At 60.4% G+C, this 114263-nt stretch carries 112 protein-coding genes and 1 pseudogene (1 of these 113 running past the window's edge); 55 read left to right on the top strand and 58 right to left on the bottom strand.

The window, feature by feature from the left end; translation table 11 throughout:
• The 5 genes in view from AC13DE_RS08090 to AC13DE_RS08070 are tightly spaced (at most 11 nt apart) and all read left to right on the top strand, a layout consistent with a single transcriptional unit that may run on beyond the window.
• Positions 1-431, top strand: partial view of an acyl-CoA dehydrogenase family protein gene (locus AC13DE_RS08090; RefSeq protein WP_114865537.1) — the final stretch only. It extends 769 nt beyond the left edge of the window; 431 of the gene's 1200 nt are visible here — the last part of the coding sequence; its start codon lies beyond the left edge, outside the window; its stop codon occupies positions 429-431.
• 10 nt (positions 432-441) lie between these two features.
• On the top strand, positions 442-1296 hold the full coding sequence (locus AC13DE_RS08085) for an SDR family NAD(P)-dependent oxidoreductase (RefSeq protein ID WP_114865538.1): 855 nt from the start codon (positions 442-444) through the stop codon (positions 1294-1296).
• Positions 1289-2092 carry an enoyl-CoA hydratase-related protein gene (locus AC13DE_RS08080; RefSeq protein ID WP_114865539.1) on the top strand — a complete coding sequence of 268 codons (804 nt, stop codon included), beginning with the start codon at positions 1289-1291 and terminating at the stop codon, positions 2090-2092. The genes AC13DE_RS08085 and AC13DE_RS08080 overlap by 8 nt, the downstream gene beginning before the upstream one ends.
• 11 nt (positions 2093-2103) lie before the next feature.
• Positions 2104-2586: a PaaI family thioesterase gene (locus AC13DE_RS08075; RefSeq protein WP_114865540.1), complete on the top strand. Its 483-nt coding sequence runs from the start codon at positions 2104-2106 to the stop codon at positions 2584-2586.
• A complete protein-coding gene (locus AC13DE_RS08070; protein ID WP_037929788.1) occupies positions 2586-2987 on the top strand; it encodes a PaaI family thioesterase in 402 nt (133 codons plus the stop codon). Before AC13DE_RS08075 ends, AC13DE_RS08070 begins: the two co-directional genes overlap by 1 nt.
• Before the next feature lie 17 nt (positions 2988-3004).
• Here AC13DE_RS08070 and AC13DE_RS08065 read toward each other — a convergent pair whose 3' ends face one another.
• Positions 3005-4339 carry a TetR/AcrR family transcriptional regulator gene (locus AC13DE_RS08065; RefSeq protein ID WP_114865541.1) on the bottom strand — a complete coding sequence of 445 codons (1335 nt, stop codon included), beginning with the start codon at positions 4337-4339 and terminating at the stop codon, positions 3005-3007.
• A gap of 127 nt (positions 4340-4466) precedes the next feature.
• Here AC13DE_RS08065 and AC13DE_RS08060 point away from each other — a divergent pair, with 127 nt between their 5' ends.
• The 5 genes from AC13DE_RS08060 to AC13DE_RS08040 all read left to right on the top strand — a co-directional run bounded on the left by AC13DE_RS08060 (position 4467) and on the right by AC13DE_RS08040 (position 7515).
• Positions 4467-5228, top strand: coding sequence for a glucose 1-dehydrogenase (locus AC13DE_RS08060; RefSeq protein WP_114865542.1), 762 nt, complete (start codon positions 4467-4469; stop codon positions 5226-5228).
• A 106-nt stretch (positions 5229-5334) separates the two neighbouring features.
• The gene (locus AC13DE_RS08055; RefSeq protein WP_276319497.1) at positions 5335-5469 is read left to right on the top strand and encodes a hypothetical protein; all 135 of its coding nucleotides are present in this window, start codon (positions 5335-5337) and stop codon (positions 5467-5469) included.
• Positions 5470-5480: 11 nt separating this feature from the next.
• Positions 5481-6335, top strand: a complete 855-nt coding sequence (locus tag AC13DE_RS08050; RefSeq protein WP_114865543.1) for an NAD(P)H-binding protein — start codon at positions 5481-5483, stop codon at positions 6333-6335.
• A complete protein-coding gene (locus tag AC13DE_RS08045) occupies positions 6319-7041 on the top strand; it encodes a helix-turn-helix domain-containing protein (RefSeq protein WP_114865544.1) in 723 nt (240 codons plus the stop codon). The genes AC13DE_RS08050 and AC13DE_RS08045 overlap by 17 nt, the downstream gene beginning before the upstream one ends.
• Positions 7042-7059: 18 nt before the next feature.
• Positions 7060-7515: a PaaI family thioesterase gene (locus AC13DE_RS08040; protein ID WP_114865545.1), complete on the top strand. Its 456-nt coding sequence runs from the start codon at positions 7060-7062 to the stop codon at positions 7513-7515.
• A 94-nt stretch (positions 7516-7609) separates the two neighbouring features.
• Here AC13DE_RS08040 and AC13DE_RS08035 read toward each other — a convergent pair whose 3' ends face one another.
• The 3 genes from AC13DE_RS08035 to AC13DE_RS08025 form a co-directional block, all read right to left on the bottom strand.
• Positions 7610-8185, bottom strand: coding sequence for a flavodoxin family protein (locus tag AC13DE_RS08035; protein WP_114865546.1), 576 nt, complete (start codon positions 8183-8185; stop codon positions 7610-7612).
• A 229-nt stretch (positions 8186-8414) separates the two neighbouring features.
• Positions 8415-9950 (bottom strand): class I adenylate-forming enzyme family protein, encoded by a 1536-nt coding sequence (locus AC13DE_RS08030; protein ID WP_114865547.1) that lies wholly within the window; start codon positions 9948-9950, stop codon positions 8415-8417.
• A 24-nt stretch (positions 9951-9974) separates the two neighbouring features.
• Complete coding sequence (locus tag AC13DE_RS08025; RefSeq protein WP_174226634.1) at positions 9975-12008, bottom strand: oxidoreductase; 2034 nt, start codon at positions 12006-12008, stop codon at positions 9975-9977.
• A 93-nt stretch (positions 12009-12101) separates the two neighbouring features.
• On the opposite strand from AC13DE_RS08025, the gene AC13DE_RS08020 reads away from it, so the two are divergent.
• The 18 genes from AC13DE_RS08020 (at position 12102) to AC13DE_RS07935 (ending at position 32853) form a co-directional block, all read left to right on the top strand.
• Positions 12102-13283, top strand: coding sequence for an acyl-CoA dehydrogenase family protein (locus AC13DE_RS08020; RefSeq protein WP_037929806.1), 1182 nt, complete (start codon positions 12102-12104; stop codon positions 13281-13283).
• A complete protein-coding gene (locus AC13DE_RS08015; protein WP_114865548.1) occupies positions 13280-14059 on the top strand; it encodes an enoyl-CoA hydratase/isomerase family protein in 780 nt (259 codons plus the stop codon). Before AC13DE_RS08020 ends, AC13DE_RS08015 begins: the two co-directional genes overlap by 4 nt.
• 9 nt (positions 14060-14068) lie before the next feature.
• Positions 14069-15229, top strand: a complete 1161-nt coding sequence (locus tag AC13DE_RS08010) for an acyl-CoA dehydrogenase family protein (RefSeq protein WP_037929810.1) — start codon at positions 14069-14071, stop codon at positions 15227-15229.
• 26 nt (positions 15230-15255) lie between these two features.
• On the top strand, positions 15256-16647 hold the full coding sequence (locus AC13DE_RS08005; protein WP_114865549.1) for a phenylacetate--CoA ligase family protein: 1392 nt from the start codon (positions 15256-15258) through the stop codon (positions 16645-16647).
• On the top strand, positions 16644-18251 hold the full coding sequence (locus tag AC13DE_RS08000; RefSeq protein WP_114865550.1) for an acyl-CoA carboxylase subunit beta: 1608 nt from the start codon (positions 16644-16646) through the stop codon (positions 18249-18251). The genes AC13DE_RS08005 and AC13DE_RS08000 overlap by 4 nt, the downstream gene beginning before the upstream one ends.
• A gap of 10 nt (positions 18252-18261) precedes the next feature.
• Entirely contained in the window at positions 18262-20268 is a 2007-nt protein-coding gene (locus AC13DE_RS07995) for an acetyl/propionyl/methylcrotonyl-CoA carboxylase subunit alpha (RefSeq protein ID WP_114865551.1), read from the top strand.
• 4 nt (positions 20269-20272) lie between these two features.
• Positions 20273-21232 (top strand): hydroxymethylglutaryl-CoA lyase, encoded by a 960-nt coding sequence (locus tag AC13DE_RS07990; RefSeq protein ID WP_037929818.1) that lies wholly within the window; start codon positions 20273-20275, stop codon positions 21230-21232.
• 12 nt (positions 21233-21244) lie between these two features.
• The gene (locus AC13DE_RS07985; protein WP_114865552.1) at positions 21245-22159 is read left to right on the top strand and encodes an SDR family NAD(P)-dependent oxidoreductase; all 915 of its coding nucleotides are present in this window, start codon (positions 21245-21247) and stop codon (positions 22157-22159) included.
• A complete protein-coding gene (locus AC13DE_RS07980; RefSeq protein ID WP_114273059.1) occupies positions 22159-22953 on the top strand; it encodes a citryl-CoA lyase in 795 nt (264 codons plus the stop codon). The genes AC13DE_RS07985 and AC13DE_RS07980 overlap by 1 nt, the downstream gene beginning before the upstream one ends.
• Positions 22954-22956: 3 nt before the next feature.
• The gene (locus AC13DE_RS07975) at positions 22957-24120 is read left to right on the top strand and encodes an acyl-CoA dehydrogenase family protein (RefSeq protein WP_037929824.1); all 1164 of its coding nucleotides are present in this window, start codon (positions 22957-22959) and stop codon (positions 24118-24120) included.
• A 10-nt stretch (positions 24121-24130) separates the two neighbouring features.
• Positions 24131-24967, top strand: coding sequence for an HTD2 family dehydratase (locus AC13DE_RS07970; RefSeq protein WP_037929827.1), 837 nt, complete (start codon positions 24131-24133; stop codon positions 24965-24967).
• Positions 24968-25163: 196 nt separating this feature from the next.
• Positions 25164-25967 carry an ABC transporter ATP-binding protein gene (locus AC13DE_RS07965; RefSeq protein ID WP_051694609.1) on the top strand — a complete coding sequence of 268 codons (804 nt, stop codon included), beginning with the start codon at positions 25164-25166 and terminating at the stop codon, positions 25965-25967.
• A gap of 4 nt (positions 25968-25971) precedes the next feature.
• Positions 25972-27969 (top strand): AMP-binding protein, encoded by a 1998-nt coding sequence (locus AC13DE_RS07960; protein WP_289086120.1) that lies wholly within the window; start codon positions 25972-25974, stop codon positions 27967-27969.
• Positions 27970-27984: 15 nt separating this feature from the next.
• Positions 27985-28869, top strand: coding sequence for a branched-chain amino acid ABC transporter permease (locus AC13DE_RS07955; RefSeq protein ID WP_037929833.1), 885 nt, complete (start codon positions 27985-27987; stop codon positions 28867-28869).
• Positions 28870-28872: 3 nt separating this feature from the next.
• Complete coding sequence (locus AC13DE_RS07950) at positions 28873-29925, top strand: branched-chain amino acid ABC transporter permease (protein ID WP_037929836.1); 1053 nt, start codon at positions 28873-28875, stop codon at positions 29923-29925.
• A 35-nt stretch (positions 29926-29960) separates the two neighbouring features.
• On the top strand, positions 29961-31199 hold the full coding sequence (locus tag AC13DE_RS07945; RefSeq protein WP_037929839.1) for an ABC transporter substrate-binding protein: 1239 nt from the start codon (positions 29961-29963) through the stop codon (positions 31197-31199).
• 60 nt (positions 31200-31259) lie between these two features.
• Positions 31260-32051 (top strand): ABC transporter ATP-binding protein, encoded by a 792-nt coding sequence (locus tag AC13DE_RS07940; protein WP_114865554.1) that lies wholly within the window; start codon positions 31260-31262, stop codon positions 32049-32051.
• Between the two features lie 13 nt (positions 32052-32064).
• The gene (locus AC13DE_RS07935) at positions 32065-32853 is read left to right on the top strand and encodes an SDR family NAD(P)-dependent oxidoreductase (protein ID WP_132998117.1); all 789 of its coding nucleotides are present in this window, start codon (positions 32065-32067) and stop codon (positions 32851-32853) included.
• Between the two features lie 22 nt (positions 32854-32875).
• On the opposite strand, the gene AC13DE_RS07930 is transcribed toward AC13DE_RS07935, so the two are convergent.
• Positions 32876-33979 (bottom strand): CaiB/BaiF CoA transferase family protein, encoded by a 1104-nt coding sequence (locus AC13DE_RS07930; RefSeq protein ID WP_240790881.1) that lies wholly within the window; start codon positions 33977-33979, stop codon positions 32876-32878.
• Between the two features lie 112 nt (positions 33980-34091).
• Between AC13DE_RS07930 and AC13DE_RS07925 the strand changes: the two genes are divergently transcribed.
• Genes AC13DE_RS07925 through AC13DE_RS07915 form a run of 3 tightly spaced genes read left to right on the top strand, consistent with a single transcriptional unit; the run spans position 34092 to position 37317 of the window.
• Positions 34092-34880: an enoyl-CoA hydratase/isomerase family protein gene (locus AC13DE_RS07925; protein ID WP_240790882.1), complete on the top strand. Its 789-nt coding sequence runs from the start codon at positions 34092-34094 to the stop codon at positions 34878-34880.
• A gap of 16 nt (positions 34881-34896) precedes the next feature.
• The gene (locus tag AC13DE_RS07920) at positions 34897-36135 is read left to right on the top strand and encodes a thiolase family protein (protein ID WP_114865558.1); all 1239 of its coding nucleotides are present in this window, start codon (positions 34897-34899) and stop codon (positions 36133-36135) included.
• A 15-nt stretch (positions 36136-36150) separates the two neighbouring features.
• Complete coding sequence (locus tag AC13DE_RS07915; protein WP_114865559.1) at positions 36151-37317, top strand: acyl-CoA dehydrogenase family protein; 1167 nt, start codon at positions 36151-36153, stop codon at positions 37315-37317.
• 114 nt (positions 37318-37431) lie between these two features.
• Here the strand turns inward: AC13DE_RS07915 and AC13DE_RS07910 are convergent, their stop codons facing one another.
• The 7 genes and pseudogenes from AC13DE_RS07910 to AC13DE_RS07880 all read right to left on the bottom strand — a co-directional run bounded on the left by AC13DE_RS07910 (position 37432) and on the right by AC13DE_RS07880 (position 44404).
• Positions 37432-37644, bottom strand: a complete 213-nt coding sequence (locus AC13DE_RS07910) for an acyl-CoA dehydrogenase family protein (RefSeq protein WP_483047521.1) — start codon at positions 37642-37644, stop codon at positions 37432-37434.
• On the bottom strand, positions 37641-37871 hold the full coding sequence (locus AC13DE_RS07905; RefSeq protein WP_353937234.1) for a hypothetical protein: 231 nt from the start codon (positions 37869-37871) through the stop codon (positions 37641-37643). The genes AC13DE_RS07910 and AC13DE_RS07905 overlap by 4 nt, the downstream gene beginning before the upstream one ends.
• A 103-nt stretch (positions 37872-37974) precedes the next feature.
• Positions 37975-38295, bottom strand: a pseudogene (locus AC13DE_RS07900) (UTRA domain-containing protein); the annotation flags it as partial.
• Between the two features lie 592 nt (positions 38296-38887).
• Positions 38888-39715 (bottom strand): IclR family transcriptional regulator, encoded by an 828-nt coding sequence (locus tag AC13DE_RS07895; protein WP_114865562.1) that lies wholly within the window; start codon positions 39713-39715, stop codon positions 38888-38890.
• A gap of 139 nt (positions 39716-39854) precedes the next feature.
• The gene (locus AC13DE_RS07890; RefSeq protein ID WP_240790883.1) at positions 39855-41969 is read right to left on the bottom strand and encodes an acetate--CoA ligase family protein; all 2115 of its coding nucleotides are present in this window, start codon (positions 41967-41969) and stop codon (positions 39855-39857) included.
• Positions 41970-41991: 22 nt separating this feature from the next.
• Positions 41992-43158, bottom strand: a complete 1167-nt coding sequence (locus tag AC13DE_RS07885) for an acyl-CoA dehydrogenase family protein (RefSeq protein WP_114865564.1) — start codon at positions 43156-43158, stop codon at positions 41992-41994.
• Positions 43159-43189: 31 nt separating this feature from the next.
• Entirely contained in the window at positions 43190-44404 is a 1215-nt protein-coding gene (locus tag AC13DE_RS07880) for a CaiB/BaiF CoA transferase family protein (RefSeq protein ID WP_114865565.1), read from the bottom strand.
• Positions 44405-44562: 158 nt separating this feature from the next.
• Here AC13DE_RS07880 and AC13DE_RS07875 point away from each other — a divergent pair, with 158 nt between their 5' ends.
• From AC13DE_RS07875 to AC13DE_RS07850, 6 genes are all read left to right on the top strand, one after another.
• Entirely contained in the window at positions 44563-45978 is a 1416-nt protein-coding gene (locus AC13DE_RS07875; protein ID WP_240790884.1) for an acetate--CoA ligase family protein, read from the top strand.
• Positions 45975-46640 carry an acetate--CoA ligase family protein gene (locus AC13DE_RS07870; RefSeq protein ID WP_037929878.1) on the top strand — a complete coding sequence of 222 codons (666 nt, stop codon included), beginning with the start codon at positions 45975-45977 and terminating at the stop codon, positions 46638-46640. Before AC13DE_RS07875 ends, AC13DE_RS07870 begins: the two co-directional genes overlap by 4 nt.
• A 65-nt stretch (positions 46641-46705) precedes the next feature.
• Complete coding sequence (locus AC13DE_RS07865) at positions 46706-47143, top strand: MaoC/PaaZ C-terminal domain-containing protein (protein WP_114865567.1); 438 nt, start codon at positions 46706-46708, stop codon at positions 47141-47143.
• On the top strand, positions 47140-48282 hold the full coding sequence (locus tag AC13DE_RS07860) for an acyl-CoA dehydrogenase family protein (RefSeq protein ID WP_037929884.1): 1143 nt from the start codon (positions 47140-47142) through the stop codon (positions 48280-48282). The genes AC13DE_RS07865 and AC13DE_RS07860 overlap by 4 nt, the downstream gene beginning before the upstream one ends.
• Positions 48283-48328: 46 nt before the next feature.
• Entirely contained in the window at positions 48329-49501 is a 1173-nt protein-coding gene (locus tag AC13DE_RS07855; RefSeq protein WP_114865568.1) for an acetyl-CoA acetyltransferase, read from the top strand.
• Between the two features lie 4 nt (positions 49502-49505).
• Positions 49506-49910 (top strand): Zn-ribbon domain-containing OB-fold protein, encoded by a 405-nt coding sequence (locus AC13DE_RS07850; protein ID WP_114865569.1) that lies wholly within the window; start codon positions 49506-49508, stop codon positions 49908-49910.
• An 88-nt stretch (positions 49911-49998) separates the two neighbouring features.
• Here AC13DE_RS07850 and AC13DE_RS07845 read toward each other — a convergent pair whose 3' ends face one another.
• The 6 genes from AC13DE_RS07845 to AC13DE_RS07820 all read right to left on the bottom strand — a co-directional run bounded on the left by AC13DE_RS07845 (position 49999) and on the right by AC13DE_RS07820 (position 55519).
• Positions 49999-51942 carry a TRAP transporter permease gene (locus AC13DE_RS07845; protein WP_240790885.1) on the bottom strand — a complete coding sequence of 648 codons (1944 nt, stop codon included), beginning with the start codon at positions 51940-51942 and terminating at the stop codon, positions 49999-50001.
• 90 nt (positions 51943-52032) lie between these two features.
• Entirely contained in the window at positions 52033-53004 is a 972-nt protein-coding gene (locus AC13DE_RS07840; protein WP_114865570.1) for a TAXI family TRAP transporter solute-binding subunit, read from the bottom strand.
• A 43-nt stretch (positions 53005-53047) separates the two neighbouring features.
• Positions 53048-53815: a hypothetical protein gene (locus tag AC13DE_RS07835; protein WP_114865571.1), complete on the bottom strand. Its 768-nt coding sequence runs from the start codon at positions 53813-53815 to the stop codon at positions 53048-53050.
• Complete coding sequence (locus AC13DE_RS07830) at positions 53812-54750, bottom strand: CoA transferase subunit A (RefSeq protein WP_114865572.1); 939 nt, start codon at positions 54748-54750, stop codon at positions 53812-53814. Before AC13DE_RS07830 ends, AC13DE_RS07835 begins: the two co-directional genes overlap by 4 nt.
• A 164-nt stretch (positions 54751-54914) precedes the next feature.
• Entirely contained in the window at positions 54915-55238 is a 324-nt protein-coding gene (locus tag AC13DE_RS07825) for a hypothetical protein (RefSeq protein WP_240790886.1), read from the bottom strand.
• A gap of 140 nt (positions 55239-55378) precedes the next feature.
• Positions 55379-55519: a hypothetical protein gene (locus AC13DE_RS07820; protein ID WP_289082879.1), complete on the bottom strand. Its 141-nt coding sequence runs from the start codon at positions 55517-55519 to the stop codon at positions 55379-55381.
• Positions 55520-55525: 6 nt separating this feature from the next.
• Between AC13DE_RS07820 and AC13DE_RS07815 the strand changes: the two genes are divergently transcribed.
• From AC13DE_RS07815 to AC13DE_RS07800, 4 genes are all read left to right on the top strand, one after another.
• Positions 55526-55915 (top strand): hypothetical protein, encoded by a 390-nt coding sequence (locus AC13DE_RS07815; protein ID WP_289092243.1) that lies wholly within the window; start codon positions 55526-55528, stop codon positions 55913-55915.
• Between the two features lie 162 nt (positions 55916-56077).
• Positions 56078-57508, top strand: coding sequence for an MmgE/PrpD family protein (locus AC13DE_RS07810; protein ID WP_114865574.1), 1431 nt, complete (start codon positions 56078-56080; stop codon positions 57506-57508).
• On the top strand, positions 57508-58566 hold the full coding sequence (locus AC13DE_RS07805) for an acyl-CoA dehydrogenase family protein (RefSeq protein WP_114865575.1): 1059 nt from the start codon (positions 57508-57510) through the stop codon (positions 58564-58566). The genes AC13DE_RS07810 and AC13DE_RS07805 overlap by 1 nt, the downstream gene beginning before the upstream one ends.
• Complete coding sequence (locus AC13DE_RS07800) at positions 58563-59711, top strand: acyl-CoA dehydrogenase family protein (RefSeq protein ID WP_114865576.1); 1149 nt, start codon at positions 58563-58565, stop codon at positions 59709-59711. The genes AC13DE_RS07805 and AC13DE_RS07800 overlap by 4 nt, the downstream gene beginning before the upstream one ends.
• A 31-nt stretch (positions 59712-59742) precedes the next feature.
• Here AC13DE_RS07800 and AC13DE_RS07795 read toward each other — a convergent pair whose 3' ends face one another.
• Both AC13DE_RS07795 and AC13DE_RS07790 read right to left on the bottom strand, forming a co-directional pair.
• Complete coding sequence (locus tag AC13DE_RS07795; protein WP_114865577.1) at positions 59743-60561, bottom strand: IclR family transcriptional regulator; 819 nt, start codon at positions 60559-60561, stop codon at positions 59743-59745.
• A 106-nt stretch (positions 60562-60667) separates the two neighbouring features.
• Positions 60668-61198 (bottom strand): MaoC family dehydratase, encoded by a 531-nt coding sequence (locus tag AC13DE_RS07790; protein WP_289091637.1) that lies wholly within the window; start codon positions 61196-61198, stop codon positions 60668-60670.
• An 83-nt stretch (positions 61199-61281) separates the two neighbouring features.
• Here AC13DE_RS07790 and AC13DE_RS07785 point away from each other — a divergent pair, with 83 nt between their 5' ends.
• The 9 genes from AC13DE_RS07785 to AC13DE_RS07745 all read left to right on the top strand — a co-directional run bounded on the left by AC13DE_RS07785 (position 61282) and on the right by AC13DE_RS07745 (position 70523).
• Positions 61282-62586, top strand: a complete 1305-nt coding sequence (locus AC13DE_RS07785; RefSeq protein WP_446306293.1) for an acyl-CoA dehydrogenase family protein — start codon at positions 61282-61284, stop codon at positions 62584-62586.
• Between the two features lie 16 nt (positions 62587-62602).
• Positions 62603-63829 carry an acyl-CoA dehydrogenase family protein gene (locus AC13DE_RS07780; RefSeq protein ID WP_114865579.1) on the top strand — a complete coding sequence of 409 codons (1227 nt, stop codon included), beginning with the start codon at positions 62603-62605 and terminating at the stop codon, positions 63827-63829.
• A gap of 48 nt (positions 63830-63877) precedes the next feature.
• Positions 63878-65026 (top strand): TAXI family TRAP transporter solute-binding subunit, encoded by a 1149-nt coding sequence (locus tag AC13DE_RS07775; protein ID WP_114865580.1) that lies wholly within the window; start codon positions 63878-63880, stop codon positions 65024-65026.
• A gap of 109 nt (positions 65027-65135) precedes the next feature.
• Positions 65136-67061 carry a TRAP transporter permease gene (locus AC13DE_RS07770; protein WP_446296440.1) on the top strand — a complete coding sequence of 642 codons (1926 nt, stop codon included), beginning with the start codon at positions 65136-65138 and terminating at the stop codon, positions 67059-67061.
• 1 nt (position 67062) lies between these two features.
• Complete coding sequence (locus tag AC13DE_RS07765; RefSeq protein WP_114865582.1) at positions 67063-67509, top strand: PaaI family thioesterase; 447 nt, start codon at positions 67063-67065, stop codon at positions 67507-67509.
• Positions 67510-67535: 26 nt separating this feature from the next.
• The gene (locus tag AC13DE_RS07760) at positions 67536-68312 is read left to right on the top strand and encodes an SDR family NAD(P)-dependent oxidoreductase (protein ID WP_114865583.1); all 777 of its coding nucleotides are present in this window, start codon (positions 67536-67538) and stop codon (positions 68310-68312) included.
• A 1-nt stretch (position 68313) separates the two neighbouring features.
• Positions 68314-68709, top strand: coding sequence for a Zn-ribbon domain-containing OB-fold protein (locus AC13DE_RS07755; RefSeq protein ID WP_114865584.1), 396 nt, complete (start codon positions 68314-68316; stop codon positions 68707-68709).
• Positions 68706-69851, top strand: coding sequence for a thiolase (locus AC13DE_RS07750; protein ID WP_114865585.1), 1146 nt, complete (start codon positions 68706-68708; stop codon positions 69849-69851). Before AC13DE_RS07755 ends, AC13DE_RS07750 begins: the two co-directional genes overlap by 4 nt.
• A gap of 285 nt (positions 69852-70136) precedes the next feature.
• Complete coding sequence (locus AC13DE_RS07745) at positions 70137-70523, top strand: hypothetical protein (protein ID WP_132998120.1); 387 nt, start codon at positions 70137-70139, stop codon at positions 70521-70523.
• Positions 70524-70761: 238 nt separating this feature from the next.
• Here AC13DE_RS07745 and AC13DE_RS07740 read toward each other — a convergent pair whose 3' ends face one another.
• The 10 genes from AC13DE_RS07740 to AC13DE_RS07695 all read right to left on the bottom strand — a co-directional run bounded on the left by AC13DE_RS07740 (position 70762) and on the right by AC13DE_RS07695 (position 79876).
• Positions 70762-71958, bottom strand: a complete 1197-nt coding sequence (locus tag AC13DE_RS07740) for a phenylacetate--CoA ligase family protein (RefSeq protein ID WP_243251833.1) — start codon at positions 71956-71958, stop codon at positions 70762-70764.
• Between the two features lie 27 nt (positions 71959-71985).
• The gene (locus tag AC13DE_RS07735) at positions 71986-72795 is read right to left on the bottom strand and encodes an enoyl-CoA hydratase/isomerase family protein (protein WP_114865588.1); all 810 of its coding nucleotides are present in this window, start codon (positions 72793-72795) and stop codon (positions 71986-71988) included.
• 34 nt (positions 72796-72829) lie between these two features.
• Complete coding sequence (locus tag AC13DE_RS07730) at positions 72830-73981, bottom strand: acyl-CoA dehydrogenase family protein (protein ID WP_114865589.1); 1152 nt, start codon at positions 73979-73981, stop codon at positions 72830-72832.
• Positions 73978-75102: an acyl-CoA dehydrogenase family protein gene (locus AC13DE_RS07725; protein ID WP_254693862.1), complete on the bottom strand. Its 1125-nt coding sequence runs from the start codon at positions 75100-75102 to the stop codon at positions 73978-73980. The genes AC13DE_RS07730 and AC13DE_RS07725 overlap by 4 nt, the downstream gene beginning before the upstream one ends.
• Positions 75089-75538: a MaoC family dehydratase gene (locus AC13DE_RS07720; RefSeq protein ID WP_037929955.1), complete on the bottom strand. Its 450-nt coding sequence runs from the start codon at positions 75536-75538 to the stop codon at positions 75089-75091. The genes AC13DE_RS07725 and AC13DE_RS07720 overlap by 14 nt, the downstream gene beginning before the upstream one ends.
• Positions 75535-76254, bottom strand: coding sequence for a transglutaminase-like domain-containing protein (locus AC13DE_RS07715; protein ID WP_114865590.1), 720 nt, complete (start codon positions 76252-76254; stop codon positions 75535-75537). Before AC13DE_RS07715 ends, AC13DE_RS07720 begins: the two co-directional genes overlap by 4 nt.
• 61 nt (positions 76255-76315) lie before the next feature.
• Positions 76316-77452, bottom strand: coding sequence for a CaiB/BaiF CoA transferase family protein (locus tag AC13DE_RS07710; protein ID WP_114865657.1), 1137 nt, complete (start codon positions 77450-77452; stop codon positions 76316-76318).
• A gap of 10 nt (positions 77453-77462) precedes the next feature.
• Positions 77463-78320 (bottom strand): MaoC/PaaZ C-terminal domain-containing protein, encoded by an 858-nt coding sequence (locus AC13DE_RS07705; RefSeq protein WP_174226635.1) that lies wholly within the window; start codon positions 78318-78320, stop codon positions 77463-77465.
• A gap of 23 nt (positions 78321-78343) precedes the next feature.
• Complete coding sequence (locus AC13DE_RS07700; protein WP_037929960.1) at positions 78344-79495, bottom strand: acetyl-CoA acetyltransferase; 1152 nt, start codon at positions 79493-79495, stop codon at positions 78344-78346.
• A 3-nt stretch (positions 79496-79498) separates the two neighbouring features.
• A complete protein-coding gene (locus AC13DE_RS07695) occupies positions 79499-79876 on the bottom strand; it encodes a Zn-ribbon domain-containing OB-fold protein (protein ID WP_114865591.1) in 378 nt (125 codons plus the stop codon).
• A 104-nt stretch (positions 79877-79980) separates the two neighbouring features.
• On the opposite strand from AC13DE_RS07695, the gene AC13DE_RS07690 reads away from it, so the two are divergent.
• Together AC13DE_RS07690 and AC13DE_RS07685 are read left to right on the top strand one after the other, a co-directional pair.
• Positions 79981-81126, top strand: a complete 1146-nt coding sequence (locus AC13DE_RS07690; protein WP_114865592.1) for a CaiB/BaiF CoA transferase family protein — start codon at positions 79981-79983, stop codon at positions 81124-81126.
• An 18-nt stretch (positions 81127-81144) separates the two neighbouring features.
• Positions 81145-82326, top strand: a complete 1182-nt coding sequence (locus AC13DE_RS07685) for a CaiB/BaiF CoA transferase family protein (protein WP_483047520.1) — start codon at positions 81145-81147, stop codon at positions 82324-82326.
• Here AC13DE_RS07685 and AC13DE_RS07680 read toward each other — a convergent pair.
• The 18 genes from AC13DE_RS07680 to AC13DE_RS07595 all read right to left on the bottom strand — a co-directional run bounded on the left by AC13DE_RS07680 (position 82312) and on the right by AC13DE_RS07595 (position 101842).
• Positions 82312-83469 carry an acyl-CoA dehydrogenase family protein gene (locus tag AC13DE_RS07680; RefSeq protein ID WP_037929972.1) on the bottom strand — a complete coding sequence of 386 codons (1158 nt, stop codon included), beginning with the start codon at positions 83467-83469 and terminating at the stop codon, positions 82312-82314. The two genes, AC13DE_RS07685 and AC13DE_RS07680, sit on opposite strands and share 15 nt — an antisense overlap.
• A 464-nt stretch (positions 83470-83933) precedes the next feature.
• Positions 83934-84731: an enoyl-CoA hydratase/isomerase family protein gene (locus AC13DE_RS07675; protein WP_114865594.1), complete on the bottom strand. Its 798-nt coding sequence runs from the start codon at positions 84729-84731 to the stop codon at positions 83934-83936.
• A complete protein-coding gene (locus AC13DE_RS07670; RefSeq protein ID WP_114865595.1) occupies positions 84728-85504 on the bottom strand; it encodes an enoyl-CoA hydratase/isomerase family protein in 777 nt (258 codons plus the stop codon). The genes AC13DE_RS07675 and AC13DE_RS07670 overlap by 4 nt, the downstream gene beginning before the upstream one ends.
• Positions 85505-85593: 89 nt before the next feature.
• Positions 85594-86844 carry an ABC transporter substrate-binding protein gene (locus tag AC13DE_RS07665; RefSeq protein ID WP_114865596.1) on the bottom strand — a complete coding sequence of 417 codons (1251 nt, stop codon included), beginning with the start codon at positions 86842-86844 and terminating at the stop codon, positions 85594-85596.
• An 88-nt stretch (positions 86845-86932) separates the two neighbouring features.
• Positions 86933-88171: an ABC transporter substrate-binding protein gene (locus AC13DE_RS07660; RefSeq protein ID WP_348183991.1), complete on the bottom strand. Its 1239-nt coding sequence runs from the start codon at positions 88169-88171 to the stop codon at positions 86933-86935.
• 33 nt (positions 88172-88204) lie between these two features.
• On the bottom strand, positions 88205-89017 hold the full coding sequence (locus AC13DE_RS07655; protein WP_037931553.1) for an ABC transporter ATP-binding protein: 813 nt from the start codon (positions 89015-89017) through the stop codon (positions 88205-88207).
• Positions 89018-89029: 12 nt separating this feature from the next.
• A complete protein-coding gene (locus tag AC13DE_RS07650) occupies positions 89030-90103 on the bottom strand; it encodes a branched-chain amino acid ABC transporter permease (protein WP_037931550.1) in 1074 nt (357 codons plus the stop codon).
• Between the two features lie 3 nt (positions 90104-90106).
• Complete coding sequence (locus tag AC13DE_RS07645) at positions 90107-90994, bottom strand: branched-chain amino acid ABC transporter permease (RefSeq protein ID WP_037931546.1); 888 nt, start codon at positions 90992-90994, stop codon at positions 90107-90109.
• The gene (locus tag AC13DE_RS07640) at positions 90995-92914 is read right to left on the bottom strand and encodes an AMP-dependent synthetase/ligase (protein ID WP_240790889.1); all 1920 of its coding nucleotides are present in this window, start codon (positions 92912-92914) and stop codon (positions 90995-90997) included.
• Positions 92907-93713, bottom strand: a complete 807-nt coding sequence (locus AC13DE_RS07635) for an ABC transporter ATP-binding protein (protein WP_206338415.1) — start codon at positions 93711-93713, stop codon at positions 92907-92909. Before AC13DE_RS07635 ends, AC13DE_RS07640 begins: the two co-directional genes overlap by 8 nt.
• 38 nt (positions 93714-93751) lie before the next feature.
• Positions 93752-94606 carry an SDR family oxidoreductase gene (locus tag AC13DE_RS07630; RefSeq protein ID WP_114865600.1) on the bottom strand — a complete coding sequence of 285 codons (855 nt, stop codon included), beginning with the start codon at positions 94604-94606 and terminating at the stop codon, positions 93752-93754.
• A gap of 274 nt (positions 94607-94880) precedes the next feature.
• A complete protein-coding gene (locus AC13DE_RS07625) occupies positions 94881-95180 on the bottom strand; it encodes a hypothetical protein (protein ID WP_114865601.1) in 300 nt (99 codons plus the stop codon).
• A gap of 175 nt (positions 95181-95355) precedes the next feature.
• A complete protein-coding gene (locus tag AC13DE_RS07620; protein WP_114865602.1) occupies positions 95356-96570 on the bottom strand; it encodes a CaiB/BaiF CoA transferase family protein in 1215 nt (404 codons plus the stop codon).
• 184 nt (positions 96571-96754) lie between these two features.
• Entirely contained in the window at positions 96755-98929 is a 2175-nt protein-coding gene (locus AC13DE_RS07615; RefSeq protein ID WP_243251845.1) for a xanthine dehydrogenase family protein molybdopterin-binding subunit, read from the bottom strand.
• A gap of 1 nt (position 98930) precedes the next feature.
• Positions 98931-99389: a (2Fe-2S)-binding protein gene (locus tag AC13DE_RS07610; RefSeq protein WP_114865604.1), complete on the bottom strand. Its 459-nt coding sequence runs from the start codon at positions 99387-99389 to the stop codon at positions 98931-98933.
• Between the two features lie 21 nt (positions 99390-99410).
• Complete coding sequence (locus AC13DE_RS07605) at positions 99411-100043, bottom strand: glutathione S-transferase family protein (protein ID WP_114865605.1); 633 nt, start codon at positions 100041-100043, stop codon at positions 99411-99413.
• 16 nt (positions 100044-100059) lie between these two features.
• On the bottom strand, positions 100060-100578 hold the full coding sequence (locus tag AC13DE_RS07600; RefSeq protein ID WP_132998146.1) for a MarR family winged helix-turn-helix transcriptional regulator: 519 nt from the start codon (positions 100576-100578) through the stop codon (positions 100060-100062).
• Between the two features lie 304 nt (positions 100579-100882).
• Complete coding sequence (locus AC13DE_RS07595; protein ID WP_132998123.1) at positions 100883-101842, bottom strand: MBL fold metallo-hydrolase; 960 nt, start codon at positions 101840-101842, stop codon at positions 100883-100885.
• Positions 101843-101943: 101 nt separating this feature from the next.
• Here AC13DE_RS07595 and AC13DE_RS07590 point away from each other — a divergent pair, with 101 nt between their 5' ends.
• Both AC13DE_RS07590 and AC13DE_RS07585 read left to right on the top strand, forming a co-directional pair.
• The gene (locus tag AC13DE_RS07590) at positions 101944-102435 is read left to right on the top strand and encodes a MarR family winged helix-turn-helix transcriptional regulator (RefSeq protein ID WP_132998124.1); all 492 of its coding nucleotides are present in this window, start codon (positions 101944-101946) and stop codon (positions 102433-102435) included.
• Between the two features lie 149 nt (positions 102436-102584).
• The gene (locus tag AC13DE_RS07585; RefSeq protein WP_132998125.1) at positions 102585-103253 is read left to right on the top strand and encodes a cupin domain-containing protein; all 669 of its coding nucleotides are present in this window, start codon (positions 102585-102587) and stop codon (positions 103251-103253) included.
• A gap of 268 nt (positions 103254-103521) precedes the next feature.
• Here AC13DE_RS07585 and AC13DE_RS07580 read toward each other — a convergent pair whose 3' ends face one another.
• The 9 genes from AC13DE_RS07580 to AC13DE_RS07540 form a co-directional block, all read right to left on the bottom strand.
• A complete protein-coding gene (locus AC13DE_RS07580; protein ID WP_037931516.1) occupies positions 103522-106602 on the bottom strand; it encodes an efflux RND transporter permease subunit in 3081 nt (1026 codons plus the stop codon).
• 29 nt (positions 106603-106631) lie between these two features.
• The gene (locus AC13DE_RS07575; RefSeq protein WP_132998126.1) at positions 106632-107780 is read right to left on the bottom strand and encodes an efflux RND transporter periplasmic adaptor subunit; all 1149 of its coding nucleotides are present in this window, start codon (positions 107778-107780) and stop codon (positions 106632-106634) included.
• Positions 107770-108321: a TetR/AcrR family transcriptional regulator gene (locus AC13DE_RS07570; protein ID WP_348208401.1), complete on the bottom strand. Its 552-nt coding sequence runs from the start codon at positions 108319-108321 to the stop codon at positions 107770-107772. The genes AC13DE_RS07575 and AC13DE_RS07570 overlap by 11 nt, the downstream gene beginning before the upstream one ends.
• A 144-nt stretch (positions 108322-108465) precedes the next feature.
• Positions 108466-108705: a TetR/AcrR family transcriptional regulator C-terminal domain-containing protein gene (locus AC13DE_RS07565; RefSeq protein ID WP_240790891.1), complete on the bottom strand. Its 240-nt coding sequence runs from the start codon at positions 108703-108705 to the stop codon at positions 108466-108468.
• 6 nt (positions 108706-108711) lie between these two features.
• Positions 108712-109059 carry a TetR/AcrR family transcriptional regulator gene (locus AC13DE_RS07560; RefSeq protein ID WP_240790892.1) on the bottom strand — a complete coding sequence of 116 codons (348 nt, stop codon included), beginning with the start codon at positions 109057-109059 and terminating at the stop codon, positions 108712-108714.
• Positions 109060-109159: 100 nt separating this feature from the next.
• Positions 109160-109483 carry a winged helix-turn-helix transcriptional regulator gene (locus AC13DE_RS07555; protein ID WP_037931508.1) on the bottom strand — a complete coding sequence of 108 codons (324 nt, stop codon included), beginning with the start codon at positions 109481-109483 and terminating at the stop codon, positions 109160-109162.
• 135 nt (positions 109484-109618) lie between these two features.
• A complete protein-coding gene (locus AC13DE_RS07550; protein ID WP_483047519.1) occupies positions 109619-110590 on the bottom strand; it encodes a TniQ family protein in 972 nt (323 codons plus the stop codon).
• Entirely contained in the window at positions 110551-111408 is an 858-nt protein-coding gene (locus tag AC13DE_RS07545; protein WP_483047518.1) for a TniB family NTP-binding protein, read from the bottom strand. Before AC13DE_RS07545 ends, AC13DE_RS07550 begins: the two co-directional genes overlap by 40 nt.
• Entirely contained in the window at positions 111386-113014 is a 1629-nt protein-coding gene (locus AC13DE_RS07540) for a Mu transposase C-terminal domain-containing protein (protein ID WP_483047517.1), read from the bottom strand. The genes AC13DE_RS07545 and AC13DE_RS07540 overlap by 23 nt, the downstream gene beginning before the upstream one ends.
• A gap of 423 nt (positions 113015-113437) precedes the next feature.
• Between AC13DE_RS07540 and AC13DE_RS07535 the strand changes: the two genes are divergently transcribed.
• A complete protein-coding gene (locus AC13DE_RS07535) occupies positions 113438-113935 on the top strand; it encodes a hypothetical protein (protein WP_483047516.1) in 498 nt (165 codons plus the stop codon).
• 78 nt (positions 113936-114013) lie between these two features.
• On the opposite strand, the gene AC13DE_RS07530 is transcribed toward AC13DE_RS07535, so the two are convergent.
• Positions 114014-114263 (bottom strand): hypothetical protein (locus AC13DE_RS07530; protein WP_483047515.1); only part of this gene is annotated, 250 nt, incomplete at its 5' end.

The raw sequence follows: 114263 nt of genomic DNA, 5'->3' as shown, positions 1-114263 counted from the left end.
TCGTCTGTTTCAATGCTCTGGGCATTGCGCAGCGGGCGCTTGATATCTCTATCGATTACGCCAAGACGCGCAAACAGTTCGACAAGCCGATCGCCAGTTTCCAGATGGTGCAGGCGATGCTGGCCGACATGTACACACGGATCGAGGCGGCGCGCAGTCTGTCACTGAAAACCGTCGCCATGTGCGAAGGTCTGGAAGAAGGCGAAGGCGGGCGCGGCGAAATTCACAAGCTGACGGCAGCGGCGATCTTCAAGGCTGCCGAGGCGACATCATTTGTGCTGGACAAGGCCGTTCAGATCCATGGCGGATCGGGCTATATGCGCGATACGGAAGTGAACCGGCTTTACCGGACCGGGCGCGTGCTCGAGGTCGGTGCGGGCACTCAGGAAGTGCGCAAGCTGATCATCGCCGGCGAGCTTCTTAAGGAATGAGGGGAAAGACATGAGCGACCGAAAGACACCGCGTTATGCCTCTGACCTCATGGCGGGTCAGGTGGCCCTCGTCACCGGTTCCGGATCGGGCATGGGCCGGGCCACGGCGCTTGAGATGGCGTCTTGCGGGGCCAGGCTGGCCCTGTTCGCACGCCGCGAGGAACCGCTGGAAGAAACCGCCGAGATGATTCGCACCGCGGGGGGCGAGGCGTTTGTCGTGCCCGGCGACACCCGCGATGAGGACAGTATCGAAACCGCGATGGGGCGGATCAAGGAGCACTACGGACAGCTTGACGTTCTGGTGAACAATGCGGGTGGTCAGTATATTGCCTCGGCTCGCGACATCACGAACAAGGGTTTCGAGGCGGTGATTCGCAACAACCTGATCGGGTCGTGGCAGATGACCCGCGCGGCGGCGGATCATTTCATGTATGACTCCGGCGGCTCGGTCGTATTCGTTACCGCGATTTCGGGCCGTACCGCCCTGACCGGTTTCGCGCATACCGTTGCTGCACGCGCCGGCGTGACCGGGATGATGAAGACACTGGCCGCCGAATGGGGCGAATACGGGATTCGTCTGAACTGCGTCGCGCCGGGCACGATCAAGACCGACGCGCTCGGCCGCTATCCCATTCCGCCAGACCGGTGGAAGGATCTGAACCGGTCGGTCCTGAATCGCATGGGCGCGGCAGAGGACATCGCGGGTACGATCATCTTTCTTGCGTCCGATTTAGGGAATTTCATTACCGGCGAGGATATCTATGTTGACGGCGGTGAAACACTACATATGGGCCACGATGCCCGCGACATGATCAATCCGGACATGTTCGAGAAACGAGAGCGCGGAGACGGGAAAAATGAGTGAACCCAATGTCCTTCTGGATATCAAAGACCGCATCGCGACTGTTACCCTGAATGACCCGGAACGCCGTAATCCGATTACCGGAAACGATATGATCGAGGCACTTCTGGAAAAGTTTGCAAAAGTGCAGGCCGACCCCGAAGTCAGCGTCATGATCCTCACGGGTGCTGGTTCTGCTTTTTGTGCGGGCGGCGACATCAAGGAGATGAACGACCCCGACGGTGTTTTTCGAAAGGAGCCGTTGGCGGCGGCGCAAAGCTATGTCGACGGCGTGCAGAAATTGCCGCAGGCGCTTTACAACCTCGATATTCCGACCATTGCAGCGGTCAACGGTGCGGCGGTCGGTGCGGGGTGTGACCTGACCATGATGTGCGACATGCGCATTGCGTCGGAAAAGGCGAAGTTCGGCGAGGTGTTTCTGAACCTCGGGATCATTCCGGGCGACGCGGGCAGCTGGTTTCTACTGCGCCGTCTGGGCCACCAAAGGGCAGCCGATCTGACGTTTTCGGGCCGCATGGTCGCGGCCGATGAGGCGCTGGAGATCGGCATGGTGCTGGAGGTAGTGCCGCATGACACCCTGTTGGAGCGTGCCCGCGAACGTGCAGCGGTGATTGCTGCGAAACCGCCACGGGCGGTACGGATCGCCAAGCGCCTGATGCGCAACGCCGAACGGATGGATTTGCCGGATTTCCTGAATTCCGCGGCGGCCTATCAGGCCTTGATGCATCAGACCGAGGACCACCATGAGGCAGTCTCTGCGTTCATCGAGAAACGAAAACCCCACTTCACGGGGCGTTAAGGAAAGAACGCATGGCTGATATCAGCAGAGAATATATGGAGCAGATCGCGCAAATGTGGAATGCGCGCGGCAAGGGTCTGATTACCCACATGGCGCTCGAGATCGAAAAGGTGTCGAGCGAAGGCGTTCGGGTGCGGATGCCGTTCAATCCGGACTTTTGTGTGGATAAGGATCAGACCCTGCTTCACGGTGGCATTCTGACCGCTTTGTTGGACAGTGTTTTCGGGTTGGCGAACTTTGTGACCATCAAGGGGGTCAGCTCGATGGCGACCCTGGACCTCAGGGTTGATTATCTGCGGGCCGCGCGGTCGCGCGCAGACGTCATCGTCAGCGCGCATTGTTTTCGGAAAACCCGCCATATCGCCTTTAATGCCGGCAACATCTGGTTCGATGGCCACGAGGATGCGGAAATCGCCCGTGGAACCGCCTCGTTCGCTTTGACCCGCGGTGACACCAGCCTTCTAGAAGCGATGACCAAAGGAAAAGCCTCGTAATGAACTTGCAAACCGTCAATGCCAACGTGGCCAGGGTGCCGTTTTTCCGGTTTCTGAATTTCGAGGTTCAGAGCATGGACGACTTTCATGCCGAAGCCGAGATGACTTTTGAAGCTCATCATATCGGAAACCCGATCATGGAGCATTATCATGGCGGCATCATTGCCAGCTTCATGGAAGCGACAGCCGCTATTGCCGTCCAACCTGATTTCACCGAAGTTCCGGCCAAGCCGATCAATCTGACCGTGGATTATCTTCGGCCTGGTGTGAAGGGTCCGCTCTATGCCCGTGCGAATGTCACCCGCAAGGGCAAGCGTATCGCGAGTGTCAGTGTAATTACATGGCAGACGGGTCGGGAAAAACAGGTTGCAGAAGGACTGTATCACTTCCTGTTGGTCTGATCACAACCGTTGAACGGTCAGTTGGCCGTTTCGTGTTCGGTGTAGGGGGTCGCCTCTCTTGAGCAAACCCCTTCGAGCAGCAATTTGATGAGCATGCCGGAGAATTCGGGCAGCGAAAGATACCCGTCTTTTGCGGGTTCATTCGGGTCGAACCACTCCACCGTCCAGTTCAATGCCCCCAGCATCACCTGGCGCAATGGGACGATCTTGATATCCGACCGGATGGCACCGTCATCCTGCGCTTCGCGCAGGATCCTGTCCCACAGTCTTCCGTATTCATGACGAATTCCTCTGTGCCGTTCCCTGAAACTGTTGGGTAGCATCCCATAGCTTCGGATGTTCGCAGACGTGAACTCGCTCGCCTTGAAAAGAAAATCCAGATGCGTCCAGATTGCTGTCGCTATCCTTGCGTGATGATCGTAAGGGGGCTCAAATTCCTGAACTGCTGCGCTGACACCCGTCAGAAGGTCGCTCAACCCGGCGTTCAGAACCTCGTCCACGATAGCTTCCTTGGACTTGAAATGGTAGTAGACGCTGCCCGCCTTCATCTCCGCTTCGTCGGCAATCTGTCTCAGCGTGGTTGCTTTGTAACCATTGTCCCTGAGAACGCGCGCCGCGGCGATCAGGATTTCCGCGCGGGTTTTCTCGGCCTTGCCGATGGGGTCGGGGATGTCGACAGAGTTGGCGGCGTTCGTCTTTAGTCCTGTCGTAACGACCATGTGCCGGGAACACATTCCATCAAGTATCAGCTTGCTCATGCGTTCGGCGAGAACATGCACCGGATACCGATCCACATCATACCATTCCACTGTCCAGTTCATGGCACTCAGTATGAACTGGCGGATTGCAGCCACGGAGATGTCGACCCTCAGGTGGCCCGCATTTTTCGCATTATTCAAAAAGCAACTCCAGACCCGCGCATAAGCCGCGCGCAACTCACGGTGCGGAGCGCGTGCCTCATCGGACAACATCGGGTAGTTGCGGATATTGGCAGAGGTAAAGTCGCTGTCGGTCAGCAGATAGGTCAGGTGCGTTTCGATGAGCAATGCAAAGGTCTTGCGAAAATCATGGGAATCCCCCTTCGTCGACCGGACGATCTCACTGACTTTCTCGTAGAGTTGCCGCACACCAATATCCAGAACCTCGCTCAGAATCTGGTCTTTGGATTGAAAATGGTAATAGATACTTCCGGCTTCTATGCCGGATACCTGCGCAATGTCGCGCATCGTCGTGGCGTTGTAGCCTTCGTGCCGGAACAGGCGAGCGGCCGCAACGAGGATACCGCCTCGTGTCCGCTCCGACTTGCTCATTTCATCGTCGGTTCTCTTGATGGCATCAGTATATCTCACCATTCGTTGTCGATACTGAACAGTCACAACACTGTCCATTGTAATAAATCTAACAACTGTTAGAATACACCAAAGAAGGCTTCGAATCAAGTTCTTTGCCAAGATGTAAGCGGAAGAGGAGGATCTCTCTATGCGAGGGTTGAATGGAAAACGTGTAATCCTGACAGGTGGCGGTAGCGGCATCGGTCGGGCCGTATGTGAACGGTTCGGCGAAGAAGGTGCCGAAGTCGCCGTTTTCGATATGAACGAAGAGGGGGCGCAGGAAACTGTCCAGCATATTCTGGACGCCGGAGGCAAAGCGAAGGCGTTCAAAGTGGACATTACCGACCGTGCTCAGGTCGACAAGGCGGTGGCCGAGTTCGAGGCCGGCGGGCCGGTCGACATCCTTGTGAACAACGCAGGTTGGGATGTGGTCAAGCCGTTCCTCGACAGCGATGCAGAACACTGGAAGAAGCTTATCGACATCAATCTATATGGGCCGTTGAACATGCATCACGCTGTACTCCCCGGTATGGTCGAGAATGGTAAAGGCCGCGTGGTCAACATCGCCTCCGACGCCGGTCGCGTGGGATCATCGGGAGAGTCCGTTTATGCAGCCTGCAAGGGGGGAATAATTGCATTTACCAAGACTGTCGCGCGTGAACTGGCTCGCAAGGGCATCCAGTTGAATGCAGTTGCACCCGGTCCGACCGACACACCGCTTCTTGCCCAATTCGCCCAGGGCGATACCGGTGCCAAGATCGCCGAAGGCCTCAAACGGGCCATACCGATGAAACGCCTTGGCCAGCCAAGTGACTATCCCGGGATCATTTGTTTCCTGGCGTCGGATGATGCCGGATTTATCACCGGCCAGGTTATTTCGGTTTCCGGTGGCTTGTCGATGCACGGTTGATCGCCTGGCAGCCGTGCTTGCTCTAATGCGCCGCTGCCAAGCCATTTCCGAAGTTACCTCCCCAACTGGTCGCGCCTTCAGTGCGGCCTTTTTTCATTGACGAAAGATGACAAATAACCCGGTAGCCTCCGAGATTAAGCGGTTCAGCGCGGTTGCCGCTTTTTCGGATGGCTCTGGCACTACCACCGCCGAGTACCCGGCGCGCTATACCGAAACCCTGAATGCCATCACGGCCCTTTGAAAGGAAACGGAATGATTACTGTATTTGGAGCAACCGGCACCACCGGCGCCCCCCTTGTCGATACACTGTTGGCAAAGGGCGCCAAAGTGCGTGCTGTCACCAGCGATCCGAGCAAGCTCGACAAACTCAGGGACAAGGGATGCGAGGCGGTCACTGCAAGCTTCTCCGACCTTGCCGCGCTCGAACAGGCTTGCACCGGGGCGGACAGGATCTATCTGGTCACGCCTGCGCATCTGGACATGCGCCAATGGAAAGCAAACGCGATTGCGGCGGCCAAGTCAGCAGGCGTGCAGCACGTCGTTCTGGCCACCGGGCTTGGGGCATCGCCCAAGGCAGGGCTGACCTTTGGCAAGTGGCATTCCGAAGCTCAGGAGCTGCTGAAGGAAAGCGGGCTGGACTGGACCTTTATCCAGCCGACCTATTTCATGCAGAACCTGCTGTGGCAGGCCGACAGTATCGCGAAGACCGGCGTCTATCATGATGATCTTGGCGGGCCGGTGTCTTGGATCGACGCCCGCGACATTGCCGAGGTCGCTGCCGAGGCGCTGACCGGCGCAGGCCACGCGGGCAAGGGTTATGGCCTGACCGGGCCCGAAGCCCTGACCGGCGAAGATATTGCCGCTATCCTGTCAGACGAGACCGGACGCTCCATCACCTCAGCGCCCTTGTCGGCCGAGGACGCCAAGGCCGCGATGGTCGCCGGCGGGATGCAGGACGAGGTCGCTGCGGCCATGGTCGAACTGGCTTCCATCGCGCCCAAAGGTTACCTCGGCGGCATCGAGACCACCGTGAGCGACGTGCTCGGTCGTCCGGCGCGCTGCTTCCGCGATTTCGTTGCCGAGAATCGTGATGCTTTCGTCCGATAACTGGGTGGCGGTGCCGCTCTATCTTGAGCTGGCGCCGCCTGCGGACGCTGCGGCGCAGGTCGCCCATCTATTTGTGTTCCGCGACACCGGCGCGTTGAGCGGGCGCGGCAGCGGGCGTTTCGCTACGGATCTCTTCACCCTTTCGGTGACAGGTGGCGACAGGACGCAAATATCGCTTGCGCCACCCCGCCCGGATTTTACCCGCCGACAGTCTTCCTTTTGCGGCATCGTGGCCGGGCTACGGCTGTCGGCCCGACCGGAACATATGCCAGAGGCCGCAACGCTGACGCCCTTGGCATTGGCATTGGCCCGCGTTCGGGAGAGCGATGATGGCCTGCCATCGCTTGTTTCAGCGCTGGACGATGTTGCATGTAGGCTGAGCTTCGCGGCGCGTCCGAAGGCGGTTAGCGATCGGACCGAACGGCGCAGGACGCGCGCCGATACCGGGATTTCACGACGGCGGCTCACCGCCACCCGGCGATTTCGCCGGCTGCTGGAACAGCTCGCGGGCCCCACCCCGCCGTTGAGCGATCTGGCGCTGGACGCGGGCTACTACGATCAATCGCATATGTCGGCGGTCTGCCGGGCCTATGCCGGCAGACCGCCGGGTGCGCTGCGGTCTCTGGCGACCCCGCGCCCTTTTGGCCTTTCGTTACAAGATGCACGCCTCAAGAATCGGCTACGATTGCTCATCACGGATGAATGAAAGGAGTGAGATCATAGTATGGCACAATTCGATCCGAGGAACCCAGATTTTGACGCGCGCGTGCGCGAAAGTTTCGAACGCCAGAAGGTGATGCACACGCTGGGGATCGGCATTGCCGACCTCTCGCCCGGTCATATCGTTCTGGAGATGGCAAACAGCGATGCGCTGACCCAGCAGCACGGGTTTCTGCATGCCGGTATTGTCTCGACCGCGCTGGACAGCGCCTGCGGATACGCGGCGTTTTCGCTGATGCCCGCAGACGCGGCAGTGCTGACGGCGGAATTCAAGATCAACCTGCTCAACCCCGCCGACGGGGAGCGGTTTCGATTCGTCGCCGACGTGGTGAAACCGGGCAGAACGCTCACGGTCTGCGAGGCGCGCGCCTACGCAGTGAAGGGGCAGGATGAAAAACTTGTTGCCACGATGACCGGAACGCTGATGGCGCTGGTGGGACGGACGGGCGTTGCCGGGTAACCATCACCCCGACAACGGCTGCGGTGTTGCGCCGACGCCTGTGAACCGGCCACCGCACATCCTGGCGACCGGGTCGTTTCATCGGAAAGCTGGATCAGCTGTTCCAGCGTTTCGCAGTTTCAACCAACCGCTGACCATAGGACCGCGCCGTGTCCAGATCGCCGCCCGTCGGGTATTCCTCGGGGGAGCTGTCGGAGGGGGCAATCGCGAGAAGACCGGAATATCCGCCCGTCCAGTTCAGCTTTTCAGGGCCGTCCGCCTTGGTGTTGGCGGGCATGAGACCGACGCCGCACCAGAGCTGGCCGTGTTGCTGCGACAGGGTAATGAAATACTGGATGGTCGAGAACTTGTCACCATTTGCCGTCGCAGAAGTGGTAAAGCCACCGGCAATCTTGTCCTTCCAGTTCTGCGTGAACCAGGGCTTCGAGCTGGCATCGGCGAATTTCTTGAACTGCCAGGCGGGGGCGCCCATGTAGGTCGGGCTGCCATAGACGATGGCATCGGCCGCATCGAGCGCCGCCCAGGCCGCCGCGTCCAACTCTCCGTCTTCAGACAGTTTCAGCAATTCGACCTCGGCGCCTTCGACACCCCTGGCCCCTTCGGCGACGGCATTGGCCTGAACGTCCGTGTGGCCATATCCGCTGTAATAGACAATCGCTAGCTTCGTCATGGTCGGTACACCTTTTGCTTAATTTGGAATAGCCATGACTTAGGAAAGACGGTTACTAAAAGAAAGCTGATTGTTTTTCAAAACCTGATCAGAGGTCCGAAGGCCCGTCATTGATAATCAACTTCGTAGCTTACTAAGCTATTGATAAATAAAAATATAATATCACGACCGCGGGTCTCCGGCCGAGTTCTGAGCGCAGCTGCACAGCAATTGTGCGCCGGGTCACTCTTCAGGTGCAAGATTCTTCATCATTCAGACGGGCTTCGAGCACATGGCGCTGAACCTTGCCACTGGTCGATCTCGGGAAATCATCGAACGAAATAAACCGAATTTCGCGGGGCCGCTTGTATCCGGCCAGATACTCCCGGCAAAGCTGCATCAGTTCTTGCGCCTGTGGACCTCCATCGACGCAGGCGACGAAGGCCACCGGGCTTTCGCCCCATTTCGCGTCGAAGGCGCGCACCACTGCAGCGTCGACCACACGCGGATGCGCAAGAAGCACCCGCTCGATTTCCGCTGGATACACGTTTTCGCCGCCCGTCTTTATCAGGTATTTCGCCCGGTCCACGAAGTCGATGGTGCCATCGGAATTGCGTCGGAACAGATCGCCCATGTGAAAGAACCCGTTGCGAAAGTCGCGGGCGTTGGTGTCGTCGGCGTTCCAGTATCCCGAAAACAGGGTCGGACCCCGCACCGCCATTTCGCCCGGCATTCCAACCGGCACCTCGTCGCCGTCGGGATCGACCAACCGAACCTCGCAGAAGGCGCTGACGCGCTTGGACAATGTCTTTGGCACGACACCGGGGGCGATCAGGTCGGCGGTTCCCGGCGGCAGCCCGGTCTCGGTGGCCCCGAAGGAATTCAGATAGGGTGTGTCCAGAAGGCCTGTCAGCTCCGCAATCTGATGTGGGGGCACCAGATCGGCCATCGCGCCGCAAACTTTGATCCCTTTTACGGGCAGCGGATTGGCGCGTCGTTCCGCAATGAAGGCCTCCAGTGTGCCCGGCATCATTACGAACCAACCGACTTTGTGGCGTGACAGCGCCGCGTTGATGACCGCGGACTGCAACCCGTCCACCATGACCACGGTACCGCCGCGCAAAAGCGTCGCAAGGGCATGATCGGTGGAGGCCATGTGAAACATCGGTGCCCAGGCGATGAATCCGTCGCCGGGATCAAGCGCCAGTTGCGCGGCAAAGACCATGGACCGCGCGATGTGCGCGCGATGGCTGATGAGCGCCCCTTTGGGCAATCCGGTGGTTCCCGAAGTGTAAAGGATCGTCAGCCCCGCCTCCGGATCGTCCACCAGGGTGCCGACGCGCGCGTCTGGCCGTGCCCCGGCCAGGGCTGATTCCAGCTCGGGCCCGATTTCCAGACAGGGGGTTGAGGCAATATCCTGATATGCCGCCTTGAGGCCGGGTTCGACAAGCGCCAGAACCGGTTCGACCAATTCGACGCAATGCCGCAATTCGTCCGGCGCAAGCCGCCAGTTCAGGCAGGCAACGATCGCGCCGATCCCCGACGCAGCCAGTTGCAGCTCCAGGTACTCTGCCCGGTTGTGCGACAGAATCGCAATCCTGTCCCCCGGTGCTATGCCCCTGGCCAGAAACACGGACGCCAGCCGGTCAACCCGGTCGTGCAATTCGGCATAGGTCAACCGGTTGCTGCCGTCCTCCACGGCCAGAGCCTCCGCGCAGTTGCGCACACGGGTTCGAAAGATTGAGTACAGATCGGCGCGGCCGGCGCGCATCACTTCGGGCAGCATTGTCTTCTCCCTCGCTCTTGAGCCTCAGAGACTTTGCGCCAAACGCACCCCTTCATCAATAGCGCGCAGAGCGTCGAGTTCTGCCGCCTCCTTTGCACCACCAATCATCGTGACGGTGACACCCTGTGCAATGAGCTCCTCAGCCAAAGCCCGTTCCGGTTCCTGACCGGTGCACAGCACGATGGTATCGGCGGCTATGATCTTTGGCTCGCCGTCCATGACAATATGCAACCCCGCGTCGTCGATGCGGTCGTAGACCACGCCGCCCAGAGCCTCGACCCCATGCTTGCGCAGCGCATTGCGCAGGATCCAACCGGTCGAGACGCCAAGACCCGCGCCCGCTTTCGAGGTTTTACGCTGTAGCATGACGACCTTGCGGCGTGATGGTTTCGGGGCCAACGGATCGCCCGCCAACGCCCCCGACGTGGTGAACTGCGGGTCCACGCCCCAGGTTTCGCAGAACGCGTCGGTATTGTGGGTCTCGGCGGGTTCGGTCACGAGGAACTCGGCCACGTCATGCCCGATGCCCCCTGCCCCCATCACCACGACGGTGTCACCGGCCGCGCGGTTGCCCGACAGGATCTCGGCATAGGTCGCGACACTGGGATGGTCGACGCCCGGCAGATCGGGAATCCGGGGCGTGACCCCGGTCGAGATGACCACATGATCAAAGTCAGTGAGATCGTCCGACCCGGCGCGCTGTCCGAGGCGCAGCTTGACGCCGTGTTTCTGCAACTGGCCACCATAGTACCGCAAGGTCTCGTTGAACTCGTCTTTGCCCGGTGCCGCTTGCGCCAGATTCAATTGACCGCCCAGTTTGTCTTGCGCTTCGAACAGGGTAACGTCATGGCCCAGCATTGCTGCCTCAGAAGCTGTGGCCATGCCCGCGGCGCCACCGCCGACAACGGCCACTTTTTTGGGTGATTCGGTCGGACTGTCCCGAAATTCGGTTTCGCGTCCGGCCCGTGGGTTGACCAGACAGCCGACCGGTCGATCCGAAAAGATGAAATCCAGACAGGCCTGATTGCAGGCAATACAGGTATTGATCTCGTCCGCGCGGCCCTCGCGCGTCTTTTTGACGAAATGCGGATCGGCCAGAAAGGGCCGTGCCATCGAGATCATGTCCGCCTCGCCGGAAGCAAGTATGTCCTCTGCGATCTCGGGCGTGTTGATTCGGTTTGAGGCGACCACCGGAATGGAAACCGCAGCTTTCACGTTGGCCGCCGCCTGACGCCAGGCGCCGCGCGGCACCTGATAGGCGATCGTCGGCACGCGGGCCTCGTGCCAGCCGATGCCGGTGTTCAGAATATCCGCACCCGCTGCCTCGATCTTGCGCGCCAGGTCTGCGATTTCCTCGGCGGGCGCGCCGCCCTCGACCAGATCGGCGGCGGAAATTCGATAGATGACAAGAAAGTCCGACCCGCAGCGTTCGCGCACCGCGCGCACGATCTCAACCGGAAAACGGTGGCGGTTCTCGGCGCTGCCACCCCATTCGTCGTCACGCTTGTTGGTATGGGTGACTGTGAATTCATTGATAAGGTATCCTTCGGAGCCCATGATCTCGACGCCATCGAACCCCGCTGCCTGCGCGTTTTCGGCAGCTTTCGCAAAATCCTCGATAGTGCGGCGGATATCGGCATCGGTCATCTCGCGCGGAACAAAGCGGTTGATCGGGGCGCGGATCGGGCTTGGGGCGACGCAGCCCTCAATTTTTGCATAGCGCCCGGCGTGCAGAAGCTGCGCGCAAATCAGACTGCCTTCGGCCTGGACCGCCTCGCAGATCGGACGCAGGCTGCGCGCGTCCTCCGGGTCGTCAATACGTGGCCCTTCGGGATCGAACATGCCCTCGGCATTGGGTGCAAATCCGCCCGTAACCAGAATCGCCGCCTCTCCCCGCGCCCTTTCGGCGTAAAAGGCAATCTGCCGCGCGATACTGTCGGGCTCGGTTTCCAGCCGGGTATGCATCGAGCCCATGATGACACGATTTCGCAACATGTGTTGCCCTGCGCGTATCGGCGAAAGCATGGTTCCGAAGCTTTTCTTTTGCATGTCTGTCATTGTGAGGATCCTCCTAAAACTCCGCTTGATCTGTATTCTAACATTTGTTAGATTTTAGGGAAGAACATATTTCGGTCATGGGGAGGATCGCGGGTGCAATTCCAGCCAACAGAAGATCAAAAGGCCTTTCGCGAAACGGCAAAGAGGTTTGCCACCGAGAAGCTGGCGTCGAGTTATCAAGAGCGCGCAAGCGGCCACACCTTCGACCGGGCGCTGATCAAACAGATGGGTGCGCTGGGGTTGATCGGTGCCGATCTGCCCGAGGAGTTTGGCGGGCTTGGCGAAAGCTCGGTCACGTCCGGCCTGATCGTCGAAGAAATCGCCTATGCCGATTTCAACGCCAGCTATGTGCAGCTTCTGGGCTCTCTCATGGGCGGCATGGTGGCGCAGCACGCTTCGAAAGAGATTGCGTCGGAATGGGTGCCCAAGGTTGTGTCCGGCGAAGCGGTCATCGGGCTGGGTCTGACCGAACCACGCGGCGGGTCGGACGCGGCGAACCTGATTCTGAAGGCCGAGAAATCCGGCAACGGCTGGCGGCTGAACGGCGAAAAGACATCTATGAGCTTTGCCAGTCAAGCCGATGCCGCGGTGGTTTTTGCCCGCACCGGCGATCCGGACGCAGGCGCGCGTGGGGTCAGCGCCTTTTTCGTTGATCTGAACCAGGAGGGTATCAAGCGCACCCATTTCGACGACATCGGCACCAAACCTGTCGGGCGCGGATCGGTGTTTTTCGACGACGTTTTTGTACCGGCGGAAAACATGATGGCCGAGCAAGATCGCGCCTTTGGTACCATCATGGCCGGGTTCGACTATTCCCGCGCGCTGATCGGGTTGGAATGTCTGGGTGCCGCGCAGGCGTCGGTTGACGAAACATGGGCGTATGTCCAGGAGCGCGAAGCGTTCGGCGCGCCGCTCGTGCAGTATCAGGGTGTCAGCTTTCCGCTGGCCGAGGCAGAGACCCAGCTGACCATGATGCGCCAGCTTTGCTATTATACGCTGGACCTGCGCGACCGTGGCCTGCCCCACACGTCGCAAGCGGCGATGTGCAAGTGGTACCTGCCTAAGACCGCCTGCGAGATCCTGCACCAGTGTCTGATCCTGCACGGGCACTATGGCTACACAACCGACCTGCCGCACCATCAACGCTACAACGACGTTCTCGGCCTGCAGATCGGTGACGGCACCGCGCAGATCCAGAAGCTGGTGATCGCCCGCGAAAAAGTCGGGCGGATGGCGCTGCAATACGATAAGAGGGCGAAGGGAGGTTCGAAATGAGCGATCCCGTCATCGCCAGTATCGAGGGTGCGACCGGCATCATTGATCTGGCCCGCCCCGAGAAGTTCAATTGCCTGTCACTGGACGTGCATGAGCGCATCGCTGCCGCGCGTGCGGAATTCGAGGCGAACCCGGACATTCGGGCGATCCTCATTCGCGCGCAGGGCAAGCACTTTTGCACCGGTGCCGACCTAAATGAAGTGAAAGGTAAATTGAATGATCCCGCCGCGCTGGACCACTTCATCGCCTTCGGCATGAAGAACCTGCGCGCGCTCGAAACGTCCTCCCTCCCTGTCGTGGTGGCGGTGCAGGGGCTGTGTCTGGCCGGCGGGATCGAACTGATGTTGGCCTGTGACGTGTGCTTTGCGGGCGAAAGCGCGCAATTCGGCGATCAGCACGCGCAATTCGGCCTGATCCCGGGTTGGGGCGGGTCGCAGCGGCTGACGCGGCTGATGGGCCAACGCCGGGCACTCGATCTGATGTTTTCGGCCCGGTGGCTGAAGTCGGGCGAAGCCAAAGAGGCCGGTCTGGTAAACTATGTCGTGCCCGATGCGGAATTGCACGAGGTCGCGCTGGAATATTGCCAGACGATCGCGGGCCGCTCGCGCAACGGTATCGCCGAGATGAAGCGCCTGGCACGCGAAGGTGCAGACCTTGGCATCGACCAGCAAATGCGGCTTGAGCGTGACGCCGCCGTGCGCGCCCTGCCCAGTGATGATGTCGCAGAGGGGCTCGACGCCTTCGAGAACCGCCGCAAACCTGCTTTCAAGAGTTGAGTAGACACCATGGATTTTACCCTGAACGACGAACAACGCCAGATTTACGAATACGGCGGTCAGCTGGCGCAGAAATACGACAATGCCTATTGGCTGGATCACGCCCGCAAGCATGAATTCCCTCACGACATGTTCAAACAGATTGCCGATGACGGTTTTCTGGGGATCATGGTGCCCGAGGAATACGGCGGCGCAGGTCTGGGCATGACTGAAATGGCCCTGTTCATGGAAGGCACCGCCAACCACGGCATACCGCTGCTGATGATGGTGGTCGGTCCGACCATGTCGCTGGCGCATATCGCCAGCCACGGGTCCGAATTCCACAAGAAAGAGCTTCTTCCGGCAGCATGTCGCGGCGACATCCAGTTTTGTTTCGCGATCACCGAACCGGGCGCCGGATCCAACACGATGAAGGCCACCACGCTGGCCAAGCGCCGGGGCAACCGGTTCAGCCTGTCGGGCGAAAAGACCTTTATCACCGGCGCCGAGGTATCCGATTATTGCCTGGTGGTGGCGCGGACAAAGCCGCATGATGAAGTGAGCCGCAAGACCGATGGCTTTACACTCTTTGCCGTGGACCTGAAGAAAAAAGGCGTCGAAAAGCAGCGGGTGAAGATTTCGATCCCCCTGCCCGAGGAACAATGGACCCTGTTCTTCGACGAGGTCGATCTGGGCCCCGAAGATGTGGTGGGCGAGGTGGACGAGGGATTCTCGATCCTGTTCGACAGCCTCAACCCCGAACGGATTATCCTTGCCGCGTTGTGCTGCGGCATCGGACGGTTCGCGCTGAACAAGGGTGTGGCCTATGCATCCGAGCGCAGTGTTTTCGGCCAGCCCATCGGCGCGCATCAAGGTGTACAGCACCCGATGGCCAAGGCGCACACTGCGGTCGAGATGGCCAGCCTGATGACCCGTCGTGCAGCGTGGGAATTCGACAACAAGCTGCCTGCCGGAGCGTCTTCGAACATGGCAAAATACGCCGCCGCCGAAGCGGGGATCGAAGCCGTGGATGCCGCGCTTCAGGCCCATGGCGGATCGGGCTTTACCGAAGATACGGGGCTTTACGAAATGTATCCGCTGGTCCGCCTGCTGCGCACGGCACCGGTGAACCGCGAACTTTGCCTCAGCTATATTGGCGAAAAGGTCATGGGGCTGCCGCGATCCTATTGATCGCGCGGCCGGGAAGGGAGGACGACATGCAATTTGGAATGCGCTTCCGGCGGCAGGACGCCGCCGACAAGGTGAACGACCGCTTCTGGCACGAGATCGAGGGTAAGCCGCTTGATGAGGTGCGCCGTATTCAGGAAGAACGGCTGCGCGATCAGATGGCCTATCTCAAGGCGAATTCTACCTTCTATCAGGAGAAGTTCGCCGAGGCGGGCGTGGATTTCGATGACATCCGCACCATCGAGGACCTGCAGAAACTCCCCTTCACCTACAAGACCGAAATCCGAGAAAGCCTGGCCGCCGAACCGCCCTTTGGCAAGCACCGTGCTGCGCCGATGTCGGACATTATCCAGATGCAGGCGTCGTCCGGGACCACCGGCAACCCGTCCTATGTGGCGCTGACCGAAGCGGATACCGAGATGTGGCACGAGATGACGGCGCGCTGTTTCTTCGCCAACGGCGTGCGTCCCGGTGACATGGTACTGCACGCGTTTTCGCTGGCCAAAGGCTTTGTCGGGGGCATTCCCGTGATGCAGGGCCTGCAGTACATGGGCACAATCGACGTACCGGTCGGGGCCGACGGCGGTGCGGAACGGCTGTTGCGCGCCTGTGCCGATACACGCCCGCGCTGCATTGTCGGGGCCCCGAATTTCGTTCTGCACCTGGCGGAAAAAGCGCCGGAAGTGCTGGGCTGCAAGGCCAGCGAACTGGGCGTCGAGCAGATCGTCGTCGGCGGCGAACCCGGCGGCGGTATTCCAGCCATCCGTGCCAAGATCGAAGCGGCCTGGGGCGCGAAATGCACCGAGATGCTGGGCGGCACCGATCTGGGCGTGACTTACTGGGCCGAATGCGATGCCCAATCGGGGATGCATATGGTCAATATGGATTATATCATCACCGAACTGCTCGACCCCGAAAGCGGCGAAATCATTCCTTGGAAAAAAGGCGCCGAGGGCGAAATGATCTATACTGCAATCGGTCGTCAGGCGAGTCCGGTCGTGCGCTTTCGGTCAGGTGACTATATCGAGGTCATCGACACCGAATGCACCTGCGGCCGCACCGGTCCGAAAATCCGTTGCACCGGACGGACCGATGACATGCTGATCGTGCGGGGGGCCAACGTGTTCCCGTCGGCCATCAACAGCGTGATCACCGAAATGGTGCCCGAAACCAACGGAGTCATGCGCATCGTGGCCGATTTCGAAGGCCATACCACGCAAGGCGCGCTGACGGTGATCGTGGAACGCGGCCCTGACCGCAATACGGCAGATGATGCTGGCCTCAAGAAAAAGATTGAACAGCGCCTGCGTGACGCCCTTGTCTTCAAGGCCGACGTTCATCTCGTGGCCGCCGACACCTTTGAAAAACCCGGCGCCGCCAAGGTCGCCTTTGTTCTGAGAGAATACCCTGACTTGCCATGACGAAAATGAAATCCCTCCTCGACACCGGATCTGATGATTTCCGCAAGAACAACGCGCAGTATCGCGAAAAAATCGACGAACTGCATGCGCTTCGGCTCACGCAGCGGGTTGGTGGACCTGAGAAGGTGCGGAATCGACACATCGAAAAAGGCAAAATTCTGCCGCGCGAGCGCATTGAACGCCTGGTCGATCCGGGTACGCCGTTTCTTGAACTCGGCGAACTGGCCGGACTGAACATGCACAAGGGCGTGCCGCCGGGTGCCGGCATCATTACCGGGATCGGTGTGATCGAAGGCCGCCAATGTATGATTATCGCCAATGACGCCACTGTTAAGGGCGGCACCTATTTCGGGATCACCTGTCGCAAACATGTGCGCGCGCAGAAAATTGCCTGGAAAAACCGCCTGCCCGTCATCACGCTGGTCGATTCCGGTGGCGCGTTTCTGCCCGATCAGGCGAATCTGTTCCCCGACGAAGGCCAGTTCGGTTCGATCTTCCATCAGCAGGTCGGCATGTCGGGCGATGGTGTGCCGCAGATCGCCGTGGTCTTGGGGCCCTGCACGGCGGGCGGCGCCTACATCCCCGCGCTCTGTGACGAAGTGGTGATCGTGCGCGGTCAGGGCTTTATGTATCTGGGCGGGCCGGAACTAACCTTTGCCGCAACCGGTGAAAAGGTCGAAGCCGAAGAACTGGGCGGCGGCAAGATGCACTCCTCCGTCTCCGGCGTAACCGACCATTTGGCCGAGGATGACGCGCATGCGTTGGCGATCACCCGCGATATCGTCAGCCACTTGGGCGAAAAGCCCCTGCCCCGCAAGACACCCACCGAACCGCGTGCGCCTGCTTACCCGACCGAGGAAATCTACGGCATCATCAGCCGCGATCCCAAGGTGCCGACCGAGAACCGCGAAATCATCGCGCGTCTGGTGGATGACAGCGATTTCCACGAATTCAAGCCGCTGTACGGTGACACGATCATGACCGGCTGGGGCCGCATCCACGGCCACGAAGTCGGCATTATCGCCAATACCGGCGTGCTGTTCGTCGAGGCTGCGCTGAAGGCCACCCATTTCATCAACCTCTGCGTTCAGCGCGATATTCCGCTACTGTTTCTGGCAGATGTGAACGGCTTCATGGTGGGCCGTGAGGTCGAGCAGATGGGCATCGCCAAGGCCGGTGCAAAGATGATCACCGCGATGTCCTCGGCACGGGTGCCTAAATTCACCATCATCACCGGCGGATCCTATGGGGCCGGGTATCTGGCGATGTTGGGCCGCCCGTTCCAACCAGATGCGATGTTTGCCTGGCCAACCGGTCGATCGGCGATCATGGGTCCGGAACAGGCCGCCAGCGTACTGGCACAGGTCCGCGCCCAAATCAACGAACGCGAAGGCGAAAGCTGGACGCCGGAAGAGGAGGAAGCCTTCAAGGCGCCCATCCGCAAGGAATACGAGGATTTCCAAGGTGCTTACAATTTTGCCTCGAACCTGTGGATCGACAGTGTGATCGAGCCTTGTGAAACCCGCGATGTCATGGCGCTGATGCTGGATGTGACGTCGCGCAGACCCAAGGTCGAAACCAATTTCGGCGTGTTCAGGATGTGAGGCCCGAGAAATGAAAATCAAAACGCTTCTCATCGCCAATCGCGGCGAAATTGCCTGCCGGATCGCGCGCACCGCGCGGGCCAGCGGTATCACCCCTGTCGGCGTGCACTCGCAGGCCGACGCCAACGCCCTTCATGTCCGCGAGATCGGACACTCCGTCTGTATCGGCGGCGGCCCGGCATCCGAAAGCTATCTGAAGATCGACGCGGTGATCGACGCCGCGAAATCGGTCGGCGCGGATGCGATCCACCCCGGGTATGGCTTTCTCGCAGAGAACTCCGAATTCGCCCGTGCGGTAGAAGCCGCCGGAATGATCTTTATGGGGCCGACACCCGACACGCTTGACCGTTTCGGCGACAAGGCCAGCGCCAAAAAAGCCGCCGTTGCGGCCAGCGTCCCGGTCATTTCAGGTGCCGAAGGCGCGCGGTCCGATCCACACGAAATTGCCACCGAGGTGCGTGCGATGGGCCTGCCTGTTCTGCTCAAGGCTGTCGGCGGCGGTGGCGGGCGCGGCCAACGGCTGGTGACCGACGAGACCACACTTGAGGAAGACATCGAAGGCGCGCTGCGTGAGGCAAGGTCCACCTTCGGCTCCGAAGGGCTGTTGCTCGAGCGGTTCCTGCCAGAGGCCCGCCATGTCGAGGTGCAGATCGCGGGCGACGGCAAGGGCCATGTGGTGCATCTGTTCGAACGCGACTGCACGCTACAGCGCCGTCATCAGAAAGTTATCGAAGAAGCTCCGGCATGGGGGCTCCCCCGCACGCTGCTGGACCAAATCGCGCAGGACGCGGTGCGCCTGGGTGAAACGCTTGATTATCGCGGTCTGGGCACGGTCGAATTTCTGGTCGCAGGGGAGGAGTATTTCTTCCTTGAGGTGAACCCCCGTATTCAGGTGGAGCACCCTGTCACCGAGGCAATAACCGGGCTTGATCTGGTCGCGCTTCATCTCCGCATCGCCGAAGGCGCGGGCCTTGGCCTGGTTCAGGACGATCTGGCAATCAACGGCCATGCGGTCGAGGCACGGCTTTACGCCGAAGACCCGGCAATGCAGTTCGCCCCCTCGACAGGCACGCTGACGACACTCAGCCTGCCGGATGGTCTGCGCATCGACAGCGGTGTCGAAGAAGGCGACGCGGTAACGCCGTTCTACGATCCGATGATCGCCAAGCTGATCGTTCACGCACCTGACCGGGAAACCGCCCTGGCCCGGCTGGCGACGGCGCTTGATCATGTCGCGGTCGAAGGTGTGCAAACCAACCGGGCTTTCCTGACGGCGTTGGCGCGCAACCCTGAATTTGAACAGATGCAGGTGCATACCCGCTGGATCGACGGCAAACTCGACGCGCTGACACAATCAGGTCCCCTTGCCCGCCCCGAATTATGGAAGGCCGCCGCGGCCATTCTTTTCGTGGCGGCATCGCGCAGCGACGCAAGCGCCAATCCATGGACCAACCGCGACACCTTTACCGGTTGGCGGCTTGGCCTGGGTGGCGGTCCGATCGAGGTGGTACAGCGTGTCACGCTGACCGATTCCGCCGACACCTCCGAGGAATTGCGTGTCGGACCCGTTAAAGCACGCGGCAGGTACACCGTCCTGACGGAAAACGGAATTGCGGCGACACTGTCGATGCGTGAAGTCGCGCCGGGCCGTTGGCGCGTGAGCGAGGGTGACACGGTCTACCTCATCGACGCACGGATTCACGCAGGCGTAATCGAGATGGCCACACCCGAGGGCCGGCTCGTCTACCGCCCGGCCGCGCCTTTGGACTTTGCTGGAGGCGATGCGGCGGCGGATCGGGCCGTGGCCTCACCGCTTACCGGCATGATCGTCGAAATCAAGGTGGCCGATGGTCAACCCGTGGCCGAAGGCGACGTGATCGCGGTCATGGAATCTATGAAACTTGAAATATCGATCCGCGCTGCCGCAGCAGGGATCGCCAGCAACATATCCGTCTCGAATGGGGACATGGTCGATCGCGGCCAGGTCATCGCCGAGATACTGCCATCCGAGGAGTGATAAGATGAGCGACTTTCCCAAATTCGTCGAGTTCAGAGAAGAAGGCCCGCGCGAGGGCTTTCAGATCGAAAAGAAGATTTACCCGATCGAAAAGCGGATCGAACTAATCGACATGCTCAGCGAAACCGGTTTGAAACGCATTCAGGTCGGCAGCTTCGTCAGCCCGAAATACGTGCCCCAAATGGCCGATACCGGCGAGCTGTTCCAGCGTATCAAGCGCAAGCCGGGAGTGAACTACACGTCGCTTTGGCTGAACGACAAGGGGTTTCGCAAGGCACTGACCGCGCATGAGGTCGATATCGACCCGCGCCTGTTATTCTATCCATCCGAGGCGTTTGCGCAATCGAACAACAATTGTTCTTCCGCCGAAATGCGCGAGAAGCAACGTGACTGGGTCCGGCTTTACAAGGAAGAAGGCTATACCGTCGACGCCGCCTACGTGATGACGGCCTTCGGCTGCAACTTCGAAGGCCCGATTTCACAAGAGCGCATTCTCGACGATTTCCGGTTTATCCTCGCGCTTTGCGAGGAGGAACAGATCCCTGTGCCAATCCTTGTCGTCGCGGATACAATGGGGTGGGGAAACCCCGAAGCAGTGAAGCGGATGATCGGTGCCCTGCGCGAACTGGCCCCGGACGCCCGGATCGGCATGCACATCCACGACACGCGCGGGCTTGGTATCGCCAATCTCCACGCCGCCCTTTCGATGGGCGTGGACATGTTCGAAAGCTCGGTCGCCGGTCTTGGGGGCTGTCCTTTCGCGGGCCACGGCCATGCGCGCGCTGCTGGCAATGTCTGCACCGAGGACGCGGTTTTCCTGTGCCATGAGCTGGGCATCGAAACCGGCATCGACCTGGACAAGCTGATCGCGGCCGCGCTCAAGGCGGAAGAGATCATCGAAGCGCCGCTCATGGGCCGCGTCATGCATACCGGCGGTCTCGACAAATACCGCAAGACAAGCTGAGGGAGGACGAAGATGTCAAAGGCACTTGATGGAAAGGTTGTTCTGATCACCGGAGCGGGTGGCGGGATCGGTCGAGATATTGCGCTGATGGCTGCGGCCGAAGGCGCCGCCGTGGTGGTTAACGATCTGGGCGCGTCGCTGAAAGGCACCGGCCAGACGGAAACCGCGGCGCAAAAGGTGGTTGAGGAAATCAAGGCAGCGGGCGGCGACGCAATCGCTGACGCCGGCAGCGTTACCGAACCGGACGCCGCGCGCGCGATGATCGAGGCTGGCGTCAAGGAATTCGGCCGCATAGACGCCGTGGTGAACAACGCCGGCATCCTGCGCGACTGCTTCTTCCACAAGATGACCTACGAGGATTTCGACGCGGTGGTGAAGGTCCATCTTTACGGTGCCTTCAACACCAGCCGCGCCGCCGCCGACTATTTCCGCGAACAGGAAAGCGGGGCATTGGTGCATATGACTTCGACCTCGGGGCTGATCGGCAACTTCGCCCAGGCGAACTATTCCGCCGCCAAGCTGGGCATCGCCGCCTTTTCGAAATCGGTGGCGCTGGACCTCAAGCGCTGGAACGTGCGGTCGAACTGCATCGCGCCCTTCGCCTGGAGTCGGATGATCTCGTCGATCAAGACCGACACGGAGGAACAGAAGGCGCGCGTCGCCAAGATCAAGGAGATGACACCGGCGAAGGTTGCGCCAATGGCCTGTTTCCTGATGAGCGACCGTGCGGCAGATGTGTCGGGGCAGATCTTCGCGGTGCGCAAGAACGAGATATTCCTGTTCAACCAGCCTCGCCCCCTGCGCTCCGTCCATTCCGGTGAAGGCTGGACCGCAGATGAAATCGCCGAGCGCGCTATTCCCGCGCTCAAGTCGCAATTCACACCGCTGGAAGTATCAGCGGATGTCTTTCCGTGGGATCCGGTCTGATGGCTAAACGCAAAGAGAAAATTACCTCCGACATCGGCTGGAGCACCCCCGACCAAATCAGTGTGCGGGGGCTCGACCTGCCGAATGAGATTTTGGGCCACATGAATCTCGGCGATCTCGCCTTTCTGCAACTGACGGGCCGCAAGGCCACGCCCGAAGAAAGCCGCGTTTTCAACGCCATCGTGATTACCCTGGTCGAACATGGCATCACGCCGTCAGCCCTGGCCGCACGCATGACCTATATGGGTGCGCCGGAGTCGCTTCAGGCGGCTGTCGCGGCTGGGTTGTGCGGGTTGGGCACCGTGTTTGTCGGCTCGATGGAGGGCGCATCGAAGATGCTTTACGAGGCGCTGCCCGAGGACAAGCTTGGCACCGGCGCCGATCTGGACGCCATCGCGCTGGAGACCGTCGAGAAATTCCGCGCCAAAAAGGCCATCGTGCCGGGCCTGGGCCATCCTGTGCACAAGCCGGTCGATCCGCGTGCTCCGCGCCTGTTCGAAATTGCGGCGCAGAACGGCAAATCCGGTGAATACATCGAGTTGATCCAGAAGATACAGGCCGTTGCCGAAGAGAAGTCCGGCAAGATGCTGCCGATCAATGCCACCGGTGCAATCGGTGCGATCTGCTGCGAATTCGGCTTTCCCTGGAAGATCGTGCGCGGTTTCGGTGTCATGGCACGCGCCATCGGGCTGGTCGGTCATATCCTTGAAGAAAGCGAGAACCCGATTTCCTATGAGCTGTGGCAGCGCGCCGAAGAGGAAATCCTCGAAACCTCCGGCCCCGGAGCATCCTGAGCCATGCAAACATCGGCCCCTGAAACACATAATGATCTGCGCGACGCGTTGCGTGCGCTCTGCGCGCAGTTCCCGCCCGAATACCATCGCAACTTCGGCGAGGATAACACCTACCCCGAGGAGTTTGTCGATGCCCTTACCCGGGAAGGTTGGCTCGCTGCAATGATCCCCGAGGAGTACGGCGGATCGGGTCTTGGCCTGACCGAAGCCTCGATCATCATGGAAGAGGTGAACCGTTGTGGGGGCAACGCGGGTCACTGTCATGGGCAGATGTACAACATGGGTACGCTTTTGCGGCACGGCTCGGACGCGCAAAAGCAGCAGTACCTGCCTGGTATCGCCAGCGGCGAGCTGCGCCTGCAATCCATGGCCGTGACCGAACCGACCACCGGAACCGACACCACCAAGCTCAAGACTACAGCTGTCAAAAAAGGCGACCGCTATGTGATCAACGGTCAGAAGGTCTGGATCAGCCGTATCCAGCATTCTGACCTGATGATCCTGTTGGCGCGGACCACCCCGTTGAAGGACGTCCAGAAGAAATCACAGGGCCTGTCGATCTTCATGGTCGATCTGAAAGAGGCCATCGGCAATGGTATGGAGGTCCGTCCCATTGCCAATATGCCGGGACACGAGACCAACGAAGTGTTCTTCGACAACCTCGAAATTCCCGCCGAGAACCTGATCGGCACCGAAGGGCGCGGCTTCTACCATATCCTGGACGGGTTGAACGCGGAGCGGACCCTGATCGCGGCGGAGTGTATCGGCGACGGCTACTGGTTTGTGGACAAGGCCCGCGCCTATGCCGGCGAGCGCATCGTGTTCGACCGCCCCATCGGACAAAATCAGGGTGTGCAGTTTCCCATCGCCAAGGCCTATGTGAACGTCGAGGCGGCCAACCTGATGCGCTTTGAGGCTTGTCGGCGTTTTGATGCGGGGCAGGAATGCGGAGCGCAGGCAAACATGGCCAAGCTGCTGGCCGCCGATGCCAGCTGGGAGGCGGGCAACGCCTGTATCCAGACCCACGGAGGCTTCGGCTTCGCGCGGGAATACGATGTCGAGCGCAAGTTTCGGGAGGCCCGGTTGTATCAGGTGGCCCCGATCTCGACCAACCTTATCCTGTCCTATGTCGGCGAGCATATTCTCGGTATGCCGCGGTCTTTCTGAGGAACGCCTGATGCAGATCGATCTTGAATCGCTCAAGCCCTGGCTGGGACGGACCGAAACCAAAGAGGACATCCTGACGCCGAGCCTGATAGACAGGTTCCGCGCCACGTTCGACGCGCATCTTTGGGCCGGTGCGGGCGACGTCCCGCTGGGAATTCACTGGTGTCTGACCCTCGATTCTGCACCGGGAGGCTCTCTCTCGGACGATGGGCATTCTCCACAAGGCAGGTTCCTGCCCCCTGTTCCGTTGCCCTCGCGGATGTGGGCCGGGAGCGATGTCACGCATATCGCGCCGCTCACTGTCGGGCAAACGGTCACGCGCCGTTCGACCATCGGGGACATAACCGCCAAACAAGGGCGCAGCGGAACCTTGGTTTTTGTAGCCGTCAATCACGAGTATTCGAATGGCGAAAAGGTCTGCATTCAGGAAAAGCAGACTATTGTCTATAAAGACATCAGCCGATCGCAATCCGAAAAGCACACGTTCGTAGCCCCGGACCCGACGACGCTCAGATCGCGCCTCACCCCGGATTCGGTGCTGTTGTTTCGCTATTCGGCGCTGACGTTCAATGGCCACCGTATCCATTATGACCAGCCCTATACGACCGAAGTCGAAGCCTATCGCGGACTTGTCGTGCATGGCCCCCTGCAGGCAACGCTGCTCCTGAACCTTGCAGCGGATGCCTTGAACAAGGCTCCTCAAGGATTTTTATTCCGAGGCCTCGCTCCGCTCACCCTGCCCTGTGAAATACAGCTGAATTGCCGACCCGATGGCACCACAGGTACGGTCTGGTGTCAGGACGAAACCGGCGTGCGTTGTTCTTCCGCCGATTACTCCGCGACCTGATTATTTATGCGAAGTTATCAGAGTCAGTTGTTGATTTATTTTTCTAACATGTGTTAGTTTTAGATAACCGCTCGGTGGAAAAGCCGGGCAAACTTCCGGCAAAGATTCCGGGAAAAGCGCGGGGAGGAGCGTTGATGCGAGGAGACCTCGACGTCAATCGGGTGGCAGTTCATGCCTTGTCGATTGACCGCACAACATGCTGTCGCAGGCAGATGTGGATCACGGTGTGACCACATCTTCGGAATTGGCGCCTTTGGCGGTTCGCGGCGCGACACTGAAATTCGGCGGTGTGACCGCGCTGGACGACGTAAGCATCACTGTGAATGACGACGAGTTGCTTGCAATCATCGGTCCGAACGGTGCCGGCAAAACGTCGCTTCTAAATGTCACGGCAGGGTTTTACCGCCCACAGAAGGGACACGTCGAACTCTCCGGCAAAAACGTGACGGGCCTGCGCGTGGATCAGATCGCCCGGCGCGGTCTGGCGCGTACCTTTCAGGGCACCCATCTTTTCGCCGGCCAGACCGTGGTCGAAAACATCATGATCGGTCGGCACATGCTGATGAAATCGAATGTGATCCAGGCGTTTTTCCAGTTTGGTCCCGTGATGCGCGAGGAATCGGAGCATCGAGAAGCGGCCGAGGAGATCATTGATTTTCTGGAGATCGAGGCGATCCGAAACAGGCCCGTGGGCACATTGGGTTACGGGCTGCGCAAGCGGGTCGATCTGGGGCGTGCGCTGGCGCAGGAACCATCAATCCTGCTGATGGACGAACCGATGGCGGGCATGAACTCGGAAGAGAAAGAAGACCTGGCGCGCTTCATTCTCGATGTGCGCGAGGCGCGCAAGATACCGGTGGTTCTGGTCGAACATGACATGGGCGTGGTGATGGATCTTGCCGACCGGATCGTGGTGCTGGATTTCGGACGGGTGATTGCCGAAGGCACGCCCGAGGAGATTCAGAAAAACCCGGCTGTGATCAAGGCATATCTGGGGTAGCGGAATGGTCAAGCAACGAACAGCAATGGTTTATTCCGACCCGGCAGTGACGCAAAGCGAAACCCTGCCCCAGGTCCTGCTGGCCCGCGCGCTTTCCGAGCCTAGCGGGCTTGCCGAACGGCACAAGCGTCTGGGTATCTGGCGCGAATTCACGTGGGCAAATGTGCTGGAAAGGGTCCGTGCGTTGGCGCTCGGGCTGGAGAGCAAAGGCCTGAAAGCCGGCGATTCCGTCATGATGATCGGGGAAAATGAGCCGGAGCATTTCTGGGCGGAATACGCGGTACAGTCGCTGGGCGGGAAAGTCCTGTCTGTCTATCCCGACCAGACCGCCGAGGAGATCCTCTATCTCGCTCAGGATTCGCAGACCCGGGTTTTTCTGGCGCAGGATCAGGAACAGGTCGATAAATGTCTTGAGGTCGCGGATGAGTATGACGGTGCCATTGCGATCGTGTACTGGGACGGGTCGGGCCTTTGGGGCTACGACCATCCGCTGCTGGATTCCTTCGAAAGCGTAAGCGACGCCGGGCGGCAGATCCACGACAGCGACCCAACCCGCTTTGAAGAGCACGTCAAGCGCGGAAAAGCAGAAGATACCGCGCTACTGTCCTATACGTCCGGGACGACGGGCAAGCCGAAGGGTGTCGTCATCAGTTATCGCTATCTGTTCGATAACTGCTCTCGGGTGATGGGTGCGATCGACATCGCGCCCGGGACGGAATACCTGACATACATTTCTCCCGCCTGGGTGACGGAACAGATCTTTGGCCTGTCGATCGGACTGATCGCGCCCATGGTGGTGAACTTTCCCGAAGGCCCGGAGGACGTGCTGACAAATATCCGCGAACTGGCGGTCGACGCGCTCGTGTTCAGCCCGCGCCAGTGGGAGAACCTTGCCTCCATCGTTCAGGCCCGGATGCTGGGGGCCGGTAAGGTCCGCAACGCGATGTACGATTGGGGTATGAAGGTTGGTCGCGCGGTTCACGTCGAACGGTTGGAAGGGCGCAGCCCAAGTCTTGCCGCGCGGTTGCAACTGCCTCTCGCCGAGGCGCTGGTCCTGCACCACCTGCGCGACAATCTCGGTCTCGGCAAAGCCCGGAATGCGCTGAGCGGTGGTGCCCTGATGGCACCGGACGTCTTTCGCATGTTCCACGCCATGGGCGTGAAGCTGCGCAATGTCTACGGGGCGACAGAAATCGGGTTGCTGACCGCGCATGTGGGCGACAGCTATCAGCTGGAGACGAGCGGCAGCTGGATGCCGAGCAATACCGCCTATGGCGAACCGCTGGAATACCGGGTTTCCCCCGAGGGCGAGCTTCAGGTTCGCGGCGGATCGGGTTTCGGAGGCTATCACGGCAAACCTGACAAGTCAGCCGAGGTGCTGACCGATGACGGCTGGTACGAAACTGGCGACGCCGTGTCGATGACAAACGACGGCGAGCTGTTGTTCTTTGACCGTGTCAAGGACATGCGCCGGCTGGCAAACGGGCACAGTTATCCGCCGCAATTCATCGAGACACGGTTGCGCTACAGCCCTTTCATCAAGGATCTGATGACCCTGGGCGACGAGACCCGAGATTTCGTGAGCGCGCTGATAAATATCGACATGGAAGTTCTCGGGCGTTGGGCAGAAGAGAACAAGATCAGTTTTTCAACCTATACCGACCTGTCGCAGAAGCCGGAGATTCTGGATCTTATCAAAGGCGAAGTGGCACGGATCAACACCCTTCTTCCGGAAGGTTCACGCGTTGCCCGGTTCGCTAATTTCCCAAAGGAACTCGACCCGGACGAAGGCGAGCTGACCCGCAGCCGGAAACTCCGTCGGGCGTTTCTCGAAGAGCGGTATGAGAAGCTTGTTCAGGCGATCTATGACGGCAAGGCGGAGACCGACCTTGAAATCGCCGTGACCTATCAGGACGGTCGGCAAGGCGTGCTGAAGGCCACGGTTCGGGTATCGGATGTGGAAAATGCATCGAAGGCTGCCGGTCGGCAGTCGCAAACCTAAGGGAGGTCGACAAGAATGGTCTATTTCATCAATGACATCATAACCGGGGCTTTGATCGGCCTGTTGTACGCATTGGTCGCCATGGGATTTGTCGTGATCTACCGCGCCAGCAAGGTGTTCAACTTCGCGCAGGGCGAACTTGTGATCATCGGTGGTTTCATCGTCTGGTTCACGACCATGCAGGTCGGGCTAAGCCTGTGGTTGTCGATACCTCTATCGCTGGTTCTGGCGGGTCTGGTCGGATATGCGATTGAACGGATCTTCCTGACAAAGCTGATCGGTGAATCTGTGTTTTCGATGGTCATGGTCACCGTCGGCCTGCTGATCTTGTTGCGCGGGCTTGTGCTGCTGCTGTTCGGCCCCGCTGTCCGGCCCTTTCCGATCATCTTTCCGTTAAAGCCGCTTTTTCTCGGAGATATGTTGATCCCGATGAACCTGTTGATCGGAGGGATCATCACCGTCGTCGCGGCTGTTGGCCTGTCGTGGTTCTTTAACCGGACCCGGTCGGGGCTCCGGATGACCGCCGTGGCGGAGGATCATGTCGTCGCCTCCTCGATGGGGATCTCCGTGAAGGGGTCGATTGCCTTCGCGTGGATCTTGGGATCGATCCTGTCCACGATCGGTGCGATGATCTTTCTCAGCGGCAAGTCACTGACCTTCCTCGCGTCCGATATCGGGTTCGCGGCGCTCCCCGTTGCGCTGTTTGCCGGGCTCGAATCCATCGGCGGTCTGATCCTTGCCGGGGTGATCATCGGTGTGGCGCAGAGTCTGACCACAAACTACCTCGATCCGATGATCGGCGGTTCGCTGGGCAGTGTCGTGCCCTATATAATCATGCTCGCCATCTTGCTGGTACGGCCCACGGGGCTGTTCGGCTGGCGCACGATCGAGAGGGTGTAAGTCATGGATCCTTCCGGCATTTTCCCCACCAGCTATCGCACCGACAGGCGTGTTGTCCGTACGCGCTGGCAAATGGCTGCTCTCGCGCTTTTCGTCGGTCTCATGCTGGCAGCGCCCTACCTCGTGAGCGGACGCATCGTCGCGATTCTGAACATGATGATGATCAGCGCGGTCATCGCCGTCGGGCTTCAGATCTGCACCGGATATGCGGGGCAAATCAACCTTGGCCAGGCCGCGTTCATGGGTGTCGGGGCCTATACCGCCGCGATTCTGGCATCGAAAACGGGTCTCACATTCCTTCTGACGATCCCGCTGGCCGGGTTATCTGCTGCGCTGTTCGGTTTTCTCTTCGGGCTGACCGCGGCACGGATCAAGGGGTTCTACCTTGCCCTCACCACCATTGCGGCGCAGTTCATCTTTCACTTTGCCGTCCTGAACCTGCCCTCGAACTGGATGGGCGGGTCGAACGGCATCACCGTGCCTCCCGCAGAGCTATTCGGGCTGCGCTTCGTTGGCGAAACCGCGCAATTCTACATGAATTTCGCGGTCACTGCGATTATGATCGCAGGTGCGTTCGGTATCGTGCGCTCGCGCTTCGGACGTGCCTTCGTGGCGGTCAGGGACGACGATGTGGCGGCCGGGATCATGGGGATCAATGTCGCGGCCACCAAGGCGAATGCCTTTCTCATCGGGGCGTTCTATGCCGGGGTCGGCGGGGCTCTCTGGGCCTATATGATACGCTTTGTGGGTGTCGATCAATTCACCCTCTTCCATTCAATCTTTTTCGTGGCGATGATCATCGTCGGCGGCATGGGATCCATTGTGGGCGCATTGGTCGGGGTGTTCGTCATCCGCATCATCCAGGAAATCATCGCGACCGTCGGCCCGAATATCGCCGATTCGGTATCTTTTCTGGGCGGCGACATCGTGTTCGCGGGCATGAACGTCATTCTGGGCGGCGTGATCGCATTGTTCATGATCCTGGAACCCAAGGGGCTGATGCACCGCTGGAATATTATGAAATCGTCTTACCGTATCTGGCCGTTCCCCTACTGACCGATAGAACGGCTTTCAACCTGGGAGGAATAACAATGACCTACAAGACACGACACGGGCTTCGCGGCATGCTGGCCGCAGGTGCCATGGCCCTCGCGGCGACCATACCGCTGAAGGCACAGGCCGAAACGACGTATAACCTTGCCCTCCTTTCGGATTTCTCCGGCCCCTATGCCGATATCATGCCGACACTGGCTTCGAGCCGCGAAGCGGTTTTCGACTGGTGGAACGCCACCAGCGGTCAGAAACTTGGTGTGAAGCTGAACTATAAGAACTACGAAACCCGTTATGACGCCGCCCAGGTGGCGAGCCTTTGGCCGGGAATCAAATCGGAACTGGACCCGATTGCGGTCGTCGGCCTTGGCGGACCGGATGTTGCCGCCCTTTCCGAGCGCCTGCCGGAAGACAAGATTCCGATGTTCATGGCGACAGCCGCCTACGGCTATGCTTGGCAATCCGACGCGTGGATTTTTAATCCGCGTCCGACCTATTCGCACGAGAGCGCTGGCTTCCTGAGCTGGATGCGTGAACAGCGCGGCGGTGACGAACCCCTCAAGGTCGCAATCCTGGCGTCCGAAGCCTCGCCCGCCTACGTCGACATGGCAAAGGGCCTGGAACTCTACGCAGAAGAACATCCAGAAGAGCTCGATCTGGTCGAGATCATCTATACCGAGGTGCAACCAACGGATCTGACGGCCCAGATGCGCCGCGTCGCGCGGGCAGGTGCCGAGGCGCTGATCGTTCAGACGAACACCTCTATCGTGGTTGCGGCGAAACGTGGATTGCAGGCCAACGGTGCCGACATCCCGATCATGATGAGCTCGCATAACGGGCTGCCTGCCTCGGGCGGCGCGCTTGGCGGACTTGATCAGCTCGAAGGCGATTACGAGGCCTACGGCATGGCAGTTGCTGCGGATGAAGACACACCCGCGCGGCAATTCTATGAAACGCTGGCTGCGGATTATGGCCTGGAAGCACCCTGGAACGTGGTCACCGCGATGGGTATTTCGCAGGGGCTGTATACCGTCGCCGTAATCGGCCACGCGATCGAGGAGAACGGGGCCGAAGGTCTGACCGGCGAGAAAGTACGCGAGGCGCTCTTTGCCCAGCCGATCACAGCGGAGGAAACCCAAGGGTTCCTGCCGACGCTGACCTTCACCCCCGATGCGCCATTTCCTCTGAAAGGTCTTCAAGTGAATGTTGGCACCGTCAAGGACGGCAAGATCACCATCGAAGCAACGGGCGTGGATGTTCCCGACGTCAAGAAGTGGTGAACACAACCGGGCGCCGCGATCGCGGCGCCCGTTCTGAACCCTAACCCCGGGCACAATACCATGCTGGAACTCAACAACGTAGAAGTGACCTATTCCGATGTCATCCTGGCGCTCAAGGGCGTTTCGATGAATGTGCGCGAAGGTCAGTGTGTTGCGCTGCTCGGCGGCAACGGGGCGGGGAAAAGCACGACGCTGAAAGCTATTTCAGGCACGTTGAAGTCGGAGGACGGAACTGTTTCGGCGGGCTCCATCACGCTGAACGGCACGCCGATCCAGAACATGGAAGCGTCAAACGTGGTCAAGACCGGTCTCATCCATGTGATGGAAGGGCGGCGCGTGCTGCGCCACCTCACGTCCGAGCAGAACCTTATCGTAGGCGGGCATATGGTGCCCAACTCCGCTGAGCTGAAAAACCGGCTGGAGCATGTCTATACTTTGATCCCTCGCCTGACCGAGCTACGCAGCCGAACCGCCGGATTCATGTCCGGTGGCGAGCAACAGCTGCTGCTGATCGGTCGCGCCATGATGGCGAAACCCAAGATCATCGCCATTGACGAGCCATCGCTCGGGCTCGCCCCGATGATGATCCGGGATGTCTACGCGGTGCTTAGGCAACTCAAATCCGAAGGGACGACCTTTTTCCTGGTCGAGCAGAACAGCGCCGCGGCGCTGTCGATCGCGGACTATGCCTATGTGATGGAAAACGGGCGTATCGTGATGGATGGCCCCGCCGACAAACTCGCGGACAACGAGGACATCAAGGAATTCTATCTCGGTGTCACCGCGTCGGGCGAACGCAAAAGCTATCGCGACATCAAACACTATCGGCGTCGCAAAAGGTGGCTTGGATAGAAAGGGACAGACTATGAGTGAACTCCTCGACATCAAGGGCCGTACCGCATTTGTAACCGGTGCCGGACAGGGGGTGGGCCGTCAGGTCGCGCTGTATCTGGCGCAGCACGGCGCTGGCGCCGTTGTGGTCAATGATTTCCACGCCGAACGCGCAGAAAGCGTTGCTGCAGAGGTGGAGGCCGCAGGCGCCAAGGCGCTTCCGCTGGCATTTGACGTATCCGATTTCGAGGCCGTTGGCGCAGCCTTTGCCGAAGCGCAGGAAACCTTTGGCGGCGTTGATATCCTGGTCAACAATGCGGGCAACGCCGGGCCGACGTCGCGGCTTGACGATCTTGTGCCGTTCTGGGAATCCGACCCAACCGAATGGCGCCGTTGGATGGCCACGAATTACGACGGGGTGCTGAACTGTACCCGCCACGCAATGCCATTGATGGTCAAAGGCGGCTATGGGCGGATCGTGACCGTTATATCCGACGCGGGCCGCGTCGGAGAGCCGCATCTGGCGGTATACTCCGGTGCCAAGGCGGGAGCCGCGGGCTTTATGCGGGCCATTGCAAAGGCCGGTGGCCGGTTCGGGATCACCGCGAATTGCGTCGCCCTCGGCGGAACACGCACGCCGGCGGTCGCCGATCTGATCCCCGACGCAGAGACCGAGAAGCGGGCCCTGTCGCAATATGTGATCCGCCGGTTGGGAGAGCCGGAAGACCCTGCCGGCATGATCCTGTTTCTGTGCTCGGACGCGGCGAGTTGGATCACCGGACAGACCTATCCGGTGAATGGGGGGTATTCCTTTGCCTGCTAGGGCCGAATGTGGGCGGGCGACTTTAGTCGGATCCGCCCGCGAACACGCTGTCATTGTCAGCGCCAAGCTCGGGCGGAAGGCCCGAAATTCCGGATACAAAGTCATTGAATTTCAAGGGCTGAACCAGGAAAGTCTCGGTCTTGCCGCTGTCATGCGCGACGGTGCGCAGCAGTTGCCGTGCACGTACATGCGGGTCGTCCAGCGTTTCGACCAACGAATTGAGCGGCCCCCAAGGCACGCCCGCGGTGTCAAACAAAACTCCCCAATCGGCACGCGTTTTGCTGACCAGCACCGCCGCGATCTCTTCGCGCAGTGCGTCCTTGCGGGCGACGCGGTCACGGCCTTTCAATCCGGCCAGGTCCGGCTTGCCGATCACATTGCAGAACGGCTTCCAGAACCAGTCCTCATGCGCGATGGACAGCGTCATCAGCTTGCCATCCTTGCAGGTGAAAACGCCATAGGCCGGTTCGGAGATGAATTCGCCCAACGGCGTGCCATTCGCGGCCGGAACGAGGAAGGCGGTGAGCATGGAGACCACTGCGTCCGACATCGAGACGTCCACGTACCTCCCCTGCCTCGTGCGCTCGCTGGAAACGACCGCCGACAGAATCGCAATGGCCGCGAACAGCGCCGCGCCGACATCCGCAAGTGGAATGGTCGGCAGCGGTCCGGGCTGTCCGGCATCCGCCTGATCGGCCAGCAGCCCACCGACACCTTCGTAGCTCAGATCGTGGCCCGCCCGGTCTCGATAGGGACCATCCTGCCCGTATCCCGAGATCGACACGTAAACGAGGCGCGGATTGATCGCGCGCATGTCTTCGAAACCGGCGCCGAGCGCCGCCAGTTTGCCGGGTCGGAACCCCTCGACGATGACATCGGCACCTTTAGCCAGATCGTGAAACTGTGCCATTCCTTCGGTCGATTTCAGGTCGAGCGCAACGCTGCGCTTGCCCCGGTTCAGCGCCCGGAACAGGGGTGGAAACTGCCGGGCCGGATCGCCGATACCCGGCCTTTCGACCATGATGACCTCGGCGCCCATGTCCGCGAGCAGCATTGTTGCATAGGGACCGGGGAATTGTTCGGCGAGGCTGAGAATTTTCATGCCGGCCAGGGGTGCAGTGCTCATATCAGGCTCCATCTGTCGTTTTCCGCGCGAGCGGGTCCGCCTCATAGCAGCGTATTTCAGCAAGAAAAGCAAGCCGAAAACCTAAAAACCTGTTTTTAATCATGAGGTTAACGTGACTGAAGCACCCCCGACCCTATCCGTCGAACGTATGTCCAGAACCGAATGGATTACCCTCCAACGGACTGACCAGATGAACGCCATGTCCATGCAGATGTTGCATGAGATGACCACCGCCCTGGAGAACGCGATGTCCGACGACGCAGTCCGCGCCATCGTTCTGACCGGATCGGGGCGGGCGTTCTGTGCCGGTGCGGATCTCAAGGAAGTCGCCGGTGCCAATCATGAACCCGGCCAGCCGGACCTGCTCGATCTGGTCGATCATACCTTCGGCCTGATGCGCGACGGCCCCAAACCCGTGATTGCCGCTGTGAACGGGCTTGCCATGGCAGGAGGGCTCGAAATGGTGATGGCCTGCGATCTGGTCTTTGCCGCTGAAAGCGCCAAACTGGGCGATGCCCATTCCAATTTCGGCGTATTTCCGGGGGCCGGGGGCGCAGCGATTCTGCCACGGCGGATCGGTCTGAACCGCGCCAAATACCTGCTGTTCTCGGGCGAAAACGTATCCGCGCAGGACATGATGGACTGGGGACTGGTGAACAAGGTTGTCCCGGATGCGGAACTGCACGACGCCGTCCAAGCCTTCACCGACAAGCTGGCCGACAAAAGCCCTGCCGTGCTGCGCCGCATGAAAGCGGTCGCGAACCGGTCACTGAACGTCGACGAAGCTGCCGCCTTGTCTGAAGAAATGCTGAATCTGCGCGCGCACATGCGGTCGTGGGATATGCGCGAAGGTCTGGCGGCTTTCAATGAAAAGCGCAAACCGCAGTTTCGCGGCTACTGAACAAGGAGACTGCAAGATGCAGGATATCTATGTCGTTGGCGTCGGGATGACGCCGTTCGGGAAATTCCGGGACAAGACCATCAAGGACATGACGGGCGAAGCCGTCACCGCCGCGCTTTCGGACGCCGGGGTGACCGCTGATCGCATCGACGGTGCATTCTTCTCGAACGCGGTGCAGGGTCATATGGAGGGCCAGCACATGATCCGGGGCGAGATCGCGTTGCGCGAGATGGGCATTCAGGGCATTCCGGTGGTCAACGTCGAAAACGCCTGTGCCAGCGCCTCGACCGGGTTCAAGCTGGCCGTGGATTTTCTCAAGGCAGGGAACGGTGATTGTTGTTTGGCCGTAGGTGCCGAGAAAATGTATTCGGATGACCGCGCGCTGATGTTTTCGGCCTTCGACAGCGGTTGGGACGTCAGTAATGGCGAAGAAGTCGCGCGGCGTCTGGCCGATCTGGGCGCCGGGGTCGAGGAACCGCAAGGGTCGAAATCGCCCAAGCCCTACAGCGTGTTCATGGATGTCTATGCCGGTTTCGCGCGGCTGCACATGAAGACCTTCGGCACGACGCAGGAACAGTTCGCGGCCGTCTCTGCCAAGAACCACGCGCATTCCGCGCATAATCCGCTGGCACAATACCGCGATGCGATGACAGTTGAACAGGTTCTGCACGCGCCGCCCATCACCTACCCGCTGACCCTTCCGATGTGCGCGCCGATCTCCGATGGCGCGGCCGCGGCGGTTCTGTGCACCGGCGAAGGGCTCAAGCGGCTGGGTCTCGATTCATCCCGCGCGATCAAGGTCAAGGCCGCGATCCTGCGCTCAGGCACAGACCGTCCGCCGGAGGATTACAAAAACCACCTGACCCGCCTTGCAGCACTTCAGGCCTATGAACAGGCGGGGCTTGGCCCAGAAGACATGTCGATCGCCGAGGTGCATGACGCCACCGCCGTGGGCGAAGTCATCCAGATCGAGAACCTCGGTTTTGTCCCGTTCGGTGAGGGTGGCCCGGCCAGCCTGCGTGGCGAAACCAAAATCGGCGGACGGATCCCGGTAAACCCCTCTGGCGGACTGGAATCCAAGGGGCACCCGGTCGGGGCCACCGGGATCGGACAGGTTTTCGAACTGGTCACGCAACTGCGGGGCGAGGCTGGCGCGCGTCAGGTCGAAGGTGCGAAGAATGCCATCGCCGAAAACGGTGGCGGCCTGCACGGCGTCGAAGAGGCCGCTGCCTGTGTCACCATTCTGGGCCGTTGAAACAAGGAAAAGAATATGGAAAACGTGATCGCCGCCGCTCAGGCAATCTATACAGACGAGCAGCGCATGTTGCTGGAAAACTTCCGCAAGATGGCCGAAGCGGAGTTCGCGCCGTTGGCAGAAAAATACGAGGATCTCGGCCACCCGCCGGATGCGGACACGCTGAAATCCCTGTTCGCCAAGGTCGAGGAATTCGGCCTGATCAGCGGACTGATACCGGAGGAAGACGGCGGTGCCGGGATCGACCGGATGACCTACGGCATCCTCTACGAGGAACTGGCCCGCATCTGGGCCGATTTGGCGATTGCGGTGCTGATCCAGAGCCATGCTGTTTTCGCGGTCAACCTGCTGGGCGACGCGGCGCAAAAAGAGACATATCTGAAGCCGCTCCTGCGCAGTGAGCGCATTTGTGCCACCTGCATTTCCGAACCGGAAGTCGGCTCGAACGTGCGAGAGGTCAAGACCCGCGCGGAACGCAAGGGGGACAAGATTTTTGTTACGGGCCAAAAGCTCTGGATTTCCAACGGGGCGCAATCGGACTTCGCAATCGTGGTCTGTAATCTCGACGATGGGATCTCCATGGTCATCGTCGATCGCGACAAGGGCGGCTACGAAAGCCGCGAGTTGCGCAAGATGGGGCTTGTCGGTGCCTCGACCTGCGAATTGTTCTTTGACCGGGCCGAAACAACGGACGCCCATGTTCTGGGGAACTCCGGCGGCGGTCTGTTCCAGACACTGAAGCTGTTCGAAAGCGCGCGTGTGTTTGTCGGCCTGACCAGCATCGGCATCGCCCAGGCCGCGCTGGAATGCGCCGTCAAATACGCGCAGGACCGCGAGCAGCACGGAAAGCCGATTGGCGGGCATCAGTTGATCCAGGGGTATCTGGCCGACATGGCCACCCATCTAGATGCAGGACGGCTGTTGTGCCAGCGCGGGCTGCAACTTCTTGATATGGGCGTGCGCTGCGACACCCAGACCTCGATGGCAAAATGGTATGCAACCGAGATGGCCGTCGAAATCGCCGGAAAAGCGGTGCAGATCCACGGCGGTAACGGCATCACCAAGGAGTTTCCCGTCGAACGCCACTTCCGCAATGCGAAAGTCATGCCGATCCCGGATGGGACCACCGAGATTCAGAAGCTGGTGATCGGGCGGAACCTGACAGGGTTGAACGCGTTCTGAAAGCGGTCCCTGCCCTGACGATGTAGGACCGCGCAAGTGACAAGGTTCGCGCGGCTGCGCGCACCTGCCACAGACGTCGTCGGGCCTTTGGCCCGTGCACATCGGGTTCTCCGGTTATCGAAGGGCGATTGCAGCTTCATGCGATTGCGCTGGCCGAAACCAATGCGGTGTTCTCACAAGCGGATGCTGGATCGCCTGGTTCTGACCGATCGGACGGCCGAACACGATGCGTTCGCGCGCATAGGCCGCCGCCTTTTCCAGGACGTATATTCCGAACCCGACCGCTGCCGAAGTGACGACAAACCGCTTGGCGTTCCGCCCGTTCAGCAGGACGTTGAAGCACGGCGACGCGCAAAGGTGAATATGGGCGTGGTGTCAAGGCCGACGTCCGGTTCAGTGACGCCAAAGCAGGAGCGGTGTGCCCCCCGGATCAGCGGCCGCAGCATCCGGGCCTTCCGTTCGTCGGTGCCAAAGCCGACCACAGGTTGCAGCCCGAAAATGTTGATCTGCACCGCAGAATTGGCCGCCGCACCGTAGCGCCCGATCTCCTGCATGACCAGAGATGCCTTGTTGATGCCGGGACCCGATCCCCCACTGCTCTTCCATGGGCACGCCATAGAAGCCGCCCTTTGCGATCTCGGCGGTGAAAACGTCGCAGCGGATATGGGCGATATGGGCTATGACCGGTCGGCCTTCGGGATCAAACAGGCGCGAGACGACACGGGCCACCGGCTCGCTGAAGGTGACGCCCAGCAAGTGGGCGGTGGCGACATCGGCCCGGACGATAGTGATGATCTGGTAGCCCGACAGGTCCGTCAGGCCGGTATGATCGCGCGACAGTTGCGAATAAAGCTGCGTTTCGTCGGCACCCTCGGGCAGCATGTCAAAATAGTGTTGCGGCAACCACAGATCGGCCAGCAAATAGGGCTGCGCCTTGGTATAATGGTGCTTGCGCACATGAAGCTGCGGCGTTTCCATCCCCGTCAGGTCGCGGCCAAGATCGGAAAGCGCCAGCGGATCGTGGGCGGGCGCGCGCGGCTTGATCTGCTCGGCCTGCGCGATGACAAAGATGCCCAGTCCGAGTGCGCTTTCGATCAGGCCCGCACTGCGCAGAACCCCCAAGGCCTGACGGACGGCCCCATTCCTGTGTGGGACTGGGCAACCAAAGACGCTCAGATCCCTGCCGGTGGGCGCGTTTACTTCGACTCTCAGCCCGGCTGCTCGTTATGCGGATGAGGTCCGGGCCAACCGTGCATAGGTTCGGCAACGTCGATCCCGACTCTGAAGACACATTGATATGGTACGAAAGCGGGCGAATTGGGTCAAACTTGCCGCACGGCGTTACCACCGAGCATAGCCACATCCGAGGATGCGAACCCGCGGTGGTGTAGCAAACCCGGTCAGCTGATCCGTGCGTTCATCCAATTCAGAACCGAAGCCACGTCCGCGACCGGGGAGGTTTGGCCGCATCAAATGACGGGCCGCTTTAAATGTATCTATAGCGTGATCGTCGACTGCAGACCTGCTCGTGTCCATTCGAGACTCATCTTTGGGAAGGGTGTATCGGAAATCACGACAGACGGGACCCCGATGATCCATAGACTCTTGGGTCATGACCTTTCTTTCCCAGATTCCGAACAATTTCTTCACGCATGATATTAACAATCTCGTTTTCGGATCGCAGGATGACATCCGTTGGGGCACCAACCCCGACGGCGAAAAGACGAGAACTCTGGTGGCTGGGAAAAGGCATGGAGATCAATCCCGCGCCTTTGACAACTTGATCGGTGGAAAGATAGTACCCCTTGGCGCGGGTCTGGGCCAACGAGGCGACGAAGGCCTTCACGTCCACTGCCGGTTCGTCGGGCGCACGGTAGGCATTGATTCTTCGCAACAGACGGCACACTTCTTCATCGCTGAAGCGGCTCATCAGAACCCGCCCAAGCCCCGAAATTCCCAGCGGTCGTCGCGTACCAAGTGAAATGTGGTGGATCGGCGACTTTTTCGGACGGATCAGGTGCACATACTCCGCGTCGTCACCGTTCTTGGTTGCCAGGACCACCACATGCCGGGTCCGTTCCGAAATAGCCTTCAGCAGCCGCTGAATGATGCCTTCACCGAACAGGTCGGGATTCATCCATGACCCCAAGAGCGGAACCCGCTCGGTGGGGAAATAGCTCTTCCGTTTAGCGTCGTGGGTCAGGAACCCCAACTCGACCAAACTTTTCAGGAGCGCCGAGGTGCTCGATTGCGGATACCCCAATTCCTTGGAGACCTCCACGACCGATAGCGGTCGACGAACCTCGTCGAAATACACCAAGGTCTGGCAAGTGCGTGCGACCGATTTCACGATGGGGGTCCCGCGTGCCTTCACCGAAGCCCGATGCGCGTCATCCATAATCCCCTCCCGGCATACTATTATATGAACAGTATTCAGAAAGTAGAATGGCGGCGTATGTGATTTCTGTCAACTGTTAGAAAATTACACAAAGCCCGCCACATGCGTCGGAGGCTCGGGAAGGTGTCGGGTACGGGTGTCAGTGGCCTCCTCTTCTCGTGGGGATAATTACGCCATCTGCGGCCACGGCGCCCTGGCCACTCGGACCGATGATCAACGGGTTCACATCAATGGTCTCAAGCGCGGCGCCGTGATGGGCCGCAAAGGCTGACAGGCGCGCAAGCGCGTCAGCGAGCGCGTCGATGTCGCGTTCGGGCGCGCCGCGGAATGCGTCCAGCAGCTTGCGACCGTGGATTTCGTCGATCATGCGACGCGCTTCGGCGGGGCCGAAAGGGGCAACCCGGAAGGACACGTCCCCCAGGGCCTCGACCAGCACCCCACCCAGACCGAACATGACCACCGGGCCGAACGCCGGATCCTGGGTCACGCCGAGTATGGCCTCCAGCCCCGGTGCGGCCTGTTCTGCCACAACCAGCCCGTCGATCCGCGCATCGGGCGCTTTCTCTGACGCCAGTTCCAGTATGCGCGCCCCGGCAGAGCGGACCTCTTCGACCGAGCGCAGGTTCAACGCCACGCCACCGATATCGGATTTATGCAGGATGTCGGGCGAGGCAATCTTGAGCACGATCGGAAAGCCCATCTCCTGCGCCGCCTCGGCTGCCGCTTCCGGGGTCTTGGCCAGAATTTCGCGCACGATCCCGATGCCGGCCTCGGCAAGCAGCGCCTTGGCCTCGATCTCGTTCACCATGCCGTCCGGCAACGGCGACAGGTCCGGCAGTTCGGGTATCGGGTCGTCTTCGCCCGCGCGCGCAAAGGATTTGGCGAAATAGCGCAATGCGGCCATCGCGCGGACCGCACGGGTCGGTTCCTCGAACACGATGAACCCCGACTTTTCATATGCGGCACGACCCTCGGGTTCGGTCAGCGAACAAAACAGCATCGGCCTGCCGGGGTACTTCTCGCGGATGCGCTCCAGCCCGGTCCGGATGGCTTCGTTCAGGTCGGCAACAAGACCGACCGTGGACATGAAGATGATGGCACCGTCGATTTCGCCGTCGCCAAACAACACATCCATGTTGGTTTCCAGGAGGTCGATCTGGTTTACCAATTGCGCCGTCACATCGACGGGGTTTCGGACACCGGCAAAGGGCAGCACCGCTTTCAGTTTCTTCTGCGCATGATCGGGAAGCGCGGGCACATCCAGCTTCAGTTTCTCTGCCTCGTCGGCCATCAGCACCCCAACGCCACCGGACACCGTCACAAGACCCAGCCGGTCGCCCTGCATCATCGACGCGGATTCGGCGCAGGCATAGGTCACATCGAACATTTCGTCGACAGAGTGCGCCCGGTAGACACCGTATTGCCGGAAAGCCGCGTCATAGACCGCGTCGGACCCCGCCAGTGACGCGGTATGCGACTGTGCGGCCTCGGCGCCAACCGCGCTGCGTCCGACCTTCATCATGACCACTGGCTTTTCGCGGGCGCGGGCGAGTTCAAGGGCCTCGACCAGCCTGTCGCGGTCGGTCGCGCCTTCGAGGTATCCCATGATCACGCGGGTTTCGTCATCCTGTGCGCAATAGGCCACCGCATCGGCGAAATCGACGTCGCAGGAATTGCCCGTCGTCGCCCACAGGTTAACGCCCAGTCCGCGCATCCTGACGAGCGTCATGCAATACGACCCGAAGGCGCCGCTCTGGCTGACGATCGACACGCCGCCCGGCTTGGGCAGGTGCTTTTCGACCCCCGGCGTGAAGGTCGCGTAAAGGTTGTGGCGGACGTTGGCGATGCCAAGGCAGTTCGGCCCGACAAGCCGCATACCGCTTTCGCGCGCGATATCGACCATGCGCGCCTGAAGCGCTGCACCTTCGTCGTTGACCTCGGAAAACCCCGAGCTGAAGATCACCGCGCCGCGCACGCCGCGCGCCGCGCAATCCTCGACCGCCTGAACCGCCAGTCGCGCAGGCAGCGCGATTACAGCCAGATCCGGTGCCGTCGGAGCCTCGGTGATCGACGGATATGCCGTCAGCCCCTGCACCTTGGACGTTTTCGGGTTTATCGGCAGGATCGTGCCCTGGAACCCATGCCGCCTGAGAAAATCCACCGGCCGTCCGCCGATGCGTTTGGGATCACTCGACGCGCCGATCACGGCAACAGAACGAGGGGCGAAAATGGCATCCATTCCGTCAATTCGCATGGGTTTTCCTTTGATGTTCGTATTAATAGGATTTCGGCAGGCCAAGCGCGTGCTCCGCAATGAACGACAACACCAGTTGCGGTGTGACCGGCGCGATGCGGAACAGGATGGCTTCGCGCACCAGACGCTCGACATGGTATTCCTTGGCATATCCGAAACCGCCGAATGTCAGCTGCGCGGTCTGCGTCGCCTTCACCGCCGCTTCGCCGGCCAGGTATTTGCCCGCGTTGGCTTCGTTTCCACACGGCTTGCCAGCATCGTAAAGCGCGCCGGCGTTCATTGCCATGAGGTTGGCCGCTTCCAGTTCGGCCCAGCAGGCGGCCAAGGGGTGCTGCACACCCTGGTTCTGGCCGATCGGCCTGCCAAACACGACACGCTCATTGGCGTAATCCGCGGCGCGGCGCAGCGCGTTGCGCCCGATGCCAACTGCTTCGGCGGCAATCAGAACCCTTTCGGGGTTCAACCCGTGCAGGATCTGGCGAAAGCCCTGACCTTCCTCGCCGATCAGATCCTCGGCCGGAATCGGCAGGCCGTCGATGAACAGCTCGTTTGAATCGACACATTTGCGGCCCATCTTCTCGATCTCGCGCACCGTGACGAATGTCCGGTCGAGATCGGTGTAGAACAGGCTTAGACCTTCGGTCGGTTTCTTGACCTCTTCCAGCGGCGTGGTACGCGCCAGAAGCAGGATCTTGTCGGCGACCTGGGCGGTCGAAATCCAGACCTTCTGCCCGTGCACGACATAGCGGTCACCCTGACGCACGGCGCGGGTCTTCAGCTTGGTCGTGTCCAGGCCGGTGGTCGGTTCGGTCACGCCGAAACAGGCACGTTGCGCGCCGGCCACCAGCGGCGGAAGGTGCTTTTTCTTCTGGTCGTCGGTGCCGAATTTGACAACGGGATTGAGGCCGAAGATGTTCATGTGCACCGCCGAAGCCGCGCTGTTGCCGCCCCCCGATTCCGCGATGGCCTGCATCATGATGGCAGCATCGACGATGCCCAGACCGGCGCCGCCGTACTCTTCGGGGATGGCGATGCCCAGCCAGCCATCGCGCGCCAGCTTCTGGTGCAATTCGTGCGGAAAGCCGCCTTCGCGGTCCCGGTCGAGCCAGAATTCATCATCGAACTCTTCGCAAATCCGAAAGATCGCGTCGCGAATTCCCTGCTGCTCCGATGTCATTTGATAGGTCATGATTATTCTCCTTCATTCTCGCAAACCCCGATCAGGAGTCCGGTTCGCCAACCGTGCCTTTGTCAACCAAAGCGGCAATCTGTTCGGGGTCGAAACCAAGCTCTTCCAGCACCGCACGGCTGTCGGCCCCCAGTTCGCCGCGTCCGAGCCAGCGCAATCGTCCCGGCGTCTTGTCCAGCTTTGGCACGGGTCCGACGACCCTCGTGTCGTCTCCCTCGACCCCAACGATGTCGCCGCGCGCCGCGATCTGCGGATCGGCCAGGATGTCATCGACGTCATAGACCATCGCCGCCACGGCATCGTGGGACTTGAAGATGTCGATCGCTTTCTGCGCGTCATGCTGTGCCACGAATGCGCCGAGCCGGTCGACGATCTCTTCCGTATGATCCGCAAAGCCATCCAAGCTTTGGAATTGCGGCTGTTCAGCCCATTCCTGTCCGCCCGCGGCTTCCAATAGGCGTCGACCGGTCGCCGCGCTGCCTGCGCTGACCGTAACCCACTTCCCGTCCCCAGCGCGGAATACGCCCGCCGGGGCGTAGGCGTTGGGAGCCTGGAGCCCGTTTCGATCAACCGGCAGTCCCGCGCCGGTCCGCGTTGGAACGTGATAGTCGATCAGACGCAACAGCGGCTCGAAGATGGCCAGATCCACCACCTGCCCCCGTGCGCTGCCATTGTGCACCGCATGAAGCGCCATCATCGCGCCGTAGGCCGCCATGAGGCCGGTGGTTGAATCCGCCGCCGGAAAGCCGGGGTGCATCGGTGCGTTGTCGGCAAAGCCGGTCATGTGGGCCAGTCCGCTCATGGCCTCGCCGGCCCGACCGAAACCGGGCCAGGAGGACCGCGGCCCGGTCTGGCCATAGCCCGAGATCCGCACGATCACCAGATCCGGGTTCCATTCATGCATAACCTCCGGCGCCAATCCCGCTCTTTCAAGCACACCGGGACGAAAGTTCTCGATCAGAACCTGCGCATTTTCGATCAGGCGGCGCAGAACCTCGCGGCCTTCGTCGGTCTTCCAATCCAGCGCCACCAGCCGCTTGTTTCGCGCCAGTGTTTTCCACCAGACACCTACACCGTCCTTGGCGCGCGCGCTCAGAACCCGCAGCATGTCGCCCTGCCCCGGTCGTTCGATCTTGATCACCTCGGCACCGAAATCGGAGAGCAGCGCGCCGCACATCGGCGCGGCAATCACATGCCCCAGTTCAATCACCCTGAGATCGCTCAGCGGCCCGTCTTTTACCTTCATTCGGTCGTCTCCCAGATTGTCATTTCCCGGTCGTCAAGCCCCAACCGCCAGGTCAAGCGCTCTCAGTCTCCCCGGAACCGAAATACATTGCGAGAACAATCGAACGCCCGTTAGATCTCTGAAAAAGGCAACGACGTTTTCACTTGACGGAGGAAGAAATGGTTGAGCTAGACACGAATCGAATGGCTGAACGCCGACGCTCGGTCGCACAGGCATTGGACGGTCTGTTCGATCCGGGTACCATCGCCGTGGTCGGGGCGTCCCGCACCAGAGGCAAGCTCGGACAAGCCGTGCTGGCGCTGCTGAAGAGCAACGGCTATCGCGGCAGGATCATCCCGGTGAACCCTTCAGGCGGCGAGATCGAGGGCCTTGAGGCTGTGCGCAGCCTGGAAGAGATCGGCGGTCCGATTGACGTGGTCGTTCTGGCCACCCCGGTCGGTGTTGCACTTGATGCGCTGGAAAGCTGCACGCGGCTCGATGTCAAAGTCGTGGTCGGGGTGACGTCGGGGTTTTCTGAAGCCGGGGAAGACGGGCAGGAAAACGAACTGCGATTGCGCAGAATCATGCAGAACGCACCCTTTCGCCTGGTCGGACCGAACTGCGAAGGCGTGGTGCGCCCCGCGTCGGACCTGCAACTGACCTTCAGCCCCATGTTCAACGACCTCCGCCCCGGCCCGGTAGCGATAATCTCCCAATCCGGCGCGCTTGCGGGTCTTATGGCGCTGCGCCTGGGCGAACGCGGCGTGGGGATCAATGCCATCGTCTCCAGCGGTAACGAAACCGATCTGACGGCGGCAGATCTGCTCGACTACCTGGGAAACGACCCGCAGACGCGTGTGGTTCTGTGCTATGTCGAGGAACTGCGCGACGGGCGTCGGTTCGTCGAAGTTGCACGCCAACTGGCAAAGGCAGGCAAACACGTCGTTGCGGTCAAGGGCGGGCGCAGCCGCGCCGGATCGCGCGCGGTCCAGTCGCATACCGGCGCGATGGCCGGAGACGACCGGGTGATCAGCGCGGTGTTTCGTGAAACCGGGGTAATCCGCGCGCGCGAGTCCGTGGCCGCTGTCGATGCCGTCACGGCGCTCGCCGCGGGGCGGCGGCCTGCCGGCAACCGGGTCGGCATCATCTCTGTCACCGGCGGGCTTGGCGTCGAGATGACCGATCTGGCCGAAAGCGCGGGGTTCGAGGTGCCGGTGCTGGCCGAGGCGACGCAGACCGCACTATCGCGCTATGTGCCGTTCTACGGGTCGGTCTCGAACCCGGTCGACCTGACCGGCGTGGTTCTGGCGAATCCCACCTATGTGGGTCGCTGTCTGGAGGCCGTTGCCGATGATCCGGGCGTCGATATCGCTATCGCAATCATCACATTTGTGCCGGATCAACAGTTCATCGAAGCCTTGGCCGAAGCGTTCGACAGCACCGGCAAGCCGATCCTGATCGTCTGGACCGGCGCTGCGCGCAGTAATGCCTCGGGCGAGGCGCTGCGCGAACGGGCTGTTCCGGTGTATGATTCGCCCGCGCGGGCGGCGTCGGGCCTTGCGGCGCTGGCAGCCACGACGGGAGAAGTGTCATGACCCCCAGAGAAACACTGGAAAGCTGGCACCGTGCCGGGCGCAAAGTGGTGCACGAGGCCGACGCGAAGGACCTGCTGCAGCGGATCGGTATACCTGTGCCGAAACGCAACCCCGCTGAAGGGCGCTGTGTCGCCAAGCTGTGTCACGACGACTATCCACATAAGTCAGATCATGGCCTTGTCCGGCTGGGTCTCTCGCCCGAAGAGGCGAAGCGAGCCACCACCGAAATGGCGCAACGGTTCCCGGGCGGCACGACGCTGATCGAGGAAATGGAAGACGGGTCCGTGGCCGAATGGATCATCGGCTGTAAACGCGACGACACTTTTGGCCCGATCGTTCTGGCCGGTCCCGGCGGCATTCTGGTGGAACTGATCGACACGGCCGAAATCCGGCTCGCTCCGGCAAAGCCACAAACCGCCGAATCTATGGTGCGCTCGGGTCCGGGCGCCAGGATGCTGGCTGGCCTGCGCGGCGCGGAACCGGCCGACCGGGGGGGCCTGGCGGACCTGATTTCGCGCATATCTGTTTTCTTCGCCGAAAACGCCGATCTGATCTCGGAAATTGAAATCAACCCTGTGATGGTTCGGGCGGACGGGAAAGGTTTGGTCGCTGCCGATGCCTTGATCGTGTTGTCACCTAACGCGGATGAACAGGAGAGTTAAACGTGATACGTCACCCTTTCGGAGAGTTGTCACTGGGCCAGACCGGCGTGTCGAGCGGGCGAACGATGACGGAAACCGATGTCGTTAATTTCTGCATGCTTACCGGGAACTGGCTTGAACTGCATTCCAACATTGAGCATGCCAAGGAGGCGATCTACGGCCAGCGTCTTGTTCAGGGCAGCCTCGTGTTTTCCATCGTCAATGCGATGATCCCCTTCGACAGCTCCGTGCTCGCCGCCTTCTACGGCTGCGACAAGCTGCGCTTTCTGCGGCCGACCTTCATCAACGACACCCTCTGGGCGCGCGTGGAAATCGTCAATCTGAAGGACCATGACGAAAAGCACGGCGTCGTGACCAGCAAGCTGGAAGGCATCAACCAACGCGACGAAACGGTCCTGCGCTGCGAATTCAGTCTGCTGATCCGCAAGACACGTCTGGGTCGCCCCGGAGAGCCCGCCAAGATCCGCGCCGCGCATGACAAAACACACGGAGAGAACGCATGAACTTTCTGACACCCGAACAAGAGATGTGGCGCACCACCGTCGCGCGTTTCATCGACGAAGAGATCGGCCGCGACTACATCCGCAAATGCGACCGTGAGCGCGAATACCCCTATGAGGCCTACGAAAAGGTCGCCAAGCAGGGCTGGCTTGGCATCCTCTTTTCCGAGGAAAGCGGCGGGCTGGGCGGCGATATCGTGGATTACGCCCTGATGTGCGAGGGGCTGGCGAAATACGGTTTCGATTTTTCCACCGGTCTGATGGTCGCCACCTTCACCGCGATGAACATCGAGAAATTCGGCACGCCCGAACAGAAAGAGCGCTACATCCAGCCGTTCCTCGATGGCGACATCCGCTTCTCGATCTCGATTTCCGAACCCGGCGCCGGGTCGGACGCGGCTTCAACCAAGACCCGCGCGCGGCGTGATGGCAATGGCTGGGTGGTAAAGGGGCAAAAGCTCTGGTGCTCGGGCGCAAAGGCCGACAATGCGATTCTGGCCATGCTGACCCGCACCGACCCCGACGCCCCCAAGCACAAAGGGCTTTCGGTGTTCCTGATCCCCAACGACGCTGAAGGGCTGGACATCCGCAAGCTGCCGACCCTGGCGCGGCGCGCAACGGGCACCACCGAGATTTTTGTCGACGATGTGAAACTGCCCGCCGACGCGCTGCTGGGGACCGAAAACGAAGGCTGGAAAATCATCACCGACCATCTGGAACTGGAACGCGTCGCCGTGGCCGCCGCCTATGTCGGCAACGCCCAGACAGCGGTGGACGACGCTCTGCGCTACGCCCATGAGCGGATACAGTTCGACAAGCCGATCTTCGACTTTCAGGTGATCCGCCACATGCTGGCCGATATGCAGACCCAGGTCGACGCCGCGCGGTTGCTGGTCTATCGTGCCGCCAACCTTGCCGCGGCCAAAACGCCCTGCACGCGCGAAGTGTCGATGGCAAAGCTCTTTGCCTCTGAGACCCTGCAAACCGTCACACGCAACGGCATGCAGATCCTCGGCGGTCATTCCATGCTGCCGGACGCGGATATGGAACGGTATTTCCGCGAAGGAATGCAAAGCACCATCGGCGGCGGGACATCGCAGATCCAGCGCACGCTGATCGCCAAGACCATGCGCCCGAACTGACGTCGGGACCGCATCGGAACGACGGGACAACAGGGAGAAAGAGCATATGAAGAACGGACGCGACCCGGTGATCGTCGGCCTTGCCGACGCGCCAATCGAGGATGGGAAATTCGTCACCAAGGCGTCGGTCTTGGGCCATGCCGCATTGGTGGCAAAGGCCGCCGTCGAAGAAGCCGGTCTGACGCTGGATGATGTCGATGGTCTTTTGACCGCCGGCATGTGGGGCGTGCCGGGGCCGGGACAGCTCGCCACTGTAACGCTGGGCGAATATCTGGGCATCATGCCGACCTACGTTGACGGTACCAATATCGGCGGCTCTGCCTTTGAAGCGCATGTCGCCCACGCCGCGATGGCATTGCGCGAGGGCTATTGCGAGGTTGCGCTGATCGTTTACAGCTCCGACCAGAAATCCCTGCGCAGCCGCAATCTGGGCGGACGTCCATCGGTGCTGTCGATGCAGCACGAAACCCCCTATGGGATGCCGACGCCTGTGGGCGGCTACGCGATGGCGGCGCAGCGGCACATGCACGAATACGGCACCACTTCCGAGAACCTTGCCGAGATCGCCGTCGCCACCCGGAAATGGGCGCAGCTGAACCCCGCCGCAACGCGGCGCGATCCGCTGACCGTCGACGACGTTCTGTCCAGCACGATGATCTCGGAACCGCTGCACCTGCTCGACTGCTGCCTTGTCACCGACGGCGCGGGCGCCATCGTTATGACCACCGCCGAACGCGCCAAGAACCTCAGGACCAAACCCGTTGCGGTCAAGGGCTATGGCGAGGCGCACACCCATTGGGCCATCGCAGAGATGCCCGACCTTGCCCGTCTGCTGCCGGCGCAAAAGGCCGGCGAAACCGCGATGAAAATGGCCGGTGTAAGTCCTTCCGACATTGACGTGGTCGAGGTCTACGACAGTTTCACCATCACGGTCCTGCTGACGCTGGAGGCGCTGGGTTTCTGCAAGATCGGCGAAGGCGGCGATTTTGTCTCCGGCCAACGCACGGCACCCGGCGGTGCCTTTCCGATGAACACCAATGGCGGCGGCCTGTCCGCGCTGCATCCGGGCATGTACGGGATATTCCTGCTGATCGAGGCCACCCGCCAGTTGCGGGGCGTCTGCGGCGACCGGCAGGTCGCGGGTGCCGAGACCGCGCTGGTGCATGGCACGGGGGGCACGCTGTCCTCTGGCGCGACCGTGATTTTGCAGAAGGACTGAGCCGATGAGCACTGAAAAACCGCTTCCAGTGATCGACCACGACAGCGCCCCCTATTGGCAGGCCGCACACGAGGGCCGCCTTGACATCCCGCTGTGCGGCGATTGTGGCAAGCATCACTTCTATCCACGGGCGATCTGCCCGTATTGCCATTCCGACAATCTGAATTTCGATACGGTCAGCGGGCGGGGCGAGGTGCATACCTTTACCATCGCCCGCCGCCCGGCGGGCCCGGCCTTTGCTGACGACGTTCCCTATGTTGTCGCGCTGATCGAACTGGAAGAAGGCCCGCGGATGATGAGCCGGATCCAGACCGACGACCCGGAGAAAGTGCATATCGGGGCCAAGGTCGAAGTGACCTTCGTGAAAGCCAGCGACGAGATCAGCTTTCCTTACTTCAGGATGACCTGAGACAGCAGGCACAGGTCCGCGCAACCAATCGTAAAAGGGCCGCCGCAGGTATTTTTCGGCGGCCCCGTTCTTTGAAAGAGCAGTGGCGTCACCCGGTGCTGAGGGTCTGCCGCTCTCCGCGCATAAACCGCCAAACGATCAGACCGGTCAATGCCAGCCCACCGATAATATCGGCCATCGGCGCGGCATAGAACAGCAAGGCAGCCGACGCCAGAAACACCCCCCGCCCAGGTATGGACAGCGTTCCCCGAAAGTAACCGCTCAACCCGACGCTGACCGCAAAGACGGCGGCGCTTGCCACGCCCAGATCCAGAACGATCTGACCGGTCCCGCCCTGCGCCAGAATGCCCGGTCTGAACACAAACAGGAAGGGCACCACATAAACCGCCCCGGCAAGCACCAGTGCACGACCGGCAACTTTCCAGAAATTGGCCCCGGCCAGCGCGGCGGCGGCATAGACGCTGGCGCAGACCGGCGGCGTGATGGCTGACAGAATCGCGTAGTAGAAGACGAACAGATGCGCCGTCAGTTCCGGCAGGCCAAGCCGCACAAGGCTGGGTGCTGCAACCGCCGCCGCCAGAACATAAGAGGCCGTGGTCGGCACATCCATTCCCAGCACGATCGACAGCACAGCCGCCAGCAGCAGGGCGACGATCAGGCCCTGATCGGACACTGAAAACAGCAGGTTCGAGATTTTGACCCCCGCGCCCGTCGCTGTCAGAACCTTGACGACGATCGCGGCACAGGCCAGCAACGCGGCAATCATCACCAGCGCGCGACCGGCCTCGACCATCCCCTCGTAAACGTCGCGGACCAACCCGGTCCAACATGCCTTCAGCCCCTGCTCCCGTGTGTCGCGGCCAAAGGGGCGCACGGCTGCACAGGCCAAGATCAAAACGATGATCGACGCGGCACCGGCAAAGCTTGGCGTGTAGCCCTGGAACAGGAAATAGACCACCGTTGCGATAGGCAGGAACAGCGGGATCGCCTTGTCGGGTGCCAGGAAATCCGCCGGTTTCGGCATTTCGTTTTTCGGTGTGGGCTGAAGGCCCGTGCGGCGCGCATAAAGGTCCACTCCGAGCCATATCGCGAGGTAGTAGAGAAACGCCGGGCCCATCGCTGCCACAGCGATCTGGGTGTAGGGAATGTTCAGGAACTCAGCCATGATGAAGGCCCCCGCCCCCATCACCGGCGGGGTCAACTGACCGGCGGAAGACGCAACCGCCTCGACCGCGCCGGCAAAGGCCGGCGGGTAGCGCAGCCGCTTCATTGTGGGGATCGTAATCGACCCCGTCGCCATCACATTGGCCACCGCCGATCCGGTCACCGTCCCGAACATCGCCGAGGACAGCGCGCAGACCTTCGCAGGGCCGCCGAAGGTGCGCCCGGCGATCCATGTCGCCATCTTCATGAACACGTCGGTCGCCCCGGTGGACAAAAGCAATGCCCCCAGAAGCACATAGATCGTGATGACCCGAGCGCCCACATCCGCAAGATAGCCGAAAATACCGGTGGTCGAGCTGTAGAAGGTTTCGACCGCCGTGCGGGCCGAAACGCGCGGCGGGCGCCAGCCCCCGTCGATCAGATCGTACCCGAAGTAATAATAGAGAACGGTAATCAGTGCCAGCAAGGGCAGGAACCACCCGATCACCCGCCGGGCCGCTTCGAGCGTCAGCAAGACGGCCAGCAACCCGGCCGCCTTGTCGAGCGGCCCGTACTGCACCATGATGTCGGAAAAGCGATCCCGGTTGAGGATCACATAGAGGCACACGCCAAAGGCCAGCAGCCCGAGCGTGATGTCGATGGTCCGCTCCAGCCCGTTTCGACCGCCGGTCCGCGCTGCACGCGCGGCGTAAAGGAAAAAGGCACCGCCCAGACCGAAGCCGATAAAGATCGGTCGTTGAACCAGCGGTTCGAACTGTCCGAACAGGGCATTGTAGAAATGCAAAGCGACAAATGCCGCAAACAGCGCGCCGAGCGCCTGTGTTCCGCGCCGTTGCCAGGGCGAAGCCTCGGCCGATGAGTGTCTCATTGTCGTGTTCCCTTTCAGGCGGCGGGGCGCAAATGGCGCCCCACTCGACCGGTCCTTCCGATCGGCAGCGTGACCGTCCGCAGTGCGGAATCAGTTACCCATGGCTTCTTTCCAGTAGCGCGCCGCGCCCGGATGATAGACGATACCGGCCTCCATCGTCGCGACGGCATCGGCTGCAATGTCGTACTCCGTCAATTGCGGCCAGGCCTCGACCAGCAGGTCCATGTTCTGGTGGATGCTGCGCGAGATGTCATAGGCCGTGTCGTCGTCCATGACGCCGGTGCGTGTCAGGAAAAAGACGTTGAGCTTGGGCACCCGCATCTCCTCGGACCCCGCAATAAGGCCTGCCGGAAGGGTTGTGAAACCGACGCCTTCCATGGCTTGTGTCGCCGCTTTCTCCTGCTCTTCGGAGAAACCGATCAACCGCATCTCTGTGCTGGTCATCAACTCTTGCAAGGTCGCATCGACAGAGTTTGCGGCCCCGTATTTGCTGTAACCGATGATCTGGCGGTTCTTGATGCCTTCCACCGCGTCCCCGACGGCTCCGTGCACGAGGTCGGCATTGATGTCGAACATCGACAGGACGGTGGTTGTCAGGTTCTCGGCAGCCGATCCGCGAATACCTGGATTGAATTTCTTGCCATCCAGATCGTCAAGCGTGGTCACACCCGATGCTTCGGTTGCGGCAATCAGCAGCACCGACGCGCTGTAGGGATACAGCGCCACCGTATCGGAAATGGCGTTTCCGTCGAACTTGCCGGTTCCGTTTCGGGCAGCGATCAGAATGTCAGTGGTGGCAAGGCCGAGATCGATTTCATCCCGCGCGAGGCGCAGAACATTGTCCACGCTGGCGCCGGTTTCGATCACGTTGACGGTGGTATCCTCCATACCGGTCTCGATCGCCTTGCTCATCGCGACCGAGATCGTAAAGTGGCTGGACGTCGGGCTCGTGGTCCCCATCGTAAGGTCTTTGGCCGAAACCGCGCCGCCCACAAGAAGGGCACTGAGCGCCACTGCGGTGCCGATGGGCCCCCTGCTTCCGATTGTTTTGCGTTTGAACATGTCTTCCTCCCAGTTGTTGTTCAGAATTACCCGTACTTGCGCGTCAGGCGCGCAAAGTTCCGGTCTTGTCGATCCGCTCACGCAGAGCCGTCAGTTCCTCCTCTGTTGGCAGCGGCGTTTGCGGCACGTTCTGAGTGATCCCAAGGTCAAACCCCGTGTGGCGCTGAACCTCTGCGGCCGTATGGCCCGCGTGGACAGATTTCAGTCGCATCCGCAGCGTCGCCGGGTCGAAATCCAGAACCGCGCGGGGTGTCACTACGAACCGCGGCCCTTCGTTGGTCAGGCCGGCGACGCGCTTTGCCTCGGGGCCGGAAAGGTGCCCCGGTATGGTGACGAAATCTACTTTTTCGACAAAATTCCGCGTCGTATGAAGCGTCGGGCAGATGTAGAACCGCGTCGAAGTGTGGCAGTAGGACAGGTTGGCCGCCCCCGGTCCGCGCACCTTGGGCGCGTGCAGCGTGCCACCGACGTGATGCAGGTTGATGTTGCCATAAGCGTCATGCTGCAACCCGCTGTGAAAGAAGAAATCCAACCCGTGATGGCTGTGGCCGAAAAGCTCGATGAAGGTTTCGGCGGCCTCGCAGCGGCCCAGGGCGCGGTCGTCCAGCATAGAGGGATAGAGCCGTCCCGGCTCGGGGTTGAAGAACATCTCTCCGCCGACTGTCAGGTTGGGTGCGTGCAGTTCGCGCGCCAGCGCGATCGCCGCCATCGGCACCAGAGCCGCCGCACCCGCCGCCCCCAGTTCGCCATCGGCCAGGTCGCGGGCCAGCACCACGACCATCTGCTCAAGGGGGGAAATCGCAGCACTCATCCTTTCCGCGCCTCCGCGTTAAGCTGCGCCAGATATTCTGCGCCCCCGACTGTTTTTATATAGTCTTTCTGATCTTTCGGCCCGGTCACATGGCGCGCGATGTAGGCATCCAGTCCCGCGCGGTCGCTGGCCCGGGCGGCGTCGCCCAGATCGGCGTAGGCGTCGATATGATCCTCGTCCATCGCGTAATTGGGGAAGCTCGCGGTTGGGTGTGCGCCGTAAGGCACCTCGACTACGACGTCGACATAGTGTGATGGCACCGTGACCCGTGACGGGTCATCAAGGATCACCTCGTCCGGCACGATCCTGTCCACGCTGGCAATGACCATGTCCGAGGCGCGCGCCATCAGCTGATCGGCATAGACCATCGTGCTGAGATGGCGCAGGTTCCCCCAGCGGTCGGCTTCCTGCGCGTGCAGGAAGGTCACGCGGGGCCGGATCGGTCCGACGGCGTGGATGCGGCGGCCCGAAAACGGACAGTCGATTTCGCGGATCAGCGGATTGTGCTTCAGCACGTCCGACCCCCGCAACGCGTCGATCGGCTGAAACGGCACACCGTGGGCCGACGCCATCAGCCCCCCAACCACGGTCAAGGCATCAAGTGCATGTGCAGTCACCTGCCCCGCCTCGACCGCGCTTCGGAAATTGGGGCAGAGACGGTTTTCCAGCGTGACGCCGGGAATGAACACCTGCTCGACCGCGCCCGCCGCGATCATCAGATCGACGTCATAGCCCGCACCGGGCGAGGAATAGATATGCAGGCCCTTTGCCCCCACCGCCAGCAGCCCGCGCACCAGAGCGACCGGCCTGCCCTGCTTGAACAGCCCGCCAAGGCACAGGTCCGGACGTTCCCGCAAAGCGTCCCGGGCCCGGCGCGCTGCGTCCTGCAGCCCCGTGACCTTGCTGCGGCGCGTGAGTGTCGTTTGGCCTTCCATTGTTCGGTACGTCGCTCCGATGCTGCTGTTTTACCGGGCCGACCGCCGGGGAGTTTTCGCAGAACAACTGTACTCGACCGCACGCGATCCAGCACCTTCCGGGATGTGACGGGGATGATCGAACACATATGTGCGATTGGCCGCGCAGGGCGCATGGCGCAGGATCAGGACATCAGAGCGGGCCTGCCGACGACAATGAGAGCAATGAGAAGGATGCTGACCAGACCGAACAGCCCGTTCCATCTCAAACCGATGGTCAGGGGCCGTTCCCTGACGATGGAAGACGCATAAACGACGGCGGTGATGGCAAGCCTCATACAAATGATGCTGCTCCATCCACCGGCCAGCGCAAGGCCCGGAGCAAGGGGTGACAAACCATCCACGCCGATGCGAATGACCACTTCCGCCAGCAACACCACCGAGATCATCGGGTGTATACCCAGCAGCCCCGTCAGGAATACCGTCATGATCAACAGCACAACGGTCACGTCAGGCCGCGTTGCGATCCAGCCAAGAGGGTCGGCAATCCATTCGACGGGACGACCTCAAGTGCAACGAGGCCAATAAACCCCGCCGAAGCGATAACGCTCATTTCGGTCGCGAATCCCGGTGCCCGTTTCACGAACCGTCACGACATGTGGCAAATGCTGCCGACGCCCTTGCGCAGACCCGACCAGAGAAGCGCATAAACCGGCACGATGGTGATCAGGGCGGTCTGGAAACTGTATTCCGTCGCTCTGTCCAGTATCACGACGATGCCACCCAGCATAAGGATATGACCCGTAACGATCACGACCGACCAACGGGCCCAGCCCGGCAAGTCCCCGGTCAGGGGCGCGACCCTGCCGCGCGCCGACGGCGGACGTCACCATTCGACCGAGTCGAACAACCCCCCAAGAAAAAGCACCCCCGGCCAGCCGGGTTGCGTGCGGCGGGCCGTTTCAAAGCATCAATGGACGGCATCTGCATCCGCTGTTACGAGGCATTTGGCGTGCCTGCAAAGGTGCGCCAGTTCCGGACACGCTGGTCGGGCTGTGATGTCCTGGATGCCAGCTTCATCCGCAGCGGCCCGCAATGCGCCTTTGCCTTCCAGACCATTCGCGCAGACATCCCCAACCGCAGTTGCGCTTCGCTTCGACGTTATTCCGACACGTCCGGCGTTTGATCTCCAAAGGGTTCAGATGAAGGATGGCCTTCAGGCTGCTTTAACCCTGCGGGGATCACAACGCGATAGCCCAGTTCAACACATATGTGCGAAAAGGGGGTCATCCGAATTGATAGCACCTCCTGACTTGGGGCAATGTGCAGTACCAGAGAGGATCAGGACATGGTCAGCGATTTCACCCGCCGTCTGACGCGGTTCATCACCGCGCGGCATCGGCTGGACACGCCAAATGCCGAGCAGGCCGCGCTTTGCGTGGAAGATACGGTGGCTGTTATCTACGGCGGCTGGCACGCGCCGGTGGTCCGCCGGCTGGCGGCACTTGACGGGGACGAGGCCGCAACACCGGTGGGTTCCGTCGGAAAGCGCGGCGTCGAACGGGTCGCGTTCCTCAACGCCGTCGCCGGTCATGCGCTGGATTTCGACGATGTCCACACCCTCAGCGTCACCCACCCCAGTGTAGTGCTGGTGCCCGCGCTGCTGGCCATGGCAGAGGCTCGACCGGAGACGACCGCCCGCGTCGCCCCCGCCCTTGCGGTGGGAACAGCCGTCAATGTCGCACTGGGACAGGTTCTGGGCTTTGGTCACTACGCCAAGGGTTGGCACGCCACATCGACGATCGGGGCTGTGGCTGCTGCGGCGGCGGTCGCGCATCAGCTTGCCCTTGACGAAGCGGCAACCGGCAACGCGCTGGCGCTGGCCGCATCGCAGGCCGGTGGATTGCAGATCAATTTCGGCGCGATGGCCAAGCCGATTCAGGCTGGCAATACCGCCCTCGTCGGGGTGCGGGCCGCCCGCATGGCCGAGGCCGGAATCACCGGTGCGCCCGATATTTTCGCGCCGCGCGGATTCTTCGATCTTTATGCCGGTCCGGACGGGCTTGCTGCCGACCCTGCCAAGGTGGAGCCAAGAATTGATCTCGGCAGCGTGTCACGCAAGCTTTATCCCTGCTGCTATTTCACCCACAGGATGATCGCCGCAGGGCGGCACCTTTACGCCCAACGCGGAGGAAACGCGGTGCCCGATGGCTCTGTGATCGAAATGACAGTGCCAAAGGGCGTGATGCTGCCCTTGCATATCGTTGATCCCAACGACGGAACAGAAGCCAAGTTCTGCGCCGCCTATACCTTGTCGGCGGCCCTGCATCAGGGCCGGGTCGGGCTTGCGGATTTCGAGGACGACAGCCCTCACCGCCCCGAGATCCGCCGTCTCATGAGCATGGTAATCATCGAAACCGAACCGGACGCGGGACCGGATCGCGTCGGGGTGGACCACGGGGCGGTCCATGTCCGCCTGCGCAGGGGGAACGAAACTCTTGCCGAAACCTCGGTCGCGGCGCATCCCGGTTCGCCCGCAGACCCGGCAAATCCCGCCGAGATCGGCGAGAAGATCGCCGATTGTCTTGAGAAATACCGCAAGGACGGTGGCACGCCACCCGCCACGGGGGCGTTTCGTAAGGAACTGCGCACACGTCTTCATTTGCCGCCGCTGCGCGATCCGGCGACCCCCGATGGCAAATCGGACCGGTCCCGGAACAGAACACCGGGACAGGGCGCGGCTGCCGCCAACCAAGCACCTATTGAAAGGACCACCTGATGGAATCAATGATCCATGACATGGCCGAGCGGCTTTTCCGCGACCATGTCAGCCACGGCCTGCGCGCGGATGCCGCTGCAGGGCAATGCCCCGAGACGCTCTGGACTCGGATCGAAGAGGCCGGGCTGCACATGGCCCTGGTGCCCGAAAAGGCTGGCGGTTTTGGCGTGCCCGCCGCCGAGGCGCTTGGGCTGGTGCGCATTGCCGGTGCGCACGGCTTGCCGTTGCCTCTGGCCGAAACACTGATTGCAAATGCGGTACTGGCGGGCGCGGGTCTGGCGCTGCCGCGCGGCAGGCTGACCATCGCCGAGGGCGTGGCCCTGCGGCTGGAACGGCGCGGCGGTGCACTCCATACGAGCGGGCACATGGCGATGGTGCCTTTTGCCCGCTGGGCGGACCGGATCGTGACCATCGCCGCGCTGGACGGCGTCGATCATGTTCTGTCCCTGCCGGTCAAGGATCTGACAGTCACGCCGGCGCAGGATCTCGCGGGGATGCCGCGCGACGATGTTGCGGTCGACCTTGCGCTAACGGACGCCGATGCCGCTCCCGCGCACCGATCGATGGGCGGGATGCGCGGGCTTGGTGCGCTTGTCCGCAGTCTGGCCACGGCCGGCGCGCTGGAGACTATCCTGCGGATGAGCGTCGAATACGCCAACGACCGGGTTCAATTCGGGCGGCCGATCGGCAAGTTTCAGTCGATACAACAGTACCTTGCGACATTGGCCGGAGAAACCGCCGCAGCGCGTGCGGCCGCCGAAATGGCGGCCGGCAGCTATGACACCGCCGCCTTCGCGCTGACCGTTGCCGCCGCCAAAAGCCGCTCCGGAGAAGCTGCGCAGACGGTCGGTGCGCTGGCCCACCAGATTCACGGGGCCATCGGCTATACTGAGGAACATGCGCTGCACCATTTCACCAAACGGATCTGGAGCTGGCAAGACGAGTTCGGCACCGAATTGGACTGGAACAGGGAATTGGGGCGTGCCGCCCTGTCGAGCCCCCACGACACTTTCTGGCACTTCATCACCGACAGCACTGCACAAGGCGTTCTGACATGACACTCACCGCATTCCCCCCGCCCCCGTCCGGCGCCGATCACAACGACCTGCGCCAGGAGGTCCGCGCGTTCCTGGCTGAGGAACTGTCCGATTTCCCGCCCGAGAAGCGTGCGAAATCATGGAACGGGTTCAGCCGGGACTTCTCCCGCAAGCTGGCGCAACGCGGCTGGGTCGGTATGACCTTTCCCGAGGAATACGGCGGCCACGCGCGCAGCGCGCTGGAACGCTATGTCGTGTCCGAAGAACTGCTGGCCGCCGGCGCGCCGGTAATCGCGCACTGGATCGCCGACCGCCAAAGTGGCCCTCTGATTCTGGCCAAGGGAACCGAAGAGCAAAAACGCGCGATCGTGCCGCGCATCGCTGCGGGCGAGCTGTGTTTCTGCATCGGGATGAGCGAACCCGATTCCGGCTCAGACCTCGCGGCGACGCGCACCGTCGCCACCGAAGTCGAGGGCGGTTTCCGCGTCAACGGCACCAAGGTCTGGACGACCTACGCCCATGTCGCCGATTACATGATCCTGTTTTGCCGCACCGGCAAGAGCGACGACCGCCACGGCGGGATGAGCCAGCTTCTGGTCGACCTCAAGGCCACGAAGAATATCCAGATCAGCCCGATCATCGACATGGCCGGAGAGCATCATTTCAATCAGGTGATTTTCGATGACACGTTCCTGCCATCCGACGCGCTTCTGGGCGAAAAGGGCGAGGGCTGGTCACAAGTCATGAGCGAACTGGCTTTCGAACGCAGCGGACCGGAACGGTTCCTGTCGTCCTTTGCCCTGATCGAGGAACTGATCCGATTGCTGCGGCAAGACGCCACAGAGGCCCAACAGGCCGAGATCGGCCGCCTGTCCGCGCATCTGATGGTGCTGCGGCAAATGTCGCGCTCGGTCGCCGGGATGCTGAACGAGGGCAAGAACCCCGCGCTTCAGGCCGCCATCGTCAAGGATCTCGGCGCGCTCTTCGAACAGGATATCCCGCGTCTGGCCCGAAGCCTGATTTCACGTCCGGCCGTGCCCGGAGGACGCGACAGCTATGCGGCGGTGCTGGCCTATACCGAACTTGCGGTGCCGTCGTTCTCGCTCCGGGGGGGCACCCGCGAGATCCTGCGCGGCATCATCGCACGCGGGTTGGGTCTGCGGTAACGAAAGGTCGACCGGACTGATCGGCGCGCACCTAATTCAGGGCAGTTCCGGTCTGGTCCGGACGATAGCCTAGCGCAAGAGAGAGCTGTTCGGCGCTCGCTTTGGCCGCTGTCACGCACAGTTTCCGGTTCCTGGCGGCGCGTTCCAGCGGCGCGCCGATCACCAAAGCCCCTGCGAGGTTTCCATCGGCACGAAACACGGGAACTCCGAAGCCCGCTGCATCGACATGCGCCGTACCGACCGTTCTGGCGTAACCGGTTTCACGAATTTCCGAAACCATGTGCCGCAATGCGTTTTCGTCGGTGATCGAATTGCCGGTAAGCGGCGTCAGTTCCGTCCGTTCGAAGTAGGCATCAAGCTCCTCTGGGGTGTCATAGGCCAGCATGACAAGACCCGATGCCGAACAGAACAAAGGCCGGTCGACTCCCGTCTGGGCCACGTACCGCACGGGCTGCGGGCTTTCGATGACCGACGAATAGACCACACGATCGCCATCGCGAACAGCGTAGAGGACCGTCTCGCCGGTCTGTTTGACGAGGTCGTTCATTACCCCGCGCAGGACCGACCCGAACGGGTGGTTGGCCAGGATGGACTGGGCGAACTGAAAAATCCGTGGCCCGAGGAAATACGCGTCGTTCTCGCGCATCAGGTAACTCATTTCAGTGAGAGGGCGTAGCAGCACCAGCAAACTGCTCTTGGGGCAATCCAGCGCGCTGCTGAGTTCGGACAGGGACATGCGCCGGTTGCTTTGCGCGAGCAGATCGAAAAGCGACAGAATGCGGTTCAGCGACCGTGGCCCTTCCGATGTGCGTCCGGCAGATCCAATTCTGTCAGATTGCGCGGTTTTCATGGTCGACGCCTCCAGTTTCGCGATGCGACAAGGTATTGGCAAAACCAACGCGGCAGTCCACCCATATTCGGCCGGGATCGGACCTGCGCAGCGTACCAAAAAAGGTCTAGTCCTCTCCCGGTTCCTTGTCCGCCGTGCGTGCCTTGATCATCCGCAGGGGCGTGTAGTCCAGCACCTGCTCCCCGGTTTGTTTGAAAACCCTGTTCCGGGTCCGAACCAGGCCGCGGTTCGGCCGGCTCTTCGAGCGGCGCGACTCGATGACCTCGACCTCGCAATGGATCGTGTCCCCCGCGAAGGTCGGCCCCAGAACCTTCAGCTCCATTTCCAGAAAGGCAAAGCCCGTGTGTTGCATCGTGGACTGGGTCAGCAGACCCTCCATGAAGGTATAGACAAGCGCGCCGGGGGCGGCGAAGCCGTCGATATTGGATTCCTTTTCGCGAAAGTCGCTGTTGATGAACAACACTTCGAGCATGCCGGTGACACTGACGAAATTCGTGATGTCTGTTTCGGTCACAGTACGGCCGATGGTCCGAAATTCGCGCCCCACCGGCAAATCTTCATAACAAAATCCAAGGCCCACAGTTTCCATGCCGCTCTTTCTCCTGTCGAGTCCCATCTGGTGCGAAGCTACGGCCACGCCAGTCCCGCGACCTGAACATTCCCCGCTTTCCGCAGGTTAAGGTGCAACAGCGAGACTAATCAATCGAAGCGGCCACTTTTGTGGGGCGCACTCGAATCAAGCACATCCGTGATGAATTCGGTTTGGCGGTCCGTTTCGCCGTTCTCGATGCGACATTGCACATATGTGGTTTTGCACGACCACCGGGCGTTAGTGTTTGGTCAGGCCCGATAGCCAACCTACCGTCGGCCAACACCCACTCGATCTTCACAACTGCAAGGAGGTACTCCGGCATGAATTTCGGATTTTCCGAGGAGCAGGATACCATACGCGAAACACTGGCCCGGATGCTGGGCGATCACGCCACCCTGAAGAGCGCGCACAACCGGCTCGACGGCGCCGACGGGTTCGATACGGCCACCTGGTCCGCACTGGCCGATGGCGGCTGGCTTGGCCTCGCCATATCGGAAGCGGAGGGTGGCGCAGGGATGGGCGCGGTGGAACTGGCGATCCTTGCCGAGGAAATCGGTCGCAGTCTGGCCGCAGTACCTTACCTGCCGGCCCTGTGTATGGCGGTTCCGGCCCTTCAATCCGCCGGAACGCAAGACCAGCGCACATCGCTTCTGCCCGGCATAGCCAAAGGCCGCACGATCATAGCCACGGCGCTTGCCGAGGGCGGCGGGCTCGCACCCGATACCGTATCGGCAAAAGTGGTGCAGGATCGTCTTTCGGGACAGAAAGCGCCGGTCACGTTCGGTGCCGAGGCGACCCACGCTCTTGTCGCTGCGACCGATGAGGAAGGCACCCCGCGTCTTTATCTTGCGGATCTTTCCGCCTCGGGCGTGACAATCGGTGCGCTCGACCCGATCGACCGTACACGCTCGGCGGCCAGAATCGACTTCGACAACGCGCCGGTCGAGCTGCTGCCCGGCTCGGACCCTGCGGCGATCCGGCGGCTGCTGGACGGCGCCGCAGTGCTGGCCGCCTTCGAACAGATCGGCCTAGCGGAGCGCGCCCTTGTCCTGACCACGGCCTATGCCGGCGAGCGGCACGCGTTCGGGCGTCCGATTGGCGGGTTTCAGGCGGTCAAGCACCGGCTCGCGGACATGTTCGCCAAGATTGAACTGGCGCGGTCCAATGCCTTTTTCGGTGCCTGGGCGCTGGCAAGCGGCGACAGCCGACTGCCCGAAGCGGCCGCCGTCGCGCGCCTCACTGCGCTCGATGCCGTGCAATTCACCACCGAGGAATCGATCCAGCTGCACGGCGGTATCGGGTTCACATGGGCCGCCGACCCGCATTTGTTCTTGCGGCGTGGTTGGCAGCTGAAGGCAGAACTCGGCCCGGCGGACATGTGGCGCGAGCGGCTCCTCGGGCATCTCGCGACACCTCTACGGGCCGTAAGCTGACAGGGAAATCAGACACATGGATTTTAGCGACAGCCCCGAAGAAGCGACCTTTCGCTCAGACGCGCGGAGCTGGCTGGATGCCAACGCAACCCTGCGGGACGGCAGCGAGAAAGCTCAGGATCACTTCATGGCCCGCGACGCCGAAGAGGTCGCCCGGGCGCGCGACTGGCAGGCCCGCAAAGCCGAAGCGGGCTGGGCCGGACTGACCTGGCCGCGCGCCTTCGGCGGACGCGACGCGACGCCGATCGAACAGGTGATCTGGAATCAGGAAGAAGGACGCTATGCCGTACCGCCCAACGCCTTCCTGATCGGCATCGGTCTGGTCGGGCCAACGGTCATGATCCACGGCACCGAGGCCCAGAAAGCCGCGGTCCTCCCGCGCGCCCTGACCGGTGAGGATATCTGGTGCCAGCTGTTTTCCGAACCCGCTGCCGGATCTGATCTGGCAGGCATACGCACCCGTGCGCGGCGCGACGGGGACGACTGGGTGATCTCCGGCCAGAAAGTCTGGACCTCGGGCGCGCATTATTCCAGCCACGGGATCCTTTTGGCACGCACCGACCCGCAGGTGCCCAAGCACAAGGGGTTGACCATGTTCCTTGTGGACATGTCAGATCCGGCCATCGAAACCCGTCCGATCCGCCAGATTTCGGGCGGTGCCAGCTTCAACGAGGTGTTCATCGACGACCTGCGCGTACCGGACAGCGCCCGCCTGGGCGGCGAATCCGAAGGCTGGAAGGTGGCGTTGACGACGCTGATGAACGAACGGTTCAGCATCTCGGTCGGGCGTGCCAGCGGCGGGGCCCGCGCGGAGGAATTGATAGCCCTTGCCACCCGTGTCGAACGCAACGGACGCCCGGCCATCGAAGACGGCGAGGTGCGCTCACGTATTGCCGATTTCGTCGCGCGGCAGCGCGGACTGGAATTCACCTCTTACCGGGTCATGACGTCGCTTTCGCGCGGTGAGGCTCCGGGTGAGGAAAGTTCGATCGGAAAGCTGCTGCTGGGCAAGCTGCGGCAGGAGATGGGCGCCTTTGGGATGGAACTGGCCGGGACGGCGGCGGGCATTTCGGTCAAAGCCGGAGACGATGCGGCGCGGTGGCGCAACGAATATCTGACCGCCCCCGGTAACCGCATCGCCGGCGGCTCGGACGAGATCCAGCGCACGATCATCGGCGAACGCATTCTCGGGCTGCCGCCCGACATTCGCCTGGATAAGAGCGCGCCATTCTCGGAGCTTTAAGCTTACCGCCCGGTCGTGCCGGAATAAACCAACAAGGAGGAGATCAACATGAACTTCAGATGGACAAGTATCGCTGCTGCCGGGTGTCTGGCGATGGCCGCGCCGGTCGGCGCGCAGGACATCGAGCTGCCCGACGTCATCGCCTGGTCGGCCTATGACACGGGATCGGCGGGCCACGCGCATTCGATTGCCATCGGTAACATGATGCGCAGCCGGTTCGGCACGACGATTCGGGTGCTTCCGGGGCGCAACGACGTCTCGCGGATGACGCCTCTCAAGAATGGCACGGTGGATTACTGCCTGTGCGGGATCGCGTCCTACTTCGCCGGCGAAGGGGTGTTCCTGTTCGCCGCACCGGAATGGGGTCCACAGCCGATCCGCGCTGTGCTTCAGGCCGTGGGCGACTACGGTCTGGGTGTGGCCGTCGCGGCCGATGCCGGTATCGAGACGGTTGCCGATCTCAAGGGCAAACGGGTTGGCCGCGCCGCCAGTTCACCCGCGATTGATGTCAATATGGAGGGACTGCTGGCCTTTGCGGACCTGACATGGGACGATGTGGATGCAGTCGAGTTTTCGGGCTACGTGAATTCTCTCAAGGGCATTCTGGAGGATCGCGTGGACGCCGCCTTTGCGCTGACGACAACCACCGTGAACTATCAGATCGAATCCAGCCCCCGGGGCCTCAAGTGGCTTGAAACACCGGCGGACGATGCCGAAGCCTGGGCCCGTTATACCGGGGTCACGCCCTTCGTAACGCCGCACACGGTGTCTGTGGGACCAGCAATCGACCCCGCCTCGCCTTTGCCCATGGCGCTGTACCCCTACCCGATCCTTGTCACCGAAGCCGATCAGAGCGCCACCGAGGTGCGAAACATCGTTGCCGCCCTCGATGCGGGATTTGACGAATACAAGGACGCCGCCCCCGGCGCGAATGCCTACGGGGTAGATCGCCAGATCCTGTCCTGGGTGATGCCGTGGAGCGATGGCAGCGTTGCCTATTTCAAGGAAAAGGGCCTCTGGACGGCTGAAGCTCAGGAAAATCAGGACGTGATGGTCGATCGGCAGAAGGTTCTGATGGACGCCTGGGAAGGCTTCGTCGACGGCGCCCCGGATGATGAACAAGAGTTCACCGCTGCCTGGATGAAGGTGCGCGCCGAAGCGCTGGAAGCCGGCGGTCACGAGGTCTTTTTCCGCTGAAACGGCGCGGCGCTTTTCTGGCGCCGCGTATCATCGGATTGGCTGGAACAACATAGGGAAATCGGGCATGCCACGGGAAATACAGGACGAAGCGGCACAGCCGGTGGGCATGGGCACCCTGCCCCCCTCCCTTCGCGGGTTGCTTGCCGCGTCGGCGATTCTGTTGTCGATGGCGTCAATCAACCATCTCTTCAATCTCGGGTTCTTCATGAACATCCGCCTGCTCGAGATTCATTACCTCTACGTGATGCTGCTGCTGACGTTACCCCTCGTTTACCTGATCTTTCCGTGCAGCAAGACAAACCCGCATGGGTCAACGCGGTGGTGGGATTACTTCCTGGCCTTTCTGGCGTTGATCACCTGCGCGTTCTTTGCCTATTACGGGCGCAGCGTGGTCAACAAGGGATGGGATTTTGCAGCCCCCACCCATGCCGTGATTGCCAGCTTCGCCTTCTGGTTCCTGCTGCTGGTGGCGGCGCGGCGCACCGGCGGATGGATGCTCTTCGGCATCATCTTGATGTTTTCCGTCTATCCGATGATCGCCGATTATGCGCCGGGGCCAATTCAGGGGTTCCAGCGCCCGCCGGTTGAAACGGCGATCTTCCACGCCATGAGCGGCGAAAGCGTTCTGGGCATCCCGATGCGCAGTTTCGTCAATCTTGTCGTCGGCTTCATGATTTTCGGGGTCGCGATGCAGCACACCGGCGCGGGGCCGTTCTTTATCGACATCGCCTTTTCCGCGCTCGGACATGTCCGGGGCGGACCTGCCAAGGTCGGCGTTCTGACCAGCGGGCTTACCGGCTCGATGAGCGGCAGCGTCATTACCAATGTGCTCACCACCGGCTCGATTACCATTCCGGCGATGAAAAAGGTGGGCTTCAGGCCCAGCTATGCCGCCGGGATCGAGGCGGCGGCGTCGACCGGGGCAGTGCTGATGCCACCGATCATGGGGGCCACGGCGTTTGTCATGGCGAGCTTTCTGCTGACCGACTACACAAACATCGTGGTTGCGGCGGTGCTGCCCTCGCTGCTTTATTTCTTTGCCCTGTTCGCCCAGATCGACGCTTATTCGGCGCGCAACGGGCTGAAAGGCGTGCCGCGTGCCGAACTCCCCAAGTTCGGCAAGGTGCTGCGTGAAGGCTGGTACTTCCTCGCCGTCTTCGGGCTTCTCATCTGGATGCTGCTCTATCTCAAGCGCGAAGCGATCGCCCCGTTCTATGCGACCGCGCTGCTGATCGGTCTGAACCAACTGCTGTCGAAATCGCGCTGGGGGCGGCAGGAACTGATGAACTTCCTGGTGGCGACGGGGCGGCTGTTTGTCGAACTGGTGGCGATCCTCGCGGCGGTCGGGCTGATTGTCGGCGGGCTGGCGGTGACCGGCATGTCCGGCACGATTTCGAACGACTTGCTATTCATCGCCGGGGGGAACACCTTCCTGCTGCTGCTTCTGGGGGCTTTGACCAGCTTCATCCTCGGGATGGGCATGACGGTGACAGCGGCGTATGTCATCCTTGCCGTGTCTCTGGCCCCGGCCCTGATCGCCGGCGGGCTTGATCCAATCGGCGTGCATCTGTTCATCCTCTACTGGAGCATGCTGAGCTACATTACCCCGCCCGTGGCGCTGGCGGCTTTCGCCGCAGCGGCGATTGCACAGGCCCGGCCCTTCGCTGCTGCCTACGAGGCGATGAAGCTGGGCACCATCATCTATATCGTGCCCTTCTTCTTTGTGCTCGATCCCGCGTACACCTTGCAGGCGGGGTTGGTTGACAGTGCCTTGACGGTCCTGCGCGCGGGTATCGGTGTCCTGCTGATCTGCGCTGGATTGCAGGGGTATCTCTTGGGTGTCGGCCGTATCGAACCCGGGCCCACGGGCGCGGTCGCACGGATTCTGCTCGGGATTGCCGGGTTGGCCTTCGCCTTGCCCTCGACCCCGATGTTGGCCGTTCCGATCCCCGGCGCGGTTGGGGCCGGTGTCGCTATCACGGTGCTTGGGGCGGTCATTGTGGCGTTTTCGCGCGATCGAAAGGCCGCCTGAGATGAGTGCACAGGATGGCAAACCCGAGGTGCCCGCCCCGTTCAACGCCTTGCTGGGCGTCCGCTTCGTTTCCTGGTCCGAGGGCAGGGCGGAATTGCAATTGAAGATCACCTGCGACCACCTGAACGGCGCTTTCGCTGTGCACGGCGGGGTCTACGCAACCATGCTGGACAACGCGGTCACGTTTTGCGCAGCATTTGCGGGCAAAGGCCGCCCCGGTCATCGCTGCCTGACGCTCTCGCTCACGACGAGCTTCGTCGGCGCGGCGGTCGAGGGCGACGTGCTGACGGCACGCGCGCGCAATGCCGGTGGCGGGCGCAAACTGGTGTTCGTGCAGGGGGAGATCGTCAATCAGAACGGACAACGTCTGGCCCACGGCGATGCGGTGATCAAGCGGGTCGCGCCATCGTCCAGCGAACCCGGACGAAGCGGGGCAACTGAACCGTGACCAGCAAACGAAATGAGGAGAGAGAAATGATCAATCCGATGTCATTGGAAAATCAGGTAATTATAGTCACCGGTGCCGGGCAGGGTATTGGCCGCGGCGTGGCGCAACTGGCGGCCCAGCTGGGTGCCAGGGTCATCGTGAACGATCTGAACGAAGACGGGGTCAAGGAAACTGCTGAACAGATCGGCGGCAATGCCCGCGCCCTTGTCGGGAACGTGGCTGACCCGGACTTTCCCGAGAAACTGGTGAAATTCGCGCTAGACGAATTCGGGGATATCAATGGGCTGGTGAACAACGCCGGCATCGTGCGCGCCGCGATGATCCACAAGATGGACCGTGCCACCTGGCAGCAGGTCATCGACGTCAATCTCACCGGCGTCTTCGCCTGTTTGCAGGCTGTAGGCACCTATTACAGGTACCAGGCCCAGAAAGACCCGGACAGCGCGGCGCGGCGTGCCATCGTCAATATTTCCTCCGATGCCGGCCGCCGCGGCACGATCGGCCAGATCAACTATGGTGCCGCCAAATCCGGCGTGCTCGGCCTCACGATGAGCGCCGCGCGGGAATGGGGCCGTTACAGGATCAACGTCAACTCGGTCTGTTTCGGAATGGTCGAAACGCCGATGACCGAAACGATCCGCTCGGACAAGTTCGCCGACAAGTACATGGCGCAGATCCCGATGGGGCGTATGAGCACCCCCGAAGAAGTAGCGCAACCGGTCTGTTTCCTGTTGTCAAACGCGGCATCCTACATCACCGGCCAGCACCTGAGCGTGAATGGCGGCTATCACATTGGATTCTGAGATGACTGATATGAAAAACAGCCCGGGGCCGGACGCCGTCTTTGCCGCCAAGCTGGCCGAGGGCGTCTTCGAGATCCAGAAATGCGGTGCCTGCGGTGCGCATGTCTTTCACCCGCGCGTGATCTGCCCGACATGTGGCAGCGCAGACCTTGGATGGGTGGCACCCACGGGGCGGGGAACGATCTATGCGCGGACGGTTGTGCGTCGAAAGCCGGAAAGGGGCGGCGACTACAACGTGGTGCTTGTGGACCTTGAAGAAGGCGTGCGCATGATGTCGCGCGTGGACGGCATCGCGCATGACGAAATCGCCGCCGGACTGAAGGTCAGCGCGTCGATTGGCGAAGGGGCGGACGGCGGACCTGCAGTGGTGTTCCGGCCCGAAAGAGGTGCATCATGAGTTTGCGGGGAAAAGCCGCCATCGTCGGAGCGGCGCTGGCCGGCTGTGGCGAGGCTCATGGCAAGAGCGCGATGGAAATCACTGTCGAGGCCGTACATGGCGCGCTGGCCGATGCCGGGGTGTCGCTTGGCGACGTCGACGCCATTGCCACCTGCCAGCCATTGGACACGCTGTCGGGGCTTACGCTGGCCCAGGAACTGGGGCTGAACCCCAAGTTCACCATGAACAACCGCATGGGCGGATCGTCGTTCCTGTCGCACACGCTCTGGGCCGCAATGCTGCTGGAGCTGCGGCTCGCCGACACCGTGCTGATCTGCTACGGATCGAACCAGCGCACTGCCTCGGGCAAGTTGATGACCGCGCTCGATCTGCCAACCTATGAAGCGCCCTATCAGCCGATGTTCCCGCTGTCGTCCTACGCGCTGGCCGCAGACCGTCACATGACGCAGTTCGGCACCACGCGCGAACAGCTGGCCGATGTGGCGGTAGCTGCCCGCGCTTGGGCGCAAAAGAACCCCGAGGCGTTCATACGCGATCCCCTGACGCGCGAGGATGTCATTGCCTCGCGGCTGGTCTCGGATCCGCTGCGGGTGCGCGACTGTTGCCTTGTCACCGACGGCGGCGGCGCGCTGGTGATGCGGCGGGCCGAGACGGCCAAAGATCACCCTAGGCCCCCGGTCTATCTGCTGGGGGGCGGCGAAGGTACGACGCACCGCGACATTTCCGAGATGCCGGACCTGACCGTGACCGGCGCGGCCCAATCCGGTGCGACGGCGATGAAAATGGCCGGCGTCAAGCCCGCCGACATTGACGTTGTGCAGCTTTACGACGCCTTTACGATCAACGTGATCCTGTTCCTTGAGGATCTGGGCTTTTGCAAGAAAGGCGAAGGTGGTGCCTTTGTTGAAAACGGCGGCATCGCGCCCGGCGGCCATCTGCCGGTCAACACCAACGGCGGCGGGCTGTCCTGTGTGCATCCTGGCATGTACGGCATCTTCACGCTGGTCGAAGCGGTGCGCCAGCTGCGCGGCGACGCCGGAGACCGCCAGATCGACGGGGCCGAGTTGGCAATGGCGCACGGCAACGGCGGTGTCCTGTCCAGCCAGGTCACGAATATTCTGGGCACCGAGTCGACGCTCTGATCAACGGATCGACCCAATATAAAGGCGGCACCATCAGAGCCTGCCATTTCTCGATCAGCGCCTCCGGATTCTCGGTTTCGCAATATATCCTTGGTTGGGCCATGGCCAGATTCTTGGCGAATGGTTCACGTTCATCGAGCGACAAGGTCTTTCAGAACTTTGGGTTGGGTGCAAAGATCGAACAGGGCTATTGGTGTGCAGCTAAACGCACTGCATGTGTTCAACTTTGATGTTGGTACCTCAGCAAACCGTAGGGTCCGCGGTGATCCTGCTGAGGATTCTCGCGTGTTCGATCCTGGCCGCAGCAAAACTCGTCAGGAACGCACGCTTCAACTCGTCGCTGTCGCAAGTGGTGATGATCCGGGCCGAGACGTTCTGATCGTGGGCAATCGGCGTGGTGCTCCGACCGTATCCCGGTATCCTTACTTCCGCGTCTGGGCAATCAACGGCCGAGAAGATGTGAGCCATGCGATGCATAGTGGTGGTCCTGTCGTGTTTCACGACATCCGCAACCGCCCTTTTGACGGGAATCCATCGACACTGGGGCTGACAGCTGATCACGGCAACGAGGGTCGTCGTGCGGGCGTGCTGGCGGCTGTTGCAGATCCGCGCGGGTTCGACGGCCCAGTGGTACCGATGCCATTCCGGGTACCAGTTATCTCAGCAGAATGAACGGCAATTATCTCAAACCGTCGGTACGTCCGAATGTCCGGCGCGACGCATGAGGTGACCAGCGGGGGATCGGCGCGGCACACGCGGCGGCGATGACAGCTGCGTAGTTGACCAGTCTCGGCAGGGAACTCCTCGGCGCGAAGATGACGCTCCGCGCCTGACGCATGAAGGAGACAGTGGTTGTCCTGTCCCCCTTTCGGGGTGCGGTCGACCGAACTCGGATGCAGTTGAAGCAACCTCAGTTGTCTTTCTGATTGACGATCAGATCCGCATTCTCCGGCAACTCCGAGATGACGCTCACAGCGTCGGCTCGAATCCTTGAATGCAGTTTGAAGGCTTCGGCGGCGGCTGTCTCGGCAGTGGATACGTCTGCACCATCTTCCAGGACAAGTGAGATCTTGACCATGTCGCGGTCGTTATCTCGGGTGACGACGGCCTGGGCGGCACTGGCGCCGGGCGTGGCGATGACAACTTCCTCTATGACCCGCGGATAGACGAATATCTCGCGCACTTTCACTGCCGCCCCAACCCGGCCTTGCAACGCTGAAATGCGTTTGACGCTGCCATCCTTGTTGCTTTCCAACGCAAACGCACTGTCGCCAGTGCCGAACCGGATCATCGGCCAGGTGGCGTCGCGTGCGGTCACAACGACCTCACCTGGTTCACCGTGGTCCACCTGCGCGCCGCTGACGGGATCGCAGATCTGCACCACACGGTCTGGGTGGACCACATAGCCTTCGCCGCCATCTTCATAGCCGACGAGGCCCAGATCGGCAGTGGCATAAGCGGCCCAGGTCGACACGCCATACTCGGCCTCGATCCGGCGGCGCTTGGCCATCCAGTCGCCCATCTCACCACCGAGAAAGGCGGTTTTCACTTTCCACGCGTCGCGGCCATAGGTTTCGATTACCTTGTCCGCCAGCGTGAGAAAAAACGCTGTCGAAGCGCAAATCGAGGTGACGCCCGTTTCCACGATGATCTGTGCCTGAAGCTCGGTATTGCCCACGCCGCCGGGAATGACGGTGGCACCTGCGGCCTGTGCCGCTTCGTCGAACAGCAGGCCAGCCGGTACAAGGTGGTACATCCAGGTGTTCAGGATGATGTCCCCTGCGCCTACTTCTGCCGCCTTGAAAAGCAGATCAAGGCCATGTCCACCGCCACCCGCGAGCGCTGGTTCGAAGATAGGGCCGGGTGAGACGTATATCCGCGCGACATCCTTCAGATCAGAAGCGAGGAAACCGCCGAAGGGCGGGTTTTCACGCTGAATCTTCAAGAGGTCTTCTTTCTTCATCACCGGCAGACCCGACAAGTCCGCCAGCGACCTGACGGCTGCCGGATCGAATCCGGCAGCCGCAAATCGTGATTTCAGTCCCGGGGCCTTTTCGGCCGCGGCGCTATAGGCCTGAGCTATGTCCCGGTAGATGTCTTCAGACATGTCCATGCCTCCTTGACCATTCGTGAGTTAAATCGGGCAGTCTTTGCGGAAGTTCGGCGCGCGCTTCTCGCGGTGCGACAGAACGCCTTCCTTGACGTCCTCACCCATGAAGCCAAGCATCTCCAGCGCGGTCGACGCATCAAAGATAGGCCCGGCCTGACGCAACCAGTTGTTCAGCGAATACTTGGTCCAGCGGATCGCGCTCTGCGAGCCGTTCGACAGTTCCGTCGCCGTATCGAGCGCAATCTGCTGCAATTCGTCATCCTCGACACACATCGACACCAGACCGATGCGCTCGGCCTCTTCACCCGACACTGGTTTGCAGGTCATCAGATAGTATTTCGCCTTCGCCATTGAGGTCAGCAACGGCCAGATGATCGCCGCGACGTCCCCGGCGGCAACGCCCAGACGCGGGTGGCCGTCCACGATCTTGGCCTTTTTCCCTGCGATCGAGATGTCGGCAAGAAGGGCAACGACGAGCCCGGCACCGGCGGCGGGGCCGTTGATTGCAGAGATGATCGGCTTGTTGCAATTGATGATATTGTAGACGAGGTCCTTGGCCTCTTTCCACGTTTTCATGATCTCGTGCGAATCCCCGATCATCTTTTCGATCAGGCTGAAATCGCCACCGGCCGAAAACGCCTTGCCCGCGCCGGTTACGATGACCGCGTTGATGTCGGGGTCACGGTCGATATCGATCCACATATCCGTCATCTGTGTATGCATCTCAGAGTCGACAGAGTTAAAAGTCTCGGGCCGGTCGAACGTAATACGCAGAACACGGTCCGCCGGGTAGTCGAATTTCATCTTGTGGTATTTCGCATAGCGGTCAGACATGCTTCTTTTCCTTTGTTTTGATATTGATGTGGGTTCAGCCAGGCAATCCGAGGACGGCCTTGGACAGGATGTTGCGCTGAATTTCGTTTGATCCGCCGTAGATCGTTGTCGGTCGGGCCTTGTAAAAGCTCGCCAGAACGTCGACATTTACATTGCCGACCTGCAGTGGGCCGACCGTGCCGCCATCGGGGCCAGCCGCCTCGATCATCAGTTCGGTGATGCGCTGAAAGCATTCGGTCACCCAGATCTTGAGCATCGAGACATCCGCGCCCAGCGTTTCGCCACGCTTGAGCTGATCGGCGAAACGCGAATAGAGTGCGGCATGATCCTCGACATCGAGAGCGGCCTGGGCAAAACGGTCGCGGAAGACAGGGTCTTCAAAAGCGCCCCGTCCACGGGCAAAGCTCTCAAGCTGGCCCAGTGCATTTTGAGCCAGGTTCGGCGCCCCGATGAAAATACGCTCGAAGCTCAGCAGCGCCTTGGCCATCGTCCAGCCCTTGTTAAGCTCACCGACCAGGTTCGCGCGCGGCGTCCGGGCATCATCAAAGAACACCTCGCAAAACTCAGTCTCCCCCGACAAGGTGGTGATCGTACGCACTTCGACACCCGGCTGATCCATCGGCGCAAGCAGGAAACTGATGCCCTGCTGCTTCTTTGGGGTGGCCTGATCGGTCCGCACCAGCATGAAGATGTGGGTTGCGTCATGCGCCATCGTGGTCCAGATTTTCTGCCCGTTGATGACGAAGTCGTCGCCATCGGTCTCTGCGCGGGTGCGCAGATTGGCCAGATCGGACCCGGCGCCCGGCTCGGAATAGCCTTGGCACCAGATGTCTTCACAACTCAAAATACGGGGCAGCCAATAGTCTTTCTGTTCCTGGGTACCGAACTTGATAACCAACGGGCCGACCATCTGCACGCCCATATCGCGCCCGCGATTCACGCCCCAGCGCTGCTGCTCTTCGTAAAAGATAAGCAGCTTGGCCGCGTTCAGCCCCATACCGCCGTATTCTGCTGGCCAGGCCGGTGCGACCCAGCCTTTCGCGTGCAGCTTGCGATGCCAATGTTCGATCTCGGCAAATTTGGGACGGTGCGGCAGATTACGCAGCTCCTCGGGATATTCCGCTTCGAAAAAACCGCGCACTTCCTTGCGGAAATCCGCATCGCTCATCGCGTTCCAATCGGTCATTGTGCGGCTCCTTCCTCTTCTCGCGCTTCGAACCAAAGCCGTCTGTGATAGGCGTCGTCACCCAGCCACGCGGAAAGAACCAGCGCCCGGTTGAGGTAAAGCGCGATCTCGAACTCGTCCGTATACCCGACCGCACCATGCAGCTGGATCGCGTCGCGCGTGATCTTCTTGGCAGCCGTGACCGCGCGAGCCTTGGCCCGGCTGGCAAGTCGCGCCCGTGCTTTCGGATCGGTTTCGCGATCCATCAGCCCGAGAGCTTCGCGCACCCCCGATTGTGCAACCTCGCACATCACGTTCAGGTCGACAGCACGGTGCTGGATGACCTGAAACGATCCGATGGGCTTGTCGAATTGCTCCCGGGTCTTGATGTAATCCAGAGTGATTTCGAAGGCGCGCTCGCTCAGACCGACAAGCTCGGCGGCGGCAAGCGCCGTTGCGTCATTGACCGCCTCGGCGAGCGCGGCCCGAACCGCACCCCCACTGGCCAATTCTCCCGCAGGCGTGCCCGAGAACGAAAGCTCGCCCATCGCGCTGCCATCGGCCTGCCTGCGCTCTTCGACGGACAGCCCGTCCGCACCGGCCTCCGCCAGCACAAGAACCGGACCGGCATCCCCTTCGGCCACGACGAGGAAACCCCGTGCCCCGCCAGCGCCGGCAACCCATCCCTTGCTGCCGGTCAGCTTTCCGTCGGCGTAACGACAACTCGGCTCGGCGGGACCACCGTTCGGTCCGCGCTCCTGCCAGGCGACGGCCAAAACGGTGGCCCCCTCAACAAGCTGTTCCATCATGGCATGGTCCGGGCAAAGACGGCGCAGAAGTCCAAGGCTCAGCCCGACCGTCACCACGACCGGTTCCGGGGCAATCACCCGGCCCACTTCCTCGGCGATGACGCCGCCGGCAGCCAGGCCCATGCCAAGCCCGCCGTTTTCCTCCGGTACGGTCACCCCGAAAATGCCAGCCTCGGCCATTTCGCGGATCATACCCGCATCCCAGCCGCCACCGGCATCGCGCAGTTTTCTGGACCGTCCACTACCGCCCGCGCGCTCGAACAGGGTCCGCGCACTTTCACGCAGCATGCGAAGGTCTTGTTGGTCGCTTGGTTGCATATCAGTCTGGGTCATTCTGTTTTCGCTGGATCATTACGGGCGTATCGGTCGAAAAAACGACCTCACCCTTTGGGTTTTTTGCACTGAGTGTATAGTTCAGAACGCCACGGTCGGGTTTGCTTTTCGACGGCGTGACCGAGTTTACCGTCAATTCGATATCGAGCGGTTCATTCGGGCGCACGGGACGCAACCAGCGCAGGTTATCGAATCCGATGCCGCCGATGTTGGCAACACCAACCATGAACTCGGTCATGATCGGCTTGAACACCTCAAGCATCGTCTGAAAGCCCGAGGCAATCAGTCCACCGTGCACGGTGGTCGCATAGTCTTCGTCGGTGTGCAGCCGTTGCGGGTCCCATTCCTCGGCGAAGGCTATGATGGCCTCCTTGCTCATCGGCTCGCTATGAAAGCGAAAAACCTGGCCCGGCGCGAAGTCCTCCAGATATTTCAAGATGTCCCCTCCTTTGAGAAACCCGCATCGTACCCGGCCGAATCGCTGGAAATTCGCACGCGGTTGAACTCTTCCAGTTTTGGATAGGTTTCCTTGAAGGCCTGGAGGAACTCCGTGATCGGCGCGTCGACGTAGAGACCCCGGTCATTCACATATTCCATGTGCCGGTGGTTCTGTTCGTCGAATTCGTGGAAGAGAGCATCGTGATACCCGTCGAAGACCAGCGGCTTCACCCCGAATCGTTCGCACAGCTCCATGTTGAAGGCGGGCGTGACCTTGTAGGACTCACCATCAAGCCAAAGTTGGACATAGCCGTGATAGATGAAGAGGTCAGTGCCCATCAACTCTTGCAGCTTGGGCGTGTTCAGGTGGTTTCGTACATCTGCAAACCCCACTGCGGCGGGGATGCCGACGGCTCTCAGACAGGCCGCAAGAAGGATTGCCTTGGGCACGCAGAACGCCGCCTCCGCACCGGCGATTCTGCTGGCGCGATAGGAATCTTCATCCAGCGCGAAGCAATAGGGATCGTATCGGATGTCATCACGAACCGCCTCGAAAAGCCGGATCGCCTTGTCACGGCGGGACGCGTCGGCGGGAATATCACGCAAGGCGTTGGACACGAACCCCTGGACTTCAAGGCTGTCGCTTTCGACAAAATGCGCCGGCATGACGTAGCGCTCTGCTTCGGCAGGCAGGTCATCTACGGACTGTGGCATAGGATCCCCCTTTTCTAACATCTGTTAGATTAATGAATGAAGGATGGTCCGTCAACGGGATTCACTCTGAATCCCGTGGTTCGGCACCATAGTGAAGATTGTCTTCTCCCAAAGAGGCAGCGCGCCCCGCTACATCCTTCGAAACGCGGAATTCCGGCGCAATCGGCAAAGGAAGCGCGGGCACGGACTTGCCGGAGATATCCAGTTTCCGGTCAAACACGCCACGCGCACTGAAATGCGGATCGGTCGCGGCTTCGGCGGGCGTTTTCACGACGGAACAGCAACAATCAGCCGCCACCAGCAGCGGTTCCCAGTGAGTCGAAGGCTGGCTTCCCAAACGTCGTGCCACTTCGGCGCTGCAGCCTTCCGGGTCGCTCCAGTCGTCCCTAAGGTCCGCAGGCTGATCGATGACATCACAGAATGCCTGCCAGAACTTTTCTTCCAGCGCTCCGACCGCGATTTGCCGGCCATCTGCGGCTGAGTACAGCCGATAGCGCGCCAATCCTCCGGTCAGACGGCCGCCGCCGTTCTCGATGTCCTGCCCGGCGATCACGCCTTCGGCATGGGCCCAATAAGCAAAGGCAAACGCGCCCTCGGCCATCGCGATATCCAGATGCGCGCCCTTGCCGGTTTTCTGCCGCGCTATCAGCGCAAGCAGGATGTTCACCACAGCGGGGTAAGTGCCACCCCCGATATCCGCGATCAGCCCGAACGGCATCGTTGGGTGGGCGTCCGGTCCTCGGCTCAGCGACAGGACGCCCGCGTCGCCCACGTAATTAAGATCGTGGCCCGCTGCGGTGGCCTTTGGCCCGGTCTGGCCATAGCCAGTGATCGAACAGTAGACGATTCCCGGATTGATCGCTCGCACGGCCTCGTATCCCAATCCAAGCCGTCCCATCACGCCCGGACGGAACTGCTCTACCAGAACATCTGCTTTTTCCAGCAGGGGGCGCAATATATTCACCGCGTTCTCTGCCTTCAGATCGAGCGCTACCGACCGTTTACCCTGGTTCAGCACGGCAAACCCGATGCTTTCACCGTCGATCATGGGATCGGTATGGCGCGCGTCCTCACCTGTGCCGGGACGCTCGAACTTGACCACTTCGGCGCCGGCCTCGGACAGCATGAGCGTCGCCATCGGACCGGGAAGAAGGGTGCTGAAATCCAGCACCAGTATATCCTTGAGCGGTTGCGTCATCTGCCTTACCTCACGCGAAACGCGCGGCGCCATTGTTCAGAACAACGACATCGCGTTCCGGTATGGACGCGCGGAACCGGGCCTGACCATCCTCTTCCCAGATTTCGAACCGCACGGTTTCGCCGGGATAGACGGGTGCAGAGAACCGGACGTCCAGTCCGACCAGTCGGGAGGCATCATAGTCAAGCGAGGTCTTCAGGATCGCCCGCGCTGCGAGGCCATAGGTCGCCAGGCCATGCAGGATCGGCCGATCAAACCCAACCGAGCGGGCAACATCAGGGTCCGCATGCAGCGGGTTGTAGTCACCGCTGAGACGGTAGATCAGCGCCTGACGCGGCAAAGTTTCGATATCACATATGTGGTCTGGCGCGCGGTCCGGCAACACAGCGGGTGCGGGCCCGGGCTTGTTCTCGCCGCCGAACCCACCATCGCCCCGGCAGAACGCCGACATCGCGACGCGTGCCAGCTTTTCACCGCTGTCCGCGTCGATGATTTCACGGCTTTGATAGATGACCGCACCCTTGCCCTCGCCCTTGTCGGAGATAAAGTCGATCTTGCTGCGGCCGATGATATTGCCGTTCACGGGCAACGGCTTGTAGATATCCAGCCATTGCTCGCCGTGCAGCACCTGCTGCCAGTTCACGCCGGTCCTGGGGTCGCGCAGCCAGAAGCCGGGATACCCCATCGTGACGGCCATCGAGGGAACCGCCTTCAGGCCGTCCTCATAGACAAAAGCCAGTTCCTTCTTGTCGGTCGGGTCCTCCCCGAATCCCAGGCCGAGTGCGTAGAGTATGGTATCCCGCTCGGTCAGCGACTGCCGAATCTCTTCAAAATCCCAGTCTGAAAGTGCTTCGAAATCCAGTGGCATGATCTTTCCTCCCTTGATCGTCGTCAGAGCGTGGCTTGTGAGCCCAGAATGGCCGTGACCTGACTGGACAGCACGCCGCCGTTGCCATGTGCCAGAGCCACGTCGATATCGTTCAACTGAATGCCGGGCGCATCGCCCCGGATTTGGCGCGCCGCCTCGATGACGGTGAAAATACCGTACATGCCAGGATGCACGCAGGACAGACCCCCGCCATTTGTGTTCACCGGCAGGACGCCGTCCGGCGCGATGCGTCCGCCCTCTACAAAGGCACCGCCCTCGCCCTTGGCACAGAAACCAAGGTCTTCGAGAAACAGGATCGTGTTGATGGTAAAGGCGTCATATAGCTCAACCGCCTGAATATCGCCCGGAGACACCCCCGCCGCCGCAAAGGCGCGTTTGCCCGATTCGCGGGCCGCGGTCACTGTAAAGTCCTTCATTTGCGAAATCTGCCTGTGCGCGCTTTGCGCCGCACTGCCCAGAACATAGACGGGCGGCTTGGGGAAATCCCTTGCTCGATCCGCACGGACCAACACGATGGCGCCGCCGCCATCTGTCACCAGACAGCAATCGCGCACCGTCAGCGGATCACCTACCATGCGCGCACCCAGCACGTCCTCACGGGTCAGCGGGCCGCGCTCGAACGCTTCGGGGTTGTGCCGCGCCCAAGCCCGGGCGGCCACCGCCACATCGGCCAGTTGTTCGCGGGTGGTGCCGTATTCATGCATGTGACGTGCCGCCGCCATCGCATAACCGGAAATCGGATAGCGCGGATTATACGGGGCTTCATAGGCTGGCGGGCGCGAAGCCGTCACCAGCTTGCCCGACGCGGTGCGTTGGTTGGAGCCGTAGACGATCAGCGCGACATCACACAAACCGGCGTCCAGCGCCATGGTCGCGGATGTCAGATAATTCACGAATGACGACCCCCCCGACATGGTACCGTCGATGAAACGGGGCTGAATGCCAAGATATTCGGCTGCCATGAGCGCCGGCATGCTGTCTTCCATCATGGTACAGAACAGCCCGTCCACGTCCGATAGCTTCAGCCCGGCATCCCCAAGCGCTGCAAGCGCGGACTGTGCCATTACATCGAAGGACGTCAGCCCGTGCGCCTCGCCGAAACCGGCGTGTCCGGTGCCCACAATCGCGGATTTTCCCCGAAGTTGATCAGTCATGCGTTATACCTTCGCCGGTCTGAAAAGCACAATCGGGGCATCCTCGGCCTCGCCCACGAAGGCGGTCACGGCCATATCAATGACGACATCACCTGGGGCGATCCCCTCGACCCGGCTCATCATCCGAACGCCTTCCTCCAGTTCGACCATACACACGTTGTAGTCGCCGCCGCGCTCGAGCTTGCGGCGCACGACAGTGGTGGTGTGGACCCGGCCTTTGCCGCTGGCACGTTGCCATGAAATTGCAGTGCCATGGCAGTGCGGACACAGGACCCTCGGAAAGAAGTGAAAGGCCCCGCAGTCATCACATTTTGGAAGCAGGATTTCCTGTTCGGCTAGAGCGCGCTGAAAAATCTGGTCTGGCCCTTTGGTGTTCGGCACCTGCGGTCTCCTTCAAATGATCCACTATCTGATTGAGCGTATTGCTCTTATTTCTAACATCTGTTAGATTTTGTCAAGCTCTTTGGAACAAACGCGAGGTCGCCATGTCAGGTTCAGATGCAGCCCCCCTCTCAGGCAAACTCGTCGTTGCGCTCGAACAGGCGGTTGCCGCACCTTTTTGCTCTTCCCGGCTGGCCGATGCCGGCGCGCGTGTAATCAAGATCGAACGTAAGGGCGCAGGTGATTTCGCGCGCGGTTATGACAGGGCCGCAAACGGCGAAAGCGCCTATTTCACTTGGCTGAATCGCGGCAAGGAGTCGGTCGCGCTGGATATCAAGGACGCGGAAGACCGTGAAATTTTGCTGAGAATGCTGCAAAACGCGGATGTGTTCATTCAAAACCTCCTTCCCGGAGCGCTGAAGAAACTGGGGCTTGATTCTGCCACGCTGCGGCAGAAGTTTCCGCGCCTTGTGACGTGCGACATCACCGGATACGGCGAGGACGGTCCAATGCGAAATGCCAAGGCCTATGACCTTCTGGTGCAATGTGAAAGCGGCCTCGCCTCGGTGACCGGTACGCCGGACGCGCCGGGCCGGGTTGGCGTTTCGGTCTGCGACATCGCCACCGGAATGACGGCACACGCCGGAATCTGCGAAGCGCTGGTGGGGCGTGATCGCACCGGCGAAGGAAGCGGTGTGTCGGTTGCGATGTTCGACGTCATGGCCGATTGGATGGCGGTTCCTCTGCTCTTTCACGACTACGCCAATCAACCCACGCCGAGGACCGGCCTTGGGCACTCTGTCATCTGCCCTTACGGCGCGTTTCGCTGCCAGGGCGGTGATCTGGTCGTCATATCTGTCCAGAACAGCCGCGAATGGAAACGGTTCTGTACCCAGATTCTAGGGAACCCGGCGTTGGCCAGTGATCCACGATTCCACGACAATTCGGCCAGGATTCAGCACAAATCCGAGCTCGAAGCCCTTATCAAGACCGTGTTCGGCACGCACGAACGTGCCGGGCTCCTGAAGCTGCTCGATAGTGCGGGCATCGCATCGGCGGCAGTGAACGACGTGGGCTCGCTGTCGGATCATCCCCAACTCGACCGTTCGACCGTCGGGACGCCCTCCGGTCCGGTCAGCGTCGCAATGCCTCCGATACGGCGCAACGGGTCCGAGCCCACGCTTGGCCCTTCGCCAGGTTTCGATGCCGACGGAACCGCCCTTCGCGCCGAGTTCGGCTCTCACTCCTAGAACTGGAAATCACTGCAAATGACCACCGCAAAGAACACCGCAATCCTGGAGGGTGTCAGGATCATCGACCTGACGTCAGTGGTGTTCGGCCCCTTGGCTACGCAGATGCTGGGCGATCTGGGGGCTGATGTGATCAAGGTGGAAGCCCCTGAGGGCGATCTTTTGCGGCAGGTCCAGCCATCAAACAACAAGTTGATGGGGGCCGCCTTTCTGGGTGCCAACCGTAACAAGCGTAGTGTGGTTCTCGACCTGAAGGAGAGAACCGGGCAAGATCAGTTGCGCAAGCTGCTGAAAGATGCCGACGTAATGATTTCGAGCATCCGGCCTGCGGCGCTTGCCCGATTATCGCTGGATCCCGAAACGCTGCGTCGCGCGTATCCGGACCTGATCACGGTATCCGCCACCGGTTTCGGCCAGGACGGTCCCTATGCCGCCAAACCCGCCTTCGACGACATTGTCCAGTCGGTTTCGGGGTTCGCCAGCCTAGCAACGCTGCGCGACCCCGACGCTGCGCCGGCCTATGCGCCGACAATCCTCGCCGACAAGCTTGGCGGGGTGACGGCGGCCTATGCCGTGATGTCCGCGCTGTTCCACCGTCAGCGCACCGGCGAGGCCCAGCATGTCGAAGTGCCGATGTTCGAGACTTTGACGGCGTTTCTGTTGGCCGAACATATGGATGCGGCCACGTTCGAAGACACGCCGCAGAGTTTTGGTTACTCACGGATGCTGGTGCCCCACCGCCGCCCGGTTCAGACGACAGACGGCTACATCACGATTTTACCCTACACCAACGTACAGTGGACCAGGTTCTTCCAAGTGGTTGATCGGAACGACATGGTCGAACATCCCTGGGTGACCGATATGGATACCCGCAGCCGCAACATCGGCGCGGTATACGATATGGTGGCCCAGATTGCACTGACACGATCGACGGAAGAGTGGCTTACCCTGATGGAGCAAGCAGACATTCCCGCCATGCCGGTCCGCAACCTGTCGGACCTGCCAAGCGACCCGCATCTTGCCGCGACCGGTTTCTTTCAGCAAATTGATCATCCGACCGAAGGTACAATCTGGACAACACGCCCGCCGATTCATTTCTCGGCGACACCTGCGCGGCACGATCACTGTCCTGCGCCTCGCCTGGGCGAGCATAGTAAAGAGATTCTGGGGCCGGACCCGGCGGAATCAAACGTCCATTGAACGCGCGATCAGCTCCTTCATGATCTCGTTTGTACCACCGTAGATCATCTGGACCCGGCTGTCGGCATAAAGACGGGCAATCGGGAACTCCATCATGAAGCCGTAGCCACCGTGGAGCTGTAGGCATTCATGCATGACCTCATTTTGTGTCTGGCTACCCCACCATTTCGCCATTGATGCCGTCGCCGCATCAAGCTGGCCTGCCTCAAGCCGCGTTATGCCGTCATTGACAAACGTGCGCAGCAATTCGGCCTTGGTCTTGCATTCCGCAAGTTTGAACCGGGTATTCTGGAAATCCATGATCCGGTTACCGAACGCCTTGCGATCCTGAACGTATTTGACCGTTTCGGCGATTGCGAAGTCAATGAAGCCAAGCGCCGTGATGCCGATCATCAGCCGCTCCCACGGCAGTTGCTTCATCAACTGGTAAAACCCCTGCCCTTCTTCCGGGCCAAGCAAGTTGGCGGTGGGCACGCGCACATTCTCAAAGAAAAGCTCGGCTGTGTCGGATCCCTTCATGCCCAGCTTCTTGAGGTTCCGCCCACGGCGAAAGCCTTCCGCTTCCTCGGTTTCAAGAACGATCAGTGACACGCCCTTCGCACCGGCGCCGCGATCCGTCTTGGCCACGACCACGATAAGATCGGCGGTATGTCCGTTGGTGATAAAGATCTTCGAGCCGTTGATCTTGTAGTGGTTGCCGTCCTTTTCAGCATAGGTCTGGACGTTCTGGAGATCGGACCCCGTTCCCGGTTCGGTCATGGCGATGGCCGCAACACTGTCGCCGCTGATCAGCCGCGGCAACCACTTCGATTTCTGCTCTTCGCTGCCGTAGGCGTTGATGTAATGGATAACGATGGTCTGGATGCCATAGCCCCAACCCGTGTCTCCGACGCGCCCCTGCTCGTAAATGGCAATCGCATCAAATGCGATGTCGCCGCCGGACCCGCCGTAGTCTTCGGCGATCGCGCCACCCATAACGCCCTGCTGGCCAACCGTTTTCCAGAACGCGCGGTCGACAATACCCTGTTCCGCCCATTTATCGACATTCGGGGCCATTTCGGCCTCAAACAGTTTGCGTGTACTGTCCGCGAACATCTTATGTTCATCGGAAGCCCAAGTTGTTGTGTCCTTGATCAGTGACATGTTTCTTTTCCTGTTCAGCCTTGTTGGTATCCCGCCGGAATCTAACAAGTGTTTTGTTTTTTGACAACGATCGAGAGCCCGTGTGAGCAAAGCAGTTGCCTTGCGCAGACTTGCGCCTCACGAAAATCTCGAAACTGATACCAATATCCCTACCACCTTATCAAAAAGACTCGCTGCGATCAGCGGGCGTTCTTTAAGTGTTTGGTATTGGGGGTCAGTGTCTTGGGACCGGATCAAAATCCCTGTCTTCGAAGGCATGTGCTTCCCCATCCCTGTCGATCACAACCTTGAACCGCATCGGCGCGCTGATGCGCACAGGGCGCTTGCGTTTGCCCCGTTTTCCAACCGCGTTTCCTTCTTGGCGGCAATTCGACTGCAGTTTCTTCCGGTTCACCGTCCCGGCTTCCCGGTACGGGTACATTCATCTGCGGTCCTGTCACGTTCCTGACGTTTATTCGACGGCTTTACCGGTCTTTGAATTCAGGCTTTCGTTTTTCGGAAAACGCCTTCATGGCTTCCGGAAAGTCATGCGCGCAGAGCAGAATACTCTGGGCATCCCGCTCGATATCCAATGCTTCGAGATAGCCGCATTCCGCCGCGGCGCGCATCACCCGCTTGGCTGTCTGAACTCCGAACATTGGATGTCGGGCAATCTCGCGGGCGGTGTCAAGCGCCCGTGCTTCGACCTGATCGGCCGGAACGCATTCTTCCACAACCCGCAGATCTTTGGCGGTGCGACCGTCGATCTCCCGACCGGTAAGCACAAGCATGCGCGCCACCCCCGCGCCGGCGCGTTGCTGAAGCAACCAGCTCGACCCGGTGTCTGGGCAGCCGCCCACACGGGCAAAAACCTCGCACAACCGGGCGTCTTCGGCCGCGACGACAATATCCGCCGACAGCGCCAGGCTCAGACCGGCACCATAGGCCACCCCGCAGACGGCGGAAATCAATGGTTTGCGAAAGCGATATGCAGCCCGCCCGCCTTCATGAACCTCGTCGATCATTTCGGACGTGGCCCTGGCCCCCTTGGTGATTTCGGACTGGAAACCGACGAGATCTCCACCGCTGCTGAAATGATCGCCACCGGTCATCACCACGGCCCGGATCGTATCGTCCCGTTCGGCTGCGTGCAGTTGCGTTACCAATTCCTCGGCAAAGGCAATGCTGTAAGGGTTGCGTTTGTCGGACTGCAGAAAGCGCAGGATGCCGACAGAGCCATCCCTTTCGAGGCGGATCAGCTCGGTCTTGTCGACCTTCGTCATGTCCCGGTCCAGACCGGATCGCGTTTTTCGGCGAAAGCCTTAGGGCCTTCGATCGCGTCATTGCTGGCATAAACGACCTCATGCAGGCGCTTGCCCTCTTCCAGACCGTCTGCACAGCCCAGATCCATGGTGGCGCGAACGCTGCCCTTTGCCGCCACAACAGAAAGCGGGGCCATACCGGCGATTCGTTTGGCAAGGGCATATGCCCGCGCACGCACGTCGTCGGGCGTATCTTCGAGATAATTGGTAAACCCGTAATCATGCAGCCGCTCGATCGGCATCAGATCACCGGTCAGAACAATTTCCATGAGAATGGGCTGTGGCAGCATCGACAGCGCCGGAGCCGCCCAAGGCGACCCGCGCCCGATCTTCACTTCGGTAATGCCCACCTTGGTGCCTTTGAGGCCGACCCGAAGATCGCAGTTCAGTGTCAACATCATACCACCGGCCATCAAGGATCCGGTCATGGCAGCGATGATCGGCTTTTTGCAAGCGCGCATGGTTTCGTGAAACGGATCGCGCATCTTGCTCAGGATATCGACGCCCTCGTCCCGCGCGATCTGGGTTGCTTCCTTGAGGTCCAGTCCGGCGCTGAACACACCGCAATCGGACGATGTCAGAATGGCTACCCGGATGGAGTCATCCGCTTCGATTTTCTCCCAGGCATCGGTCAGACCGTTCGTCGCGGCGACGGACAATGCATTCTTGCGCTCGGGCCGGTTGATACAGACGGTCGCAATGCCGTCTTCAATTGTCACTTCGATTGGGCTCATGATAACTGCTTCGTCTCTTTGGCATCTGCTTGATGCGAATGGCGGTGAAAGGTTTCCCCGCGACACTACTGTCGCGGGGAAGGTCTGGTTCATTCGACTGTGAACTTTTCGGAGCTTTCCTTGATCACGTCCCACACCACGTCGAGGTAGTCGGCGCTCCAGTCGGTCAGCGGAACCCAAGTTTCGCCATCCCACTGCTCAACGCGGGTCTTGCCGCCGCCACCGTGGTCCTCGCCGGTTACGGTGACCGGAGCCATGACGCCATCGCCATCGAAGTTCTCGATCGATTCATAGGCATTCTTCATGCTTTCCGGTGTGATCGGCCAGCCATTCTCGGTAATTGCGATGCGCGCGGCTTCGAAACCAGCGGAATAGATCGCCATGCCGGTGTTGTAGTACACATCGCGCACCAGGCTTTCGGGTCCGCTGCCTTTGCCGTTGGCATAGTAGGTTTCCAGCATCGTTTTCACGATTGGGACTTCCTGGCCACCGGCCACGTTGGTCCCGCGAAGGATGCCCTTCGCCTCTTCCGCGCCGATGTTGGCGATGTCGACTTCGTTCAGCCAATTGACCGAGAGATAGCGGTCGATCGGAAAGCGGTTGCGGCGCATTTCCTTGGAGGCGACCACATGACCGCCGGCCAGCAGCCAGCTGATTACATAGTCAGGCTTGTCGCGGCGGATCTTGCTCCATGCGCCGGACTGATCCGAACCCGGCAGCGGTACCGGATAGAGTTCCAACTCAAAGCCTTCTTTCTCGGAGAGGGTTTTCAGGATTTCGATCGGCTCCTGGCCGAACGGATAGTCCAGATAGACGAAGCCGATCTTCGCGTCCCCCAGATCGCCGTCCATTTGATTTTTGATGAAGGCGACGTCGTTTGCAGCCTGCTGCCAGTAGGTCGGACCTACCGGGAAAACCCATTCAAACACTTCGCCGTCCACCGCGTCGCCACGGCCGACGAACGACTGCATCAGAACATTGCCGTCCTTCATGGCGCGCGGAAGTACAGCGTTCGTGACCGGTGTGGACAGAAAGTTGAAGATGAAAACACCGTCGCGCTTGAGCTGCTCGTAACATTCCACGCCGCGCTGGGGTTCGTTGCCGTGATCGCGCACGACGATCTCAACCGGATGGCCTTCGATGCCTCCGTTTTCGTTCGTGTACATCGCAAGGTCCTGTGCGGCCTGGGCGACTTGTGGCGAAATGAAGGTGTACGACTTGCTGAGGTCGAAGCACAGTCCGAACCGGATCGGTTCCTTGTCCTGCGCTGACGCCATCGTTGCGCCAGTCGCCAGCGCAGCGGTGAGTGCCACCGCCTTGATATGTTGTTTGATCTTCATCTTTTCTCTCCCGTTGATAAAAATTTGGCGGCTTATTGTTGTTCGGGCGCGCTGCCGCTCGTATACGCCGACCCTTCTGGGAACGTGGTCACTCTCCGTATTTCGAGGAACTTTCCTTGACCACATCCCACACGACATCGCTGTATTCCGAGATCCAGTCGGTTTGCGGAACCCAGGTTTCGCCGTCCCACATCTCGATCCGGGTCTTGCCGCCGCCGCCGTGATCCTCTGCTGTCACTGTAATCGGCGCCATCAGTCCGTTGGCGTCATAATCTTCGAGCGTCTCCAGAGCCGCCTTGTAGGACTGCGCCGTGATCGGAAGGCCCTCGGCCTCCGCCGCCCTGCGCGCAGCCTCGAATACGATCGAATACATCGCCAGCCCGGTATTGTAGAAAACGTCCTCTGTTTTCTCCAGTGGGCCGGAGCCCTCTCCCTTGTCATAGAGCTCGGTGATCATCTCTTGGCGCAAGGCAACGTCCTGGCCGCCCACCACGTTGGTTCCGCGCTTGAGACCGATGGCTGCCTCGTTGCCGATATTGGCGATGTCGACCTCGTTCAGCCAGTTGACCGAAATGTATTTCTCCATAGGAATGCGATTGCGCTGCATCTCCTTGGACGCAACCACATGCGCTCCGCCCAGCATCCAGACAATCACATGATCAGGCTTGTCGCGGCGCACCTTGGACCAGACACCGGCCTGATCGCTGCCGGGCAGCGGAACCGGATAAAGTTCCAGCTCAAAACCCTCTTTCTCGGACAGGGTCTGGAGAATTTCGATCGGCTCCTGACCGAATGGATAATCGAAATACACGAATCCGACCTTCACGTCGGACAGATCGCCGTCGTGCAATTGTTTGATGTAGGCAACATCGTTGGCGGCCTGGCCCCAATAGGTCGGTCCGATTGGATAAACCCAGTCAAAGACAGTGCCATCCACGGCATCGCCGCGACCGACAAGCGACTGCATCAGAATGCGTCCGTCTTCCATGGCGCGCGGCAGAATTGCCAGGGACACCGGTGTGGACAGCGTATCGAAGACAAAGACACCCTCGCGGCTGAGCCTTGAATAGCATTCGATTCCGCGCTGTGGTTCGTTTCCGTGGTCGCGCACGATGACTTCCACCGGCTCACCACCGATACCGCCCTTCTTGTTTATGAGCTTTGCCAGATCCAACGCGGCCTGCGAAACCTGCGGTGTGGCGAAAGTATATGCCTTGCTGAGATCGTAGCAGACACCCACCTTGAATGGCTCGGCCAGAACCTGTGTCCCGGCAGTCAAGCCACCCAACATGGATATTACGGTTAACGTCTTAGTAAGTAATCTCATTTCTTCCTCCCTGAACAGTGCCTGTTTGGAACCTCAACTCAACCAACGTTTGCGTCGGCTGTAGTGTTTGACATTGTGGAAATCCGTACCTTCACCACCTCCGAGATAGAATTCCTGAATGTCGGAGTTGGATTTGAGGGCCGCCGCTGTGCCGTTCATGACAACACGACCGTTCTCGATCAGATATCCTTCTGAGACGATCTCCAGAGCGGCAAGGGCGTTCTGTTCTACCAAGAGCACCGACATACCTTCTTCCTGGTTGATTTTTTGAAGTATGCCAAAGATCTCGGCTACCAGGAAGGGCGCAAGACCAAGGCTCGGCTCATCCAGCATCAGCAGGCTCGGCTGGGTCACCAGCGCGCGACCAATGGCCAGCATTTGCTGTTCTCCGCCCGACAGATAGCCGGAAAGCGAATTGCTCCGCTCCGCTAGGCGGGGGAAATAATTGTATATCTTCTCCTTTTCCCCATCCAGTTCTGATCGGGACATGCCCATCGGTGCGGCTGCTGTCAGGTTCTCGTCCGGGGTGAGGTGTTCAAAGACACGCCGGCCCTCGATGACATGGCAAATACCCATCTCCACGCGCTTTTGTGCGAGCATCTCGGTAATGTCGGTGCCTTCGAATTTGATTTCACCCCGGCTGACACGTCCTCTTTCAGCTTTCAAAAGACCGCTGATCGCTTTCAAAGTGGTGCTTTTACCCGCTCCGTTGGAACCCAGAAGCGCGATCATCTCGCCCTTCGGCACCTGAATCGAGACACCCTTGATTGCCAGCATCACGTTGTCATACAGCACCTCGACACTGTTCATCGACAGTATGGGCTGGGCTTCGACCTTTTTATCCATCGTCATTCCTCTTTACTTCCTGAGCTGATCGAAGGGCCAGACCATCAGATAGTCCCTGATATTGCCGTAGAGCTTTCCAAGCCCCAAAGGTTCGATCAGAAGAATTACGACAATCAGCGCGCCATAGACGGCGTTCGGGATATGGGCGAGCGTTTCGACGTTGATCTGCATTCCAAGCGACTGGCTCGCCGTCGAAAATAGCCCGTTCACCACACCCGGCACGAGCAGGATCAGGGCAACGCCGAAGTAGGACCCGATGATACTTCCCAGCCCGCCGACGATCACCATCGCCAGCACCTGGATTGAAACTGTCACCGAAAACTGTTCCGGCGCGGCGAGGAAGAAGAATGTCGCAACCAGCAAGGCACCACTGACGCCCGCAATAAAGGACGACGTCGCGAAGGCGAGGATCTTGTAGTAGAAACTGTTCACCCCCAGGATCGCGGCGGCGAAGTCCTTTTCACGTACGGCGACCAACGCCCGCCCCAGTCCGGTACGTTTCAGATTCAGCATAAAGATCGTCACCAGTACGCACCAGCCGAAGGCGACATAGTAATAGCCCGCGTCAGAGGTGATCTCCTGCCCGAGCAGTGCCAGTGTCGGAGATTGCAGCGATGCGTGGGAGCCCCCCGTAATCGCGGGTGAGTGAGTCAGCACCCAGTCCATGACGAACTGCATCGCCAGCGTCGTAAGCGCAAGATAGAGACCTTTGACCCGCAATGCAGCGAAGGCGAACAGGCTGCCGATCACCGACGATGACAACCCGCCGATGATGAGCGCGAATTCCCAAGGGATGCCGAACCGCACCGCATGGATCGCGGAATACGCACCCACAGCCATGACCGCAGCATACCCCAGATGAAGCTGTCCGGCCCACCCCGTCACAAGGTTCAGCCCAAGCGCGGCGGCCGTCCAGATCAGCCATGGGAGCATGTAACTGTTCAGATAGAGCGACGGAACGATGAACGGTGCCGCAAGTCCGAACAGGAAGACGAACATGGCCAGGTTCCGGTCAGCAGGTATCTTGAATACACGGCTGTCCGAGACATAATTGGCATGATGGACACCGGAAAGTCGGAAAAACATCCCTTACACCCTTTCAATTTCGTGACGACCGAACAGTCCATGCGGACGGATCATCACTGTAAGTATGAGCACGGCGGCGACGATGAGTTCCCGGCTTCCGCCTCCGACAAGCGGATCGAGGAAGTCGGCGCCCACATTTTCCAGGATACCGAGGATGATGCCGGCGATCACGGCACCCAGAATGCTGTCGAGGCCACCCAGAACAGCCACCGTCAGACCTTTGAGCAGCAACAACGACAGCGCCTGGTCCACGCCCTGAATCTCGCCCCAGATGACGCCTGCGGCCACGGCCACCACCGAAGCAAGGGCCCAGGAGAGTCCGACGCCGCGCTCGACTGAAATCCCGACCGACCACGACGCCATGTAATCATCCGCGATCGCCCGCAATTTGATGCCCGTGCGGCTGCGGAAAAACACCATGAAACCGACAAAGAGTGCGATCGCGACCCCGGCGCCGACAAGGTGGATCCGACTGATGAAAAGATCGCCCAGAAACAGCGGTTCATAGCTGACCCCCAGTTCCATCGACCGGGACGTCCCGCCCCAGATCGCAAGCGTTGTGCCCCGCAGGAAAATATCGAGACCCAGCGTCAGCATCAGGATCATAATGACCGGGCGACCGGCGAGCCGGCGCAGCGCGACACGCTCGATGCCGAATCCCAGGCCGAACATGATCACCGCAGCAAGCGGGATCGCGAGCCAGAGCGGCAGACCCGCATCATGTGAAAGAGCGAGAACCACATAAGCCCCGACCATTGTCAGCCCGCCCTGTGCCAGGTTGGGCACCGAGGACGCCTTGTAAATCAGCACGAGGCCGATGGCGAAAAGCGAATATAGCAGACCCGTCAAGGCGCCGTTTATCGCAAGCTCTGCTAGAAAGACCCAATCCATTCATACCTCCCTGATGGGAAGGCTCTTTTCGACCTTCCCTACTTCTCCGGTCTCGTAAGTCACCTGGGCGCTTACATGGACCTCTTTTGAACCGTCGTAGAGTGCCGCGACAACGTCGGCATAGCGTTCCTGAACGACCTTGCGGCGCAGTTTGCGCGTTCGCGTGATTTCGCCATCGTCCGGGTCGAATTCCTTCGGCAGGCTGACAAAGCGTTGCAGACGCAAAGGCTCGGTGAGAGCCTTGTTCACCCGCAGAAACGCCTCGTGCAGCAGCTTGGCCACCTCGTCGCGCTGCGACAGGTCGGCATAGGATACATACGGCACACCGTTCACCTCTGCCCAGTGTCCGACCGCCTCGAAATCTACGCAGACCATCGCCGTCAGTTCATCCAGTCCGGCACCAAGAACTGCCGCATCCTTGATGTAAGGGCTGAACTTCAGCCGGTTCTCGATATAGTTCGGCACATAGCGTTCCCCCCCGGCTGTGTGCATGACTTCCGACACACGGCCCAGAACCACGAGATGACCATCGTCCTCAATGTAGCCGGCGTCACCAGTATGCAGCCACCCGTCCTCGAGGGCTTCAGCAGTCGCTTCGGGTTTGTTGAAATAGCCTTCGAACACACTGTCTGAACGCATCAGGATTTCCCCATCGTCCGCGATCTTCAGCTCAACGCCCGGCGCGGGTTTGCCAACGGTATGAAGGCGTACCTCTCCTGGCGCCTGTATCGCGTTGATCGCGCTGTTTTCGGTCTGGCCATAGAGCTGGCGAAGCTTGATCCCGAGGGCGCGATAGAAAACAAAAGTATCTTCGCCGATTGCCTCGCCGCCGGTGAACGCATTCTTCAGGCGGCTCATCCCGAACTGGTCCTTGATCGGACCAAAGACAAGCGCCTCGCCCAGGAACCGTCCCAAAGGCTCCAACGCGCCGCCACTCTTACCGTTCAGCTTGCGCGTCTCGGCAGCAACCGCCCGGTCCATGAAGAAATGGTACAGCCATTTCTTGAACGGAGTCGAATTTTCCATGCCGACCTGGATCGTTGTCAGCATCTGGTCCCAACTTCTTGGTGCCGCCAAATAGAAGGTAGGTGCGATTTCCCGCATATCGCGCACGACCGTTTCCTGCCGCTCCGGCACGTTCACGGTAAATCGCCAAAGCAACGCCGCCCCGACAGTAATAGCAAAGTCACCCACCCAGGCCATCGGCAGATAGGCGAGGATTTCCTCGTTCTCGTCGAAGGCGCCCGCAGCATGGCCATTCCTCGCCGCCGCTAGAACGTTCTTCTGGCTCAGCACGATACCTTTCGGTTTGCCGGTCGTTCCGGAAGAGTGCATGAAAATCGCCGGGTCTTCGGGCTTCGCCCTGTTCAGAATGGCCTCGCGGCGGCCCGCATCCCCGTCAAGTTCGCGTTGACCGATCTCGATCAGGTGATCCCATGACATAAGACCGTCATCTTCATATGTTCCCAGCCCGCGCGTTTCGTCGTAAATGACGTGGGCAATGCCGCTCGCACTTGCGCTGCGCAATTCGAGAATTTTGTCGACCTGTTCCTGATCTTCTGCGAAGGCCGCAACGATTTCGACTTCGCCGAGGAAATGCTGAAGTTCTTCGAGCGTAGCACCCGGATAGGCCGGCATCGCGTAAGCCCCGAGCAGCGAGATCGCAAGCATGCCCTGATATAGACGTGCACGGTTGTCACCAAGTATCAAAACGGCCTTGCCCGGCGCTACGCCGACCACTTCGAGACCGGCCGCGCAGGCCAGAACCTCGTCCACGTAGTCGGCCCAGGTGCTTTCTCTCCAGATGCCGCGCTCTTTCTCGCGGACCACGATATCCGATCCATGGTTTGCCGCGTTCCGCGCCAGCAGCTTTCCAAATGTCTCGTTGGCGGAATTTTGCAATGTCGTCCCCTCAGCCATGCGAACCTCCAACATATGCTTCAATGACCCTTGGGTCTTTTACGACTTCTCTCGGTATGCCGCTGGCGATCATTTCACCGTAGTTCAACGCGAGCATACGGTCGCAAATGCCGATGATGACGTCCATATGGTGCTCGATCAGCAGAACGCTGACGCCCCGTTCGGCCCGCGCATCCAGAATGAAACGGGACATATACCCTTTTTCTTCCTGGTTCATGCCAGCCATCGGTTCGTCGAGAATCAGCATCTTCGGTTCCGCGACCAGTGCGCGCGCAAGCTCGACCCGCTTTTTAAGTCCGATGGGCAGACCATCGACCAGTTCGTGCCGAATACTCTCCAATTGAAGAAATTCGATCACCTCTTCGACGATCTTGCGGTTCTCGATTTCTTCCCGCTGTGCGGCCCACCAATAAAGCGCCGTGCGGATGACCCCCGGCTTCATGTGAATGTGTCGCCCGAGCAGAATGTTATCCAGAACGCTCATCCCGTTGAACAGGGCAAGGTTCTGGAATGTTCTGGCAACCCCGAGCGTTGCGACCTTGTGTGGCGCGGTGCCCGTGATGTCTTTACCTCCCAGCCGGACAGTCCCGACGTTGGGAGGGTAGAAACCCGTGATCGCGTTGGTAAGTGTTGTCTTGCCGCTGCCATTCGGACCGACAAGTCCAAAGATTTCTTTGGGTTGAATGATAAGATCGACACCTGTGACGGCGACGATACCGCCAAACCGCCGCTCGATCCCGCGACATTCCAGTATTGCCCCATCACCGGTACCGGCATCTGTTGTTCTTTGCGTCATCATCTGGATCCTGTTGTCCCTCGCTAGGTTCGGTCTTGGTATCAGGAAATCCGGAAATAATCCGGTCTCCCTGTTGGCCAGGGATCACCCCACATTTGTTGCCCGCCGTCGATGTTAAGAACTTCTCCGGTCACGAATTTCCCGGAATTGGCCGCCAGATAGACTACGCCTTCTGCAACATCCCATTCATCCCCGGCGTGGCGCATCGGATTGGAATCCTGAAAAGTTGCCGCGCCTTCAGCGGGATAGTTTCCGAAACCGGTACTTTCGCAACAGCCGGGCGCCACGCAGTTCACGCGGATATCATGCGGCGCCCATTCCACGGCGACTGATTTGGACAGGTATACCACACCTGCCCGGGCCGCACAGGTATGCGCGATGCCGGGCATCCCGCGCCAGATGTCGGCCACGATGTTCACAATTGAACCCGATTGCTTTTGCGCAACCCAATGCCGCGCCGTGGATTGCATCATCCACCAGGTGCCATTGAGATTGGTATCTATGACAGCGTTCCAGCCCTTCGGAGAAAAATCCAGAGCGGCTTGCGGAAACTGCCCTCCCGCGTTGTTGACCAGAACGTCGATCGACCCGAATTCCTGATTGACCGCAGCTACGAAATCTTCGACCTGTTCGGGGTCACGGATCGTCATCGGCATGGCAAAGACCTTGGCACCCAGACTTTCGAGAAATTCCTTGGCCGACGCCAGTTTCTCCTCGTTACGTCCATTTATCGCAAGATTTGCTCCGAGCTTGGCAAACAGGGCCGCAATGGCTAAACCCAATCCACCGCCCGCACCGGTGACAACAACAGTCTTGGCTTCGAATAGATCGCGTGCAAACACGGTCGAGCGTGCTGACAGGTCTTCTCGCGAAGACCCAAACTGCGTCTCATTCATGACGCTTCCTCCCTTTTCCCCCATTCGGGGTTATTCGGATAATCTAACGCGTGTTAGAAAATAATCAAGCTAAGAATTTCGCCTACTTCCGCAACTCGTTTTCTTCGAGTAAGTTATTAAAAATTCAAACATTTTCCTCCCGTTGACAACGAATTCACTTGCGTCGTCACTGGTACGGTGCGGAACAAGAGGGTTTCTCTCGTCAGCCGTTTGGCGTGGTATACCTTGGCGTTTCCGAATCTCCTAACGGTGATCTGTGATGCCGTGGTCGCCTCTACGAGGTGTAGAACGAGATTAAACCGTCTTCTTGTCGGCAACCTGCGCCGTCGAAATCCGGACTTTCAACACATGCACGGCGTGTCGACCGCCCCTGCCACGCCGCGGCGGTCTTGAACTTGGACGTATTCGAAACAGGCTTTTTGTGTTCTCCGATCATCGGTTCCAAGGTGCGCGCAGGTTGCGCATCGGTGCCAAACCTCACAACAGGATTACCGAGACCCAGCCGAGACCGGCCCGCAATTCCGCGATTGCCTGCATTATGACGGTCGCCTCGGCAATCCCAGACCTGCGTCATCTACCTGTTCCTGCGTGCCGATCCCAAGGCACCCACCGTCAGTCATCGCCCCCGTACAGATCATGAGAAAACCCACCGTTGCGATCGCGCTCTAATCAATAGTCGCCGTCGAACCGGGTACACCTCCACAGGATCTGGTCGCGTAATTCCCTCCGCTCATCCGTCAAAGGAAATGTCACGGAGTGTTTCTCGTGCCGTCCAGTCCTATGATCCCCGCCTCGTAAAGGGCCGTGATCTGTTTGTCGTCAAACCCAAGCTCGCACAGAATGCTGCGCGTGTCGGCACCAGGCGCGCGTCCCAGCCACCGAAGCGCGCCCGGTGTGGCGCTGAGATGCGGGACCGGGCCGATAACCTTGGTCGGCTCACCCTCGACCGATACAATGTCGCCACGATGGCGGATTTGCGCGTTCGTTGTAATATCTTCGACGCTCAGCACCCGCGAGGCCACCGCATCATGACGCGCGAATTCCGTTTCAACTTCGGCAAGTGTGTGCTGCGTGACAAAATCATTGATGGCGTCGAAAACCACGGTCATGTGGTGTGACATCTCGGCAAGGGTCGCGAACCGCGGGTCATCGGCCAAGGCGTCACCGCCGACGGCGCGCAGCAGCCGTTGCGCGGTCTCCGCGCTTCCTGCGGAAACGGTCAGCCATACCCCATCGGATGTGCGGAACATACCCCCCGGCGCAAAGTCCATCGGCTGGCGCAGCCCGTTGCGTCGCGGCGAATGATCAGCGCCCGTCAGGGCAGGAACGGGATAATCCATCAACCGAAGCAAGGCTTCGAACACTGCAAGATCGACGACCTGACCGCGTGCGGTTCCCTGTTCGCGGGCAAGCAGTGCGATCATGATCCCCAATGCGCCCATCAGCCCCGTCGTGCTATCTGCCGCCGGAAACCCGGGATGCATCGGCGGCCCGTCGGTGAAACCGGTCAGATGCGCCAGACCGCTCATGGCCTCAGCCGCACGGCCAAAAGCAGGTACATCCCGCATCGGGCCGTCCTGTCCGTAGCCGGACACGCGCAGAATAACCAGATCCGGGTTCCACCCATGCAGTATTTCCGGCCCGATGGCCGCACGCTCAAGTACGCCTGGTCGAAAATTCTCGACAAGGACATCGGCACCTTCAACCAGCTTGCGCAGAATGCCCCGGCCTTCGTCCGACTTCCAATCCAGACCCAGAGTCTGCTTGTTGCGGCCCAGTGTCTTCCACCAAACACCAACCCCGTCCTTGGCCTTGGGTCCGAGGTCACGCATCATGTCCGTTCGGTTCGGTGCTTCGACTTTGATGACATCCGCACCGAAATCAGAAAGCAAGGCAGCTGAAAGTGGGCCGGCGATGACATGGCCGAGTTCGATAATTCTGAGGTTGTGTAGGGGTCCGGACATTGGCTCTCTTCGCTAATATTCTAACACGCGTTAGATTATTAGCGAAAGGAATGTGAGTTCTCAAGGCATGACATAAGGAAACTGGATTGGTGTATCCAGGCACACGGCGTCAGACAAAAAGGTGACGCGCGCCACAAAGCAGCGCGCGTCAATGGACCATTCGTTCGGCCAGGCCAGTCCGTGGTCAGGCTAGTCCATGAAGCGAAAATGGCAATTCGCGCACAATCGTGCCGGTTGCCCGGCGTACGGCATTGGCCACGGCGGGCCCAACGGGCGGTGTGCCCGGCTCGCCGATGCCGGTAGGGGCCTCGGTCGACTGAACGATATGGACATCCACCTGCGGCATGTCGCTGATCCGCAGTGGTGTGTAATCGTAGAAGTTCGACTGGTTTACCTCACCCTCGGTCAGGGTGATCTCCTCGCGCAGGATCGCGGAAAGACCGTAGCCCAGTCCCCCCTGGACCTGCGCTTCGATGTTCGAGGGGTTGATCGGCACGCCGCAGTCGACACCGCAGGTCACGCGCTCGACCTTTACGGTGCCGTCTTCGCGGATGCGAACATCCGCAACCTCGGCGACATAAGAGCCAAAACTCTTGTGCACCGCGATGCCCCGTGTGAGGCCATCCGGTACCGTGCCGGCCTTGTCAATCGCCAATTCCAACACCCCCCGCGCGCGCGGATCGGTAAGATAGCGCAAGCGAAATTCCACAGGATCGGCACCGGCCGCTTCCGCCAGTTCGTCCATCATCGTTTCGACCACATACGCGGTGTGGGTGTGCCCGACCGAGCGCCACCAAAGAACCGGCACGCCAACTTCCGGATGGTGGATATCGACCGACCATCCCGGAATGGTGTAGGCCGAATGCTCCCCGAGGCCCTCGACCGAAGAGGCATCGACACCATCCCGAACCATGAACTGTTCGAACGCGGTTCCGATGGCGATACCTTGCCCCACCACGCGTTGTTCCCACGACGTGATATTGCCGTCGGCGTCAAGACCGGCGCGCACACGGTGCATGTGCATCGGACGGTAATAACCGCCGCGCACGTCGTCTTCGCGGGTCCAGACCAGTTTGATCGGCCGGGCATCCCCGTGCGCTTCGAGCCACGCCTTCGCGATCATTGCGGCCTCGGCCACATAGTGGCTGTCGTAGATCGCACGGCGCCCGAAAGATCCGCCGCCCCAGAGGGTCTCGATTGAAACCGAACCCGGATCAATGCCAAGCACCTGCGCACCTATGTTCTGGTCCAGAGTCTGGATCTGCGATCCAGTCCAGAACGTGGCTTCGGTGCCGTCAAAACGAACGGTAACGTCGATTGGCTCCATCGGCGTGTGCGCGAGGTAAGGGAAAGAGTAGTCCGCTTCGATCACCTGTTCAGTGTCGGCCTGCGATACGACGGCGCTGTGGAATGCGATACCTTCCTCATCCAGCAGCGCGGTGTATTCGGCCCGCAGCTCTTCGGTTCCCCGGTTTTCGGCCTGCGAAAAATCCCATTCCGCTGACAGCGCGTCGCGGGCCTGAATGGCCTGCCATGTCGACTCGGCGATCACCGTCGCCCGATCAGGCAACTGAATCACGTCGATCACGCCGGGCATGGCCCGCGCCTCTGTGGCGTCTAGACCGGCCAGTACGCCGCCGAAACGCGGACTGCGCAAGCTGACGGCGTAGACGAGCCCTTCCATGGCCACGTCCATCCCGTACATGTTGGTTGCACCCTGGGATTTGCGAACCACGTCAACGCGTGGGAAGGACTTGCCGATATAGACCCATTGATCAGGCGTCTTGAGCGTGACGCTTTCGGGGACGCTCTGCCCTGCGGCAGTCTCGGCCATGTCGCCAAGGCTGGCTGACTGTGATCCGTCAGTGATCTGACCGCCCGCGATGCTGATGCCAGCGGGATCGACGCCCCAGGTCTGTGCCGCTGCTGCGATCAACATCGAGCGTGCAGTGGCTCCGGCCTCGCGGTACTGTTGCCAGGAATTGGCCATCGCGGTTGACCCGCCCGTGCCCTGCACGCCCATCAGAGTATTTGCATAGAGATCGGTATTGGCGGGCGCGAACTCTGTCGTGACCTGTGCCGAATCCGCATCAAGTTCGTCCGCGACCAGCGTGGCGAGACCCGTGGCTGTTCCCTGCCCCTTGTCGAGGTGTTTGACGATCACCACCACGGTGTTGTCGGGGCGAATGTGAACGAACGGCGTGGCAAGCCCGTCGACGCCGCCCTGCGCTGCGGCTGACACGGGCCGAAGGGCGGCACCCAACATCAGGCCGCCCGTGGCTCCGGCAGACAGTTTCAAAAAGCCCCTGCGCGTGAGCGCGGGCGTCGGCATGGTCTGTGCAATAAATCTGTTGAGCATCTTAACCCTCCATAATCTCGGATGCGCGATGGATCGCTTTGCGAATCCGTGCGTAGGTGGCACAACGGCACAGGTTTCCGTCCATTGCCGCGTCGATATCGTCGTCGGTTGGTTTGGGCGTGTCCCGCAATAGCGTCGTCGCCGACAGGATCTGGCCTGACTGGCAGTAGCCACATTGCGGCACCTCCAGCTCCACCCAGGCTGTGCGGATCGCCTCGGTCGTGGCGTCTTGCGCACCCTCGATCGTCGTCACCGTGGCCCCGTCCAGGTCTCCCACGAAGGTCTGGCACGAGCGTACGGGCGCCCCGTCCACATGCACCGTACACGCCCCACAGGACGCGACTCCGCAGCCGAATTTGGTGCCTGTCAGGCCCAGTTCATCGCGCAGGGCCCACAACAGCGGCGTATCCCCGGCCGCCGCGATCTCGCGCGGTTCGCCATTCAAAGTAAGTTTGATCATTTTCTCGGTTCTCCTTTTTTCTCAGCCAAGGTCCGGCGCAGTGGCCACGAACGCTTCGTCATTACTTAATCTGTCCCACCAGTCCTGCATGCCCTCGAGGGACAAGATCGCGGCGCCATCCTCTGTCATCGTCGCATACGCAATGAGCGGCCCGAGCAGGTAGTCGGCGAAACCGGGCGCGTCACCGGAAAAAAATGGCGCATCTTTCTTGTTGTCCAGAACAAGCCTGATCAGTTTTCTGGCCTGATCCAGATTGGACTGCCTCATTTCTTCGTTTTTTCCGCCGACCACATCGGGGAACAGGTGATACGCCACAAAACCAATGATCGCGTCGTAGCCGTAATTGGTGATCAGCGCAGCGTTCTCGTCCGCCTTCGCGCGTTCTTTTGCATCCTTGGGAAACATCGGTGGTTCAGGGTCGCGCGCTTCGAGGTACCGTACGATTGCATCGGTTTCACGCAGACGCATTCCGTCGATATCGAGAACCGGCACCTTGCCGAACGGGTGGCGTTCAAGATGATCGGGTTCTTGCGTTTCGCCTTCCAGGACGTTGACCGGCACCTGGTTGTAAGAAATGCTCTTACGCGCCAGCACGCATCGCACCGTGCGCACGAAGGTCGATCCGTTAAAGCCGAAGAGAGTTGTTTCTGTCATCTGGTCCTCGTTGTTGTCATTTGATGGAATGCGGGAGCGCCGCCTGCGGTGCTGGATCACCGGATATGTTCGCAAGGTCCGCCGCTAGGAGATCGACAAGATCGCGCACGGCGGTGCGCAGCGCCTCGGCCGCACCCGGCCCAAGCCGGTCACCGATCCGGCCGGACAAGGCGACCGGCACCTCCGCCGCGCGGGTCCGCAGGGCGACACCGTCCGGCGTCAGGTGCACCATGACGTGTCGTTCGTCGGCCCGGTCGCGCGTCCGGGTCAGCAGGCCGAGTTTCTCCATCCGCTTTAACATCGGGGTCATCGTACCGCTGTCGATATGAAGACGCCGTGCCAGGCCACCGACATGAATCGGCCCCTCTTCCCAAAGAACCAGCATGACGAGATATTGCGAATAGGTCAGACCGAGAGGATCCAACAGTGGGCGGTACATGCGGCCCAACAGGTTGGTCGCGGCGTAGAGCGGAAAACAAAGCTGGCTGTCCAGACAAAGAAGACCGGACGCGTCGTGTGTATCAGTTTCGACCATCACTGAACGCTCCGACGGTTTATGTTCGGGGACAACCCGATCAACCGGATGAGCACAGGTCCGGAACCGCACACCGCCGCGGTGCGGACGGCTTTCTCATTCAAATCGACAGGCTTATCCATGTGGTCCTCTCTAAGAGCGGCTGGTCCACCGCTGCTTCGGATTACAACTAGAACAATAATTTTGATTGGCAAGCAAATATTTCGTACACGAACTTAATGGGCCTGAATGGCCCGCATTATATGAGACAACAGGCAAGCGCCTGATTAAGGGGCGCCTTGCAGCGCCCCTATTGATGGCTAAATCACATCCAGGTAGTAGGAACGTAGCGATACGCCTCGCCATCCGCGAGGATACGGCCAAAGCCCGGAAAGTGGATGTGGCTCCCCGCGACAAGCGTCTTGTCAGCTGACACCATGTCAAAGACGCGGCGTCGGGATTCCGCAGCCTGGGCCGGATCGCTGTCGAACCCAAACCCAACATCGGGCAGTGCAGTGTGAACATCGGCCGAGGCAAGCGTGTCAGCGATCATCAGCAACTGCCGGTCGCCGCCATCGATCCGCACAATCGAGTGGCCCGGTGTGTGGCCCGGAGACAACATCATGGACAGGCCGGGCGCGGCCTCGGCACCGTCGGCGATACGCGTCACACGATCGCCATAGGCCCCAAGCACGGTCTGGGCCAACTGGAACATACCTTTCGCCTCATCCGGCGCCTGCGCCATCATCGCTTCATCGGTCCAGAAGCCTGCTTCGACCTCACCCAAAGCCAATTCGGCGTTCTTGAAGACGGCATCACTGCCACGGATCAAACCACCAAGATGATCGGGATGCGCATGGGTCAGAACAACCATGTCGACATCGTCGGGGGTGACGCCTGCCGCAGCAAGTCCGGGGATCAGACCGCCAAAGCCAGGCCCCAACAATTCCTGCTCTCCCATTCCGGCGTCGATCAGAATTGTACGCTCGTCGGATTGCAGGAGAAATGCAGAAACCGGCGCAGGCAACGCATCGGGCCCGATACCGATCTGCTCCATCAGCGGGTCGATCGCTTCGCTGCCGAAAAAGAACCCCCTGCCCAGTGGTGCGATCCCATCCAACAGGGCGGTGATGCGATATCGACCGAGGGGCGCAGAGTAGAGGGCCGCGCCCGGTGTCGCGGTGTGTCCGGCAGCCAGCGTTGGGCTTGCTACTCCGGTAAGGGCGGCGGCGGCTGGCAGCGTTGCGGCGCCCTTTAAAAGGGTGCGTCGGTTGATCTGAGTCATGGCATTTCCTTTCGCTCTAGAATATTTCGTATACGAAGTTTCGAATCGGGCTTACGGTGTTTCGGCTTTCAATCCCGACCCGGTGGCCCTAGTTAGCGTGTATGGTACAAAAATCCAACCTGAATGATCTTGCCTGTTTTCAGGTCTACATGCTTCACCATGCGTTCGGTCGATTTTACCAGACGGCTTTCGCCGAGACTGGGCTTACTTACGCAAAATACGTGATGCTCAAGGCTCTTGTCGAAAAAGGGAAAATGTCGCTTTCCGAGCTTTCCGCGCGTCTCGGGGTCGAACCGAACACGGTATCGCCCCTGGCCAAGAAGATGGCCGGGGTCGGGGTGATAGAGCGGGTGCGAGACCCGGAGGATGAACGCCGTATTGTTTTGTGCCCGACCGAATATGGTCTCGCCATTCTCAAAGCCGCCGACCAGACTGTCACGCAGAATTTCGCGGATCTCGGAATTTCCGCAGAAGACCGTTCGCAGGCGATTGCATTGATGTCCCGGCTCCGTTCGGCGGTGGAACAGGCAAGCCCGAAACGCCTCGAACTTCCAGAAGCTCCCTCGGCGGAAGGACGCGATCCACCGGATTGAGCGGCAACATCACCGCGCATGCCGGATGCCCCAACGCACGATAAATTTCCTTGCCAATGCACAAATCCTGCCTAGCTCATGGCATCCGAAAGTGATCAATCATCTAAAGCCTCCGCCAAGCGCGTGAGGCCAGAAAAGGACTGTATACAATGGATCTCAATGCCGATTTTTCGCAGCGTGTCGTCGTTCATTCGGACACGATCGACTGGCAGCCCTCGCCGATTGAAGGTGTGGACAGACGTATGCTGGACCGGATTGGCGACGAAGTAGCGCGGGCAACCACCATCGTGCGTTATGCACCCGGCAGCCGTTTTTCGGCACACACCCACACCGGCGGCGAGGAATTCATCGTTCTTGACGGTGTCTTTCAGGACGAGCATGGCGATTACCCGGCGGGCACATACGTTCGCAATCCGCCCACGACCTCGCACACACCGGGATCGAAGGCAGGATGTACGATCTTCGTCAAGCTGTGGCAGTTCGACATGGCCGACCGCACCCAGTTCCACAAGGATATGGAGGCAGAGCTGGGCGCACCGACAGAAGGGGTCGCCACGACGATCCTGCACCGGGATGCGCGCGAGGTTGTGACCTACAGCAAGCTGGAGCCCGGCGCGGTCACGACGTCGCAGGCACCGGGAGGGATAGAGGTATTGGTCATTGGCGGAGCGGTCACGGTTGACGGTGAAACCCTGAAGCGGAACGACTGGCTGCGCCTGCCAGATGGTGAGACTTTGACGGCGACAGCCGGTGATCAGGGCGCAAGGCTCTGGATCAAGACAGGCCACCTGCCCCACGCAAAAGCACCGGCGGTCTGATCCCGGCGACTACAACTGTTCTGGTGCCGTTGAGGGGTGTGCCGCTTCGGCCCGGAACGCGCGATGAAACCAGTCTATTTCTCGCGAACCCAAGCCGATCCTCTCACGCCAATCGAAGTTGTACCCGCGTTCGGATATTTCCGGGCGGGTGCGCTTGTGCCAGCGCAGCAAGCTCACAGCGACTTCTACCGAAATAGGGAATAACACCTGATTCCCAAAGAGACGACCGCGTCGGTGCACACTGCCGTGCACCGCGCGCCAGGCCTGATCACGCTGCGGCTGTTGCGCCCTCCGGAGCGGTGTCCTCTTTCGGAGGCTTGATCCGAAAGAAGAGCGCATAAAGTACCGGAACGGCGATCAGCGTCAGAACCGAAGCAAATGCAAGACCGCCCATGATCGTCACTGCCATCGATGCAAAGAAGGCATCCGGCAGGAGTGGAACCATCCCGAAGATCGTCGTGCCTGCCGCGAGCACCACAGGGCGCAGACGGCTGACTGATCCGTCGATGACCGCCTTGTAGTCGGGTACACCCTCTGCACGCTGAAGGTCTATCTCTTCGACCAGAACAATTGCGTTCTTCATCAGCATACCGGAAAGCGACAGGAAGCCCAGAAGGGCAGTGAACGTAAACGGCAAGCCTGTGAACAGGAGCCCCAGTACCATTCCTGTTACCGACATCGGTACGACCAACCAAAGGATCAGTGGTTGGCGGACCTTGTTGAACATCAGGATCGAGATTGTCAGCATGACGAGAAAACCCAGCGGAAGCTGCTTGCCGAGACTTGCCTGCGCATCCGCCGCGCTTTCGAATTCGCCACCCCATTCCATCACGTAACCCTCTGGCAGCGGAATGGCCTCGATATCGGTCCTAACACTCCGGAACGCTTCGTCCGCGGTCAGATCGCTGCGCGACCCGCCCATCGCGGTAATGGTGCGCTCGCGGTCACGTCTTTGTATAAGCGCCTCGACGAGGCGTGTCTCGAAACGCTCAACGAGGTTGGCCATCGGAACGTAGGACCCTGCACCATCAGACCATACGGAAAGATCGGAAAGGCGGTCAATCCCGTCACGTTCGCTCTCCGGGAGGCGGAGGTTGATCGAGATCACCTCGTCGTCCTCGCGCAACTGACCAACACGCAAGCCGGACGTTCCGTAGCTTATGGTGTCGGAAATCGCCCCGCGCGTTGCACCGGCCAGACGCATACGCGATTCATCGACAATCGGCTCGACGAGTATCTCACGCTGGCGCCAGTTGGTCCGCGGGTTGGTGATCGTACCGGAATCCTCGAAGATCCGCATCGCATCATCCGCGAGTTGCCGCAGGATGACAGGATCCGGCCCCGCAAACCGAACCGCCACGTCTGCACCGGACGGCGGCCCGAACACAATCTGCTCGACGCGGATCAGCGCGTGAGGGAATTCGGCTGGCAGATCCCGGTTCAGTCGGCTCGCGATGGACGGGATTGCCTCGGCATCGGCGACCCGGACGATAAGCTGTCCGTAACTGGCATCCGCCTGCTCGGGATTATAAGTCAGCATGAAGCGGCTTGCGCCTCGCCCGACAAGGGTCGTCACATCCGTCACGTTGTCCTCGGCGAGCAGCATCTGTTCGAGCCGTTTCATTTCAGCGTCGGTGACATTGATATCGGTCCCCTGTGGCATCTGGAACTCGACATAGAAGATCGGAGTGTTCGACGCCGGGAAAAACGCCTGCTTGACCTGCCCAAAGGCCATCACGGACCAGACCGTAATTCCCACAATGATCAGGACGACGATGACCCGGGTCCGCAAAGCCAGCCAGAGAAAGCTGCGATAAACTCCGTAGAACGCCCCCTTGTAGGGATCGTCAGAGGTCTCTTTTGGCGCGCGGAGCAGCAGTTTGCCGAGATAGGGTGTGACCGAAACCGCAAGCGCCCAACTCATCAGCAGCGAAATCGCGATGACCGCGAAAAGCGAAAACAGGAATTCGCCGGTCGCGTCAGGCGACAGGCCGATCCCGGAAAAGGCCATGATCCCGATAACGGTCGCACCAAGCAAGGGAATCGATGTGGCGGTTTCCGTCTCGGCGGCGGCATCTTCCGCAGACTTGCCCCGCGCCACACCGATCACCATTCCTTCTGTGATGACAATGGCGTTATCGACAAGCATCCCCATCGCGATGATCAGGGCACCAAGGCTGATCCTTTCCATCGGGATGCCGAAGACAGACATGAAAAACAGTGTAGAGAAGACAGTCAGCGCCAGTGTCACACCCACCACCAGACCCGCACGCCATCCCATCGTCAGCATCAGCGCGGCAACGACAATGCCCACTGATTGGCCAAGACTGACGAGAAAGCTCGAAACAGCCTCGTCCACGACAACGTGCTGCTCGTAGACCGGTGTGATCTCGACCCCGGCCGGCAACGCGGCCTTGAGCCGGTCCAGGCGCGCCGAGACACCCGCGCCGACCTCGACAACGTTCCGGTCCGTCAACGCCGATACTCCGAGAGTGAACGCCGCCGCTCCGTTTTGCCGAATAACCTGACTTGGCTGTTCGGCTTCATCGCGGGTAACCTTTGCGATGTCGTAAACCGCAACCTGACCGACCTCACCGGGAACACCAAGTCGAAGTTCCTCGATACCTTCCGGACTCACGTAACCCGGCGGAACCGACAGGTCGATACGGGCGGGACCTTCGGTAATCGCACCGTTCGTGAACACCTGGTTTTCGTCGGCGAGGACGCCCAGGACCTGCGTTGGAGGAAGCCCAAGCTCCGTCAGCCGGGAAGATGGGACCGAGATATTGATCACCTCTTCCGTAAGGCCCTGAACCTCGACCTTGGCGACGCCATCGACGGTCACCAGCCCAAGTCGCAGGGTCGTCGCCAGATCACGCTGCTCTACCGGGCTAAGCCCTTCGGTCGTCACCGCATAGAACATGCCATAGACGTCGCCAAAATCGTCATTGATGATTGGCGGGCGCGTACCTGTCGGAAGATCCCCCTGCACATCGCTGATGCGGCGGCGCATCTCGTCCCACACCTGCGGGATCTCGTTCGGACCGTAGGTCATCTCGATTTCGACGGTAATCTGAGCCATGCCCGGCATGGATTTCGATTCAACCCGGTCGAGTTGCTTCATCTGCTGCAACGCGTTTTCAATGACGTCGGAGACTTCCTCTTCGACCTCAACAGCCGTGGCACCCGGATACGGCACGAAGACGAGAGCCGTCTTGAGGGTAAAGCTGGGATCTTCGAGGCGACCGACGGTATTGAGGCCCCAATACCCGCCAACCATGCAGAAGATGATAACCAGCCAAGCCGCCACCGGTCGCTTGATGGTCGCACGTGAGATGCTGAGTGCCATGGATCTGTACCCGTCCTATCAATATTGGATCAGAGACCCGAAATCATCACTGCCTGATTGTCCCTGAGCCGCCACCAACCGCCCGAAACAACCAGCTCGTCACCATTCAGGCCCTCCATGACGATAATCTCGTCATTGACGGGAAGTCCCAGCCGGACCGTCCTGCGCGCGACCTGTCCGGAAGATTCCTGATAGATCCAGATGGACGGGTCGGTTCGGCTTGTCGTGTCCACCGCCGAAACCGGAACGATGACGGATTGCGGACGGTTTTCATCGGACGCGGCGGCGATGCGCACATCCGCTGTCATGCCGGGCAACAGACGTGAATCGATATCACCGGTGATCGCAAATTCCACATCGTAGGTCTGGGCTGTCGGATCAGCGTCGGTCGAAAACGAACGCAGCACGAGTGGCACCGTGTACCCCGGTACCGCAGGAAAGCTCGCGACGATGTCGAACGCGTCGGGCGCAGAACGCGCAACTGCCGCAAGTTCTTCGGGCAGTGAAATCATGATCCGCATCTCGCTCACATCTTGCAGACGCGCCACCGGCGCGGCCGAGGTGACGTTGACGTACTCCTCGACGAAAGTACGCGCCACAATCGCGTCAAACGGTGAGGTGATCTGGGTCTGCGACAGACGCCGCTTGGCCTCGCGCAGTGCCACGTCTGCCTGTGCAAACTGGGCGCGCGCAGTATCGAGGCGCGAGTCGGCTGCGACCCCACGCTCGGCGAGACTTGAAGCGCGCTCAAGCTCGGAATTCGCGAGGTCGAACGAGGCCTGCGCCCGATCGACAGCCAAATCAAAATCAGCCTGATCGAGTTCCGCAATCACGTCGCCCTTGCGGATTCTGTCGCCCGGCTCGACATCGAGGGAAAAGATCTGCCCCGGCACCTGAAACGCGATGTCTACTGTGCGTGCAGGCTCGACCCGGCCCGCAACGGCCCGGGATTGATTGACCACGCGGCTGAGCGCACGCGTCACTTCGACCGTCACCGGCCGATCGGGTTCGGATGCTGTCTGCGTCTCGGCGTCGGTTTCCCCGGCATTCATTTCCGTCTGGGCGAATACACCCGTCAGGGACCCCGGAAGGAACGGCACGGCCAGGGCCGCTGCGGCCGCCAGCACGATGACGAAAGCAACCCGCTTCCAGTTTTTGGTCTTCTTATTAGAGCTCATCAATCATAGTCCTTAATCGTTCGATGACGCGTTCTCTGATTTCCGCGCCGCCGTCCGGAAGATTCAACAGCCGTTGGAACCGCAGACCCTGTATCGCCAGGACCGCGATCATGGCGGCCGGCGCGTCCTGCGTGTCTGTCAGTATACGTTCGAGGTCGCATGTTAGATCACTGCGAAGCGGATCAAGAAGCCGTGGATCCGAGGCGGCGGCCGCAAGGATTGCCATTGACAGGTCGTCGTCCACGTCTTTTGAGTGTATCACAGTTTCGAGATGCCCGGTTAGAGTGCGCGCTGGATGCCGCACCGGTACATTCGCAAGAAGCTCCCGGTGCGCGGCCAGCATCTGATCCAGCAGGCTTGAAAGCAGCGCTTTCTTCGTCGGAAAGTTGTAGAGCACGCCGCCCTTGCTCAGCCCCGCCTCCTTCGCGACTGCTTCGATCGTAACTTTGCCCGCTCCTTCACGCGCAGCAATCGCGCGTGCAGCGCCGAGAATTCTCGGAGATGCGTTTCTCGATCCCGCTGACTGCCCTGGCTCATTCACAACTGTACCATCCGGTCGGTTTAGATTTTCGCGAGAGGTAGTCCGGGGCTGCATCAAGGTCAAGGTCTTGATCAAATCCGTCCTGAAACAGGGCACCGAGGCGTTCATCAAACCGCAGAAGTGCCTAAATTTAGGCCTGTTACGCTAGGTATTACCCGCTGAGTAAATCCCTAGAAACACGTCAACCGCCCTTTCGGCATGCGCTGGCGCATCGATCGGCTGGCCAACCGCCAGCAGTCTGGGCATGATGATGCCCGAGACGGAAAGATGAATGAACTGGCTTGCAGTGCTTTGAACGTCCTGCATTTTTACCGATCCGGCTTCTTGCAGGACCCGAAAAACCTGCCCGACAATTCTAGTGGCCCGCCTTGGCCCCGCTTCCATATATATTTACCCTGCCTCGGGCAGCACTGAAACCGCGCCGGTGCAGGTACGCAGAAGTCGAATGTAGTCATCGTCCAGGACCAGTCTGATCATGCGCCGAGAAAGTTGTTCCAGAACGGCTCGCGGTGAATCGTTGCGTGAAAGCGGTCGGGAGATCTCGACAGAGAGCCTGTCGCATTCAGCCTGCACAACGCGTAAGAACAGCATGTTCTTGCTCGGGGAATGGGCATAAAGCGTCGCTTTGGATACTTTGGCCTCCTCGGCAATCGCATCGACACTGGCACCTTCGAATCCACACCTCAGAAAGACCGTCTTGGCTCCGCTCAGCACATCGGCAACTTTACTTTGCCTCATGTCGGCCGCCTGCTGCAGAACCGTGGGATCGAACGCGCTTTATCGATAATCTGGCCTTCCCCAAGGCTTGCACACCCGCGCATTTTCCCAATTGGTTCATTCAAACAGTCCCCAATTCATCTTCTGCGAAGACACCCTCATCCTTCCATCGTTCCGCGATATGTCCCAGTGTGTCCAGAACACCTCGCAGGTCATTGCCACGCGAGGTCAGGCCATAGGTGACTGCAGGCGGAATTGTCTGCTCCTGTTCGCGCCAAATGACCCCGGCACCCTGAAGCATTCGCAGGCGTTCGGTCAGCATGCGGGTAGATATTCCTGGCACGGCACGTTTCAGCGCACCAAACCTTTGCGGTCCCTGATCGCTCAGGACCCAGATGATATAGGTCGTCCACGGCCCCATGAGCAGGCGCAGAATCGAATCCATGGGGCACTGTGGCGGGGTCTTGGGCATTGACGTTCACACCTGTCACTGTACCCTAATTAATCAGATTCTGCGGATTCAGGGCATTTTGGGGCGTTTTTGTACCCTTAATTACAATATATCCACAGGCAACACGCGTCAGTGCTCGGTCCCGCTCGAGCGTTTCCAGATTGCGTCGGCGCGGGTCAGAAGTGATTCCCGTTTTGCGCCGAGTCCGAGCTCGGATATGGCCTGACGGGCTGCTCGCAAAGCGCTCTCGGATGCACTTGCGCGGCTCGTTCCATGCGTCTTCTGTCCGGTCGGATGCTCTGTTTCCCTCCGCCCCGGAAGCCGCTGGTCGAGTTCCAGCGACAACCCACGGACCCGCTCAATCAAACGACGATGTTGAGGAAAGGCGCGGCGCAACTCGAGGACCATGCGTTCGTTTCCACGTAGAATGATGGCAACGCCCAAAATCGGACGGGTCACGCTTACACCAACCGCGGCAAGCGCCATCAACCTTTCGCGCTCGTTCCCCGAAGTGAGCGCCCCCAGGTTCCCGATCTTCAGAACTGCCATGAGATGCAAGGTCAAATCCACCCGGCGCAGCCGCCTGAGATCTTTGCTCGCCACAGCCGTTTCCAGGAACTGCGCACCACGTGCAGCGCGCGCAAGTAGCCGGTCTGATACGGCTTCGGCTGGATGTTTCGCCGCGAGGGATTGACCACAGATCTCGCAGGTCAGCGACCACGCGAAGCGCCAATGGCGAAGAACCAGAGCGGGCGTTTTCTCGACACACGCCCAACAATGCTGGAAGTCATACCGCGACACGATAAGCAGCGAATGATGCATCGCTTCCGGAAAGCACATGGCAGCGATTTCATCCGGGGACAGCTGAACCGCTCCGCATAGTCGAGCCCAGTTCGCCGCGCGCAAGTCACTCGCACACTCTGGTACCCCGCCCTGCCCCAAACCCAGATAGCCACAAAGCTCTTCTACCGAGCAATGATTGGCCTTCGCTAGTCGCCCAATCCAGCTGGACAGGAGCTCATCGCGTGCCGGCAGTGGCCGGAACGGTAGTGGTCTGACGGTCACCCGAATGCAGCGGCGGGTTGGCGAGGAATGTTCCACGCGTGCTTCGTCCAAACCGGCTGCCAGGCCTGAACTGCTTCGTCCGTGATCCGCTCTTCTCCAGTCTCGATCGCATCGATAGCCAGGGACTTGATCATGATGAACACGCGCGAGGTCACACCCCCGGTCACTTTCAGGATCGTCCGAAGTGATGCGACCGTCAGGCCTGATCGTTGCTCAAGTGCCATCGCCGCGATCAGTGTCTGGATCAGGCGAGAGAACTCTACGTCGTCCTCCCAAAGCGGCAGGTAGTGTTCGTCCAGCCGTCGGGCCAGTTGGTCGTCTCCACGAACCGCCTCCAGGGCTTCGTTCACTCCAAAAACGACGAGCGAAGCGCAGAGGTCGTTGGCAAGGAACCGAAGCATGTTCAAGAAACGGCGTTGCTCACGGTAGCTTCCCGAAAGCAGGTTATGCACTTCGTCGATCATCAGCATCCTCAGGTCCATGTCCCGAAGATGACCGAGCGCACGGACCTCGAGCTCGGATACGGTATGGCGGCCCCACATTGGCGCCGCGATCGTTGCCAGGATGTGCTGATAGAACCGCCGCTCGTCCGGCGCGGGCGGCGCCTGAACCAGCAGGATAGGCGTTTTCGTGATGCCCAGTTCCGCGTTATATTGAGTGGGATATTTGCTCGCCATACGCTTGGCGATCATCGTCTTGCCAATGCCGGAACTTCCATAGACCATCAGACCCGGCATCCGGCTCTGCTGCGGCATTTCCATCAGAGATGTCAATCGGTTGAGAACAATGGTGGCTCGGTCAAACGCGATCCAGTGATCGCCGCGGATACGGTCAATTCTTTCGTCTTGGGTCATTGAACTCATCAATCTCATAGGTTGGCAGATCAGGATTACCTGTATCAATCGCGAACATTTCGCGCGACGGGTCGCGACGCGGTTGGTGCCGGGGAAGCCGAGCACCTCTTTCGTTTTCGACCCGGGCGGTCCGCGTCTTTTGGCGTGCCGCCTCAGCCAGCCGCCGTTGCGCATCGATCAAATGGAACAGGCCCCGCTCATTTATCCGCCCCCCATACTTGTCTTGCCATTCTTTCCGCGCACGACGACTTTCCCAAAGCGATATCCGCGGATGGCTCAGATCCCGATACCGAGCAGGGATCACGCGGCCATCATCGATGATGACCCAGACCTGCGACAAGTCTCGCGGATCGTATTTCACCTGAACCTTGCCCTGCCTGCGTCCGACCAACGACGCGAAGACATCACTCCAGTAATGGACCCCGAAGAGCGTGACCCCGGTGCGCCCGAGTTGGCACCACTCGAAGGGCAAGAAGCTTGTCCGAAAGGCTTCGACGTCAACGACCTGTCGCCCCGCAGTATCCCCGCCCAGGTCAGCCCAGGCAGCCAGCGGCGTTCGGCCGAGGGCTTCGTGAACCGTATTGTGGTATCGGCAGATTTCCAGATAAAGCCAATCCTCGAACTCGGTCAGCGTCAGGGCTGCATGCTTTTCACTATTATAGTCGCCTTTCTCGACGATTGAGGAATGTGTCGTCCCGGGCAGCACATGAACGGCACCCATGGTCGTTCCGATCAGCCGTTCGACATGGCCGCCATAGTGTTTGCCGCCAAGCGGACGATACTCGACGGTTATGCCCCAATCTTCGCAGGCCATTCTGAAGGCATCGCTGTGGAACTCCTGTGCATTGTCGACGTGGATCGCCTTCGGAATGCCGGCCGTCGGCCAAACCACCTCTTCCAGTGTTCCAGGGACATGCACCGATTTCCGGCGCACACAGTGATCGAGACACAGGGCGATCGACAAGACAGATGGCTCGTCGAAGGTGACATAGGCCCCGAGAACGATCCGGGTCGCAACATCAATGGCTACCGTCAGAAAGGGGCGTGTAAGTGGCCGCCGGTTCACGTGATCAACCAGAATGATGTCCGCCGTAGTATGATCGATCTGAACGACTTCCAGCGGGGCTGAAACTTCAAGACGCCCGGGACGCGCGGCAAAGACCTTGTCAGCCTCCTCTGCCCCGCGCCGTTTCCTGATGACCTCTCGCTGATCCATCGCGTCGAGACGGGCTTTGACCGTTTTCCGGGTCGGGGGTTGAAATCCTTTCGCCTCGCACTCGGCACGAATCTCACGCCAGATGCGAAGAAAGCTCGAGCGCTCGCGAACCAGATAGTAACGCTGCAGACTCTCATCGATGATGATTTCAACGTCTTGCGCGATCCGTTTCGACCCCGGTTTCGGCCCGCGACGGTCCAACTCCAACGCCGTGGCACGTGCGTCGTTCTCTCTCAGACGCCGGTAGAGCGACCATGTGTGGCTTTTCGCCAAGCCGAGTTCCCAAGCCGCGTCACCGATAGCAGCGCTGATCGGCTCGCCCCTCTTTTCCAGATCCAGGATCGGCCGAAGAACCGCTGCACGATGTTTCGCAATACGCTCGCTGACCACGTAAATCCCCCGCCCCAACAGGTCGACACTTATCCACAGTTCCGACCGTACGGCAATTAAGGGTACAGTATGGTAATTAACGGTACAATATGAAAATTAAGGATACAAGCGGCCATTGATTTTATGGGACAATTTTAGGCGCGATTCTGATTAATTAGGGTGCAGTGACATCAACTGACCCGGCATGAGATTGCGGCCATGACCCTTCCGGATACGACGCATCTTGGGGTTCAATATGTATCGAGCGATGACTTCCAGAGTTGCGCAAGCTGCGCGGGCCAGACGCCTGGACTGATCCTGCGCCACTGGCGTTTTGCTTGGTCGTTGACTTGCGAAAACTGTGGTCGACCTCTTGTGGCGAGGCGTCCGACCGACGGCATAGCAGACAGGATAAGTGTCCGCGCTACTCGCGGCGCGGCGACTATGAAAGCCGCGGTCCAGGCCAACGATCTTCAGCGCATACGCCGGTTCTCCCTTACCCTGTCCGTCCTGAAGGTACTCGATTTGGCATACGCCGCGCCGCTCACATCGCGGAGCCAGATGGAGCGGTTCACAGCGCTCGCGGCAGTCGATGTTTGCGACACCCGTCCACTGCTTGGCGCTGCAATCCTGCTGCACGGAAACGACAAGGCACTCCGAGAGCTCCGCCGCGTCTTTCCTCAGCATAGAGGCCTGATCGATAGGGTGCACAGGCTGTCTCTGGAACTCGATGGGAGGCTTCCGAGAAAGCCGTTGCACCAGTGTATCCCGGTCAGTCAGCCAGACAAGGTCATGTCGCGTCCTTCTCGCAAAATGGTATCTTCAGAGGCATTGAACGCCGCCCGCCAAGCCGTCTCTGAGCTTGGGTCGGATGCAGATCGTCAAGCACTACTGGTGCGAGCCGATGCAATTTGGAAGCGTCAGAGCTGTGTCAGACGCTGACGCAAAGCCCTGTGGATATATTGCAATTAAGGGTACAGAAATCGTCGAAATCGCGTCCAATCCGCAGAATCTGATTAATTAGGGTACAGTGACACGTGTGCCCATGGTTCCCCATGCGTCGCGGATGATCGGATCCTTCATGTCCCTGGAGGCCACGTTGACATACTCGTCGCCCCTACCGTTCTCGACATCAGCAGCATAGCTTTCCTGTAGGGTCTCGATCAGCGTCCTGTTGAACTCATGCGCTGCTTCTTCTTCGAGCAGACGGCCAGCCCACACACCCAGCATCCGGCCCATATGGGTATCCTTCTGCAGACCCATGGTCATC

Source organism: Sulfitobacter sp. L-8 (assembly GCF_056859255.1).
This window is presented reverse-complemented; position numbering and strand designations above follow the sequence as displayed.

Coding starts and splice junctions, on each gene's coding strand:
- AC13DE_RS07580 (WP_037931516.1), bottom strand. CDS start 106,602: ATGGCACTCAGCATCTCACGTGCGACCATCAAGCGACCGGTGGCGGCT.
- AC13DE_RS07650 (WP_037931550.1), bottom strand. CDS start 90,103: ATGTTTTTCCGACTTTCCGGTGTCCATCATGCCAATTATGTCTCGGAC.
- AC13DE_RS07875 (WP_240790884.1), top strand. CDS start 44,563: ATGGTTGAGCTAGACACGAATCGAATGGCTGAACGCCGACGCTCGGTC.
- AC13DE_RS07980 (WP_114273059.1), top strand. CDS start 22,159: ATGGCTAAACGCAAAGAGAAAATTACCTCCGACATCGGCTGGAGCACC.
- AC13DE_RS07555 (WP_037931508.1), bottom strand. CDS start 109,483: ATGGATTCGATTCTGCGCCTGCTCATGGGGCCGTGGACGACCTATATC.
- AC13DE_RS07840 (WP_114865570.1), bottom strand. CDS start 53,004: ATGTTCAAACGCAAAACAATCGGAAGCAGGGGGCCCATCGGCACCGCA.
- AC13DE_RS08025 (WP_174226634.1), bottom strand. CDS start 12,008: ATGACAGACATGCAAAAGAAAAGCTTCGGAACCATGCTTTCGCCGATA.
- AC13DE_RS07675 (WP_114865594.1), bottom strand. CDS start 84,731: ATGACGAAGGTCGACAAGACCGAGCTGATCCGCCTCGAAAGGGATGGC.
- AC13DE_RS08040 (WP_114865545.1), top strand. CDS start 7,060: ATGGCACAATTCGATCCGAGGAACCCAGATTTTGACGCGCGCGTGCGC.
- AC13DE_RS07905 (WP_353937234.1), bottom strand. CDS start 37,871: ATGCAGGAGATCGGGCGCTACGGTGCGGCGGCCAATTCTGCGGTGCAG.
- AC13DE_RS07655 (WP_037931553.1), bottom strand. CDS start 89,017: ATGGATAAAAAGGTCGAAGCCCAGCCCATACTGTCGATGAACAGTGTC.
- AC13DE_RS07700 (WP_037929960.1), bottom strand. CDS start 79,495: ATGACTGATCAACTTCGGGGAAAATCCGCGATTGTGGGCACCGGACAC.
- AC13DE_RS07680 (WP_037929972.1), bottom strand. CDS start 83,469: ATGTCACTGATCAAGGACACAACAACTTGGGCTTCCGATGAACATAAG.
- AC13DE_RS07640 (WP_240790889.1), bottom strand. CDS start 92,914: ATGGCTGAGGGGACGACATTGCAAAATTCCGCCAACGAGACATTTGGA.
- AC13DE_RS07960 (WP_289086120.1), top strand. CDS start 25,972: ATGGTCAAGCAACGAACAGCAATGGTTTATTCCGACCCGGCAGTGACG.
- AC13DE_RS07855 (WP_114865568.1), top strand. CDS start 48,329: ATGAAGAACGGACGCGACCCGGTGATCGTCGGCCTTGCCGACGCGCCA.
- AC13DE_RS07665 (WP_114865596.1), bottom strand. CDS start 86,844: ATGAAGATCAAACAACATATCAAGGCGGTGGCACTCACCGCTGCGCTG.
- AC13DE_RS07940 (WP_114865554.1), top strand. CDS start 31,260: ATGCTGGAACTCAACAACGTAGAAGTGACCTATTCCGATGTCATCCTG.
- AC13DE_RS07815 (WP_289092243.1), top strand. CDS start 55,526: ATGACCCGTAACGATCACGACCGACCAACGGGCCCAGCCCGGCAAGTC.
- AC13DE_RS07835 (WP_114865571.1), bottom strand. CDS start 53,815: ATGAGTGCTGCGATTTCCCCCCTTGAGCAGATGGTCGTGGTGCTGGCC.
- AC13DE_RS07630 (WP_114865600.1), bottom strand. CDS start 94,606: ATGAATGAGACGCAGTTTGGGTCTTCGCGAGAAGACCTGTCAGCACGC.
- AC13DE_RS08005 (WP_114865549.1), top strand. CDS start 15,256: ATGCAATTTGGAATGCGCTTCCGGCGGCAGGACGCCGCCGACAAGGTG.
- AC13DE_RS07760 (WP_114865583.1), top strand. CDS start 67,536: ATGATCAATCCGATGTCATTGGAAAATCAGGTAATTATAGTCACCGGT.
- AC13DE_RS07915 (WP_114865559.1), top strand. CDS start 36,151: ATGGAAAACGTGATCGCCGCCGCTCAGGCAATCTATACAGACGAGCAG.
- AC13DE_RS07920 (WP_114865558.1), top strand. CDS start 34,897: ATGCAGGATATCTATGTCGTTGGCGTCGGGATGACGCCGTTCGGGAAA.
- AC13DE_RS07820 (WP_289082879.1), bottom strand. CDS start 55,519: ATGCTGGGTGGCATCGTCGTGATACTGGACAGAGCGACGGAATACAGT.
- AC13DE_RS07930 (WP_240790881.1), bottom strand. CDS start 33,979: ATGAGCACTGCACCCCTGGCCGGCATGAAAATTCTCAGCCTCGCCGAA.
- AC13DE_RS07890 (WP_240790883.1), bottom strand. CDS start 41,969: ATGCGAATTGACGGAATGGATGCCATTTTCGCCCCTCGTTCTGTTGCC.
- AC13DE_RS07765 (WP_114865582.1), top strand. CDS start 67,063: ATGAGTGCACAGGATGGCAAACCCGAGGTGCCCGCCCCGTTCAACGCC.
- AC13DE_RS07645 (WP_037931546.1), bottom strand. CDS start 90,994: ATGGATTGGGTCTTTCTAGCAGAGCTTGCGATAAACGGCGCCTTGACG.
- AC13DE_RS07795 (WP_114865577.1), bottom strand. CDS start 60,561: ATGAAAACCGCGCAATCTGACAGAATTGGATCTGCCGGACGCACATCG.
- AC13DE_RS07895 (WP_114865562.1), bottom strand. CDS start 39,715: ATGGATGACGCGCATCGGGCTTCGGTGAAGGCACGCGGGACCCCCATC.
- AC13DE_RS07600 (WP_132998146.1), bottom strand. CDS start 100,578: ATGGTCGAAACTGATACACACGACGCGTCCGGTCTTCTTTGTCTGGAC.
- AC13DE_RS07590 (WP_132998124.1), top strand. CDS start 101,944: ATGGTACAAAAATCCAACCTGAATGATCTTGCCTGTTTTCAGGTCTAC.
- AC13DE_RS08075 (WP_114865540.1), top strand. CDS start 2,104: ATGGCTGATATCAGCAGAGAATATATGGAGCAGATCGCGCAAATGTGG.
- AC13DE_RS07850 (WP_114865569.1), top strand. CDS start 49,506: ATGAGCACTGAAAAACCGCTTCCAGTGATCGACCACGACAGCGCCCCC.
- AC13DE_RS07585 (WP_132998125.1), top strand. CDS start 102,585: ATGGATCTCAATGCCGATTTTTCGCAGCGTGTCGTCGTTCATTCGGAC.
- AC13DE_RS07565 (WP_240790891.1), bottom strand. CDS start 108,705: ATGGAAGCGGGGCCAAGGCGGGCCACTAGAATTGTCGGGCAGGTTTTT.
- AC13DE_RS07780 (WP_114865579.1), top strand. CDS start 62,603: ATGGATTTTAGCGACAGCCCCGAAGAAGCGACCTTTCGCTCAGACGCG.
- AC13DE_RS07995 (WP_114865551.1), top strand. CDS start 18,262: ATGAAAATCAAAACGCTTCTCATCGCCAATCGCGGCGAAATTGCCTGC.
- AC13DE_RS08080 (WP_114865539.1), top strand. CDS start 1,289: ATGAGTGAACCCAATGTCCTTCTGGATATCAAAGACCGCATCGCGACT.
- AC13DE_RS07955 (WP_037929833.1), top strand. CDS start 27,985: ATGGTCTATTTCATCAATGACATCATAACCGGGGCTTTGATCGGCCTG.
- AC13DE_RS07775 (WP_114865580.1), top strand. CDS start 63,878: ATGAACTTCAGATGGACAAGTATCGCTGCTGCCGGGTGTCTGGCGATG.
- AC13DE_RS07690 (WP_114865592.1), top strand. CDS start 79,981: ATGTCAGGTTCAGATGCAGCCCCCCTCTCAGGCAAACTCGTCGTTGCG.
- AC13DE_RS08050 (WP_114865543.1), top strand. CDS start 5,481: ATGATTACTGTATTTGGAGCAACCGGCACCACCGGCGCCCCCCTTGTC.
- AC13DE_RS07750 (WP_114865585.1), top strand. CDS start 68,706: ATGAGTTTGCGGGGAAAAGCCGCCATCGTCGGAGCGGCGCTGGCCGGC.
- AC13DE_RS07965 (WP_051694609.1), top strand. CDS start 25,164: ATGCTGTCGCAGGCAGATGTGGATCACGGTGTGACCACATCTTCGGAA.
- AC13DE_RS07870 (WP_037929878.1), top strand. CDS start 45,975: ATGACCCCCAGAGAAACACTGGAAAGCTGGCACCGTGCCGGGCGCAAA.
- AC13DE_RS07535 (WP_483047516.1), top strand. CDS start 113,438: ATGAAAGCCGCGGTCCAGGCCAACGATCTTCAGCGCATACGCCGGTTC.
- AC13DE_RS07705 (WP_174226635.1), bottom strand. CDS start 78,320: ATGCCACTGGATTTCGAAGCACTTTCAGACTGGGATTTTGAAGAGATT.
- AC13DE_RS07810 (WP_114865574.1), top strand. CDS start 56,078: ATGGTCAGCGATTTCACCCGCCGTCTGACGCGGTTCATCACCGCGCGG.
- AC13DE_RS07880 (WP_114865565.1), bottom strand. CDS start 44,404: ATGAAGGTAAAAGACGGGCCGCTGAGCGATCTCAGGGTGATTGAACTG.
- AC13DE_RS07620 (WP_114865602.1), bottom strand. CDS start 96,570: ATGTCCGGACCCCTACACAACCTCAGAATTATCGAACTCGGCCATGTC.
- AC13DE_RS07865 (WP_114865567.1), top strand. CDS start 46,706: ATGACGGAAACCGATGTCGTTAATTTCTGCATGCTTACCGGGAACTGG.
- AC13DE_RS08070 (WP_037929788.1), top strand. CDS start 2,586: ATGAACTTGCAAACCGTCAATGCCAACGTGGCCAGGGTGCCGTTTTTC.
- AC13DE_RS07830 (WP_114865572.1), bottom strand. CDS start 54,750: ATGGAAGGCCAAACGACACTCACGCGCCGCAGCAAGGTCACGGGGCTG.
- AC13DE_RS08000 (WP_114865550.1), top strand. CDS start 16,644: ATGACGAAAATGAAATCCCTCCTCGACACCGGATCTGATGATTTCCGC.
- AC13DE_RS07730 (WP_114865589.1), bottom strand. CDS start 73,981: ATGACCGATTGGAACGCGATGAGCGATGCGGATTTCCGCAAGGAAGTG.
- AC13DE_RS07755 (WP_114865584.1), top strand. CDS start 68,314: ATGACTGATATGAAAAACAGCCCGGGGCCGGACGCCGTCTTTGCCGCC.
- AC13DE_RS08010 (WP_037929810.1), top strand. CDS start 14,069: ATGGATTTTACCCTGAACGACGAACAACGCCAGATTTACGAATACGGC.
- AC13DE_RS08065 (WP_114865541.1), bottom strand. CDS start 4,339: ATGGTGAGATATACTGATGCCATCAAGAGAACCGACGATGAAATGAGC.
- AC13DE_RS07670 (WP_114865595.1), bottom strand. CDS start 85,504: ATGAGCCCAATCGAAGTGACAATTGAAGACGGCATTGCGACCGTCTGT.
- AC13DE_RS07710 (WP_114865657.1), bottom strand. CDS start 77,452: ATGACGCAACCGCTCAAGGATATACTGGTGCTGGATTTCAGCACCCTT.
- AC13DE_RS07615 (WP_243251845.1), bottom strand. CDS start 98,929: ATGCTCAACAGATTTATTGCACAGACCATGCCGACGCCCGCGCTCACG.
- AC13DE_RS07685 (WP_483047520.1), top strand. CDS start 81,145: ATGACCACCGCAAAGAACACCGCAATCCTGGAGGGTGTCAGGATCATC.
- AC13DE_RS07660 (WP_348183991.1), bottom strand. CDS start 88,171: ATGAGATTACTTACTAAGACGTTAACCGTAATATCCATGTTGGGTGGC.
- AC13DE_RS07545 (WP_483047518.1), bottom strand. CDS start 111,408: ATGACCCAAGACGAAAGAATTGACCGTATCCGCGGCGATCACTGGATC.
- AC13DE_RS07595 (WP_132998123.1), bottom strand. CDS start 101,842: ATGACTCAGATCAACCGACGCACCCTTTTAAAGGGCGCCGCAACGCTG.
- AC13DE_RS07770 (WP_446296440.1), top strand. CDS start 65,136: ATGGGCACCCTGCCCCCCTCCCTTCGCGGGTTGCTTGCCGCGTCGGCG.
- AC13DE_RS07800 (WP_114865576.1), top strand. CDS start 58,563: ATGACACTCACCGCATTCCCCCCGCCCCCGTCCGGCGCCGATCACAAC.
- AC13DE_RS08085 (WP_114865538.1), top strand. CDS start 442: ATGAGCGACCGAAAGACACCGCGTTATGCCTCTGACCTCATGGCGGGT.
- AC13DE_RS07740 (WP_243251833.1), bottom strand. CDS start 71,958: ATGTCTGAAGACATCTACCGGGACATAGCTCAGGCCTATAGCGCCGCG.
- AC13DE_RS07605 (WP_114865605.1), bottom strand. CDS start 100,043: ATGACAGAAACAACTCTCTTCGGCTTTAACGGATCGACCTTCGTGCGC.
- AC13DE_RS08015 (WP_114865548.1), top strand. CDS start 13,280: ATGAGCGATCCCGTCATCGCCAGTATCGAGGGTGCGACCGGCATCATT.
- AC13DE_RS07575 (WP_132998126.1), bottom strand. CDS start 107,780: ATGAGCTCTAATAAGAAGACCAAAAACTGGAAGCGGGTTGCTTTCGTC.
- AC13DE_RS07805 (WP_114865575.1), top strand. CDS start 57,508: ATGGAATCAATGATCCATGACATGGCCGAGCGGCTTTTCCGCGACCAT.
- AC13DE_RS07975 (WP_037929824.1), top strand. CDS start 22,957: ATGCAAACATCGGCCCCTGAAACACATAATGATCTGCGCGACGCGTTG.
- AC13DE_RS07970 (WP_037929827.1), top strand. CDS start 24,131: ATGCAGATCGATCTTGAATCGCTCAAGCCCTGGCTGGGACGGACCGAA.
- AC13DE_RS08045 (WP_114865544.1), top strand. CDS start 6,319: ATGCTTTCGTCCGATAACTGGGTGGCGGTGCCGCTCTATCTTGAGCTG.
- AC13DE_RS07610 (WP_114865604.1), bottom strand. CDS start 99,389: ATGATCAAACTTACTTTGAATGGCGAACCGCGCGAGATCGCGGCGGCC.
- AC13DE_RS07725 (WP_254693862.1), bottom strand. CDS start 75,102: ATGACCCAGACTGATATGCAACCAAGCGACCAACAAGACCTTCGCATG.
- AC13DE_RS07860 (WP_037929884.1), top strand. CDS start 47,140: ATGAACTTTCTGACACCCGAACAAGAGATGTGGCGCACCACCGTCGCG.
- AC13DE_RS07950 (WP_037929836.1), top strand. CDS start 28,873: ATGGATCCTTCCGGCATTTTCCCCACCAGCTATCGCACCGACAGGCGT.
- AC13DE_RS07715 (WP_114865590.1), bottom strand. CDS start 76,254: ATGCCACAGTCCGTAGATGACCTGCCTGCCGAAGCAGAGCGCTACGTC.
- AC13DE_RS08035 (WP_114865546.1), bottom strand. CDS start 8,185: ATGACGAAGCTAGCGATTGTCTATTACAGCGGATATGGCCACACGGAC.
- AC13DE_RS07990 (WP_037929818.1), top strand. CDS start 20,273: ATGAGCGACTTTCCCAAATTCGTCGAGTTCAGAGAAGAAGGCCCGCGC.
- AC13DE_RS07625 (WP_114865601.1), bottom strand. CDS start 95,180: ATGACGCAGGTCTGGGATTGCCGAGGCGACCGTCATAATGCAGGCAAT.
- AC13DE_RS07735 (WP_114865588.1), bottom strand. CDS start 72,795: ATGTCTGACCGCTATGCGAAATACCACAAGATGAAATTCGACTACCCG.
- AC13DE_RS07845 (WP_240790885.1), bottom strand. CDS start 51,942: ATGAGACACTCATCGGCCGAGGCTTCGCCCTGGCAACGGCGCGGAACA.
- AC13DE_RS07560 (WP_240790892.1), bottom strand. CDS start 109,059: ATGAGGCAAAGTAAAGTTGCCGATGTGCTGAGCGGAGCCAAGACGGTC.
- AC13DE_RS07935 (WP_132998117.1), top strand. CDS start 32,065: ATGAGTGAACTCCTCGACATCAAGGGCCGTACCGCATTTGTAACCGGT.
- AC13DE_RS08055 (WP_276319497.1), top strand. CDS start 5,335: ATGACAAATAACCCGGTAGCCTCCGAGATTAAGCGGTTCAGCGCGGTT.
- AC13DE_RS07885 (WP_114865564.1), bottom strand. CDS start 43,158: ATGACCTATCAAATGACATCGGAGCAGCAGGGAATTCGCGACGCGATC.
- AC13DE_RS07635 (WP_206338415.1), bottom strand. CDS start 93,713: ATGATGACGCAAAGAACAACAGATGCCGGTACCGGTGATGGGGCAATA.
- AC13DE_RS08060 (WP_114865542.1), top strand. CDS start 4,467: ATGCGAGGGTTGAATGGAAAACGTGTAATCCTGACAGGTGGCGGTAGC.
- AC13DE_RS08030 (WP_114865547.1), bottom strand. CDS start 9,950: ATGCTGCCCGAAGTGATGCGCGCCGGCCGCGCCGATCTGTACTCAATC.
- AC13DE_RS07985 (WP_114865552.1), top strand. CDS start 21,245: ATGTCAAAGGCACTTGATGGAAAGGTTGTTCTGATCACCGGAGCGGGT.
- AC13DE_RS07945 (WP_037929839.1), top strand. CDS start 29,961: ATGACCTACAAGACACGACACGGGCTTCGCGGCATGCTGGCCGCAGGT.